The sequence below is a fragment of the Streptosporangium sp. NPDC051023 genome (assembly GCF_040689595.1).
Taxonomy (GTDB): Bacteria; Actinomycetota; Actinomycetes; order Streptosporangiales; family Streptosporangiaceae; genus Streptosporangium.
This window is the reverse complement of sequence record NZ_JBFBCE010000007.1, coordinates 57,048-170,764: the sequence shown is the minus strand read 5'-3', so window position 1 is coordinate 170,764 and position 113,717 is coordinate 57,048. Positions and strand designations below refer to the sequence as shown.

General features: G+C 70.2%; 104 protein-coding genes and 1 riboswitch (2 of these 105 cut by a window edge). Of the genes, 47 read left to right on the top strand and 57 right to left on the bottom strand.

Going from position 1 to position 113,717, the window contains the following annotated elements; all coding sequences use genetic code 11:
• The 10 genes from AB0395_RS07060 to AB0395_RS07015 all read left to right on the top strand — a co-directional run.
• Positions 1-612, top strand: partial view of a MaoC/PaaZ C-terminal domain-containing protein gene (locus tag AB0395_RS07060; protein WP_366277832.1) — the 3' portion only. 321 nt of this gene lie to the left of the window's left edge; 612 of the gene's 933 nt are visible here — the last part of the coding sequence; the start codon falls outside the window, past its left edge; it ends in the stop codon at positions 610-612.
• Positions 605-2,119, top strand: coding sequence for an AMP-binding protein (locus tag AB0395_RS07055; protein ID WP_366277831.1), 1,515 nt, complete (start codon positions 605-607; stop codon positions 2,117-2,119). The genes AB0395_RS07060 and AB0395_RS07055 overlap by 8 nt, the downstream gene beginning before the upstream one ends.
• Positions 2,116-2,379 (top strand): phosphopantetheine-binding protein, encoded by a 264-nt coding sequence (locus AB0395_RS07050; protein WP_366277829.1) that lies wholly within the window; start codon positions 2,116-2,118, stop codon positions 2,377-2,379. The genes AB0395_RS07055 and AB0395_RS07050 overlap by 4 nt, the downstream gene beginning before the upstream one ends.
• Positions 2,380-2,383: 4 nt before the next feature.
• Positions 2,384-3,433 carry a hypothetical protein gene (locus AB0395_RS07045; protein ID WP_366277827.1) on the top strand — a complete coding sequence of 350 codons (1,050 nt, stop codon included), beginning with the start codon at positions 2,384-2,386 and terminating at the stop codon, positions 3,431-3,433.
• Positions 3,426-4,235 (top strand): tryptophan synthase subunit alpha, encoded by an 810-nt coding sequence (gene trpA / locus AB0395_RS07040; RefSeq protein WP_366277825.1) that lies wholly within the window; start codon positions 3,426-3,428, stop codon positions 4,233-4,235. The genes AB0395_RS07045 and trpA overlap by 8 nt, the downstream gene beginning before the upstream one ends.
• 19 nt (positions 4,236-4,254) lie before the next feature.
• Positions 4,255-4,629 carry an ectoine synthase gene (locus AB0395_RS07035; RefSeq protein WP_366277823.1) on the top strand — a complete coding sequence of 125 codons (375 nt, stop codon included), beginning with the start codon at positions 4,255-4,257 and terminating at the stop codon, positions 4,627-4,629.
• A gap of 10 nt (positions 4,630-4,639) precedes the next feature.
• Positions 4,640-5,779 carry an acyl-CoA dehydrogenase family protein gene (locus AB0395_RS07030; protein ID WP_366277821.1) on the top strand — a complete coding sequence of 380 codons (1,140 nt, stop codon included), beginning with the start codon at positions 4,640-4,642 and terminating at the stop codon, positions 5,777-5,779.
• Between the two features lie 77 nt (positions 5,780-5,856).
• Complete coding sequence (locus AB0395_RS07025; RefSeq protein ID WP_366277820.1) at positions 5,857-6,525, top strand: N-(5'-phosphoribosyl)anthranilate isomerase; 669 nt, start codon at positions 5,857-5,859, stop codon at positions 6,523-6,525.
• Entirely contained in the window at positions 6,522-7,235 is a 714-nt protein-coding gene (locus AB0395_RS07020; protein WP_366277818.1) for an indole-3-glycerol-phosphate synthase, read from the top strand. The genes AB0395_RS07025 and AB0395_RS07020 overlap by 4 nt, the downstream gene beginning before the upstream one ends.
• 22 nt (positions 7,236-7,257) lie before the next feature.
• The gene (locus tag AB0395_RS07015) at positions 7,258-7,977 is read left to right on the top strand and encodes an alpha/beta fold hydrolase (protein ID WP_366277817.1); all 720 of its coding nucleotides are present in this window, start codon (positions 7,258-7,260) and stop codon (positions 7,975-7,977) included.
• A 24-nt stretch (positions 7,978-8,001) separates the two neighbouring features.
• Here the strand turns inward: AB0395_RS07015 and AB0395_RS07010 are convergent, their stop codons facing one another.
• The 3 genes from AB0395_RS07010 to AB0395_RS07000 form a co-directional block, all read right to left on the bottom strand.
• On the bottom strand, positions 8,002-8,667 hold the full coding sequence (locus AB0395_RS07010; RefSeq protein WP_366277815.1) for a 4'-phosphopantetheinyl transferase superfamily protein: 666 nt from the start codon (positions 8,665-8,667) through the stop codon (positions 8,002-8,004).
• Between the two features lie 191 nt (positions 8,668-8,858).
• A complete protein-coding gene (locus AB0395_RS07005) occupies positions 8,859-10,193 on the bottom strand; it encodes a SidA/IucD/PvdA family monooxygenase (protein ID WP_366277860.1) in 1,335 nt (444 codons plus the stop codon).
• 20 nt (positions 10,194-10,213) lie between these two features.
• Positions 10,214-11,851 carry an AMP-binding protein gene (locus tag AB0395_RS07000; RefSeq protein ID WP_366277813.1) on the bottom strand — a complete coding sequence of 546 codons (1,638 nt, stop codon included), beginning with the start codon at positions 11,849-11,851 and terminating at the stop codon, positions 10,214-10,216.
• Positions 11,852-12,040: 189 nt separating this feature from the next.
• Between AB0395_RS07000 and AB0395_RS06995 the strand changes: the two genes are divergently transcribed.
• The 6 genes from AB0395_RS06995 (at position 12,041) to AB0395_RS06970 (ending at position 22,622) form a co-directional block, all read left to right on the top strand.
• A complete protein-coding gene (locus tag AB0395_RS06995) occupies positions 12,041-13,048 on the top strand; it encodes an iron-siderophore ABC transporter substrate-binding protein (protein ID WP_366277812.1) in 1,008 nt (335 codons plus the stop codon).
• Positions 13,045-16,299, top strand: coding sequence for an amino acid adenylation domain-containing protein (locus AB0395_RS06990; protein WP_366277810.1), 3,255 nt, complete (start codon positions 13,045-13,047; stop codon positions 16,297-16,299). Before AB0395_RS06995 ends, AB0395_RS06990 begins: the two co-directional genes overlap by 4 nt.
• 72 nt (positions 16,300-16,371) lie before the next feature.
• Entirely contained in the window at positions 16,372-19,803 is a 3,432-nt protein-coding gene (locus AB0395_RS06985; RefSeq protein ID WP_366277808.1) for an amino acid adenylation domain-containing protein, read from the top strand.
• The gene (locus tag AB0395_RS06980; protein WP_366277806.1) at positions 19,796-20,575 is read left to right on the top strand and encodes an alpha/beta fold hydrolase; all 780 of its coding nucleotides are present in this window, start codon (positions 19,796-19,798) and stop codon (positions 20,573-20,575) included. Before AB0395_RS06985 ends, AB0395_RS06980 begins: the two co-directional genes overlap by 8 nt.
• Positions 20,560-21,570 (top strand): iron chelate uptake ABC transporter family permease subunit, encoded by a 1,011-nt coding sequence (locus AB0395_RS06975; protein ID WP_366277805.1) that lies wholly within the window; start codon positions 20,560-20,562, stop codon positions 21,568-21,570. Before AB0395_RS06980 ends, AB0395_RS06975 begins: the two co-directional genes overlap by 16 nt.
• A complete protein-coding gene (locus AB0395_RS06970) occupies positions 21,567-22,622 on the top strand; it encodes an iron chelate uptake ABC transporter family permease subunit (protein WP_366277803.1) in 1,056 nt (351 codons plus the stop codon). Before AB0395_RS06975 ends, AB0395_RS06970 begins: the two co-directional genes overlap by 4 nt.
• A 115-nt stretch (positions 22,623-22,737) precedes the next feature.
• Here AB0395_RS06970 and AB0395_RS06965 read toward each other — a convergent pair whose 3' ends face one another.
• Positions 22,738-24,309, bottom strand: coding sequence for an SIP domain-containing protein (locus tag AB0395_RS06965; RefSeq protein ID WP_366277801.1), 1,572 nt, complete (start codon positions 24,307-24,309; stop codon positions 22,738-22,740).
• A 90-nt stretch (positions 24,310-24,399) separates the two neighbouring features.
• Between AB0395_RS06965 and AB0395_RS06960 the strand changes: the two genes are divergently transcribed.
• A complete protein-coding gene (locus AB0395_RS06960; RefSeq protein ID WP_366277799.1) occupies positions 24,400-25,764 on the top strand; it encodes a salicylate synthase in 1,365 nt (454 codons plus the stop codon).
• A 197-nt stretch (positions 25,765-25,961) separates the two neighbouring features.
• Here the strand turns inward: AB0395_RS06960 and AB0395_RS06955 are convergent, their stop codons facing one another.
• Entirely contained in the window at positions 25,962-26,591 is a 630-nt protein-coding gene (locus AB0395_RS06955) for a TetR/AcrR family transcriptional regulator (protein ID WP_366277797.1), read from the bottom strand.
• Between the two features lie 403 nt (positions 26,592-26,994).
• A complete protein-coding gene (locus tag AB0395_RS06950; protein WP_366277795.1) occupies positions 26,995-27,417 on the bottom strand; it encodes a hypothetical protein in 423 nt (140 codons plus the stop codon).
• A 638-nt stretch (positions 27,418-28,055) separates the two neighbouring features.
• On the opposite strand from AB0395_RS06950, the gene AB0395_RS06945 reads away from it, so the two are divergent.
• Positions 28,056-29,483 carry an FAD-binding oxidoreductase gene (locus tag AB0395_RS06945; protein WP_366277794.1) on the top strand — a complete coding sequence of 476 codons (1,428 nt, stop codon included), beginning with the start codon at positions 28,056-28,058 and terminating at the stop codon, positions 29,481-29,483.
• Between the two features lie 99 nt (positions 29,484-29,582).
• Here AB0395_RS06945 and AB0395_RS06940 read toward each other — a convergent pair whose 3' ends face one another.
• From AB0395_RS06940 to AB0395_RS06910, 7 genes are all read right to left on the bottom strand, one after another.
• Positions 29,583-30,002 (bottom strand): ester cyclase, encoded by a 420-nt coding sequence (locus AB0395_RS06940; protein ID WP_366277793.1) that lies wholly within the window; start codon positions 30,000-30,002, stop codon positions 29,583-29,585.
• A gap of 360 nt (positions 30,003-30,362) precedes the next feature.
• On the bottom strand, positions 30,363-31,715 hold the full coding sequence (locus AB0395_RS06935; protein WP_366277792.1) for a serine hydrolase domain-containing protein: 1,353 nt from the start codon (positions 31,713-31,715) through the stop codon (positions 30,363-30,365).
• A 44-nt stretch (positions 31,716-31,759) separates the two neighbouring features.
• Positions 31,760-32,641: an ABC transporter permease gene (locus tag AB0395_RS06930; protein WP_366277791.1), complete on the bottom strand. Its 882-nt coding sequence runs from the start codon at positions 32,639-32,641 to the stop codon at positions 31,760-31,762.
• 14 nt (positions 32,642-32,655) lie between these two features.
• Positions 32,656-33,603 (bottom strand): ABC transporter permease, encoded by a 948-nt coding sequence (locus AB0395_RS06925; protein ID WP_366277789.1) that lies wholly within the window; start codon positions 33,601-33,603, stop codon positions 32,656-32,658.
• Between the two features lie 8 nt (positions 33,604-33,611).
• Positions 33,612-34,658: an ABC transporter ATP-binding protein gene (locus tag AB0395_RS06920; RefSeq protein ID WP_366277787.1), complete on the bottom strand. Its 1,047-nt coding sequence runs from the start codon at positions 34,656-34,658 to the stop codon at positions 33,612-33,614.
• Complete coding sequence (locus AB0395_RS06915; RefSeq protein ID WP_366277785.1) at positions 34,655-35,542, bottom strand: ABC transporter ATP-binding protein; 888 nt, start codon at positions 35,540-35,542, stop codon at positions 34,655-34,657. Before AB0395_RS06915 ends, AB0395_RS06920 begins: the two co-directional genes overlap by 4 nt.
• Positions 35,535-37,061: an ABC transporter substrate-binding protein gene (locus AB0395_RS06910; RefSeq protein WP_366277784.1), complete on the bottom strand. Its 1,527-nt coding sequence runs from the start codon at positions 37,059-37,061 to the stop codon at positions 35,535-35,537. Before AB0395_RS06910 ends, AB0395_RS06915 begins: the two co-directional genes overlap by 8 nt.
• A gap of 307 nt (positions 37,062-37,368) precedes the next feature.
• Between AB0395_RS06910 and AB0395_RS06905 the strand changes: the two genes are divergently transcribed.
• The 6 genes from AB0395_RS06905 to AB0395_RS06880 all read left to right on the top strand — a co-directional run bounded on the left by AB0395_RS06905 (position 37,369) and on the right by AB0395_RS06880 (position 41,525).
• Positions 37,369-37,602 (top strand): hypothetical protein, encoded by a 234-nt coding sequence (locus AB0395_RS06905; protein ID WP_366277782.1) that lies wholly within the window; start codon positions 37,369-37,371, stop codon positions 37,600-37,602.
• On the top strand, positions 37,599-38,402 hold the full coding sequence (locus tag AB0395_RS06900; RefSeq protein WP_366277781.1) for an IclR family transcriptional regulator: 804 nt from the start codon (positions 37,599-37,601) through the stop codon (positions 38,400-38,402). The genes AB0395_RS06905 and AB0395_RS06900 overlap by 4 nt, the downstream gene beginning before the upstream one ends.
• 143 nt (positions 38,403-38,545) lie before the next feature.
• Positions 38,546-38,689 carry a hypothetical protein gene (locus AB0395_RS06895; protein ID WP_366277779.1) on the top strand — a complete coding sequence of 48 codons (144 nt, stop codon included), beginning with the start codon at positions 38,546-38,548 and terminating at the stop codon, positions 38,687-38,689.
• Complete coding sequence (locus AB0395_RS06890) at positions 38,686-39,627, top strand: sugar kinase (RefSeq protein WP_366277778.1); 942 nt, start codon at positions 38,686-38,688, stop codon at positions 39,625-39,627. The genes AB0395_RS06895 and AB0395_RS06890 overlap by 4 nt, the downstream gene beginning before the upstream one ends.
• Positions 39,628-40,131: 504 nt before the next feature.
• Positions 40,132-40,692, top strand: a complete 561-nt coding sequence (locus AB0395_RS06885) for a DUF2243 domain-containing protein (RefSeq protein WP_366277776.1) — start codon at positions 40,132-40,134, stop codon at positions 40,690-40,692.
• Positions 40,692-41,525, top strand: a complete 834-nt coding sequence (locus tag AB0395_RS06880) for a cytochrome c oxidase assembly protein (protein ID WP_366277774.1) — start codon at positions 40,692-40,694, stop codon at positions 41,523-41,525. The genes AB0395_RS06885 and AB0395_RS06880 overlap by 1 nt, the downstream gene beginning before the upstream one ends.
• Positions 41,526-41,776: 251 nt before the next feature.
• Here AB0395_RS06880 and AB0395_RS06875 read toward each other — a convergent pair whose 3' ends face one another.
• The 5 genes from AB0395_RS06875 to AB0395_RS06855 form a co-directional block, all read right to left on the bottom strand.
• Positions 41,777-42,157 carry a RidA family protein gene (locus AB0395_RS06875; RefSeq protein ID WP_366277772.1) on the bottom strand — a complete coding sequence of 127 codons (381 nt, stop codon included), beginning with the start codon at positions 42,155-42,157 and terminating at the stop codon, positions 41,777-41,779.
• Positions 42,158-42,163: 6 nt separating this feature from the next.
• Positions 42,164-43,456: an amidohydrolase/deacetylase family metallohydrolase gene (locus tag AB0395_RS06870; protein WP_366277770.1), complete on the bottom strand. Its 1,293-nt coding sequence runs from the start codon at positions 43,454-43,456 to the stop codon at positions 42,164-42,166.
• Positions 43,457-43,493: 37 nt separating this feature from the next.
• Positions 43,494-44,816, bottom strand: a complete 1,323-nt coding sequence (locus AB0395_RS06865; protein WP_366277768.1) for a hypothetical protein — start codon at positions 44,814-44,816, stop codon at positions 43,494-43,496.
• A 229-nt stretch (positions 44,817-45,045) separates the two neighbouring features.
• Positions 45,046-46,104: an enoyl-CoA hydratase/isomerase family protein gene (locus AB0395_RS06860; protein ID WP_366277767.1), complete on the bottom strand. Its 1,059-nt coding sequence runs from the start codon at positions 46,102-46,104 to the stop codon at positions 45,046-45,048.
• Positions 46,104-46,433: an acyl-CoA dehydrogenase family protein gene (locus AB0395_RS06855; RefSeq protein WP_366277766.1), complete on the bottom strand. Its 330-nt coding sequence runs from the start codon at positions 46,431-46,433 to the stop codon at positions 46,104-46,106. Before AB0395_RS06855 ends, AB0395_RS06860 begins: the two co-directional genes overlap by 1 nt.
• A riboswitch (cobalamin riboswitch) is annotated at positions 46,421-46,607 on the bottom strand. (Overlaps the previous gene by 13 nt.)
• A gap of 259 nt (positions 46,608-46,866) precedes the next feature.
• Here AB0395_RS06855 and tsaD point away from each other — a divergent pair.
• Positions 46,867-47,895 (top strand): tRNA (adenosine(37)-N6)-threonylcarbamoyltransferase complex transferase subunit TsaD, encoded by a 1,029-nt coding sequence (gene tsaD / locus AB0395_RS06850; protein ID WP_366277764.1) that lies wholly within the window; start codon positions 46,867-46,869, stop codon positions 47,893-47,895.
• A 44-nt stretch (positions 47,896-47,939) separates the two neighbouring features.
• Here tsaD and AB0395_RS06845 read toward each other — a convergent pair whose 3' ends face one another.
• Genes AB0395_RS06845 through AB0395_RS06790 form a run of 12 tightly spaced genes read right to left on the bottom strand, consistent with a single transcriptional unit; the run spans position 47,940 to position 61,119 of the window.
• Complete coding sequence (locus AB0395_RS06845; protein WP_366277762.1) at positions 47,940-48,677, bottom strand: SDR family NAD(P)-dependent oxidoreductase; 738 nt, start codon at positions 48,675-48,677, stop codon at positions 47,940-47,942.
• The gene (locus tag AB0395_RS06840; protein ID WP_366277761.1) at positions 48,674-49,891 is read right to left on the bottom strand and encodes an acetyl-CoA C-acetyltransferase; all 1,218 of its coding nucleotides are present in this window, start codon (positions 49,889-49,891) and stop codon (positions 48,674-48,676) included. Before AB0395_RS06840 ends, AB0395_RS06845 begins: the two co-directional genes overlap by 4 nt.
• A gap of 37 nt (positions 49,892-49,928) precedes the next feature.
• Positions 49,929-50,681 (bottom strand): SDR family oxidoreductase, encoded by a 753-nt coding sequence (locus AB0395_RS06835; RefSeq protein WP_366277759.1) that lies wholly within the window; start codon positions 50,679-50,681, stop codon positions 49,929-49,931.
• Positions 50,678-52,141, bottom strand: coding sequence for an aldehyde dehydrogenase family protein (locus tag AB0395_RS06830; protein ID WP_366277758.1), 1,464 nt, complete (start codon positions 52,139-52,141; stop codon positions 50,678-50,680). Before AB0395_RS06830 ends, AB0395_RS06835 begins: the two co-directional genes overlap by 4 nt.
• 50 nt (positions 52,142-52,191) lie before the next feature.
• On the bottom strand, positions 52,192-53,154 hold the full coding sequence (locus AB0395_RS06825; protein WP_366277757.1) for an amidohydrolase family protein: 963 nt from the start codon (positions 53,152-53,154) through the stop codon (positions 52,192-52,194).
• A gap of 10 nt (positions 53,155-53,164) precedes the next feature.
• Positions 53,165-54,211 carry an ABC transporter permease gene (locus AB0395_RS06820; protein WP_366277755.1) on the bottom strand — a complete coding sequence of 349 codons (1,047 nt, stop codon included), beginning with the start codon at positions 54,209-54,211 and terminating at the stop codon, positions 53,165-53,167.
• Complete coding sequence (locus tag AB0395_RS06815; RefSeq protein WP_366277753.1) at positions 54,208-55,767, bottom strand: sugar ABC transporter ATP-binding protein; 1,560 nt, start codon at positions 55,765-55,767, stop codon at positions 54,208-54,210. Before AB0395_RS06815 ends, AB0395_RS06820 begins: the two co-directional genes overlap by 4 nt.
• Entirely contained in the window at positions 55,764-56,963 is a 1,200-nt protein-coding gene (locus AB0395_RS06810; RefSeq protein ID WP_366277751.1) for a substrate-binding domain-containing protein, read from the bottom strand. Before AB0395_RS06810 ends, AB0395_RS06815 begins: the two co-directional genes overlap by 4 nt.
• Before the next feature lie 16 nt (positions 56,964-56,979).
• Positions 56,980-57,813 carry an SMP-30/gluconolactonase/LRE family protein gene (locus tag AB0395_RS06805; protein ID WP_366277750.1) on the bottom strand — a complete coding sequence of 278 codons (834 nt, stop codon included), beginning with the start codon at positions 57,811-57,813 and terminating at the stop codon, positions 56,980-56,982.
• Complete coding sequence (locus tag AB0395_RS06800; protein WP_366277749.1) at positions 57,810-59,309, bottom strand: bifunctional 3-(3-hydroxy-phenyl)propionate/3-hydroxycinnamic acid hydroxylase; 1,500 nt, start codon at positions 59,307-59,309, stop codon at positions 57,810-57,812. The genes AB0395_RS06805 and AB0395_RS06800 overlap by 4 nt, the downstream gene beginning before the upstream one ends.
• A gap of 32 nt (positions 59,310-59,341) precedes the next feature.
• On the bottom strand, positions 59,342-60,265 hold the full coding sequence (locus AB0395_RS06795; protein WP_366277747.1) for a VOC family protein: 924 nt from the start codon (positions 60,263-60,265) through the stop codon (positions 59,342-59,344).
• Positions 60,266-60,273: 8 nt separating this feature from the next.
• Positions 60,274-61,119 (bottom strand): fumarylacetoacetate hydrolase family protein, encoded by an 846-nt coding sequence (locus AB0395_RS06790; protein WP_366277746.1) that lies wholly within the window; start codon positions 61,117-61,119, stop codon positions 60,274-60,276.
• 115 nt (positions 61,120-61,234) lie between these two features.
• Here AB0395_RS06790 and AB0395_RS06785 point away from each other — a divergent pair, with 115 nt between their 5' ends.
• From AB0395_RS06785 to AB0395_RS06775, 3 genes are all read left to right on the top strand, one after another.
• Positions 61,235-61,933, top strand: coding sequence for an FCD domain-containing protein (locus tag AB0395_RS06785; protein ID WP_366277744.1), 699 nt, complete (start codon positions 61,235-61,237; stop codon positions 61,931-61,933).
• Between the two features lie 41 nt (positions 61,934-61,974).
• Positions 61,975-63,936 carry an acetoacetate--CoA ligase gene (locus AB0395_RS06780; RefSeq protein WP_366277741.1) on the top strand — a complete coding sequence of 654 codons (1,962 nt, stop codon included), beginning with the start codon at positions 61,975-61,977 and terminating at the stop codon, positions 63,934-63,936.
• Between the two features lie 64 nt (positions 63,937-64,000).
• Entirely contained in the window at positions 64,001-64,759 is a 759-nt protein-coding gene (locus AB0395_RS06775) for an SDR family oxidoreductase (RefSeq protein WP_366277740.1), read from the top strand.
• A 9-nt stretch (positions 64,760-64,768) separates the two neighbouring features.
• Here the strand turns inward: AB0395_RS06775 and AB0395_RS06770 are convergent, their stop codons facing one another.
• Positions 64,769-65,452, bottom strand: a complete 684-nt coding sequence (locus tag AB0395_RS06770; protein WP_366277738.1) for a TetR family transcriptional regulator — start codon at positions 65,450-65,452, stop codon at positions 64,769-64,771.
• Between the two features lie 80 nt (positions 65,453-65,532).
• Here AB0395_RS06770 and AB0395_RS06765 point away from each other — a divergent pair, with 80 nt between their 5' ends.
• Positions 65,533-66,486 (top strand): zinc-binding dehydrogenase, encoded by a 954-nt coding sequence (locus tag AB0395_RS06765; protein ID WP_366277736.1) that lies wholly within the window; start codon positions 65,533-65,535, stop codon positions 66,484-66,486.
• Between the two features lie 138 nt (positions 66,487-66,624).
• Here AB0395_RS06765 and AB0395_RS06760 read toward each other — a convergent pair whose 3' ends face one another.
• Together AB0395_RS06760 and AB0395_RS06755 are read right to left on the bottom strand one after the other, a co-directional pair.
• On the bottom strand, positions 66,625-68,250 hold the full coding sequence (locus tag AB0395_RS06760) for an ABC-F family ATP-binding cassette domain-containing protein (protein WP_366277734.1): 1,626 nt from the start codon (positions 68,248-68,250) through the stop codon (positions 66,625-66,627).
• A 315-nt stretch (positions 68,251-68,565) separates the two neighbouring features.
• Positions 68,566-69,675: an aldo/keto reductase gene (locus AB0395_RS06755; protein ID WP_366277733.1), complete on the bottom strand. Its 1,110-nt coding sequence runs from the start codon at positions 69,673-69,675 to the stop codon at positions 68,566-68,568.
• 301 nt (positions 69,676-69,976) lie between these two features.
• Between AB0395_RS06755 and AB0395_RS06750 the strand changes: the two genes are divergently transcribed.
• Complete coding sequence (locus AB0395_RS06750; protein WP_366277731.1) at positions 69,977-70,582, top strand: TetR/AcrR family transcriptional regulator; 606 nt, start codon at positions 69,977-69,979, stop codon at positions 70,580-70,582.
• A gap of 107 nt (positions 70,583-70,689) precedes the next feature.
• On the opposite strand, the gene AB0395_RS06745 is transcribed toward AB0395_RS06750, so the two are convergent.
• The gene (locus AB0395_RS06745; protein ID WP_366277729.1) at positions 70,690-71,730 is read right to left on the bottom strand and encodes a zinc-dependent alcohol dehydrogenase family protein; all 1,041 of its coding nucleotides are present in this window, start codon (positions 71,728-71,730) and stop codon (positions 70,690-70,692) included.
• A gap of 329 nt (positions 71,731-72,059) precedes the next feature.
• Between AB0395_RS06745 and AB0395_RS06740 the strand changes: the two genes are divergently transcribed.
• Entirely contained in the window at positions 72,060-72,551 is a 492-nt protein-coding gene (locus tag AB0395_RS06740; RefSeq protein ID WP_366277727.1) for a flavodoxin domain-containing protein, read from the top strand.
• A gap of 100 nt (positions 72,552-72,651) precedes the next feature.
• Here the strand turns inward: AB0395_RS06740 and AB0395_RS06735 are convergent, their stop codons facing one another.
• The 3 genes from AB0395_RS06735 to AB0395_RS06725 all read right to left on the bottom strand — a co-directional run bounded on the left by AB0395_RS06735 (position 72,652) and on the right by AB0395_RS06725 (position 76,986).
• A complete protein-coding gene (locus AB0395_RS06735; protein WP_366277726.1) occupies positions 72,652-73,518 on the bottom strand; it encodes a universal stress protein in 867 nt (288 codons plus the stop codon).
• Positions 73,519-73,616: 98 nt separating this feature from the next.
• On the bottom strand, positions 73,617-74,291 hold the full coding sequence (locus AB0395_RS06730; RefSeq protein ID WP_366277725.1) for a CBS domain-containing protein: 675 nt from the start codon (positions 74,289-74,291) through the stop codon (positions 73,617-73,619).
• Positions 74,292-74,331: 40 nt separating this feature from the next.
• Positions 74,332-76,986, bottom strand: coding sequence for a GNAT family N-acetyltransferase (locus AB0395_RS06725; RefSeq protein ID WP_366277723.1), 2,655 nt, complete (start codon positions 76,984-76,986; stop codon positions 74,332-74,334).
• A gap of 371 nt (positions 76,987-77,357) precedes the next feature.
• Between AB0395_RS06725 and AB0395_RS06720 the strand changes: the two genes are divergently transcribed.
• The 3 genes from AB0395_RS06720 (at position 77,358) to AB0395_RS06710 (ending at position 80,324) form a co-directional block, all read left to right on the top strand.
• Positions 77,358-78,254: a universal stress protein gene (locus AB0395_RS06720; RefSeq protein WP_366277721.1), complete on the top strand. Its 897-nt coding sequence runs from the start codon at positions 77,358-77,360 to the stop codon at positions 78,252-78,254.
• Between the two features lie 167 nt (positions 78,255-78,421).
• Positions 78,422-79,285 (top strand): universal stress protein, encoded by an 864-nt coding sequence (locus AB0395_RS06715; protein WP_366277719.1) that lies wholly within the window; start codon positions 78,422-78,424, stop codon positions 79,283-79,285.
• Positions 79,286-79,451: 166 nt separating this feature from the next.
• Entirely contained in the window at positions 79,452-80,324 is an 873-nt protein-coding gene (locus AB0395_RS06710) for a universal stress protein (protein ID WP_366277717.1), read from the top strand.
• A 31-nt stretch (positions 80,325-80,355) separates the two neighbouring features.
• Here AB0395_RS06710 and AB0395_RS06705 read toward each other — a convergent pair whose 3' ends face one another.
• The 5 genes from AB0395_RS06705 to AB0395_RS06685 all read right to left on the bottom strand — a co-directional run bounded on the left by AB0395_RS06705 (position 80,356) and on the right by AB0395_RS06685 (position 85,410).
• Positions 80,356-81,132: an amino acid ABC transporter ATP-binding protein gene (locus AB0395_RS06705; RefSeq protein WP_366277715.1), complete on the bottom strand. Its 777-nt coding sequence runs from the start codon at positions 81,130-81,132 to the stop codon at positions 80,356-80,358.
• Positions 81,133-81,137: 5 nt separating this feature from the next.
• The gene (locus AB0395_RS06700; protein WP_366277713.1) at positions 81,138-82,103 is read right to left on the bottom strand and encodes an amino acid ABC transporter permease; all 966 of its coding nucleotides are present in this window, start codon (positions 82,101-82,103) and stop codon (positions 81,138-81,140) included.
• Positions 82,104-82,132: 29 nt separating this feature from the next.
• Entirely contained in the window at positions 82,133-83,044 is a 912-nt protein-coding gene (locus tag AB0395_RS06695) for an ABC transporter substrate-binding protein (RefSeq protein WP_366277712.1), read from the bottom strand.
• 229 nt (positions 83,045-83,273) lie between these two features.
• Positions 83,274-84,215 carry an arginase family protein gene (locus AB0395_RS06690; protein WP_366277710.1) on the bottom strand — a complete coding sequence of 314 codons (942 nt, stop codon included), beginning with the start codon at positions 84,213-84,215 and terminating at the stop codon, positions 83,274-83,276.
• A 205-nt stretch (positions 84,216-84,420) separates the two neighbouring features.
• On the bottom strand, positions 84,421-85,410 hold the full coding sequence (locus AB0395_RS06685; RefSeq protein ID WP_366277708.1) for an NADPH:quinone reductase: 990 nt from the start codon (positions 85,408-85,410) through the stop codon (positions 84,421-84,423).
• 566 nt (positions 85,411-85,976) lie between these two features.
• Between AB0395_RS06685 and AB0395_RS06680 the strand changes: the two genes are divergently transcribed.
• A complete protein-coding gene (locus AB0395_RS06680; RefSeq protein WP_366277706.1) occupies positions 85,977-87,572 on the top strand; it encodes a hypothetical protein in 1,596 nt (531 codons plus the stop codon).
• Positions 87,573-87,696: 124 nt separating this feature from the next.
• On the opposite strand, the gene AB0395_RS06675 is transcribed toward AB0395_RS06680, so the two are convergent.
• Positions 87,697-88,548, bottom strand: coding sequence for a LysR substrate-binding domain-containing protein (locus tag AB0395_RS06675; protein ID WP_366277705.1), 852 nt, complete (start codon positions 88,546-88,548; stop codon positions 87,697-87,699).
• A gap of 82 nt (positions 88,549-88,630) precedes the next feature.
• Between AB0395_RS06675 and AB0395_RS06670 the strand changes: the two genes are divergently transcribed.
• The 3 genes from AB0395_RS06670 to AB0395_RS06660 all read left to right on the top strand — a co-directional run bounded on the left by AB0395_RS06670 (position 88,631) and on the right by AB0395_RS06660 (position 90,768).
• On the top strand, positions 88,631-89,560 hold the full coding sequence (locus AB0395_RS06670; RefSeq protein ID WP_366277703.1) for an MBL fold metallo-hydrolase: 930 nt from the start codon (positions 88,631-88,633) through the stop codon (positions 89,558-89,560).
• 269 nt (positions 89,561-89,829) lie between these two features.
• A complete protein-coding gene (locus AB0395_RS06665; RefSeq protein ID WP_366277701.1) occupies positions 89,830-90,069 on the top strand; it encodes a universal stress protein in 240 nt (79 codons plus the stop codon).
• Positions 90,070-90,099: 30 nt separating this feature from the next.
• The gene (locus tag AB0395_RS06660) at positions 90,100-90,768 is read left to right on the top strand and encodes a CBS domain-containing protein (RefSeq protein WP_366277699.1); all 669 of its coding nucleotides are present in this window, start codon (positions 90,100-90,102) and stop codon (positions 90,766-90,768) included.
• Positions 90,769-90,797: 29 nt separating this feature from the next.
• Here the strand turns inward: AB0395_RS06660 and AB0395_RS06655 are convergent, their stop codons facing one another.
• Positions 90,798-91,031, bottom strand: coding sequence for a hypothetical protein (locus AB0395_RS06655; protein WP_366277697.1), 234 nt, complete (start codon positions 91,029-91,031; stop codon positions 90,798-90,800).
• 310 nt (positions 91,032-91,341) lie between these two features.
• Between AB0395_RS06655 and AB0395_RS06650 the strand changes: the two genes are divergently transcribed.
• Entirely contained in the window at positions 91,342-91,815 is a 474-nt protein-coding gene (locus AB0395_RS06650) for a carboxymuconolactone decarboxylase family protein (protein WP_366277696.1), read from the top strand.
• A gap of 93 nt (positions 91,816-91,908) precedes the next feature.
• Here AB0395_RS06650 and AB0395_RS06645 read toward each other — a convergent pair whose 3' ends face one another.
• Complete coding sequence (locus AB0395_RS06645; protein ID WP_366277695.1) at positions 91,909-93,063, bottom strand: MFS transporter; 1,155 nt, start codon at positions 93,061-93,063, stop codon at positions 91,909-91,911.
• A gap of 125 nt (positions 93,064-93,188) precedes the next feature.
• On the opposite strand from AB0395_RS06645, the gene AB0395_RS06640 reads away from it, so the two are divergent.
• Together AB0395_RS06640 and AB0395_RS06635 are read left to right on the top strand one after the other, a co-directional pair.
• Positions 93,189-93,539, top strand: a complete 351-nt coding sequence (locus tag AB0395_RS06640; RefSeq protein ID WP_366277693.1) for a helix-turn-helix domain-containing protein — start codon at positions 93,189-93,191, stop codon at positions 93,537-93,539.
• 393 nt (positions 93,540-93,932) lie between these two features.
• Complete coding sequence (locus tag AB0395_RS06635; protein WP_366277691.1) at positions 93,933-95,426, top strand: AAA family ATPase; 1,494 nt, start codon at positions 93,933-93,935, stop codon at positions 95,424-95,426.
• Positions 95,427-95,556: 130 nt separating this feature from the next.
• Here the strand turns inward: AB0395_RS06635 and AB0395_RS06630 are convergent, their stop codons facing one another.
• From AB0395_RS06630 to AB0395_RS06610, 5 genes are all read right to left on the bottom strand, one after another.
• Positions 95,557-96,153 carry a CBS domain-containing protein gene (locus AB0395_RS06630; protein WP_366277689.1) on the bottom strand — a complete coding sequence of 199 codons (597 nt, stop codon included), beginning with the start codon at positions 96,151-96,153 and terminating at the stop codon, positions 95,557-95,559.
• Positions 96,154-96,428: 275 nt separating this feature from the next.
• Complete coding sequence (locus AB0395_RS06625) at positions 96,429-96,821, bottom strand: nitroreductase/quinone reductase family protein (protein WP_366277687.1); 393 nt, start codon at positions 96,819-96,821, stop codon at positions 96,429-96,431.
• 144 nt (positions 96,822-96,965) lie between these two features.
• Positions 96,966-97,943: an aldo/keto reductase gene (locus AB0395_RS06620; RefSeq protein WP_366277685.1), complete on the bottom strand. Its 978-nt coding sequence runs from the start codon at positions 97,941-97,943 to the stop codon at positions 96,966-96,968.
• A gap of 185 nt (positions 97,944-98,128) precedes the next feature.
• The gene (locus AB0395_RS06615; RefSeq protein ID WP_366277859.1) at positions 98,129-99,007 is read right to left on the bottom strand and encodes a helix-turn-helix transcriptional regulator; all 879 of its coding nucleotides are present in this window, start codon (positions 99,005-99,007) and stop codon (positions 98,129-98,131) included.
• Between the two features lie 621 nt (positions 99,008-99,628).
• Entirely contained in the window at positions 99,629-100,738 is a 1,110-nt protein-coding gene (locus AB0395_RS06610) for a hypothetical protein (protein WP_366277683.1), read from the bottom strand.
• 667 nt (positions 100,739-101,405) lie between these two features.
• Here AB0395_RS06610 and AB0395_RS06605 point away from each other — a divergent pair.
• Positions 101,406-102,083 (top strand): hypothetical protein, encoded by a 678-nt coding sequence (locus tag AB0395_RS06605; protein ID WP_366277681.1) that lies wholly within the window; start codon positions 101,406-101,408, stop codon positions 102,081-102,083.
• A 66-nt stretch (positions 102,084-102,149) separates the two neighbouring features.
• Here AB0395_RS06605 and AB0395_RS06600 read toward each other — a convergent pair whose 3' ends face one another.
• The 3 genes from AB0395_RS06600 to AB0395_RS06590 all read right to left on the bottom strand — a co-directional run bounded on the left by AB0395_RS06600 (position 102,150) and on the right by AB0395_RS06590 (position 105,265).
• Entirely contained in the window at positions 102,150-102,413 is a 264-nt protein-coding gene (locus AB0395_RS06600) for a PfkB family carbohydrate kinase (protein WP_366277679.1), read from the bottom strand.
• A 300-nt stretch (positions 102,414-102,713) separates the two neighbouring features.
• Entirely contained in the window at positions 102,714-104,339 is a 1,626-nt protein-coding gene (gene pruA / locus AB0395_RS06595; protein ID WP_366277677.1) for an L-glutamate gamma-semialdehyde dehydrogenase, read from the bottom strand.
• Positions 104,339-105,265 carry a proline dehydrogenase family protein gene (locus AB0395_RS06590; RefSeq protein ID WP_366277675.1) on the bottom strand — a complete coding sequence of 309 codons (927 nt, stop codon included), beginning with the start codon at positions 105,263-105,265 and terminating at the stop codon, positions 104,339-104,341. Before AB0395_RS06590 ends, pruA begins: the two co-directional genes overlap by 1 nt.
• A 93-nt stretch (positions 105,266-105,358) precedes the next feature.
• Here AB0395_RS06590 and AB0395_RS06585 point away from each other — a divergent pair, with 93 nt between their 5' ends.
• On the top strand, positions 105,359-106,426 hold the full coding sequence (locus AB0395_RS06585) for a helix-turn-helix domain-containing protein (RefSeq protein ID WP_366277674.1): 1,068 nt from the start codon (positions 105,359-105,361) through the stop codon (positions 106,424-106,426).
• Positions 106,427-106,573: 147 nt separating this feature from the next.
• On the opposite strand, the gene AB0395_RS06580 is transcribed toward AB0395_RS06585, so the two are convergent.
• Positions 106,574-107,074 carry a MarR family transcriptional regulator gene (locus AB0395_RS06580; protein ID WP_366277673.1) on the bottom strand — a complete coding sequence of 167 codons (501 nt, stop codon included), beginning with the start codon at positions 107,072-107,074 and terminating at the stop codon, positions 106,574-106,576.
• A gap of 56 nt (positions 107,075-107,130) precedes the next feature.
• Here AB0395_RS06580 and AB0395_RS06575 point away from each other — a divergent pair, with 56 nt between their 5' ends.
• Entirely contained in the window at positions 107,131-107,535 is a 405-nt protein-coding gene (locus tag AB0395_RS06575) for a VOC family protein (RefSeq protein WP_366277671.1), read from the top strand.
• 165 nt (positions 107,536-107,700) lie between these two features.
• Here AB0395_RS06575 and AB0395_RS06570 read toward each other — a convergent pair whose 3' ends face one another.
• Positions 107,701-108,852: a glycosyltransferase gene (locus AB0395_RS06570; protein WP_366277670.1), complete on the bottom strand. Its 1,152-nt coding sequence runs from the start codon at positions 108,850-108,852 to the stop codon at positions 107,701-107,703.
• 169 nt (positions 108,853-109,021) lie between these two features.
• Positions 109,022-110,881 carry a SpoIIE family protein phosphatase gene (locus AB0395_RS06565; protein ID WP_366277668.1) on the bottom strand — a complete coding sequence of 620 codons (1,860 nt, stop codon included), beginning with the start codon at positions 110,879-110,881 and terminating at the stop codon, positions 109,022-109,024.
• A 126-nt stretch (positions 110,882-111,007) separates the two neighbouring features.
• Between AB0395_RS06565 and AB0395_RS06560 the strand changes: the two genes are divergently transcribed.
• The gene (locus AB0395_RS06560; RefSeq protein WP_366277666.1) at positions 111,008-111,724 is read left to right on the top strand and encodes an ANTAR domain-containing protein; all 717 of its coding nucleotides are present in this window, start codon (positions 111,008-111,010) and stop codon (positions 111,722-111,724) included.
• A 131-nt stretch (positions 111,725-111,855) separates the two neighbouring features.
• Here AB0395_RS06560 and AB0395_RS06555 read toward each other — a convergent pair whose 3' ends face one another.
• The gene (locus tag AB0395_RS06555; protein WP_366277664.1) at positions 111,856-112,227 is read right to left on the bottom strand and encodes an STAS domain-containing protein; all 372 of its coding nucleotides are present in this window, start codon (positions 112,225-112,227) and stop codon (positions 111,856-111,858) included.
• Positions 112,228-112,420: 193 nt separating this feature from the next.
• On the opposite strand from AB0395_RS06555, the gene AB0395_RS06550 reads away from it, so the two are divergent.
• Entirely contained in the window at positions 112,421-113,197 is a 777-nt protein-coding gene (locus AB0395_RS06550; RefSeq protein ID WP_366277663.1) for a SigB/SigF/SigG family RNA polymerase sigma factor, read from the top strand.
• Positions 113,198-113,318: 121 nt separating this feature from the next.
• Positions 113,319-113,717, top strand: partial view of an ATP-binding protein gene (locus tag AB0395_RS06545; RefSeq protein ID WP_366277661.1) — the 5' portion only. Its footprint extends 57 nt past the window's final position; 399 of the gene's 456 nt are visible here — the first part of the coding sequence; the start codon lies at positions 113,319-113,321; its stop codon lies beyond the right edge, outside the window.

The window sequence follows — 113,717 nt, the reverse complement described above, 5'->3', positions numbered from 1 at the left end:
CGGCGGCTCCCCCTGCCGGACGAGGAGGTCGCGATCGGCCTGGACCTGGTCGCCGCCCGCCGCGAGGCCCGCGGTGTGCGGCTCGCCCTGCGGTGCGGGCTCACCGGCGGCGACGGGGCGCCGATCGCCGAGCTGGTGACCGGGGTGCTCCTGGTCGGTGCCGCCTCGCCCGAGCCGTTCGGCGAGATGCCGGCGTATCCGGCGCCCCCCGAGGGCGGCGATCCCGCCGAGCGGATCGTCGTCACCCACCGGCTCACCACCGGCATGGTCCGTCGCTACGCCGACGTCTCGGGTGACCACAACCCGATCCATCTCGATGCCGGCGCGGCGCGGCAGGCAGGCTTCCCGGGCGTCATCGCACACGGGATGAGCGTGATGGCGCTCATCTGCGAGGAGGTCATCGATCGCTACGCCTCCGGCGACGCGGCCCGTGTCCTCGGTGTCGCGGGCCGCTTCTCCTCCCCGGTGTCGCCGGAGGAACCCCTCGACATCATCCTTCAGCCGGACCGGGAGGGGCGCACGATCGGCTTCTCCTGCAAGACCCCGCAGGGTGTCGCGGTGAAGAGCGGCCGGATCGACATCGCGGCGCAGGAGGGGGAGATCCATGACTGACGGCTGGTCGGTCGCCGACCGCTTCGTCATGCACGCCCGGCTCCGGCCGGACGCGCCCGCGCTGGTCTGGCACCGGGGGGAGATCTCCTACGGCGAGCTGCACGACATGGCCGAGCGGGCGTCGGTCCAGCTCGAATGGCTCGCCCCCGGCCAGCACACCGAGCCCGTCGGAGTGCTGGCCCACAAGTCGCCGGCCGCGGTCGCGCTGGTCCTGGCCTGCCTGCTCGCGCGGCGCCCGTTCCTGCTGCCGTCGCCCGCCCTGGACCGTCAGTCACTGGCGAAGCTGTTCGCGCAGGCCGGTTGCCGGCACGTGCTCGTCCCCGACGAGGAGACAGGGGCGGCGCCGGTGGACGAGGTGCCCCTGTCGCGGGGACCGGCCGAGGCGGTGGGGGCCGACGTCTCGTTCATGCTGACCACGTCCGGTTCCACCGGCCTGCCCAAGATCGTGCCGCTCGCCCGGGACGCGGTGGACCGATTCGTCGACTGGGCGGGCGCCGCGTTCGACATCCGGCCGGGCAGGACGGTGCTGAACTTCGCCCCGCTGAACTTCGACCTGTGCCTGCTGGACGTGTGGACGACACTGGCGCGCGGCGGGCGCGTCGTCCTGGTCGACCCCGAGTACGCGGCCGACGGCCGTCACCTGCTCGGCCTGCTCAGGTCACACGAGGTCCACGTGGTCCAGGCGGTGCCGATGTTCTTCGGCCTGCTGCTTGAGGCCTTGTCCTCCTCCCCTGAGGGGCCCGGCGCCGAGTTCGGTGCGGTCGAGCACGTGATGTTCACCGGCGACGTCATCCCCGACCGCGTCCTCGCCAAGCTGCCCGGGCTGTTCCCCGGGGCGCGGCTGTACAACATCTACGGCTGTACGGAGACCAACGACAGTTTCATCCACGAGGTCGACACCACCGCCCCCCTCGGCCCCCTCCCGATCGGTGAGCCGCTGCCGGGGGTGAGCTCCTTCGTCGTGGACGAGGACGGCCGCCTCGTCGAAGGAGCGGGGACGGGCGAGCTGCACGTGTCCACGCCGTTCCAGACGGCCGGTTACCTCGACCGATCCCGCCACACCGACAAGTTCGCACCCCATCCGCTGGGCCTGGACGACCGGCCGTACTTCCGCACCGGCGATCTCGTCCGGCGGGAGGACGACGGGCGGATGCTGCTGGTGGGGCGCAGCGACTTCCAGGTCAAGGTGCGCGGCGTCGCGATCAACACGGCCGAGGTCGAGCACATCCTGCTGGAGCACCCCGACGTGCTTGAGGCGGCGGTGGTCACCGTGCCCGACCCCGTGACCGGGCGGCGGCTGCTCTGCGCGGTGCAGCGGGCCCCGTCGAGCGGGTTGAACAGCCTCGCGCTGCGCGAGCACTGCGTGCGGCGTCTCCCCAAGGCCGCCATCCCCTCGGTGATGCGGATCGCCGAGGACCCGCTGCCGAAGACCAGCACCGGCAAGGTCGACCGCAACGCGGCCAACCACCTCCATGAGTCGCCCCAACCCGAAAGAAGGGTGTCATGAGTCACGTCGACACGATCAAGCAGTTCGTGATCAAGGAGTTTCTGCCCGACGTCGGCCTCGACGAGCTCGACGCCGACTACGACCTGCTGGCCGGTGGCGTCGTCGACAGCCTCGGCCTGCTGAAGCTGATCGCGTGGATCGAGGGGACCTTCGACCTGGCGGTCGGCGACACCGACCTGGACCCGGAGAACTTCCGCACGGTCGCGGCGATCGACTCGTTCGTCGAGGGCGCGAGCGCGCCGAAGACCGTGGGTATCTAGCGCCATGCACGAGGCGATTGCCACACTGCTGGACCAGCGGGCCGACGTTGATCGGGAGGCCTGGCGGTCGCTGTGGGACCGGCTCGACGGCGGCGGCCTCGACCGGGCCGAGGCGACCGCCCTGCTGGCCTCGCTGGCCACAAGACTTCCACGCCACGAAACGCTGCGGGATCTCGTGGCCTCGTTGCGCGAGCGGCGGCCCGAGGCGACCGAGCGCTGGCCGGGCTCGGTCAACATCGTGGGCACCGGCGGCGGCCCCAGAACCTTCAACATCTCCACAGCCTCGGCGTTCGTCGCGGCCGCCATGGGCGTTCGGGTCGTGAAGACGGGATCGCGCGCCTACACCAGCAGTGTCGGGTCGATCGATCTCCTCGAACGCCTCGGGGTCGGCCTGACGACGTCCCACACGCACACCGGCGAAACCCTGGACCTCTTCGGTATCGCCTTCGCAGGGCACTTCGTCTACCCGGTCCCGTTGATCCGGCTGGCACGGGCGATCGCGCCGATCGGCATGCGTCCCTTCGGCCGCTTCCTGAACGCGCTCGGGCCCTTCCTCGCGGTGCTTCCCGTGACCGCGCAGGTGACCGGCGTCTCGCAGAACGCGCCGCTGCCCGAGCTGAGGCGGCTGGCCGAGACGATCACCGATCGCCGGGTCTGGCTGTGTGCCAACGACGCCGGCGCGGATGAGCTGCTCAGCTTCGCGGACAACGTGATCTACGCCAACGACGGGTCCGGCGAGACGCGGTTGCCGTCCGGGACGCTGACCGGCGCCGACGGCACGCTCGACGACCTGCTCCCGGCGGGGGATCCCGGCTCGGTGGTCGGGCACTTCCTGGACGTGGTCTCCGGCACGGTCAACGACGTGGCCACGCGGACGGTCTGCCTGAACGCCGCATCCCTGGCCGTCGCCGCCGGTCACATGTCCGACTGGCACTCGGCGATCACCGCGGCGGAAGAGGCGATGCGCGGTGGCGCGGCTCGTGCGCTCGTCGAGAGCATGCGCGTACGGCGGCACCGGCCCGGCACGCTCACCGGAGCCGTGACGCATGGGTGAGTTCTTCTCCTGCGGGCCTGGAGGAGGACCGGGGCTGGCGGTCTTCCTCAACGCGGGCGATCCGCCGCTGGACGTCCTGGCCGACCTGGTCGCGATGCTGGACGAGAGCGGCGTCGACTGCCTGGAGCTGGCCGTACCCTTCCCCGGATCGGTCACCGACGGGCCGGTCGTGCGGCGTTCCGCGGATCGGGCGCTGGCCCGGGGCGTCGGGCTGAACGAGACGCTGAAGTTCGTCGCCGCCGTGCGTCCTGGGCTGGCACGGCTGCGAATCGCCCTGCTCGTCGACTGGAGCCATTCGCTCGCCCGGCGGCCGCTGCCCTCGGTCGTCACGGACATCGCAGGCTCGGGTGTGGACGGCCTGCTCGTGCACGCCCTGCCGCCCCGCTTGCGGGCCGGCTACTACGACGTCACCGCCGAGGCCGGGCTGCCGATCGTCACGACGTGCTACCACGGCGTCTCGGCGCCGGCCGTCATGGCCGAGGCGGCGGCCCACGCCTCGGCCTACCTCTACCTCGTCGCCCACTACGGCCGTAGCGGCACCGCGCCCGCCGCGGGTTACGGCGGGCTCGCCCGCACCGTCGCCCGGCTGCGGAAGGACACGGTCTCTCCGATCGCGGTGGGGTTCGGGGTCCGCACACGCGCGGACGTGGCGGCGATCCACGCGTGCGGAGCCGACGCCGCCATCGTCGGATCCGCGGGAGTCGCCCGCATCGAGCGGGCACTCGGGGAGGACCGCGACGTGGTCGTGGAGTTCCGCGACTTCATCCGATCGGTCCAGCCGTCCCACAACGCCGTCACTTGACAGAGACAGGGAGTCAAACATGATCATTCGCCATCTCGACAACGTGCGCACCGTGGACTGGGGCAACGGCCTGAGCCGGCGATTCCTCCTCGAATCTGACGGCCTCGGCTACACCGTCACCGACACCACGGTCCGCGCCGGGACCAAGTCGCGGCTGGAGTACCGCAACCACCTCGAAGCGTGTTACTGCATCGAGGGTTCTGGCGAGGTCGTCGACATGGACGGGACCTCCCACCCCATGGTGCCGGGCACGCTGTACGCCCTCGACCAGCACGACCCCCACTTCCTTGTGGCGAGCCCGGACGAGGACCTCCGGCTGATCTGCGTGTTCATTCCCGCGCTGCGGGGCGACGAGGTGCACAACCTCGACGAGTCCGGCTTCTCCCACTACTGAGGGATCTTTCATGATCGAGTGGACTGCGGACCAGGTAGAACTGCGCAAAGGCCTGGCCCGGTGGAGCGAGGCCCTCAATGTCGGCCATGTCGACCTGGACGAGGAGGCCAGCTTCTCCTGGGACAAGTGGAAGCTGGTCCAGCAGACCGGGATCCTCGGCCTCCCGTTCGACGAACGGTGGGGCGGGCTCGGGCAGGACCTGATCACCACGATGTACGTGCTGGAAGGCCTCGGGGAGAGCTGCCGGGACGGCGGGCTGAGTTTCTCGGTGACGACCAGCATGGCCAGCACCGGCGTCTCACTGGAGCGCTTCGGTTCGGCCGAGCTTAAGGACAGGTACCTGCCCAAGGTCTGCTCGGGCGACGCGATCGGCGCGCACGCGATCACGGAGAGCGAGGGTGGCTCCGACGCGCTGCACATGCTCACCACGGCCGAGCGCGACGGCGACCACTGGGTCCTCCGTGGGAGCAAGACGTTCGTGAGCAACGGCCCGATCGCCGACCTGTTCGTCATCTACGCGCGTACCCGCCCGGGGCGCAGCCCGCTCGGCGTCACCGCGTTCCTCGTCGAACGCGACACCCCGGGACTGGAGCTCGGCAAGCCGATCAAGAAGATGGGACTGCGCACATCGCCGATGTGCGAGCTGTTCCTCGACGACTGCCGGGTGCCCGCCTCCCAGGTCGTCGGCCGGGTCGGTGGCGGCTTCCTGGTGCTGGACCACGTGATGAAGCGCGAGATCCTCTTCTCGTTCATCGTCAACGTCGGTGAGATGCAGCATCGCGTCAACCGGTGTGTCCAGTACGCGAAGACGCGGACGCAGTTCGGCAAGCCCATCGGCTCCTACCAGGCGGTCGCGAACAAGATCGTTGATATGAAGATCCAGATGGAGACGGCCCGCAAGTGGCTCTACGACACCGGTGAGCGGCTCGTCAGGGGCCAGAACGTCACAACCGACATGGCCATCGCCAAGCTGGTGACCAGTGAGAGCAACCTGGCCTCCAGCCTGGCCGCCCTGCAGATCTTCGGCGGCAACGGCTACACGGCCGAGTACGGGCTCGAGAAGGACGTGCGCAACGCGGCCGCGGGCACGATCTACTCGGGCACCAACGAGATCCAGTACAACCGCATAGCGTCGATGATGGGCCTTTGAACCCGCTGGAGGAGGTCCGGTGCCGCACGGTACCGGACCTCGCGGCCACATCTCTTCCGCTGCTCAAGGTGTGCGGGATGACGACCCCGGACGACGTAGAGCTGCTCGCCGGAGCGGGAGCCGATCTGGCCGGCCTGTGGTACGGGATTCCCGGTGGCCACGCCGACCTGCGCGCCGGAGAGGTCACGGCGCTGGCGCAGGAGGCGAGAGGCACCCGGCGGTTGCGGCCGGTCCTGGTGACGTTCCTCAGCGACGTCAACGCCCTGCGCGAGGTGCTGGACGCCTCAGGGATCGGTTGGCTGCAACTGCACGCCTACCAGCCGCCTTCGGTGGTGCGCGCGATCCGGGAGGTCGTCGCGCCCGAGGTCGTCATCGTCAAGGTGCTGCACGTGCGCGGAGGCGAATGCCTTGAACGTCCTCTCATCCCGTCCTACGAGCGGGCGGGCACCGATGTGTTCCTCCTCGACGCGGTGACAGAGGACGGCCGGGTCGGCAGCACCGGACGGCGGATCCCCGAGCCGCAGGCCCTGGGCCTGGTGGATCGGCTGACCATACCGTTCCTGCTCGCGGGTGGCATCACGGCGGACAACCGAGGGGAGTACGCGTCGCTGGTTGAGCATCCCCGGTTCATCGGCGTCGACGTGGACACCGCCGCCCGCGACCACCGGGGCGTGTTCAGGCCGTCGCTGATCCGCCAGATCACACGTGGGTGGCGGACGGCCCGCTACGACGAGGAGAACACGTGAGTTCCCGTTTCATCGAGTCCCTGCTGGCCGCCGACCGGCGTCTGATCATGGAGGTCAAGCGCCGTGACCCCCATGGCGCCGACCTGTTCGGCGGCCGGTTGATCGCCGAGGTGGTGGCCGAGTACGAGGCCGCGGGCGCCCCATGCATCTCCGTGGTCACCGGGCGATGGTTCGGCGGTGACCACGCCTTGCTGCGCGAGGTCGCGGAGTTGACCGACCGTCCCCTGCTGCAGAAGGACTTCATCACCCGGGTCGACCAGGTGCACACCGCCAAACTACTGGGTGCCTCGGCCGTACTGCTCACGGCCGCGCTCCTGCCCCGGTCGAGCATGCGGAACCTCGTCGGTGCCTGCCTTTCCGTCGGCCTCACGCCTTTCGTCGAGGTGACGGAGGAGAAGGAGATCGACGGTGTGCCGGACGCGGACCAGTGCGTGATAGCCGTGAACAACAAGGACATCACCATCGGGGAGCGTGACACCGGAGACATCGAGCGCGGCGTCCGGCTCCTTCCGGCCCTGAAACGCAGCGGCACCCGCTGCCCGGTCAGCGCGAGCGGGATCGACCAACCCCGGGTGGCGGCCCGGTTGCTCGACGCGGGCTTCGCCGGACTGCTCATCGGGACCTCCCTGCTGCGCGCCGGTAACGTGCGGGCCTGGGCGGAGAAAGTGGACGGCCTGCGCGGCCGGCAGACGGCGAGGAGGCGGGGATGAACCGGCGAAGAAGGCGGCACCGATGACCGGCGCGACGACGTCCCAGCTCGAACTGGTCTGTTTCCCGCCGGCGGGCGGCTCGGCCGCGCTGTTCCGGCGCTGGCGGACCGCGCTCGGGCCCGGCCTGGCCATCCGGGCGATGGACCTGCCGGGGCGCGATCGCGAGGGCGCGCGGACGGCGGGGACGTCCCTGGGCGAGGCCGCCGCCGCGCTCGCGCCGGTGGTGGCGACCCGGGAGCCGTACGCGCTGGTCGGCCACAGTCTGGGCGGCCTGCTGGCCTACGAGATCGCCGCCCGGATATGCCGTACGGCGGACCTGCCCCGTCCGAGGTTCCTGCTGGTCGCCGGGACCCGTCCGCCGCACCGTACGTCGGCCGAGGCGTTCGCCGCGCTGCTCGAGCTGGACGACGACGGCATGCTCGACGCGCTCGCCCTGATGGGGGCGGTCAACCCGGCGCTGCGCACGGCCCCGTTCAGGGGATTGTTCGTACCGGCGCTGCGGGCGGACCTGGCGCTGATCGCCCGCTACCGTTTCGCCCCGGCGGCCGCGCCGCTGCCGGTGGACCTGCTGGCCTGGCACGGCAGCGGCGACGCTCTCGCGCCCGCCGACCTCGGCCGAGAGTGGGGGCGTTACACCTCCGCCCGGTTCGAGCACGCGGAGTTCGCGGGCGACCACTTCTTTCTGCACGACCCGCTCGGCGAGGTGACCTCGGCGTTGCGTGCCCACCTGTCCATCTCATAGGCCTCATAGGCGAAGCGCCGGAGGTCACTTCGCGCCGGAACGCACGGGATCCACGGTCACCGCGGTGAGCAGAAAGCCGTCGCAGGCCAACCAGCTGCCGCGGAAACCGTCGCGCCCGAGTGCGGGCGAATCGGGGAGCAGCACCCGCGCGGTGAAGGCACCGCCCGGGTCGATCTCCACCACGGCGTCGGTGAAACCGAGCCAGCGCTCGGTCAGGGGAAACCAGGCCTTGTAAACGGCCTCCTTCGCCGAGAAGATCAGCCGGTCCCAGTGGATGCCGGGCATGTCCTCCTCCAGCCGTGACAGCGTGGCCCGCTCGTCCTGCCGCGTGACCATCCCGAGCACGCCGTGGGGGAGCGGCCGCGCCGGCTCGGCGTCAATGCCGATCGAGGCCAGGGCCCCGGTCCTCGCGACCACGGCGGCACGGTATCCCCGGCAGTGCGTCATGCTGCCCACCACGCCGCTGGGCCACCGCGGCGCGCCGTTCCTGCCGCGTGTCAACGCCACCGGCGGCAGTCCGAGCTCGCCGAGCGCTCGCCGGGCACAGGCCCGTACGGTCGCGAACTCCCTGCGCCGTTTGTCCGTCGAATGGGTGACCAGCGCTTCCTCCTCGGGGAACAGCGGAGCGGGCTGGTCGTCGTCGAAGACCTCCGCAACCCTCACGTCCGGGGGAAGGATCTTCTCGATCACATCGGCTCCGAGTTCGGCGGCACCCGCGGTGGGACTCTCAACGGATGTGAACCGACCCGCGCGGCCAGCACGACGCCGCCTCCTCGAATCGCACGTAGCGGAACGTGTCCCATGATCCCGAACCGGCCCGCGGAATCGGTGAAACGTTCGTTAACGGCGCCTTATGGCGGCCGGAACAGTGAACCCGCCGCCTACCGGGCGGCCAGGCGGGAGGGGGCCGGTTCCGCGGTGCCGCTCTGACGGTGGCGCATGACCGAGTCCAGGATCTCTCCGGCCCGTACCGCGCTGTTCGACAGCAGCGAGGAGGACAGGCCGTGCGTGTGCTCGGTTCCGCCCTGCAGGTAGACACCGCAGCGCAGCTCGGCGGAGGTGAGGACCCGGTAGTCGCGTGCGACCTTGAGCCTGCCCTGTTCGTCGGTCGCGCACAGCGGGCCGAGTTCTCCCAGCAGGGCCGTCGGATCGGCGGGCCGGTAGCCTGTCGCGTAGACGAGGGCGTCGCACGACAGCGAGGTCCCGGCGGGGGATCCCGCCGTGCCGACCTCCACGCGCACGCCGTCGGGCAGTTCCTCGTGGGCCGTGACGTGCGTGGTGTTGAGGATGTGCAGCCGGGCGGAGCCGGAGACCTTCTCCTGGTAGACCCGCCGGTACAACTCCTCGATGAGGTCGAGGTCGACGACGGAGTAGTTGGTGTTGCCGTGGTAGGCGAGCAGTCGCTGCTTGACGTGCTCGGGGGCGTCGTAGAAGTCGTCCACGGCGGCGGGGTCGAAGATGCGGTTGGCGAACGCGCTGTCGTCGGCGTGACTGTATCCGTATCGGCTGAAGACGGCGTAAACCTCGGCCTCGGGATAGGAGCGGTGCAGGTGCTCGACCGCCTCGGCCGCGCTCTGTCCCGCGCCGACGACGACGAAACGCCGATGGCGCAGCGGCGGCAGGGCCCGCAGCCGGCCCAGCAGTTCGCTGGTGTGCCAGACCCGCTCGCCGGTACGGACGTCCTCCGGCAGGTGTGGGCGCAGCCCGACGCCAAGCACCACGTTGCGGGTACGGCCGACGACCGTGCCGTCGGAGGTCAGTGCGTCGACGGCCACGATCGTTCCGTCGCCGGCCCGGATCGGCCGTAGCGTCTCAACGCGTGTGCCGTAGCGCACCTGGGAGTGAAAGCGGGCCGCCGCCCACTCCAGGTAGTCGTGGAACTCGACCCGGGTGGGGAACATCGTTTTGTGGTTGATGAAGTCGGCGAGCCTGCCCCGCTCGTGCAGGTAGGAGAGGAACCCGTACTCGCTGGTGGGACGGCGCATTGTGGCCAGGTCCTTCAGGAAGGACACCTGCATCGTGGCACCCTCGATCAGCATGCCGCGATGCCAGCCGAAGCGCTGCTGGCTCTCGGCGAACAGGGCCGTCACCGGATGCGCCGCCGGATGGTCGTTGTGCTCGCGCAATGCGATCGCCAGTGCCAGGTTCGCGGGTCCGAACCCGATACCGAGTAGGTCCAGGGGGGCGTCATGGGGGGCTGAGGCGAAGTTGGGCACGCCGTTCCTCTCGTGTGCGGTCACGCGGGGGATCGCTGACCGATCAGCTGGACAAGGGCACGTTTGTCGACCTTCCCGACCGGAGTGAGGGGGAAGTGCTCGACGACCTCCAGCCGGTCCGGCAGTTTGAAGGCGGCCAGTCCGCGTTCCATCAGGAAAAGACGCAGTTCCCGGAGCTCGGGGGGAGTCGAGGCGGGCACCACGACGGCGCACAGCTGCTCCCCGTGGCCCGTGTCGGGCAGCCCGACGGCGGCGGCCCGGCGGATCGAGGGGTGCGTGAGCAGGTGGTTCTCGATCTCCTCCGCCGAGACGCTCTCCCCGCCCCGGTCGATGGTGTCCTTCACCCGTCCTTCGACGACCAGATGTCCCGAGGGCAGCTGCCGGACCAGGTCACCGGAGATGTAGTAGCCGTCGGCGGTGAAGGCGGTGGCGTTGTGCTCGGGCGCGCGGTAGTAGCCGCGCAGTGTGTAGGGACCTCGGGTCAGCAGCTCGCCCACCTGTCCGGCGGCGACCGGGAGGCCGTCGCCGTCGACGACGCGTATCTCGTCCTCAGGGCAGAGCGGGCGTCCCTGGGAGACCGCGACGATCTCGGGGTCGTCGTCGAGGCGGGTGTAGTTGAGCAGCCCCTCGGCCATGCCGAACACCTGCTGGACCGCGCAGCCCAGGCCGTCGGGGATCCGCCGGGCGACCTCCTCGGGCAGCTTGGATCCACCTGCCTGCAGTACACACAGGCTGGACAGGTCGGCGGGATCCCATTCGGCCGACTCCAGCCACAGCGGGATCAGCGGCGGCACGAGCGCGGTGATGGTGATCTTCTCGGCCTCGATGAGCGGGAACGCGTCGTGCGGCGCGGGTGAGGGCGCCAGTACGGCCTTGCCGCCGACGCTGAGGGTGCCCAGCACGCCGGGGCAGGCCAGGGCGAAGTTGTGCGCCACGGGCAGGCAGGCCAGGTAGGCGCTGCCGGCGTCCAGCCCGCAGACCTCGGCGCTGGCTCTGGCGTTGTAGCCGTAGTCCTGGTGGGTTCTGGGGATGAGCTTGGGCACCCCGGTCGTCCCACCCGAGACCAGGAGGATCGCGACGTCGGTCGCGTCGGGTTCGGGCAGCTCCCGGGGCTCGGCGTCCAGGCCGGCCAGCGCGAGGTAGGGCCCCGGATCGCCGTCGACCAGCACGTGCCGCACCGTCGGCGCCTGCTCCAGCACCGCACGGGCCAGCTCGCGGTAGTCGAATCCATCGCTTTTCAGCACGTCGGGGATGACGTAGGCGACGGCGCCCGACAGCCGGGCCAGATGGCCGATCTCGGTGATCCGGTGGGCGGGCAGGGTGAGGACCGGCACCGCTCCCAGGCGCACCAGGGCGAAGAACAGGATCACGAACGCGCCGGTGTTGGGCAGCTGGACCAGGACCCGGTCGCCGGGACGGATGCCCAGGCCGGCCAGCGCGGCGGCCATCCGGTCGGCGCGCCGGTCGAGGTCCCGGTAGGTGAGACGGTCCTCGCCGGCCACCAGGGCGGTGTTCTCGCCGTAGGCGTCGGCCCACTCGGTGAGCAGGGCTCCGAGCGTGCGGCCATCCCAGATGCCCTGTTCGCGGTAGCGGGCGGCCGGGCCGGGCGGCCAGGGAGTGAGTCCGGAGGGCAGGGGAGAGGGGACGGCTGAGGGCATCAAAGCTCCAGCGGAGTCGGGGTTTTCGGCGTTGGGATTCGGGCCTGGAGGTATTGCGTGAGGCGAATGTACGAGATTAATTTAGGTTAGCCTACCCAAACATGATTTAGGCTAGCCTATCCAAATATTGATCTACCCCATGTTCGACCGGAGGTCCAGATGTCCCAGCGTCCTTTCACCCTCACTCCGATGAACCGGCGGAGTTTCCTGGGGGCGGGGGCGGCCGTCGGAGCGGGCCTTCTCCTCACCGCCTGCGGAGCGGCCACCGAGGCCGCGCCTCCCGCCGCGGCGCCCACCGGTTCGGCCGCACCCGTCGCCGACGCGGGAGGATTCCCCCGCACGATCGCCACCAAACTCGGCCAGATCACCATTCCCAAGCGGCCCGAGCGGATCGTCACCGTCGGATTCCCCACCGGGACGGCCGACGCCGCCCTGGCGTGCGGCGTCGTCCCGGTCGGCATGCCCAAGGCGGCCGGTCACCCCGGTGAGATCGAGCCCTGGGTCTCCAGCAGGCTGCAGGGCAAGACGCCCACCCTGATCGAGGCCAACACCGTCGACGTCGAGCAGATCCTCGCGCTCAAGCCCGATCTGATCCTGGCCGGGATGCACCGGACCATCCCCGACGACTTCGCCAAGCTGTCCCCCATCGCCCCGGTGATCAGCTACGAGGGCGAGGCTCCCTTCCAGGACACCTGGCAGCAGCAGACCACCCTGATCGGCAGGGCGCTGGGCGCCGAGGACAAGGCGGCCGCCGCGATCAAGGAGGTCGAGGACAAGTTCGCCAAGATCCGTGCCGACCACCCGGGTTGGCAGGGCAAGACGTTCACCTTCACCCAGGGAGCCACGTTGGCGCAGATCCCCACCGTGACCGATCCGAACGAGGCCTCGGCCCGGATGTTCTCCTCCTTCGGCTTCGAGCTCTCGCCCAAGGTGCGGGAGCTGGGCGCCAAGCGTGAGGTGAGCGCGGAGCGCCTGGACCTCATCGACGCCGACCTGGTCGTCGTCTTCTTTCCCTCCCCCGACGCGCAGAAGACCTTCGAGGGCAACACGGTCTTCTCGAAGATCCCGGCGGTCAAGGAAGGCCGGTACGTCACGGTCGACGCCTCGCTGGCCTTCCCGCTGATCGCCCCCGGTGTGCTGAACGTGTCCTGGGCCATCGACCAGATCCTGCCGAAGATCGAAAAGGCGATGGCGTGACGGCCGGGGACACCCTGACCCGGGAGGAACGGCTCCGCGCGCTGCTGCGCCGCAGGCTCGACCAGCGCGGTCTGGCCGCTCCCGACGCGGAGCGGGCCCGCATTCCGCGCCGCCCGGCGGGTGAGCCGGTCCCGCTGTCCTACGCCCAGCAGCGGATGTGGTTCATCCATCAGGTCGACCCGAGCGGCGCGGCCTTCAACGTGTGCATCATGCTGCGGCTGGCCGGGCAGCTCGACCCGGCCCTGCTGCGGGACGCCTTCTGGCGGGTCACCGACCGGCAGGAGGTGCTGCGCACCGTCTACCGGACCGACCCGGACGGCGCGCCGTACCAGCTCGTGCTGGACCGGCTGGCTCCCGAGTGGCACGAGCGGGACCTGAGCGGCCTGCCCGACGCCGAGCGCGAGCCGGCGCTGGCCGCGCTGGCCCGCCAGGCGGGGCGCGACCCGTTCGACCTGGCCAACGGCAGCCCGCTGCGCCTGGTGCTGGTACGGCTGGCCGACGAGCGGCACGCGCTGGTCATGGTGGTGCAGCACATCGCCTGGGACGGGATGACGTTCGGGGTGCTGTCGGCGGAGCTGAGCGCCGCCTACCGCGACCTCGCGGCGGGTCTGCCGGAGACGCGCCCCGAGCTGCCGGTGCAGTACGCCGACTTCGCGGCCTGGCACCGCGACCGATGGCAGCGCGACCCCGACCGAAGCCAGATCGAGGCCTGGCGCTCCAGGCTCACCCCGCCTCCGGCCAGGATCGACCTGCCAACCGACTTCGAACGCACCGCCACGGTCAGCGGCGAGGGCGGCCGCCACACCCACCACCTGCCCGCCGACCTCACCGGCGGGCTCACCGCGCTGGCCGCGAGTGCGGGCGCGACCCCGTTCATGGCGCTTGTGGCGGGGCTGGCCGCGCTGCTGGGCCGCTACGCCCAGTCAGAAGAGGTCGCGATCGGCACGCCCACCCTCAACCGTGACCACGCCGAGCTGACCCGGTTGATCGGCAACCTGGGTAACACGCTCGCGCTACGCGTCGACCTGAGCGGCCGTCCCTCCTTCCGCGAGCTGCTTGAACGAGTTCGGGAGGTGTGCGCCGAGGCGTACGCCAACCAGGACGTCCCCTTCGACCTGCTGCTGGACGAGCTCGGCGTGGAGCGGAGACTTGATCGCGGGCCGCTGTTCGACGTCACGATCGTCTTCCTCACCCAGGGCATGACCGGGCCCGAGCTGCCCGGCCTCGAGGTGACCTGGGAGACCTTCCACAACGGCACCGCCCAGCTCGACCTGTCCTTCGAGGCGTTCCTGCTCGGCACCCGCCTGTCCATCGAGGCGACCTATCGCGGCGCGCTGTTCGACGAGGCCACCGTGGTCAAGCTGATGCGCAGGCTGGAGCAGATCCTGGCGCAGGCCGTGGCCGACCCAGAAGTGCCGGTCGCCGACCTGGACCTGCTGCTCGCCGAGGAACGCCCGCTCGTCATGGGCGAGTGGGCGCGCAGGCCGCCCCCCGGCCCGGTGCCCGAGGTCACCGTGACCGACCTGTTCGAACAGCAGGCGGCGGCCTCCGCCGATCACCCGGCGCTGGCCGTCGAGGGCGGCAGCCTGTCCTTCGAGCATCTCAACGAACGGGCCAACCGGCTGGCCAGGCTGCTGGCCGCGGAGGGGGCGGTCCCGGGCGGACTGGTCGCGCTGGCGCTTCCACGCTCGCCGGACACGATGGTGGCGATCCTGGCGGTGCTCAAGTCCGGCGCCGCCTACGTCCCGCTGGACACCGGCTACCCGGCCGACCACCTGGCCTACGTCCTGGCCGACGCGCGTCCGGCGATCCTGCTGACCGCGGGGGGAGCCGACGTGCCGGCACCGCCGGACGGGACGCGCCTGATCGACCTGGACGCCCCGGAGACGGCGGCCCACCTGTCCGGCCTGCCGGGACACAACCTCGCCGTCCCGATCGACCCCGCTCACCCGGCGTACGTGATCTACACCTCGGGTTCGACCGGACGGCCCAAGGGCGTCGTCGTCCCGCACCGGGGCCTGGTCAACCTGTTCCACAGCCACCGCGAGGACCTGTTCACGACCGCGCGTGAGCGCACGGGGCGGGACCGGCTGCGGGTCGGGCACGCCTGGTCCTTCTCCTTCGACGCCTCCTGGCAGCCGCAGCTGTGGCTGCTCGACGGGCACGAGCTGCACGTCCTGTCCTATGACACCTACGCCGACCCGCGCACCCTCGCCGCCGCCATCGACGAGCGAGGGCTGGACTTCATCGAGCTCACCCCCTCCCTGCTGGAGGAGACGCTGCGCTGGCTGGAGGCCGAGCACGACGGACGGCTGCCCGCGGTCCTCGGCTTCGGCGGGGAGGCGGTCTCGCCCGCACTGTGGCAGCGGCTGGCCGAGCTGCCTGGCACGGCGGCCTTCAACCTGTACGGCCCGACCGAGGCGACCGTTGACTCGCTGATCGCCCGGGTGCTGCCGGGGCGCGGACCGGCGGTCGGCCGCCCGGTGTACGGCGCGACGGTGGCGCTCCTGGACGGCGCGGGCCGGCCGGTGCCGCCCGGTGTTCCCGGGGAACTGCACGTCGGCGGTGACGGGCTGGCCGAGGGCTACCTGGGCCGCCCCGACCTGACGGCGGAACGTTTCGTCACCGGGCCGGGAGGCGAGCGCCTCTACCGGACGGGCGACCTGATGCGCTGGCGGGACGACGGCGAGCTGGAGTTTCTCGGCCGCGCCGACGACCAGGTCAAAATCCGCGGCTTCCGGGTCGAACCAGCCGAGGTCGAGGCGGCGCTGCGGCGGGCGACCGGTGAGCGCCCGGTGGTGGTGACCGTCCGGGAGGAACGCCCCGGCCTGCGGCGGCTCGTCGGCTACGTGGTCGACGCCGGAGGCACCCTGGACCCCGCGGCGGTCCGGCGCGCGGTCGCCGCCGAACTGCCCGACCACATGGTCCCCTCCGCCGTCATGTCGCTGTCGGCGCTGCCGCTGCTGCCCAACGGAAAGCTGGACAGGGCGGCGCTGCCCGCCCCCGCGCCCGAGGCCAGGTCAGGGCGAGCACCGCGGACTCCGGCGGAGGAGGCGCTGTGTGACGCCTTCGCCGAGGTTCTCGGCCTGGAGTCGGTCGGCGCCGAGGACGACTTCTTCGAGTTGGGCGGTGACAGCCTGGCCGCCGTCCGGCTCGTGCGGGCCGCCCGTGAGCGGGGCGCGGAACTCGGCGTCCGTGATCTGTTCACATGCAAGACCCCGGCGGCGCTCGCCGCTCTGGCCTCCTCCTAGAACGCAGCCGTCCCCTACCCGCCCGCACCGTCAAGTCCGCACCGTCAAGGAAGCAAAGGACAGCCTCACTTCATGCTGACGATCGACGACCTCCGGCAGATGGCCACCGAGCAGCTCGGTCCGGGGACCACCCCGCCGGGCGACCACGACGATCTGATCGCCCTGGGCCTGGACTCGATCCGGTTCATGCGGATCGCCGACCGTTGCCGCCGGGCCGGCGCCGCCGTCGGTTTCGGCGACCTGGCTCGCACCCCCACCCTGGCCGAATGGGCGCGCCTGATCGCCCCCTCGCCCGAGCCCGTACTCGAAGCCGAACCGGCTCCGGCACTCGTGGACGTGAGCGGCCCGTTCCCGCTGGCCTCGATGCAGCACGCCTACTGGGTCGGCCGGGGCGGATCGGCCGAGCTCGGCTCGGTCGCCGCCCACCTCTACACCGAGTTCGACGGCCACGGCGTCGACCCGGCCAGGCTCGGCGCCGCGGTCGCCGCGCTGGCCGCCCGGCATCCGATGCTGCGCGCCCGCGTCACCGACGACGGACGGCAGGTGGTCGAGGCGTGGACCGGAGGCGAGGAGCTCGAGGTTCTGGACCTGCGCGCGGCCACGCCACAGGAGGCCGAGCATCGCCTGGCCGAGCTGCGCGACCGGCTCTCCCACCAGCTCCTCGACGTGGCCGCGGGCCGCATGTTCGACATCAGGGTCACCCTGCTGCCCGGCGGTGGCACCCGGGTGCACGTGGATGTCGACATGCTGGCCGCCGACGCCCGCAGCTACCGGGTGCTGCTGTCCGACCTGGTCGCCCTGTACCGGGACCCGGCCGCACGGCTTCCCGAGATCGGCTGCACCTTCGCCGGCTACCAGGCGGTCCGCGCCGGTCAGCGTCCGGCCGAGCGCGACGTCGCCTGGTGGCGCGAGCGGGTGCCGAGCCTGCCCGGCGCTCCCGCACTGCCCCTGCGCACCGACCCCGAGGAGCCCGACCGGGTCACCCGCCTGTACCACTGGCTCTCCCCGGCCGAACGCGACCGGCTCACCACCTCTGCGCGCGCCCGCGGTCTCACCCCCGCCGTCGCCGTGGCGACCGTGTTCGCCGAGGTCGTCGGGGCCTGGAGCGGCGAGCCCCGGTTCCTGCTCAACGTGCCGCTGTTCGACCGTCGCCCGCTGCACCCGGATGTGGACAATCTGGTCGGCGACTTCACCAGCTCGATCATGCTGGAGGTGGACCTGACCGAGCGGCGTACCTTCGCGCAGCGCGCCGCCCAGATCCAGGAACGCATGCACGAGGCCGCGGCGCACTCCTCCTACGCGGGCCTGGACGTCCTGCGCGACCTGGCCCGTGAGCAGGGCGCGCCGGTGCTGGCCCCCGTGGTGTTCACCAGCGCCCTGGATCTGGGCGAGCTGTTCGGCCCCGAGGTCGAGTCCTGCCTGGGCGAGCCGGTGTGGATCGTCTCCCAGGGGCCGCAGGTGCTGCTCGACGCGCAGATCACCGAATTCCACGGCGGGCTGCTCGCCAACTGGGACGTACGCGCGGGGGCGTTCCCCGACGGCCTGCCCGAGGACATGTTCGCCGCCTTCCGCGCACTGCTGGCCAGGGCCGGCGACCCCGAGGCCTGGGACGAGCCCGTCGGGCCGCTGCTGCCCGCCGCCACGCTGAAGGTCCGGGCCGAGGCCAACGAAACCGACGGCCCCCTGCCCACCCTCCCGTTGCACCGGCTCTTTTTCGAGCAGGCCGCCCGTACCCCGCAGGCGCCCGCCCTGCTCGGCCCCGGAGGCCTGGTCACCTACGGCGAACTGGCGGGACAGGCTCTGCGGGTCGCGGGGGCGCTGCGCGCGCACGGCGTGCGCGACGGAGACCCGGTCGCGATTCGCCTGCCCAAGGGCCCAGAACAGGTGGTGGCCGTCCTCGGCGTGCTCGCCGCGGGAGGCCACTACGTGCCGATCGGCGTCGAACAGCCGCGGGCCAGGGCCGAACGGATCACCACCCTGGCAGGGGCCGGTGTGGTGCTCGGTCAGGGCCTGCCCTACCGGGACGCGGTGAGCTGGCCGGAGCCGCTGGCCGAACCGGCCGCGACCGCGCCGGAGGCGGTCGCCTACGTGCTGTTCACCTCGGGGTCGACCGGCGAGCCGAAGGGCGTTGAGGTCTCCCACCTCGCCGCCGCCAACACCGTCGCCGACCTCGCCGACAGGTTCGCCCTCGGCCCGGCCGACCGGACGCTGGCGCTGTCGGCGCTCGACTTCGACCTGTCGGTCTTCGACATCTTCGCGCCGCTGTCGACCGGAGGCGCCGTGGTCACCATCGAGGAGGAGGCACGCCGTGACGCCGAGTCCTGGGTGCGGGAGGTACGCACGCACCAGGTGAGCGTGCTCAACTGCGTGCCGAGCCTGCTCGACATGCTGCTGACGGCCGCAGAACGCGACCCGCTCGGCCCGAGCCTGCGCGCGGTCCTGCTCGGCGGTGACTGGGTCGGCGTCGACCTGCCGGCCAGGCTGGCCGCCCAGGTCCCCGGCTGCCGCTTCGCCGGTCTTGGCGGCACCACCGAGACGGCGATCCACTCCACCTTCCAGGAGGTCGTCGCGGGCCGTACCCCCGCCGACTGGACCAGTGTTCCGTACGGCACGCCGCTGCGGAACGCGCGCTGCCGGGTGGTCGACGCCCAGGGCCGCGACTGCCCCGACTGGGTGCCCGGCGAGCTGTGGATCGGCGGCGCGGGCGTCGCGGACGGTTACCGCGGCGACCCCGAGCGCACCGCCGACCGGTTCGTCCTGCTGGACGGCGTGCGCTGGTACCGCACCGGTGACCGGGCCAGGTACTGGCGGGACGGCACGATCGAGTTCCTCGGCCGTGCCGACCACCAGGTGAAGATCCGCGGTTTCCGGATCGAGCTCGGCGAGGTCGAGGCCGCCCTGACCTCCCACCCCGCCGTGCGTCAGGCAACCGCCCTGGTCGTCAGGACCGGCGCGCCGCGGCTGCACGCCGTCGTGGTCGCGGCCGAGGGCCTCACCGAGGAGGAGATCACGGCGCACGCGGCCGAGCGGCTGCCCGCGCACATGATCCCGGACCGGGTGGCGGTCGTCGACGCCCTGCCGCTGACCGGCAACGGCAAGGTCGACCGCCGCGCGCTGACCGCGCTGGTCACCGCCCGGGCGCAGACGCCGGGACGGGCCGAGCCGGTCACCGCGCTTGAGCAGGTGATCGCTCTCGTCTGGGCCAGGGCGTTCGAACGGGAGAAGGTGGACGCGGACGACGACTACTTCCTGCTCGGCGGCGACTCGGTGCTGGCCACCGTGATCGTCGGCAGGCTACGGGACGCGCTGGACACCGACGCGGTCTCGGTCCACGACATCCTGCGGCATCCGACGGTGGCGAGGCTGGCCGCTCGAATCGGCGACGACCGCACCGCCCAGGTCGCCGAGCTCTACCTGGAGATCGAGGCCATGACCGACGACGAGCTCGACAGCGAGCTCGATGGCGCCCTGGGCGCGGGGGAAGCGGAGGCGAGCCGTGGCTGACCTGGACGCGACGTGGATCCGCAGCTGGCAGGCCCATCCGAATCCGACGGGGCGGATCGTCTGCTTCGGCCCCGCCGGGGCCTCGGCCAACTTCTTCCGGGGCTGGAGCACGCGTGTGCCCGCCGACCTGGAGGTCCTCGGCCTGGCCTACCCCGGCAGGGAGCGCCGGTTCGAGGAGGCGCCGATCGAGGACATGGCCGCCCTGGCCGACGCCGTGGCTCAGGTCCTGGCCCCGCACATGGACGTACCGACCGTCCTGTTCGGCCACAGCATGGGCGCCTCCGTCGCCTTCGAGGTGACCCGGCGGCTGGAGAAGCGGGGCAGGGGTCCCCTGGGACTGGCCCTGTCGGGCCGCCAGAGCCCGCGCCGTCAGCGCGACCTGCCGTCCGGCGTGGCCGGATTCAACGACGAGCAGATCATCGAGCATCTGCACGAACTGGGCGGCACCCCACCGGAGATGCTGGCCGACCCCGACTTCCGCGACCTGGTCCTTCCCGCCTTCCGGACCGACTTCACGCTGGTCGGGACCTACCTGCCCAACCTCAAGCCGGTGCTGGACACCCCGGTGACCGTGCTCTTCGGCGACGGCGACCGGGAGGTCTTCGAAGGCGACGCGGACCGCTGGCGCGAGATCACCCGCCGCTTCACCGGCCTGTCGGTCTTCCCCGGCGGCCACTTCTATCTGATCGAGAAGGAGGCCGAGGTGGTCGCGCACGTGGTGCGCTTCCTCAGCGCCCAGCGCATCCGTGCCCTGCCGTGGCCACCGGCGTGAACGGCCGTGCCCGCCCGCTGATTCTGCTGTGCGCCGCAGGGGCGCTGCTGCTGGCCGCCTCGCTGAGCATCAGCGTAGGCGCCCGCTTCATCCCCTTCGGCGAGGTGTGGGCGCTGCTGCTGCATCCCGACGGCTCGGACGCCGCGGCCGTCGTGCACGATCTGCGGCTGCCGCGCACGCTGCTCGGCGTCCTGGCCGGGGCGGCCCTCGGGACGGCCGGGGCGCTGATGCAGGCCCTCACCCGCAACCCGCTCGCCGACCCCGGCCTGCTCGGCGTCAACGCCGGGGCCGCGCTGGCGATGGTGATCGCCTTCCTCACCCTCGGGGTGGATACCGCGGGCGGCCAGCTCTGGTTCGCCTTCGCCGGAGCCGCCCTGGCCGCCGTCGCGGTGTACGTGATCGGGGGCGCCGCCCGCGGCGGCCCCACCCCGATCCGGATGGTGCTGGCCGGGGCGGCGGTCTCGGCCGCCCTGCTGGCCCTGGTGCAGGGGGCGATCCTGCTGGATCCGATCACGCTGGACCGATTCCGCTTCTGGGCCGTCGGCGCGCTGGCGGGGCGGGAGTCCGGCGTGGTTTCGGCCGTCGCATGGCCGATCCTGGCCGGGCTCGCGCTGGCGCTCCCGCTCGGCCGCGCCCTCAACGTGATCGCGCTCGGCGAGGGGACGGGGACCGCGCTCGGCGTCAGCCCGGCCAGGGCCAGGCTCGCCACCGTCGTCGCGGTGACCGTCCTGTGCGGTGCCGCGACCGCGGCCGCGGGGCCGATCGCCTTCGTCGGGCTGGCCGTACCGCATCTGGCGCGCGCCCTGTTCGGCCCCGACCAGCGGTGGGTGCTGCCCGCGTCGGCGCTGCTGGCCCCGACGTTGCTGCTGGCAGCCGACGTCGTGGGCCGGCTGGTGGATCGGCCCGCCGAGATCCAGGTCGCGGTCGTGTGCGCCTTCCTCGGCGCGCCCGTCCTGATCGCGGTGGCCCGCAGACCCCGGGCGGTGGCCGCATGACCTCGTCGGCTCCCGAACTGCGTCTGCCCGGCCGGGCGGTGAGACTACCGGGCGGCGTGTCTGCGCGGGCCCGGCCGCGGGCGCTGGCGACGAGCGTGCTCCTGACGGCCACGGTGGCGGTGCTGGCCGTGATCGGCGTCCTGGTCGGCGGCATGGCGTTGAGCCCTGCCGAGGTCTGGGCCGCCCTCATCGGCGCCGGTGACCAGGCGACCGGCCACCTGGTCTGGTCGGTACGGCTGCCGCGGGTGCTGGTGGCCGTGCTGGCGGGGCTGGCCCTCGGCGCGGCCGGGATGGTGTTCCAGAGCATCGGCCGCAACCCGCTGGCCAGCCCTGATGTGATCGGCTTCACCGCGGGAGCCTCAACGGGAGCCGTCCTGCAGATCCTGGTGTTCGACGCGGGGGCCGCGGCGGTTGCGGGCGGCGCCGTGGGAGGCGGCCTGGTCACCGGTGCCGCGGTGTTCCTGCTGGCCTACCGGTCCGGGCTGCACGGGCAGCGCATGGTGATCGTCGGCATCGGCCTGGCCGCGATGCTGACCGCGGTCACCTCCTACCTGCTGTCCAGGGCCGAGCAGACCGACCTGCGCGCCGCCGCCGAGTGGCTGACCGGCTCGCTGAACGGCAGGACCTGGGAGCAGGTCCTGCCGGTCGCCGCGCTGACCGTTGTCCTGCTTCCCGCGCTGGTCCCGCTGCTGTCCCGGCTGCGGGCACTGGAACTGGGGGAGGACAGCGCCCGCGCGCTGGGGGTCCGGCCCGACCTGACGCGCCTGCTGGCGATGCTCGCCGGTGTCGGGCTGACCGCGGGAGCGGTCGCCGCAGCCGGGCCCATTCCTTTCGTCGCGCTGGCCGCGCCACAACTCGCGGCCAGGATGAGCGGGGGAGGACCCACCGCGCTGTGGTCACCGGCGTTGTGCGGGGCGACGCTGCTCCTGGCCGCCGACACCCTCGCCCAGTGGCTGTTTCCCGGCGGCCGTCTCCCCGTCGGGGTGGTCACCGCCGCGATCGGCGGCCTCTATCTGGCGACCCTGCTCCGCTGGGGGCGTCGTGTCCCCTGAGATGCCCGCCGCGATGTCCGCCGGGATGTCCGCCGCGATGTCCGCTGCGATGCCCGCCGGGATGTCCGGCGCGCCCGCCCGCCTGCAGGGAGGCGGGCGGGCGGGCGCACCCCGGTCAGTCCCGTCCGGCGGCCGAACGTGGATGGTTCCAGTAGCCCAGAGCGCTGACCTGGTCACGCCCAAGACCGCGTTCCTCCAGCAGGTGACGGCGCAACGACTGGATGCTCAGGGACTCTCCCGCCGCCCAGATCTGCCCACGGCCCGCGGGCAGGTCCAGCGAGCGGACCGCGGCCTCGATCGCGCCGGAGGAACCGGGAGGGCGATCGCCTCGGTACAGCCAGGTGATCAGGGCTCCGGGAGCGGCCAGGGCGGGCCGCTCGGCCGCGTCCCGGACCTCGACCACGGCGAACACCGGATGCCCGGCGGGCCTGGTCTCGGTGATCGCGTCGAGGGCGGGCAGCGCGGTCTCGTCACCGGCCAGCAACGTCCATTCGGCGGAGGGGTCGCTCACCCAGTGCACCCGCGTGCCGCCGTACCCGACCTGGTCACCGGGAACGGCGCCGGAGGCCCAGCGGGAGGCCGGACCGTGGTCGCTGTGCAGGAAGAAGTCGATCGTGACCAGGCGCCGGTCCGGGTCATAGGCGCGTACGGTGTAGTTGCGGGTCACCTGCCGACCGGCGTGCGCGGGGAAGCGCCACCGGCCGATCTCGGGGAGGATCACCTCCGAGGCGTCCGGTGCGGGCCAGATCAGGGTGATGATCTCGCCCGGCTCCTCGACCGGCAGTCCGTCCTGGTTCTCCACGGTGAAGACGAAGCGCCGCATCAGCGGCGTCAGATCCTCCACCCGATCGACCCGCAGCAGCCCGACCGACAGAGGGAAGGCGCGCGTGCGCGCGGCGGGCACGGGCGTGCCGCCCGGGCGGCGGGCGATCACCCGGGTGTTGTGCACGTTCAGCTGCCCGGCCTCGAACAGCGCCAGCAGCGCCTCGTCGATGAACGCGTCCGCGTCCTCACCCAGCACGTCGGCCTGCGCCGAGAACGCGGTCGTCCGGGTCACCCTGCGCAGCGACTGAGGGTCCTTGGGGCCCGGCACGTCCACGTCCGGCTGGACCAGCTCGACATCCAGCCCCTCGGCGCGCAGCAGCGCGCACACGACCTCGGCGGGGTGGTGGAACATGGCCAGCGGCGTCGCCGCCAGCCGCTCACGCCAGGCCGGGCGCGCGATCACGCCTTCCAGGATCTCCCGCATCGGGAAGCCGTCGTCGGCGGGCTGACCGAAGCTCCACTGCAGGATGAGCTGGCCGCCCGGCCGCAGCGCGCGGGCCATGGTCCGGACGGCGTGCTCGGGATCGGTCAGCCAGTGCAGCATCCACGAGGAGTGCACCACGTCGAAGTGTTCCCGTGGCAGGTCGAGCCGGTGCGCGTCCTGGACCTCGGCGCTCACCTTCAACCCGGCGCAGCGCGCCTTGGTGGCCGTGACCATGGACGGCGACGCGTCGTTCGCAGTGACCTCGAACTCGCGCTCGGCCATCGCGGCGGCGATCTCACCGGCGCCGCATCCCACGTCGGCGAACCGTCCACCGGCGTGCAGATGGGCGGCCGCCAGCGCGAGCGCCTCCATCGCCGATTGGTACTGACCGGAATTCTCCGTGACGTACGTTTCGGCCTTCCAGGTCGTGCCCTGCATTGCGACCCCTTCTTATAGTTTAGGTAAACCTAATTTATATTAGGATTGCCTAACCTAATCTGCAAGGTTGATGACTACGAGAGGAAGAAGATGCCCGAGCTCGTCTACCAGGAGCGAGAGCTCGCCTTCGCCGCCGACCCCATCGCCACCGCCACCCGTCTGGCCCGAAACTCCCCTGGCGCTCATCTGGTGTACGAGGGCCGCGGAGAGGTGGCCTGGGCCGACGGCGATCACTTCACGCTCAGCGTCGGAGTGGCGGGCACCACCACCAGTGGTCAACGAACGGTCCCCGCCTCGACGACCGCCGGACCCCCACTGGAGTCGCTGGCCGAGGCTCTGAGGCGGATTCCGGTACGTGGCTGGCGCGCGTACGGTTGGGCGGCCTTCGAGCTCGCCTACCACCTGCACGACCTGGCCACCGGCCCCGCCGGGGATCAGCCCCTGGCCCAGTTGTTCATTCCGGCCCGCGAGATCAGGCTGCGCCCCGGCAAGGCTCTCCTGCGCGCCCTGGACCCGGCCGACCTGGACCTGATGGAACGCCTGCTCGCCCAGGGGGCCGAGCAGGTCCGCCACGACCGGGTGGCGCTGGACGTGAGCGTCCACGGTGCCCTGGCCTACCAGCGGGCCGTCGCCACCGCTGTGGCCGAGATCGGATGGCGCAGGCTCGACAAGGTCATCCTGTCGCGGGTCGTGCCGGTGCCCGACGAGATCGACCTGCCCGCCACCTACCTCGCCGGTCGCCGCGGCAACCAGCCTGCCCGCTCCTTCCTGCTACGCCTGGGCGGCTGGGAGGCCGCCGGATTCAGCCCCGAGATCGTCGCCAGAGTCGACGCCGACGGGCTCGTGCTGACCCAGCCGCTGGCCGGCACCCGTGCCCTGGACGGCCGCTACGACCTGGACCACGCCCGCCGCCAGGAGCTCTACCGCGACGCCAAGGAGGTCTACGAGCACGCCATCTCCGTACGGCTGGCCGCCGAGGAACTGGCGCACGTCTGCGCGCCCGACAGCGTCCAGGTCGACGACTTCATGTCAATCAAGGAACGCGGCAGCGTCCAGCACCTGGCCTCCCAGGTTTCCGGACGTCTGGAGCCCGGCCGTACGGGCTGGCACGGGTTGGCCGCCCTGTTCCCCGCGGTGACCGCCTCCGGCATCCCCAAGGCTCCCGCCTGCGACCTGATCCGCCGCACGGAGAACGAGGCGCGGGGCCTGTACAGCGGCGCCGTCCTGACCGCCGACGCCGACGGCACCATCGACGCGGCCCTCGTCCTGCGCACCGTCTTCCGCCGAGACGGCCGCACCTGGCTGCGCGCGGGCGCGGGCGTGGTCGAGCAGTCGACCCCAGAGCGCGAACTCGAGGAGACCTGCGAGAAACTCCGCAGTGTTTCCCTCTTCCTGGTCCCCGCGACCGCCGTGACGACACCGGACAGTCCCCGGCATTCGCTCAACCTCGCCTGAGACCACCCGCTCCGGGCCCTCGGAGAAGGTGGACGGTCCCACCCGGTCCGTGCGCCTTCTCAGAGAGGCCCACCTTCGCAGGAGGCCCGCCCCAGGCGGGGACGTGAGCGTCCGGCCCTGGACGCCTGGACGCCCGGACACTCACGACTCCGCTCGCGACGGCGTGGAACGATCGATGGACAACGGGGGAGGGGATGTCACTCCGGCTGTGCGGGGGAGGCCGCGACGCCGCGGATGTACAGCCGGGTAAACTCCTCGGCGATCTGCGGCAGGCTCAGTCGTCCCTCCGGCTGGTACCAGACGGCCACGCCTGCGCACATCGTCATCAGCGCGTTCGTGGCGACGTGGGCGTCACTGAAGGTGAAGTCCCCCGCTCGCCGCCCCGCCTCGAGCACCTCCAAGAAGAGGCCGCTGTAGGCGTCGCGCAGTGCGATGATCTCGTCGCGGTTCTCGCCTTCGAGCGCGCGGATCTCCGAGTCCGTGACGAGGGTCTCGAGACGGCGGTCGGCGTGGAACAGGACGTGCGCCCGGATGCCCGCCGTGAGCCGCGCGCGAAAGGAGCCCTCGGCGCTGATCGGCGGCTCGACGAAGGCTCGAAGGTCGCGCATCGTCCGGCGCATGATCGCCAGGAGCAGTTCCTGTTTGCTCGGGAAGTAGTAGTAGATCGAGGACATCTGAAGGCCGACCGCCCGTGCCACGTCGCGCAGCGTGGTGCCGTGGTATCCACGTGCCGCCATCAGCTCGACGGCCGCCCGGTAGATGAATTCCTCGGTGTTCTTCGCATCGTGGCGGTTGGCCACCTGGACCCCCCAATCGTAACTTTTCAATCGATCGTTCTATAGGCGGAGAGTACTCGCTTCCCAGGTGAGAGGAGGCCGAACCCTTGATATGCCCGGCTAATCCGATCGCCTATCGAACGTTCGATAAAACTTACTCCGCAGCGCCAAGAGTGCGAAGGAACGATGATCTATGTCGAGGGTTCAGGAGGACCGGCTCGCCCGTGTGCTGGACGCTGTCGCGGTCTTCGCCGAGGGAGAGGTTGCGGCGCGTGCCGCCGAGATCCCGACGTGACGATCGTGATGCCGAAGCTGCAGGCCGTTCATGTGATCGCCGGGGAGAGCGTGTGAGACGGCCCGGATTGCCGGCGCCGGGGACGGTCCCGGCCGCCGGGTCGAGCTCAGGCCCGCCCTGTGGAAGCGGGTTGTCCGAGACGGCGGACTCTCAGGCCCCTCAGCGCGGGGCGATGGGAACCGGTGGGGCGTCCACCGGGTGAGTCGCTTTCCTCCGCGGAGGCAGGGTGGCGGCGACCATCAGTGTCCCGGCGATCAGCACGAGATTCTTGACGACGAACTCGCCCTCCATGGTGAGCAGGAGGGGGTTTCCGTCCTTGAAGGCGACGCTGGGATGGAGCGCCAGGACCAGGAACGTTCCGATCAGGTGGAGCAGGAGCGCGGGCAGGAACGGGCGCACCCACCGGCCGGTGATCAGTGCCAGGGCGGCGGCGATCTCGAACACGCCGAGGGCGGGCACCACGAACGAGGCGGGCAGTGGCACGAAGGCGAGGGTTTCCGCGACCAGGTCGCTGACCGGGCTGACGTTCGCCACCTTCAGCGCTCCGAACCACAGGAACACCAGGCCCAGCGTCCCCCGCATAATGGCTGGGAATCGCCTGTGGAGAATGGTGGCGACATGAGACTTGACAACGGTCAGAGAATCGGGTAGGCGGGCTTGGTGGAAGTGTAACCGTTTCATCCGATACACGACTATCTCCTTGGGCTGGGGGGTTTGCCGGATCTAATATAGCTTGCACCTTTCTTGCGGGAATTCCGGAAATCGAGTCGTGGCTCCCACGTGCAGGTCACCGGGGAGGATCGTGCTTCCCCGCAATGGAGATTTTGCTGTCACTTGTAAATTCCGGCGTACGGTTTCAGCTCGTCCGTGGCTGAGCGGGAATGGTTCCGGGGAGTTCTGGGAGCCGCCGGAGGTGCGGTGAGCCAGGCCGAGAGGGGGTCTGTTTCCGGAATGTCGACGCTCACGCCGGGCGGGGTGAAGCAGCGGTCCTCTCGCAGGCCTCTCACCTGGCAGGCGTAGCCTGACGGGAGGAGGCACATTTCGAAACGCCGCCACGGGCCCTTCCACGAATACGGGTTCGCGGGCGGCGGTGCGGCGGCACGCCGTGCCTGCGGCTTCCAAGCGCGCTGTGCGCCCACCTCTCGGCGAGGGGTTGTTCCTCGCCCCAGGGGCGGGCGTCTCCGTGTCGGGGTCGCTTGCCGACCAGGAGGGAGGAGCCGATGCCGATCGAGGTCGAGACGCTCTCGGGCGAGACCACCACGCTGGACGACAAGAAGCTCGAAGAACTCCGGATGACCTTCCACGGTCCTCTGGTCACACAGGAGGACGACGGTTACGACGAGGCGCGGATGGTCCAGAACGGGCTGATTGACCGCCGGCCCGCCCTCATCATGAGATGTGCGGGCGCCGCGGACGTCATAGACGCCGTCGGCCTGGCCCGCGAGTACGGCCTGCTGACGGCGGTGCGCGGTGGCGGACACAGTGTCGCGGGCCACAGCGTTCGTGACCGCGGCCTGCTGATCGACCTGTCCAGGATGCGGGGTGTCTGGATCGATCCCGACTCCCGGGTGGTCCGTGTCCAGGGCGGCGCGACCTGGGGGGATGTCGACCGTGAGACCCAGCTCTTCGGCCTTGCGGTTCCGGGCGGCATAGTGTCCACGACCGGTGTCGCGGGGCTCACGCTGGGCGGCGGGATTGGATGGCTGCACCGCAAGTACGGGCTGTCCTGCGACAACCTTCGGGCGGTCGAGATCGTCACCGCCGACGGGCGACTTCTCCGGGCGAGCGAGTCGGAGAACGAGGATCTGTTCTGGGGACTGCGCGGTGGCGGCGGCAACTTCGGCGTGGTGACCTCCTTCGAGTTCACCGCCCACCCCGTCGGGCCGATCGTCATGTGCGCGGCGCCGATGTACGCCGACGATCCCGGTGAGGTCTTCCGCGCCTGGTGTGACTGGGCGGACACGGTGCCCGACGAGGTCACCACCAGGGCCATGTTCTGGACGGCCCCGCGGGATCCCCATCTGCCGCCGCAGGTCCACGGTCGGCAGGTGCTCATCACCGGCGCCGTCTACGCGGGACCGCCCGAGGAGGGCGAGAGGGTTCTCCAGCCGATCAGGAGCTTCGGCACCCCGCTCGCCGATCTGAGCGGCCCGATGCCGTTCCGGATGTTCCAGTCGGCCTTCGACTTCTTCTTCGCCAAGGGCACGCTGGCCAGCTACTGGAAGTCCCTTTTCATGAAGGAGCTGACCGGTCGGGCGGCGGAGCTGATCGTGAGCTGCGGGCTCTCGCGGACCACGCCGCAGAGCATGATCCATGTGCCGCTGCTCGGCGGTGCGGTGAGTCGTGTGGGTCCGTACGAAACGGCGTTCGGCGATCGCGGCGCGCACAGCATGCTCAGCGTGGACGGCAACTGGGTCGACCACCACGACGCGGCGGCCCACATCGCCTGGGTGCGCCACGTCATCGGCCGGGCCGAGGAGTTCTCGACCGGGGGGGCCTACTTGAACTTCGACGGAGACGAGCCGGCGAAGGCGCCGGAGCTCGTTCCCACGGCCTTCGGGGAGAATCTTCAGCGGCTCACCGAGATCAAAAGGCGCTACGACCCGGGGAACCTGTTCCGGCTCAACGCCAACATCCCGCCCGGATAGCGTCGCAGGTGATCTCGGGCACCGCCCCTGCCGTCACGGCGGCGGTGGCCGTGATCGGCGTGCTCACCGGCCGGCAGCGCGCGAGGGCCGGACGGGAGGTCATTGACACGGGAAACCGAGCTGGGCTCGTAACTCCGACTGATCGAAGTAGAGGCGCAGGCTCACGATGAGCCCGTTCTCGATCGTGCAGACATAGCAGCAACGCAGCGCAACGGGGCGGCCCGTCGCCTCGATCACCTGCCCGTCGGGCAGCATGTACGGTCCCTTGTGGGTGCCGACCATCACCAGTTCGTCAATTGCCACGTCACCGACGTCGAACGACTCCACGACCACCGTGTGGATGTCCGGAAAGGCTTCCCAGAACTCCTCCAGATATGAGGCGAGTTCTTCGTGCCCCTGGGACAGGCCTTCCGGGCTGACGGTCACCCCGGCCGGGCTGACGGTGCGCAACAGCGCGTCCAAGTCGTGAAGGTTGAACGCGGCGTTGTACCTGTCGCGCACTTTCCGGGCATCTGTCATGGTGCTGCCCTTCTTCCCGCGAGTGGACGTATGCGACGTGGTCGTCTTCCCTTTGGCCGGCCGTCTCTTGAAGGGACGCCTGTTGCGCCGATCGCCACGACCGAGGGGAAAACTTCATGGAACCTACTAATCCCGAGCATATGACCAGGAAGGTTCCGTCGGCCGTCTGTACGGCCCCCGGCCGTACTCGGGGACGACACGCCCGTCCGGGCGACTCCGCGCCCGGCGAGCCCGATCCTCCGAACGTGAGGACCGGGCGTCGCGGCTGCCGGAACAGCCGGGTCGCCAGGGATCGGCTGGACCGCCAGGGATCGGTTGTGCCGGCCGGGCAGGCGAGGGTGCCAGGCGGCGCGTCAGGGGTCAGGCGACCCGATGGGCGATCCGCTCTCCGACCCGCAGGGCCGAAACCGTTCCGTCGGACTCCCTGACGAACGGCACGCGGGAGCCCTCCTCACCGTTCGGCTCAACGACGATCAGCGAGTCCTCCCCGCAGCCCACGAGCCGGTCGGCGGAGGGCAGCTCGATCGTGAACTGGTCGGAGCCGGCCGGAGCCGGGTTGGCGATCATTCTCAGCTCGCCGGTCCGTTCACCGGGGGCGAGGGTCACGGTGCCGTAGAAGCCGCAGTCGTAGGTGCCGAGCAGCGCGGCGCCCAGCGCGTCGTCGACCGGGCCGGTGGTGCGGCGGGGCACGTCGCCGAACACGCTTCGAGCGATCACGCGCTCTATCTCCTTGACGGCGGCGCCTCCCTCGAGGGAGTTCGTGAGGATGACGAACGCCAGATCCTCGGAGGGGATGAGGACGAGCCGGCTGGCATAGCCGATCGTCAGCCCGTCGTGCAGCGCCGCGGGCCTGCCCGCGACGTCTTCGAGCCACCAGGCCAGGCCGATGTCACGGCCCTTCGGGCCGCGGGAGGCCTGAACGGAGAACAGGCCCGCAGGAGCCGCGGCCGACCGGACGTAGGAGGCGTACCTCATCAGGTCGTGGACCGTGCTGAGCACGCCGCCGCCGGGCACGTCCCAGCCAGGGAGCTGCCAGTGCCGCTGCCAGCCCTGATCGGTCAGCAGCACCGGGCGTCCGTGCCGGTCGTGGCCGTGCGGGGCGGCGACCCGCCGTGTCATGACCTGGTCGGCCGTCGTGAAGGTGGTCGTCATGCCCGCGGGGTCGAGCACCTCCTCCTGGAGCACATCCGCGTAGCGCCTGCCGGTCACCTTTTCGACCACGGCCGCGGCGACCATGATGCCCGGGCCGCTGTAGGAGTAGTCGGTGCCGGGGGCGAACAGCAGGGGCCGGCGCACGAAGTGCTGCAGGGACGCCTGGATGGAGTCGTCGGCATGGTCGCGGAGGATGCGCGGAGCGTCCGCGATCATGTTCTGCGCGTCGATGCCGGAGGTGTGCGTGATGACGTGGCGCAGCGTGATCCGCTCGTCGATGCCGGTGCCGGTGGGGAAGTACGGTGCCACGGGCGTGTCCAGCGTCACCTGGTCTCGCTCGACGAGGCGCCCGATGATCAGTCCGAGCAGCGTCTTCGAGATCGAGCCGACCTGGAAGATCGTGTCGCGGTCGACCGGCAGGGCGTGCTCGAGGTTGGTGACGCCGACCCCCATGAACGTCGTGTCCGTCCCGTGCATGATGCCGACGGCGACTCCCGGCACGCGGCGTCGTTCGAGGATCGGCGCGATCTGCTTGTGCAGGGTCATGGCGTGGTCGGACATGTCTGTGGTCTCCTGTAGCTCGGTCGGGGATGTGGAGGGGCGGCTCACGCGCCGGCGGAGGTGCGGCTGCGGGGATCCAGCTGGTCGCGCATCACGTCGCCGATCAGGTTGAACGCGAGCACCAGCACGACGAATGCGATCGCGGGGAAGGCCACCACCCACGGGTCGGTCAGCAGGTACTGCTGGGAGGAGGAGATCATGCTCCCGTAGTCGGCCTCGGGCGGCCGGATGCCGAACCCGAGGAAGCTCAGGGCCGCGTACGCGGCCTCGGCGGTCGACAGGTTGATCGCGGTCATGATGACGAGCGGCGAGGCGATGTTCGGGAGAATGTGGCGTCGCATGATCCAGACACGCCCCCGTCCGCACAGCCGGGCGGCGTCGACGAAGCTGCGCTCCATGATCGAAAGAGTGGATCCCCTCGCGATGCGCGCGAACCGGGGGATGCAGACGATCCCGATCGCGAGCGAGGCGTTGACCAGGCCACTGCCCATCACGGCGATGACGAGGATGGCCAGGAGATACTCGGGAATGGCGAAGAGCAGATCCACGAAGCGTGACAGGCCGCTGTCCCACAGACCGCCGAAGAATCCGGCGACGATGCCGATCACGGTGCCGACCACCAGGGCGACCCCCACCGCGTACACGGCCGACAGCAGCGCGGGCCGCGCCGCCGTGATGACCCGCGACAGCTGGTCGCGTCCGAGGGCGTCCGTGCCGAACCAGTGCTCGCTCGACGGCGGTGACAGGTTCGGGCCCGCGCCGACCTGGTTGGGGGCGAAGGGCGTGATGTACGGCCCCAGGGCCGCGAGCACGACGTAGAGGAGGATGAGGGAGAGCGCGATGTTGGCGACGATCCCGCGCACGGGCCAGCGGCGGATCAGGCGGGCACCGCGGGAAGGAGGCCGTCGTTCGGCAATGGTGGACACGCTGGCTCCTGGTTCTATTTGCGGAGGATGCGTCGGTCGACGAACGGCACGGCCAGATCGACGAGCAGGTTACCGAGGATGAACGCCCCCGCGAGCACGAGCGCCTGAGCGGTGACCTGGGAGAAGTCCCGGCTCGAGATCGAACTGAGCACGCCGCGGCCCAGGCCCGGCAGGCTGAAGATCTCCTCCACGATGAACAGGCCGCCGACGAGCATGCCGAAGATGAAGCCGATCAGCGTGAGCACCGGGGGCAGTGCCGCCCGCAGCGCGTACACGTAGGTGATCCGCCATTCGGCGATGCCGTTGGTGCGTGCCGTGGCGATGAACGGCTGCGACAGCACCTCGATCATCGAGGACCGCGTCATCTGGGTGACCAGGGGAGCGGTCGGGATGCCCACCGCGAGGGCGGGCAGCAGCATCGTCTGCAGGTTGGCCATGGCGTCGTCGGAGAAGGGGATGTAGCTCGCCGAGTACAGGTTCGTCAGGTACTGCGTCGCCAGATACAGCGCCGCCGACCCCGAGACGAAGCCCGGGAAGGCGAACACGATCAGCAACGGGACGCGGATTCCCCAGTCCGTGCCGCTGCCCGCGCGAGTGGCCGCCATCACCCCGATGGGGATGCCGATCACCACGGCGATGAGCAGTCCCATCAGGCTGAGCTCGAGGGAGATCGGCGCCTGCTGGGCGATCACGTCGGTGTTGGCCTGACTGGAGATCGGCGAGGTGCCCAGGTCGCCGCGGAAGGCCGCGGTCAGCCAGTCGAGGTACTGCTGGTAGATCGGTTTGTCCAGGCCGAGATCGTGCGCGATCGCTGCGATCGTCTCGGGAGACGCCTTGGGGCCTGCGATGACGGCCGCCGGGTTACCGGGCACGAGCCCGCGCCCGGCGAAGAAGATCAGCGCGGAGAGGACGAGCAGGACGCCGAAGGCTCCCGCCAGCTTCTTTGAAAGATAAAGGAGCACAGCCTCTCCTAGGCTTCTGCGGGCATGCCCGCACCGGTGCGCGCAACGCCGGACAGCGAGAGTTCGCCCGGTTTGTGACAGCGCACAAGGTGGTCGGACGCCGCCTCGACGAGATCGGGAGCGATACGTCGGCAGTGGTCGTCGACGATCGGACAGCGGGGGGCGAAACGACATCCGGCCGGAGGGTTGACGGCGCTCGGCGGTTCGCCCCTGAGCACGATGCGCTCGATGGGGTCGGCCTCGTCGTCGAGGATCTGGGGTTCGGTGGAACGCAGGGCGACGGCGTAGGGGTGGAGCAGGCCCCGGTCGAACGCCTCGGCCGGTGCCTGTTCCACGACCTGGCCCAGATACATGACGGCCACCGAGTGGCTGACCTGCCGTACGGCGCGCAGGTCGTGCGAGATGAAGACGTAGGCGGTGCCGGTCTCCCGCTGCAGCCGTTCGAGCAGGTCGAGGATCTGCGCCTGCAGTGACGCGTCGAGTGAGCTCACCGCCTCGTCCAGCAGGATGAGGTCGGGCTCGTCGACGATGGCGCGGGCGATGCACACGCGCTGCTGCTGGCCCCCCGAGAGTTCGTGGGGGTAGCGGGAGCCGAATTCGGAAGTGAGCCCGACCGCGGCGAGCGCCTCGCCGACACGCCTCTCGCGTTCGTCCTTGCCGACCCTGCCCAGCGCCTCACCGATGCTTTCGCGCACCCTCATCCGAGGATCGAGCGCGCTCGCCGGGTCTTGGAACACCGCCTGGACCGTTCCGCTGCCGGAGGCGACGGCGGCGGGAGTCCCGTCGGCGCCGACCTTGACGCTGCCGGTCGTCGGTGTCTCCAGTCCGGTGATCAGCCGTCCGAGCGTCGACTTGCCGCAGCCCGACTCGCCCACGATCCCCAGGGTGCGTCCCGACCGGAGCTGGATGCTGACACCGTCGACCGCGTGCACGGAACGGCGGGGCTCCCTCAGGCTTCTGCGGCGAAGGGCGTAGTGCCGCACGGCGTCCCGGACGTCGAGGACGACGCCGGGTTCTTCGGCCGGTGTGGTCACCCGGGCCCTGTCGTCTGTCATGCCACCACCTCGGCGGGGTCGGGAACGTAGGTGGTCACCTTTCCCCGCGCGGCGTCGAGGAGTGACCGGGTGTAGGGGTGCGAGGGCCGGATGAGGACGTCGGCCGCCGCCCCCTGTTCCACGATGCGCCCGCCGTACATGACCATGACCTTGGTGCACAGCTCGGAGATCACGCCGATGTCGTGGGAGATGAGGAGCAGCGTCATCGCGGAGTTGGCGACACGCTCGCGCAGGAGTTCGACCACCTGGGCCTGCACGGTCACGTCGAGTGCCGTCGTCGGCTCGTCGGCGATGAGCAGGTCGGGATGGTTCAGCAGCGCCATCGCGATCATGACACGCTGGCGCATGCCGCCGGAGAGCTCGTGCGGGTAGCTGCGCCGCTTGACGGAGGCGTCGCCGATGCCCACCTGGCGCAGTGCCTCCTCGACGAGGAGGGTCCGCTCACGCCGGCCGAGTTTGCGGTGCGCGGTGACGACGTCGGAGAGCTGGCGGCCGATCGTGAAGACGGGGTTGAGGCTGCCCAGGGGGTCCTGGGGGACCCGGGCGACGCGCGTGCTGCGGATGGACCGCAGCGCCGCGGGCTTGAGGGACAGCAGATCCTCGCCGTCGAGTTCGATCCGCCCGGACCGGACGATCGCGGCGGCGGGAAGGATGCGCAGGATCGCGGACGCGAGGGTCGACTTCCCCGATCCCGACTCACCGACGAGTCCTACCCGGTCACCGCGCGAGATCGTGAACGAGGCGTCCTCGACGGCCGCCTTGGCTGTTGCCGATGTCCCGTAGTACACGGACAGGCCGTCGACGACCAGCAGGGGAGCGCCAGGCGCGGCCGCGGCGTGGACCGCCCCCCTCGGGGAGCGGTCCACAAGCGGTGCATCAGCCATGGCCGACCTGGCTCAGGAATGTACGGCTCTGGCTCGGTGGCACCGTCACTCCGCTCAGCCCCTTCTTGTAGGCGACGAACATGTCCGTCGCGAGCAGGGTGAGGGTCGGGTAGACCTCCTCGGCCTCTTCCTTCTCGATGGCGATCAGGGCCTGCTGGTACGCCTCCTGGTTCTCCGCCTTCAGCGCCGCGTCGAGCAGCTTCTGCAGGGAGTCGGGCACGGGACCCTGGCGGCCGTCGGCCGGCTGCACGTACTGGAACGGGTTGGAGTAGTACGACTGCGCGTTCCAGCTCAGGGCGTACTTGGCGTTCACCAGCTTGTCGCCCCAGGCGGCACCCTCGAGCGGCTCCAGTTCGACCTTGATGCCGACCTTGGCGAGCTGGTCCTGCATGGCGGCGACCAGGTTGTTGGTCCCCGGGTCGTAGCCGCTGATGTACATCAGCGACGTGGAGAAACCGTCGGGGTGTCCGGCCTCGCGGAGAAGCTGCTTGGCCTTCTCGATGTCCTGCGTCGAGTTGGGCAGGTCCGCGGGCTTGGGGGCCCACGAGGTGCCCGGCGGGATGTAGACGCTGGACCGGGCCGCGCCGCTGTAGGCCTGCTGAGCGAGGCTGTTGCGGTCGAGCGCCAGGGCGAGGGCCTGGCGGACCCGCTTGTCGTCGAACGGCTTGGTGAGGTTGTTGACCTGGAGGAAGATCGTGGAGTCCGTCGCGGCCTTGTCGACCGTGACCTTGCCGGACTCCGTCAGCGCCTTCGCGCCGGCCACGTCGGGGAAGACCAGGTCGACCTTGTCGGCCTGCAGGTTGCTCACCTGAGTCGACACATTGGGAACGTAGAGGATGTTGAGCCGTTCGGACTTGGTCTTGGCGCCCCAGTAGCCGTCGAACCGCGTGAGCTTGAGCTCGCTGTTGGCGCGGTAGGACTCCTGCTTCCACGGACCCGTGCCGACCATGTTGACGGCCGCCTTGCTGGACGTGGCGGCCTTCTTGTTCATCACGGCGCAGCCCCACACGAGCGGGTTGGCCATGTTGTTGACGAAGCCGGCGTCCGGGCTCTTGAGGTGGAACTCCACGGTCGTGGGGTTCACGGCCACCGTTTCCTGAAGCGTCGGGAACAGCGCCTTGTCAATGCCCTCGGGGCTCTCCTTCAAGCGGGTGAAGGTGTAGACGATGTCGTCGGCGGTCAGAGTCTCGCCGTTGTGGAACTTCACATCGGGCTTGAGCTTGAACGTGTAGGTGAGGCCGTCCTGTGACTGCTCATAGCCTGAGGCGATCGCGGGCTCCACCTTGCCGTCGGCGGTGGTGGTGAGCAGGCACTCGTACGCCAGCTGCCAGGCGAACCGGTCGGCGAAGAAGGCCGAGCCCTGGGGGTCGAGCGTCGTGGGTGCCGTCGTTTCCGCCACGGTGACTCCGGCGTCGGCGGTGCTGCTTCGGGGCTGGGAACAACCCGCCGCGAGCACGGCCGTCGTGCAGGCCACCACGGCTGCGCGCAGCGCGAATGCGCGGCCATGATGCTTCGTCATCTAAACCTTCTTTCAGGTCAGTTCAGCGTTCCTCTAGCCGCGCTCCGGCGACGTCCGAAGACCGAGCGGGGGGTGTAGAGCACGCCGACCTGTGTTTTGCAATGCAAATCTCTAACTTGCATTGCATCATGCTTATGCGTAGGGCATAGTCATGTCAAGGATGCGGATGGCATCGAAATGAACTGTTAACTCCTCTGGAAACCACCGTGTCCGAGGCTTCAGGGTGCTGAAATCGTTGCAGAAAGGGTGTTGGATCGTGGTTGCGCGTATGCCGTTGGCTCGTTCCAACGGACACCGGCACGGTGCCGTGCTCGACATCGTGCTCCGGAGTGGACGTGTCACCGACGGCACGGGCGCCGGCACCTTCCCCGCCGGTCTCTCGGCCGGGCTGGAGTACGTTCCCGGAGGCTACCGCCGCGGCAGTACCATCCTCGCCATGATCGACGACGTGATCGTCAACGGTGATTTCGTGTTTCGTCACGGGCGCCGCACCGGCGTGCTGAGCGGCCGTGCGCTGAGGCGAGGGGAATGCCCGCGATGACCAAGGAGATGAGCAAGGACCCGGGCCAGGCCCAGGGCCTCCGTAACAACTCGGCGTCGTTACGCCGGGCCCTGTCCATCCTGCTGCAGCTCGGCCACGACACCGCGGGGAGCGGCTTCTCCCTCGTTGAGCTCTCCACGGCGCTGGAGATGAACAAGAGCACGCTGCTGCGGCTGCTCCAGCCGCTTGTCGAGGCACGCTTCGTGGAGCAGCTCTCCTCGGGGTACTACCGGCTGGGATGGCGCAACGCGCAGCTCGGCCAGGTCTATCTCGCGGGCGTGGACCTGCATCGCAACATGAAAGACGTGCTGCAGAGGCTCGCCACGCAGACCGGCGAGACCGCCCACCTGGTGATCGCCGACTTTCCGAGCATCGTGTACGTGGACAAGGTCGACAGCCCGCATCCCGTCCGGATGGTCTCCCGCATCGGGAACCAGCAGCCCGCCTACAGCACCAGCCTGGGCAAGGCGATGCTCGCCCATGCGCCGGACGAGACCGTGGAGATGGTCATCTCGAACGGGATGCCGGCCAGGACGCCGTACACGATCACCACGGCCCGCGGGCTGCGCGAGGAGCTCGCCGCGATCAGGGAGCGGGGCTACGCCATCGACGACGTCGAGAACGAGGAGGGCATCCGCTGCGTGGCCGCGCCGGTCTTCGACCAGTCGGGGGCGAGCTTGAGCGGGATCAGCGTCTCCGGGCCGGTGGAGCGGGTCACCCCGGAGAAGGCCGTGGAGTTCGGCCCCCTCGTGATCGCGGCGGCGAACGAGATCTCGCGGCGCCTCGGAGCGAAACGGTGATCGTGACGCCCGGCGCCCTCGACCACCCCGGGGGGCACGACGCGCCTCGGTGTCCCCCCGCGCGCCTTCCCCGGAAGGCACCGCACCGTCCCCGCCGTCGACGCGGCCGACTCGTCCGCACGTTCCCCTGAAGGAAGTTCACCATGATCGGGACCATGGAGCGCACAGCGGCTCCAGCACAGATCGTCACCACCGGTGTCGTCGCCATCCTCCGCGCCCCCTCGTCCGAGCACGCGGCTCGTACGGTGGACGCGCCTGTCGAGGGCACGGGACGGGCACGTCGATGACGGCCGACCTTGTGACACTCGGTGAGGCGATGGGGCTGCTCACGCCGATTGAGCCCGGTCCGTTGCTGCGCAAGCCGTTGCTGCGTCTCGGCTTCGGCGGCGCCGAGACCAATCTCGCCATCGGCGCCTCCAGGCTGGGTCTGCGCACGCACTGGATCGGCCGCGTCGGTGACGACGAGATCGGTGACGTCATCGTGCGCGAACTGCAGGCCGAGGGCGTCTCGAGTTCGTGCGTGCGCGACTTCGCGCCCACCGGGATGATGCTCAAGACCGTCGGGGCCGCGGGCAAGGTGCGGGTCACCTATGTCAGGGCCGCCAGCGCGGGTTCACACCTGTGCGTCGACGACATCGACGAGGCGGTGATCCGCGAGGCGAAGGTGCTGCACGTCACCGGCATCACACCGGCACTCGGTGACGATCCCGCCGCGGCGGTGACGGCGGCGGTCGAGATCGCCAAGGCCCACGGTGTCATCGTCTCACTCGACCTGAACTACCGCAGCGCGCTGTGGGATCCGCGTACGGCCGCGGCGGCCCTCGACCCGCTCGTCAAGCGGGCCGACGTGTTGTTCTCCACGCACGAGGAGGCGCAGCTCATCGTGGACGAGGCCACGCCGGCTGACTGCGCGCGTGCGCTGTCGTCCCTCGGGCCGCGCCAGGTCATGATCAAACTTGGAGCCGCGGGCAGCGTGTCCGTCATCGACGACGAGCTGTATCTCCAGGACGCCGAGGTCGTGACGGCGGTCGACCCCGTCGGAGCGGGAGACGCCTTCGCCGCGGGGTACCTGAGCGAACTCGTGAGCGGCGTCGATCCACGGGGCAGGCTCTCGACCGCCACCAAGACCGGCGCCTTCGCGGTAACCGTCTCGGGCGACTGGGAGGGGCTTCCCACCCGTTCCGACCTGTGCGACTTCGACCGCCGAGGCGACGTCCTCCGCTGAGGACGCGCCGCCCGGGACCTGGACGCGTGGGTCCCGGGCAGGCTCCCCGAGACCGGGGCGGCGCACGGGGGATGGGCTGGATGGACGGGTTCTCCGCCCGGTGCCGCCCCACCTCGCTCCTGTGAAAAGCCGCCAAGCTACAGTGTGAGTAGTTCGGACACAGAACGACCCTGAGGGATTTGGGGGTCTTGCTGATGACTGCGACAGAGCCACCGAATTCATTTCGCGCCGGGCGGGCGGGTGCCGCCGGCGCCGGTGAAGGCCGTCACACGGGACGGTAGGAACACGGGACGGTAGGACCACGGGGCGCTAGGACCACGGATCGGCGTCTCGGCTGCCGGGGGAACGGGCCCGCCCGTCACGGATACGGATCATCGGCGTGCGGCCTGGTTCGCGGTGAACTCGACATGCACCGACTCCTGCACGGGGCGGTTGGACGCGAGCATCGTCACGATGACGTTCCCGGCGTTTCAGCGGTATTTCCGGTAGGAGTCAGGAGAGGCCATGTCCATCGCTGCCGAACGGGCCACAGCGAGTGCCGGTCCGACGGACCTGCAGCTGCCCGGGATCGTGCTGGGAGTGGGGCTGGGCGGGTTCGTCGACGGGATCCTGCTGCACCAGCTTCTTCAATGGCATCACATGCTCAGCAGCACCGACACGGGGGCGACGTACTACTCGCCCTTCACCGTTCCGGGGCTGGAGATGAACACCGCGTGGGACGGGATCCTCCACACCGTGCGCTGGCTGGCCGTGCTGGCCGGTCTGGCCATCGTGTACGCGCGAGTTCCCCGTCACAGGCGCCAGGTGTGGACGTCTCGGACGCTGTGGGGCTGGGTACTGACCGGATGGGGACTGTTCAACCTCGTCGAAGGCGTCCTCGGCCACCACATCCTGGGCGTCCACCATGTTCACCATGGCCCCTACCGGCTCTGGTGGGACATCGGCTTCCTGGTTCTGGGGGCCGTGCTGACGGTCGCCGGATACCTGCTGCGGCGCGGCGGCACGCCTTTCGACCCCGAATCGGCCGCCCCCGGCAGCGGTTCCGACCGGCTGAGGAACGTCTGATGTACGGGCCCACGCACGACCACGGGAGCGGTCCGTGGGAGATGCTGCTACCGGTGGCAGGGGTGACGCTGCTCGCGGTCGGCTACCTGCTGCTCGGTCGCCGGGCGCGGCGGCGTACCGGATCCCGGCCCGCGGACCGTTGGCGGGCCGCGGCCTTCCTGACCGGATGCCTCCTGTTGGGCATCGCGCTGCTGCCGCCGATGGCCTCGTTCGCCCACCGTGACTTCCGCGGCCACATGTTCCAGGACCTGCTGATCGGGATGTACGCGCCCCTGGCCCTGGTGCTGAGCGCCCCCGTCAGCACGCTGCTGCGAGCCCTGCCCGCCACCCTGGCCCGGCAGCTGACCCGCCTCCTGCGCAGCCGGCCACTGGGCGTGCTGTCCCATCCGATCACCGCCCTGCTCCTGAGCAGCGGCGGCCTGGCCGTGCTGTACTTCACGCCGCTGTACAACGCCGCCGCCGGTCAGCCGGTTCTCCACCGGTTGCTGCAGATCCACGCCCTGCTGGCGGGGTTCGTGTTCGCCTGGGCCATCGCGGGAGCCGACCCTGCCCCCCACCGTCCAGGCGCCTCTGCCCGGCTGGTGGTGCTCGGCATCGCCGTCGCCGCCCACGCCGTTGTCTCCCGGCTCCTGTACGACGGCTACTTCGTCGAGGTGGACGCCTCCGTCGCCCAGATCCGTGGGGGTGCGGAGATCATGTACTACGGCGGCGATATCGCCGAGCTGCTGCTCGCCGCAGCCCTGGTCGCCACCTGGCGCCCTGCCCGCAACCTCGCCCGCAGGAGCATCCGGCCTCGGCAGCTGTCACCTTCCTCCGCCGACCCGGCTCTCTGAGAGGTCACGGCCCGCCCGTGGAACGATCGTCCGCGGCGATCACAGTCCGCACGGCAGGTGGCCCGGCTGGAGGCCGACGGCGATCCGCTCCAGTTCCGCGGTGAGCCGACACTGGTGGCCCTGCGAGCCAAAGCTCGGCTACGGCAGCGGCACATCGGACGGGCCGGCCGCGCCGCCCGTGGCCGAGCAGGACCGGCGGACCGGAGCCGCCGCGGGGCCTTGGCGGCCCTCGCGGCGGCCGGTGAGATGGATCAGTCTCCCGTGTAGAGGATCGCGTCGACCTCGATGTCGAAGCCGTTGAGCGCCACCGGAATGGTGGTGCGGACCGGGAGGTTCTCCGTGCCGAAGAACTCCACGTAGATCTCATTCATCTCGGGAAAGTGGGCGAAGTCCCGCAGATAAACCCCTACCCGGACCGCCTGCGACAGGTCCGCCCCGGCCGCCTTGGCGACCTGAGCCAGGTTGGTGAAGGCGAGGCGGGCCTGTTCGGCGAACGACTCACGCACCCACGTGCCGTCGGGGAGCACCGGGCAGGCCCCGGCGAGATAGACGTGGTCGCCGGCGACGACGGCCTGCGAGTACGGCCCGCCGGGCGGAGCCGCGTCGGGGGTGCTGATTGTCTGCTTGGGCATATCGGGTCATCCTCCTGAGGACGGGGTGGGATCGGTGGGGAATCGGGGGAACTGCTCGGCAAGCCCTTCCGGCCCGACGAGCGGAGTGGAGAGCAGGTCGCGGACCCGCTGGTCGCGAAGGCGCAACGCCTCGTGCTGCGCGTCGGTGAGCGGGATCCACGGCTTCGGCCGTGATGGGAGCCGGGGCGGCAGCGGACGTCCGGCGACGTAGGTGACCTCGTTGACCAGCCGCCGGTCGGAGACGCGGCGCTGCCGGTGCACGTCCACCACCTCGAAGTCGCCTTCCTCCACCGTGAAGACGGCGAGGTCGGCGCGGGCGCCGACGGTCAGCGTGCCGGCCCCGTCGGGCAGGTTCAGCGCCCGGGCCGGATGGGCGGTGGCCGCCGCGACCACCCGCTCGATGGGCAGGCCGACGGCGAGGAGCTTCGTCATCGTCGTGGGCAGGTCGAACACGGGCCCGTACAGGGAGCGGGCGTGCAGGTCCGAGGAGATCGTGTACGGCACCACGCCGGCCTTCAGTTGCGCTTCGAGCACGTCGAACGCGAAGCCGCCGGACCCGTGTCCGATGTCGAACAGAACGCCCGCCGCATGCGCCTCGACCACCGCGGGTGAGATGCCGTCCTGGTCGAGCATGCCGCTGGCCAGCCCGCTCGCGCAGTGCGTGACGATGTCGCCGGGGCGCAGCAGTCCCAGGACCTCGTCCACGGTGGGCGGGGCGACGCCGATGTGGACCATCACCGGGACGCCGCCCGTCTCGGCCACCGCGATCGCCCGGCGCAGCGGCTCCAGCCCGTTCCGGCCAACCGACTTGCCGTCCATGCGGACCTTCACCCCGACGAGCAGGTCGCGGTTGGCCGCCAGGGTCGACGCGGCGAGGTCGACGTCGCAGTTGGCCAGTTCCCGGTTCTCCCCGTCCGGAGCGGTCAGGCCTACCGCGGAGATGTTGAGCAGCGCCACGACGCGTACCTGGAGGTCGCGGACCGCCGAGCGCAGGGATTCGACGTTGTAGGCCCCTGCCGAGCCTGCGTCGACCCACGTGGTGACCCCGGTGTACCAGGCGACGGGGTCCGGATCGATTCCCCAGTAGGTGGCCTCGGGATGTATGTGCGTGTGCATGTCGATCAGACCGGGTGTGATCAGCCTGCCGCCGGCGTCGATCACCTCGCGAGCCTCGTGCCGGGGCAGATCGGGGGCCACCGCGGCTATCCGGCCGCCGCGCACCGCGACGTCGTACCGGCCGACGTGGCCGCCACCGACGTCGATGACCTCGCCGCCGGCCAGCAGCAGATCGTAGGACACTGATCCTCCTAGGGCTTTCAACACGCGCGGGGTCTTTTCAGGAAGGCGTGGCCTCGTCCGTGCGAGCGCTGCCGATGCTCAGGCGATAGAGCCGTGTCGGGCGGCCCTTACGGTGCATCTGCTCGCTGCCTTCCTCGGTGACCAGGCCGGACTCGTTGAGTTTGCGGATCAGCCTGCGCCCGCTCGGGTCGGTGATCCCGAGGGAACCGGCGAGATCGCTGGGTGAGATGAGCCGTCCCTCAAGGCTGCGTTCGAGGGCGGCGAGCCGGGACAGGGTCGCCGGGCTCAGACCGGCGCGGCGGGCGAGCTCCTCAAGGTCTCCGCCGTGGTCGCGGTAGGTGAAGGCGAGGGGGTTCGCCGAGCCGCCGCTCATCGGGCCGATGATGATCCCGTTGTCCTGAACCAGATACGCCGAGGGGACGTTCTCCTGCTCCGCCCGTGCCACCGCCCGTTCGGCCAGTTGCACACAGGTGCGGGCCGAGACACCGATGCCGAATCCGGCGGCCAGGCGTATGCCGAGCGTCTCCCGGGCCTGGCCGAGGATGGGAAGGGAGATCCAGTTCTGGGTGGCGTGTTCGAACAGCGCCTTGTGCGCGAAGACCACGACGCCGCGCCGGTCCCGGTTCTCGATCCACGCGTCGCCGAACTCGGGCGTGTTGACCAGCAGGTTCATCAACCCGATGCGGACACGGTCCAGGTCGGCCTGGGCGTCCTGGGTGACCACGCGGAAGACGCCCGCGGCGAATCTCGACGCGTTGGCCTGCCGGGACTGGATGCGCAGCGCGAGTTCGTGAAGGTTCGTCCGGATCGTGATCGGACCGTAGAGCGCGTTCATCACCGGAACCGAGTCGGCCAGCCGGGCGGTGACCGCGGTGCGCAGGCTGATGGCGTAGGCGGCGCCGGTTCGTTCCATGAAGCGGCGGTGGAAGTCCACGACCTCCTCGACGCTCTGCCGCGGGTTGTACGGCAGGCAGGCGACCTGGCTCCGGTCGAGGTTGAGCGCCTGGACGACCTCGTCGACCGTCTCCTGGTCGAAGGTGTCGATGCTGACCGGGACCGCCTGCCGGCCGCGGGCCGCCGCTTTGAAGAACGCGACGGACAGGTCGAGACCGGCGGACGTGACGACCGTGACCGGCAGGTCGGCCGGGAGCAGCTCGCGGGACCTGACGAAGGGGACCTTGCCGAGCAGCAGTCCGTCCACCTGCCGTTCGCGGCCGAGGAACTCCCGGACCAGGGGCTGTATCTCGTCCTCGTGCCGGTAGGTGACCCACTCCAGGTGCACGCCGGAGAGGGTGCGGGCCGCCTCTTCGAAGACGGTGCGATGACTCGCGTGGATGACGAGTCCGATCGCGATCGTCATGACACCTCTTATGCGACCTATGTTCGGAAGTAGTTCGTAATGCGACCAGTATACGAGCAGGAGGGCGTCGGGGGAACCTGGCTCGCAGCTGTATTACGAACCGGGCGGAAGCGCTGCCTGGCGCGAGCGTGCGGCGGCCTGTGGCGGCCACCGCACGCGTGTTCTCCACCTCGCGTCGCCCGGAGTCCCGGTCGCCCGCCCATGTTGCCCAAGCCGACGAAGGCGATCGTCACCGAAGCCCTCCCGACAGTCCGAGTTCCTGCTCGCCCAGGGGTGCGAAGAACCGGTCCACGTCGCGCTCGGTCACCTCTTCGAGGGAGGCCGGTGACCATCTGGGGGAGCGGTCCTTGTCGATCACCTGGGCCCGGATGCCCTCAACCAGATCGGGTTCCGCGAATGCCGCGCGGGAGGTCCGGTACTCCTGGTCCAGCGCCTCCTCCAGCGAGCCGAGTCCGCTGGCCAGGCGCAGGGCCCGCAGGGTGGCCTTCAGCGCCGTCGGCGACTTGCCGCCGATCCGCTCGGCCGCCTCCTTGGCGGCGCTCTCACCGCTGTCGAGCAGCCGTTCCACGATCTCCTCCACCGTGTCGGCGGCGTAGCAGGCGTCGATCCACCCGCGCTGCTCGGCCAGTTCACCGGGCGGTACGGGGCGGGCGAAGGAGGCGACCGTCTCGGCCACGTCCCGCCGGGTCAGCTCGGTGGTGAGCGCCTCCAGGTCCTCGGACGGGACGAAATGATCGGCCAGCCCGCAGGCCACGGCGTCGCCCGCGCCGATGGAGGCGGAGGTCAGCGCCAGGTGGGTGCCCAGCTCGCCGGGCACCCGCGACAGCAGGTAGGTACCTCCCACATCGGGGACGAGGCCGATGGTGGTCTCGGGCATGGCCAGGATGGTGCGTTCGGTGACGATCCGCACGGAGCCGTGCGCGGAGACGCCGACGCCGCCGCCCATGACGATGCCGTCCATCAGGGCGATGTACGGCTTGCCGTACCGGGCGATATGCGCATTGAGGCGATACTCGTCCCGCCAGAACGCCGCTGAGGCATCGCCCTTCTCTCTGGCGTCGTGGTAGATGGCGCGGATGTCGCCCCCGGCGCACAGGCCCCGCTCGCCCGCGCCGCTGACGAGCACCGCGGCGACGGCGTCGTCGTCGGCCCACACACGCAGGACGGTGTCGATGCGGCGGACCATGTCATGGGTCAGGGCGTTGAGAGCCTTCGGCCGGTTCAGGATGATGTGCCCGAGGCGGCCGACGACCAGAGTCTCGATTCCGGTGTCCGGCTGAGTGCTCATCAGGCGGCTCCGACCGGCCCGCGGGCGACGGTGACATGCATGATCTCGTTCGTTCCTTCCAGGATTCGGTGTACCCGCAGGTCGCGGACGATCTTCTCGATGTCGTACTCGGTGAGGTAGCCGTAGCCGCCGTGCAGCTGCAGGGCCTGGTCGGCGACGGCGAAGCCGGTGTCGGCCACGTCGGTGGGCGGCGCGGAACCGGTGAATGGGTCAAGGCGCAGCAGGGCCGTCAGCGCGGGGGATCTTCCACCGCCGGGACGTTTCCGGGCTCGCGAGCGCGTACCGATGCCATGCGTGTTCGCTCCATCCTCGTGGACAACACGGATCAACCCGCGGCCGGTATCCTGACTCCCGGATCAGCGCACGTCATCCGGCCTTCCCAGCTTTCGCCAGTGGCCTCATTCCAAGCGATGACGCACTTCCCGGTCACAGTGGCGGGACCGCGCCGGATTCACACCGGCTTCCCTGCACCGCGGGCCTTCACCACGAAAATATAGTTGGACGTCCTAGTAAGTCCAGAGTGGCCGGGCCGGTATGTGAAATGTCACCCTCGGCTGCCGCGGAGCCCTGTCTGGGTGCGTGGCCGGTTTGTCCTGGCCTGTCCCTGTCGAGCGAATCGACCAGGCCGAGGTGTCGGGGGGATATTTATCCCCTCATGTCCGCATTGTTCGCCTCTTGAAATCCCTCCGGCGACCTGACGTCACCGGCGAATCTTTTTGCCTATTATTTGTAGTTGCAAGCTAGTCGCAACAAGAGGGTGGCATGGCGGTCGTTCTGGGGATCGAGACCTCGTGTGATGAGACCGGCGTCGGGATCGTCGCCGACGGGCGGCTCATCGGCGCCGCGCTGGCCTCCTCGATGGAGGAGCACGTACGGTTCGGCGGGGTGGTGCCGGAGATCGCCGCCCGCGCCCATCTGGAGTCGCTGGTCCCCTGCGTGAAGGCCGCCTTCCGGCAGGCCGGGATCGGCCCGTCCGAAATCGACGCCGTCGCGGTCACCTCGGGTCCCGGCTTGGCGACCGCGCTGCAGACCGGGCTGGCCGCCGCGAAGGCCTACGCGCTGGCCTGGGGGCGGCCACTGTATGGCGTGCACCACCTGGCCGGGCACGTGGCCGCCGACACCCTGGAGCACGGCCCGCTGCCGCCCCGCTCGGTCGCGCTGATCGTCTCCGGCGGCCACACCTCGCTGCTCCTGCTCGGCGACCTGGCCCGCGACCCGATCGTCCACCTCGGTGACACCCGCGACGACGCCGCGGGCGAGGCGTTCGACAAGATCGCGAGGATCCTCGGGCTCACCTACCCCGGCGGCCCCGCCATCGACCACGCCGCCCGGGACGGCGACCCCGGGGCGATCGGCTTTCCCCGCGCGATGCTCGGCGTCGGCTGTGACTTCTCCTTCTCCGGGCTCAAGAGCGCCGTCGCCCGGCATGTGGAGCGAGACGGTCCCGGACTGTCGGTGCCGGACGTCGCGGCCTCGTTCCAGGAGGCCGTCGTCGACGTGCTGACCCGCAAGGCCGTCGATGCCTGCCTGGCCCACGACGTGGACACCCTCGTGGTCGTGGGCGGGGTCGCCGCCAACCGTAGGCTGCGGCAGGTCGCCGCGGAGCGGTGCGGCGCCGCGGGCATCACGCTGCGGATCCCGCCCCCGCACCTGTGCACCGACAACGGCGCGATGATCGCCGCCGTCGGAGGCCTCCTGGTCGCCGCGGACATCCCGCCTTCCTCCCTCGGCCTGGCCGCCGACCCTTCGGCTCCGCTGACCCGGGCATCCCTTGACTCCGCCGGGTTCTGACGTCCCGGCCGCGGCACCGGAAAGCCGTCTTCACGGCGGCGTCGTCACATCGACAACCCTCCGTCCACGGGGAGGACCGCGCCGGTGACGTACCCCGCCTCGGGGGATGCCAGGAACCCGATGGCCGCGCACATCTCGGAGGGGTCCGCGAACCGGCCCATGGGGATGCCGGTCGTGAGTTCGTCCCGCTTCCGCTGCGGCATGGAGGAGATCATGCGGGTCTCGGCGTTCGGTGAGATGGCGTTGACCGTGATCCCGAAGCGGGCCAGTTCCTTGGCCGCGGTCTTGGTGAAGCCGACGATGCCCGCCTTGGCCGTGGCGTAGTTCGCCTGCCCGATGTTTCCGCGCAGCCCGGAGTAGGAGGTGACGTTCACGATTCTGCCGTAGCCACGTGCCCGTAGATGGGGCACGCAAGCCCGCGTCATGCGGAAGGTGCCACCGGCGTGGACGGCCATCACCCGCTCCCAGTCGTCGTCGGTGAGCTTCCACAGCACCGAGTCCCTGAGGATCCCCGCGTTGTTGACGAGGACGTCCAGCCGTCCGGTCTGCTCGACCACCGAGTCGACGACGGCGTTCACCGAGGCGGTTTCGCCGACGTCGCAGCGGGCCCACCGCGCGCCGAGCTCGGCCGCCGTCGCGGCCACCTGGTCGCCGTCGAAGTCGAGCAGGTAGACGACCGCGCCCGCGTCGACGAAGAACCGGCCGATCGCGCGGCCGATTCCCCGCGCTCCACCGGTCACCAGGACCACCTGTCCGGTGTAGTCGAAGGACAGCGTGCTCATGAGAGACGCTCCAGGACCATCGCCATCCCCTGCCCGCCACCCACGCACATGGTCTCCAGGCCGACCTCCTTGTCATGGAAGCGCAGGGAGTTGATGAGCGTGGTCGTGATCCGGGCCCCTGTCATTCCGAAAGGATGTCCGAGGGCGATGGCTCCGCCGTTCACGTTTAGTTTGTCCTCGTCGATCCCGAGTGCCCGCGCGGAGGGAATCACCTGGGCGGCGAAGGCCTCGTTGATCTCGACGAGGTCGATGTCGTCGGCTCCCATTCCGGCCTGTGCGAGCGCCCGCCGGCTGGCCTCGACGGGGCCAAGGCCCATGATCTCGGGCGACAGGCCGGAAACCGCGGTGGAGACCACCCTGGCCAGCGGGGTCAGGCCCAGTTCGGCAGCCCTGACGTCGCTCATGATGACCACGGCCGCCGCGCCGTCGTTGAGCGGGCAGCAGTTGGCCGCGGTGACGGTGCCGCCGGGACGGAAGACCGGATTCAGCGCGCTCACCGCCTCCAGGGTGACGCCGGACCGCGGCCCGTCGTCGGCGTCGACCACGGTGCCGTCGGGAAGGGCGACCGGGCTGATCTCTCGCTGGAAGAACCCGTTGGTGATCGCCTTCTCGGCGAGGTTCTGGCTGCGGACGGCGAACTCGTCCTGTTCGCGCCTCGACACCCCGGCGTGCTGAGCGACGTTCTCGGCGGTCTGTCCCATGGCGATGTAGAGGTCGGGCAGCGCACCGGATTCGCGGGGGTCGCTCCAGGGCGCCGCGGTGCCGATCCGCTCCTGGGTATGGTCTCCGGCGTCGGCCATGCGCGGGTTGTGCGTGCCGGGAAGGTCGTCGGCCATGCCGAGCCCGTAGCGGCTGACCGTCTCCACCCCCGCGGAGATGAAGACGTCGCCCTCACCGGCCTTGATCGCGTGCATCGCCATCCGGGTGGTCTGCAGGCTCGAGGAGCAGTAGCGGTTGACCGTGACCCCGGGAAGGTGGTCCATGCCCGCCAGGACCGCCACCGCGCGTGCCAGGTTGTGGCCCGACTCGCCGGCCGGTTGGGCGCACCCCAGGATCAGGTCGTCGATCCGGTGCCGGTCGAGTTCGGGGATCTTCGCCAGCGCCGCGTCGACCATCTGGACGGCGAGGTCGTCGGGACGCATCGCGGTCAGCGAACCCTTGCGGGCGCGTCCGATCGGCGACCGGGCGGTCGCGACGATCACTGCTTCTGGCATGGATGTTCCTCCTTGGAGCTTGAGGTGGGGGGCGCTTTCAGGCCCTGACCCAGCCACCGTCGACCATGAGGGTCTGGCCGGTGATGAACGCGGCGTCGTCGCCGCTGAGGAAGCAGACCGCGCCGACGATGTCGCCGGCCTCGCCGACCCGTTTGATCGCCTGCATCTGCGCCGACAGCTGCAGGTGCTCCTCGGCGATGGCGGCCTCGCCGCCGGGCGTGCGCGACGCGGTCGGGGCCACGGCGTTGACCGTGATGCCGTATTCGGCGAGATCGGAGGCCAGGCCGCGGGTGAACCCGACGACCCCGCCCTTGCTCGCGATGTACGCGGTGAGGTGCGAGGCGGCCAGGCCGAGGGTGTTGGAGGCGATGTTGACGATGCGCCCCCACCCGTTCTGCCGCATGGAACCGGCCAGGGCTCTGGCCATGAGGAACTGCGAGTCCAGGTTCACCGCGTGCACCCGCCGCCAGGTGTCGTAGTCGGTGTCGAAGAAGTCCCCGACGGCGATGATCCCGGCGTTGTTGACCAGGATGTCGGCCCGGCCGAACCGCCGGAGGATCCGCGTGGTGGCCGCCGTCACCGAGTCCGGGTCCGCGACGTCGGCCTGTACGGCGAGCGCCGTGCCGCCCGCCGCCTCGATCCTGGCCACGGTTCCGGCGGCGTCGTCACGGTCGACGACCGCGACGGTCGCGCCTCTGTGCGCCAGCTCCACGGCGATGGCCTCGCCGAACCCGCGTGCCCCGCCGGTCACGACGGCCACCCGGCCGACGTGCGTCACCGGCCTGCTCATGACACCAGCCCCTCGATGGTCTGCCAGCGCGGGACGGGCGTCTTGCCGTTCGGGACGCGCAGCAGCTTGGCGTAGCCGTACTCGCGCAGAGTCTCCAATGTGTGCTCCCGGCCGTAGCCGCTCGCCTTGATGCCCCCGAAGGGGCTGCCGGTCAGCGCGCGGTTGTAGTTGTTGACCAAGGTCATGCCGACCTCGAGACCGCCGCAGATCGCGATCGCCCGGGAGACGTCACCCGAGAAGACGCCCGCGATGAGGCCGTAGTCGGTGTCGTTGGCGATCTCGACGGCCTCGGCGTCGTCGCCGAACGTGAGGACCGCGGTCACCGGCCCGAAGATCTCCTCACGGGCGATGCGCATGTCACGGGTCACCCCGTCGAAGACGGTCGGGGCGACGTAGTAGCCGTCCGCGAGCTCGGGATCGGCCGGCAGGGGCGCCTGCGCGCTGATCGTCGCGCCCTCGGACGTGCCGATCTCGATGTACTCCAGGATCCGGTCACGCTGGGCGGCGGTGACCACCGGGCCGACGTGCGTGCCCGGCCGGGCGCCGGAGCCGACGACCAGACGGCCGACGGCCTCGTTGAGCAGCGTCATGAACTCGTCGTGTACGGACTCCTGCACCAGGATCCGCGACGCGGCGGTGCAGGCCTCGCCCTGGTTGAAGAAGGCGCCCTCGACGGCCCAGGCCACCGCGGAGGGGAGGTCGGCGTCCTCACACACGATCAGGCAGTTCTTGCCGCCCAGTTCCATCAGGGTCGGGGTGTGGTTGACCGCCGCCACCTTGATGATCTCTCGGCCCACGCCCGGGGACCCGGTGAAGGCGATCTTCCCGATGCCCGGGTGGGCTGCCAGGAACCGGCCTTGCTCGGCCCCGCCGTGCACCACCGACACCACGTCGTCGGGGAGCGCTTCTGCGGCGAGTTCGCAGATCCGGGTCGGCGTCATCGGGGTCTGCTCGCCGGGTTTGAGGACGACCGCGTTGCCGGCCGCGAGGGCGGGCGCCAGCTTGCCCGCGGTGTGGATCGGCGGCCAGTTGAACGGGATGATCGCGCCGACCACGCCGTACGGCACCAGCTCGGTGGTGTCGAGCGAGAACGGCGTGTGCCGGGCCTGGCCGTGTTCGGCCACGATGGCCCCGGCGAAGAAGTCGAACAGGCCGATGCAGGCGAACACGTCGCCGCGCGCCTGGTCCAGAGGCTTGCCGTTCTCCCTGGTCTCGATCCGTGCGATCTCCTCGGCGTGGGCCCGGAGTGTGTCGGCGACGGCGTGCAGTGCCCTGGCCCGTTCTGCCGGGGGCCGAGAGGCCCAGATCGCCTGCCCCTTGGCGACGCGGGCGATGGCCGCGCCGATCTCCTCGGTGCTGTGCGGGCGAACCCGGGTGATCTCCGACCCGTCGGCGGGGTCGTTGACCACGAACGGGTCGAGATCGCTCTCGCCTGCCCATCGGTGCTGGTAGAGCTCCATCAGTCAATGGTCCGTTCGTTGCTTCTTGTCATGTCTGGTGGTGGGCGCGTTCAGATGCCGAGCACGCGGCGGGCGTTGCGGTGGGCGATCTTCTCCTTGACCTCCTCGGTGAGGTTCGCCTTCTCGATCGACGCCACCGCCGCGGCGGTGTCCTCGTACGGATAGTCGACGGAGAACATCACCGCGTCGGCACCGGCGGTGAGCACCGCCGCCTCGATCGCCTCAGGAGCGAGCACGCCACTGGTGGTCAGCACGATGTTGGTGCCGATGTACTCCGACGGCATGCGCAGCAGCGGGGTTTCCACCCGCAGTGTCCGGTACCGGGAGTCCAGGCGTGAGCGCTGGAAGGGAAGGAACTCGCCCAGGTGACCCAGGATGAGCGTCGCTCGCGGATGCCGGTCGAACACGCCCGCGTAGACCAGGCGCATCGCGTGCCCCCCGGTCTCCGCCTGCCAGCTCCAGCTCGCGCCGTACATCTCGGGCCGGTCCCGCATGACGTGCCAGTCGTCGGCGGGGATCGAGCCCGGGTGCAGGTAGAGCGGCACCTGGAGCTCCTCGAACGCGCTCCACACCTCCTCGTACGCCGGATCGTCCAGGTACCGGCCCTGCGTGTGGTCGTTGACCAGGGCGCCGACGAAGCCGAGCTGCCGCACACAGCGTTCGAGCTCGGCCACCGCGGCGCCGGGGTCCTGCATCGGGAGCGCGGCGAACCCGCGGAACCTGGCCGGGTGCCTGCCGGTGACCTCCGCGAGGAAGTCGTTGGCGAACACGGCGTTGTCCACGGCCTTGCGCCGGTCGACGTCGGCCTGGATGCCCGGAACCGTCAGCGAGAGCACCTGGACGTCGATGCCGTTGGCGTCCATCTCGGGGAGGCGGTACTCCTCGAAGTCGACGAGTTTGCGGCCGCACATCTCGGCGTATTCGTCGGTGACGCGGATGCGCATGGGGACGGCGGGCTGGCGGGCCGCCAGCTCGGGGATGGCGAACGCCTCTTCGAGAGCGATGTAGCGCACGGTGATGTCCTCAGGTCGAGGCCGTACGGCGGCGCACGATGGTGGCGACGGAGACGGCGATGATGAGCGCGGTGCCGTAGAAGGCGTTCTCGATCCACCCGGTGTAGCCGAGCATCTGCAGCCCGAGGATCCCGGTGGCGAGGAAGTAGATCGCCACCAGCGTGCCGATCGGGTTGAAGCGGCCGGGCCGTACGACGGCGGTGCCGAGGAAGGTCGCCGCGAAGGCCGGCAGGAGGTAGGTGGGGGAGACGGTCGAGTCGTAGCCGCCGACCGAGGCGACCAGCAACACCCCGCCGGTTCCGGCGAGCGTGCTGCCCGCGACGAAGGCGCCGAGCCGGATGCGGTCAACGGCGACGCCGGCGAGCCGGGCGACCTCACGGTTGGCGCCGACGAAGGTCATGTGCCGACCGAGGGGGGTGAAGGTGAGCACGTAGCCGATCGCGAGCGCGAGGGCCAGCCCGTAGAAGAAGCTGATCGGAAGCCCGGCCACCTCGTACAACGTGATGTCGGCGAACCCGGGGGACAGGCCCGAGACGGTCGTCTGATGCGAGACCAGCGAGGCGATCCCGAGCATGAGGGTTGAGCTGCCCAGGGTCACGATGAGCGCGGGGACGCCGACCTTCACGACCAGGAAGCCGTTGAGCAGTCCGCCAAGGGCCGCCGCGAGCACGGCGACCACGCAAGAGAGCACCAGGTTCCAGCCGTGCAGGACGGCCAGGACCGGCACGAGGGTGGCCGACAGGCCCAGCGCCGAGGCGATCGACAGGTCGAACTCGCCGACGACGAACGTCATCATCGCGGCCAGCGCCAGGAACACCAGGGCCTGCTGGGAGGCGAAGATGCTACGGAAGGTCGAGGCTTGGAAGAACGTGCCGGGCATCAGCACGGTGTAGAAGCCGCACATGAGGATCCAGATCCCGACGATCGCGTAGCGGCTGGCGAAACGCTGCAGGTCAAGGCGGCTGTCGGGGGAGCGCTGAGGTTCCGGCCCGCCGGCGGCGCGCTGTTCGGGCGCCGGCCGACGGGGCGGCGCCGCGACGTCGCTGGGTGGCTTCATCTGGGACACGGGGCGGCCTTTCTGCGCGGAGAGGACGAGGGGTCGGCGTACACGGCCTCGATGACGGCGTCCTCGGTGGGGGCGGTGATCTCGCCGTCGATCCGGCCCTCCCGGAAAATCAGCACCCGGTCGCAGACCGCGGCCAGGTCGGCGGGCTGGATGGAGGCGACGACGACGGCGACGCCCCGTTGGGCCGTCCCGGAGATGGCCCGCAGGATGTCCTCGCGGGCGCCGACGTCGACCGCCTGCGTTGGCTCGTGCAGGACCAGCAACTCCGGTCGGCCCGCGAGCCATTTCCCGAGCATCACCTTCTGCTGGTTCCCGCCGCTGAGCTGCCCGACAGGCATCTCGGGGCGGCGCGGCCGGACATCGAGGTCGTCGAGGACCGAGGCGATCTCGGAGCGTTGCCACTCGCGACCGATGGCCCAGGGACGGCTCCGGCGCCGGATGCGGGGGAGGGTGATGTTCTCGCCCACCGGCAATGTGAGCGCGAGGCCGTCGTCGACGCGGTGCTCGGGCAGCAGCGCGATGCCGGCTGCGATGCAGTCGGCGCTGCGGGCTCGGGCGAGATCGACGGTTGCGGTGCCGGTCCTGACGGAGCCGCGGGCCGGGCGGCGTGCGCCGGAGAGCAGGTACGGCACCTCGTCCCAGCCCGCCCCCGCGACGCCGATGAGCCCGACGACCTCACCGGGCCAGACCTCCATCGACACGTCGTCGACCACGCGCCCGGTGAGGCCGCTCACCGTGATCGGGGGTGCGAGTCTGGACGTCTCCTTCCTGGTGTGGACGCGCTGCTCCACGACCCGGCCGAGCATCCGGCGGGCGATCTCCTGTTCCGAGGTGCCGGCCGTGTCCACGGTTCCATCGATGACGGCGCCGTCCCTCAGCACGGTGATCCGGTCGGTGACCTGCCTGATCTCCTCGAGGTTGTGGGAGATCATGAGGGCGGCGCCACCCTGCTGGACCACGCTGCGCAGGACCCGGTAGAAGTCCTCAAGACCGTCCTTCGGAAGCGCCCTGGTCGACTCGTCCAGCACGATCAGCCCCTCGCCGGGACGCTGGATGCGCAGGGCGCGGGCGATGGCGACGATCGAGCGGTCGGCCGGGCCGAGCGCGCCCACAGGCCGCGTGGGGTCGATCCAGGTGGCGTCGAGACGCTCCAGGAGCTCGGCCGCCCGGCCTTCCTCCGCCCGCCAGTCGACCCTGCGCGACCACCGGCCCGCGGTGAAGGATCCGACGGCGATGTTCTCGGCGACCGACTTCTCGTGCACCAGCCCGAAGTCCTGGTGCACGATGGCGATGCCGGCCGCGCGGAGGTCCCGCAGCCTGATCGGCGTGGCGAGCGCCTGGCCGTCGACCAGGATCCGGCCCCCGCGGTCCGGCGGGTGATACCCGGCGAGGATCTTGACCAGCGTGGACTTCCCCGAGCCGTTCTGGCCGACCAGGCCGTGCACCTCACCTTGTCCGACCGTCAGGCTGACGTCGTTGAGGGCACGGACGGCGCCGAAGGACTTCGACAGGCCCGCGAGCTCCAGGCGAGGTGGCGCCGGGGTCACCGTGCGCCCCACAGGGCGGTGAAGGCCTTCTGGAAGACGCCCGGGTCTCCGAACCACTTACCGCTGACCTCGGCCTCCGGGGTCAGGTCGAGCTCGCCGATGTTGTCCTTGGTGAAGGCCCGCGCCAGCGAGGGGTACTCCGCCGGTGGCTGCTGACCGGCCAGCATCCGCAGCACCGAGTCGCCCATGGTCCACGCCAGGTACGGCGGGTTGACACCGGCCACCGCGATCAGCTGGTTGTTGGTCTTCACCTGCTGCACCGCCGCCAGGGTCGCGCCACTGGTGGAGATCTTGACGTCGCGGACCTTCCCGCTCGACTGGAGACCGGTGGTGGCCGCCGCCAGGTAGGTGTCGTACTGCGGGATCACGTAGTCGATGGACGGGTCGGTGAGGAGCGCGCTGCTCACCAGCGAGGGAACGTCCTTCATCCGGCTGAGGCTCACCTCCTTCAGGGTGACCTTGCAGCCGGCGCAGGTCTCCTTGAGGTGCGCGACGGCGTGCGCGCCCGCCCGCCGGGTGCTGGCGCTGTCGGTCACGGAGAGGAACAGGATGTGCGCGTCTCCGTCGGAATCCGCGACGACCGCGTCGCCGATCCCCTCCATCAGGACGAACCCCTGCGGGTCGGGGTCGCCGAAGGCGAAGGCCGCCGACTGCTCGGTGCCCTCGGGGGCCGCCGCGCCCGCGACGAACACGGGGATGCCGCTCTTACGGACCCGGTCGAGGGCGGTGGGCACCATCTCGTAGGGGATGTAGTCGGTGATGACGGCCGCGGGCTTGGCCGCGATCGCCTGGTCGAGGCAGGAACTGATGCCGGACGGGTTTCCCTGACCGTCGCAGGCGTAAAGCTTGACCCCGACGCGGCCGAGGGCGTCGGTGAGGTTCTTCTCGATGAGCGGGAAGTGGCCCACCTTGAGCGCGATCGGTACGTAGTAGACCGTCTTGCCGGCCAGCGCGGCGGTGTCGAACGGCGTGCCCAGCTTCGGCACCTCTCCGGCGGGCCGCGCCAGCTCGGTGATCGCCGCCTTCGCGGCCTTGCCGCCCTCCGACGCGGGCCCTGCCGCCTTCGAGGTCGTTTCGCTGTCGTTGCCGCACGCCGCCAGCGCGGTCAGGAGCGCCGCGGCGAGGCCGGCGCACGCCAGGCGGCGCCGGGTCGGGGTGGTGGTGACGGTCGTCCGGTTGGTGGCAGTGATGTTCATACAGGACTTCCAGGATTCAGCGTTGGGGGGTGGTGTGAACGAGGACCGCTGTGGTTTTGACCGCTTTGCGGGCGAGCGCGTCGAACAGGGGCGCCCCCTCGGTGTGCGCGACGGTCACCAGGAGACGGCCGTGGTCGTCGACGCAGCACGCGATCGGATAGCCGGGTGAGGTGTCCACCGACTCGACGAGTTCGCCCTCGCGGAGCCGTACGACCAGTTGCCCGGTCGTGGTGGCCACCCAGAGGCCGTCCTCGGCGGGCCAGATGCCGTCGGGCCTGGCCTCGGGGCCGGCCAGGCCGGCGATGTCGGCGTAGGTACGCCGGTCGTGCAGGGTGCCGTCGGCCGCGACCCGGAAGGCTGTGAGCCGCTGCCGGGAGGTTTCGGCGACGACGAGGGTCGCGCCCTCGTCGAGGAACGCGAGGCCGTTGGGGAACTCGACGTCCTCGGCCGCGACCGCGGTGGTCCCGTCCGCGCGGACGAGGATGACGCGTCCGGGGCGGGGGGACTCCCCGCGGGCGGCGGCGAAGGCGACGTCGTCGACGTAGAGGTTGCCTTCGAGGTCGCCGACGAGGTCGCCGAGCGGGCCGACCCCGAGCGGGGCGAGATCGGCGTAGGTCTCCCAGCGCTCGCCGTTCCACACGCCGATCCGCTTCTCGTCCATCATGGCGCCGACCAGGCGGCCGTCCGGCAGGAACCACAGACCGTTGGACACCGACTCCAGCGGCGTCGCGGTCCACGCGCCGTCGGCGTCGGTCCACAGCCTGCGCCCCTGGGTGTCGGAAAGCCACAGCGCGCCGTCGTGCCAGCGTGGCCCTTCTCCCCAGGTCATCCCGGTGGCGTACGTTCTCATGCCGTCGCCCGGGCGGGCAGGAGCCACTCGCTCAGCTTGAGCGTCGCGCTGTCCAGGGCCGCGGAGCCGGAGACGGCGGTGTGGGTGTAGCGGTCGGGCCGGATGATGACGGCGTCGGCGCCGTGGGAGGACAGCCAGGCGGCCATCTCCGCGGGCGGATTGTCGAGCACGAAGAATCCCAGCCGTGACCACGTCGCACGGGTCGCGTCCGAAACCCCGTCGATCGTCGGACGGTCACCGGCGACGAGGAACCGGTAGCCGACCAGGTCGTCGAGGAGTGTGCCCTCGGCGGTGCGCGGCTGGGGGCTGAGCTGCCCGACGGGGTCGGCAGGCTCGGCCGCGAGACCGGGGCCGAGCAGCGGGCGGTGGCGCACCAGGACCTGGGCGGGCCCGGGGGCAGGACGCGCCGCGGGGTCGGCGAAGGCCTCGATCAGGTTCGCCTGCCGCGCCGACTCCACGATGTAGGGGCGCACATGGGGTGAGCGTTCGCTCTCGTAGGTGTCGAGGATCGCCCGGTCGGCCCCGGAGAGAACGGCGCTGAGCTTCCACGCCAGGTTCATCGCGTCCCGCAGGCCGGAGCACATCCCCTGGCCGAGCATCGGCGGCATCTCGTGGGCGGCGTCGCCGGCCAGCAGCACGCGCCCCTGGCGCCAGCCGTGCACCAGCCGGGCGTGCCACTCGTAGACGTCGGTGCGCAGGATCCGGTAGGAACCCGGCGCCAGCCATCGTGAGAGCAGCTCGTAGGTCCGGGCGGGGTGCTCGAACGCCTGGGCGTCGTCGCCGTCCTTCAGCATGAACTCGAACCGCAGTTTCGGCGGGAAGGTCGGCACGTAGGTGACGGGCCGCTCATCCTCGCAGAGGATGAAGCCGCTCTTCTCTGGCAGGCTCCGCGGGTGCTCGTAGGGGTGGATGTCGAGGATGAGCGAGCGCTGGGTGCCCTTGAGGTCCTCAACCTCGACATCGGTCGCCCGGCGGACGAAGGAGTTCGCCCCGTCGCTGCCGACCATGTAGGCCGCCTCGACGAGACGCTCCTCGCCGCTGAGGCGATCGCGCAGCCGTACCGAGACGGCGTCGTCGGTCTGGGTGAAGCCGGTTACCTCGACGCCGAGCAGCAGGTCGACGTGCTCGTCGACCAGCAGGCCCCGCAGCCGGGACTCGAAGTCGGGCTGGTGGAACTGGTAGTCCGCGCGCCAGCCCTGGTCGGAGTTGTCGCCGGGCATCTCGAACTCGAGGAACACCGAGCCGTCCGCCGATCGCAGTTGCCAGCTCTCCTGACGGAGGAATCCCGGTTCGAAGTCCGCGGCGCCGAGCGTCTGCAGGGTGCGCATCGTCTCGTCGTCGAGGTGCGTCGCCCTCGGGTGCTGGCACACGATGCGGTTGGGGTCGACGAGCGCGACACGGTGACGGTTCATCGCCAGCAACCGGGTCAGGGCCAGTCCGACCGGCCCGGCTCCGACGACGACGACGTCGTAGCTCGCGGTGGTGAGGTGAGTCATGGCAGTACTTCCTGGAGACTTCCTGGAGCTGATCAGGGTGCTTGGTGGGCGCCGGCCATCAACGCGGCGAGGTCGTCGGGTTCGATGAAGGACGGCGGAGGCGGCGGGCCCCAGCTGTAGAGGCTGTGCGCGGCGTCCCACACCTCGGGCTTCCAGAGCGCGTCGTCGACGATGCAGTCGAGGTCGGAGTAGTACTCGGCGAAGTTCCCCGCGGGGTCCTTGAGGTACCAGAAGAAGTTCGACCCGATGTGGTGCCTGCCGAGGCCCCAGACGTGGCGTTCGGGATGTTCCCGGAGCATCGCCGTGGCACCGCGGCCGATCTCGTCGATGTCGTCGACCTGCCAGGAGGTGTGGTGCAGGAAGTTGACCGGTGCCTGGCTGACCAGCACGTTGTGGTGGTCGTTCGAGCAGCGCATGAAGGCTGCCGTCCCGGGCACCACGTCGCTGACCTTGAGACCGACGCCGTCGGTGAAGAAGCGTTCGGTGGCGGGCTGGTCGACCGAGCCGATGACGACGTGGCCGAGCTTGCGGGGACGGACCGGTGTGTCCCGCAGGATTCCGGGGGCTCGCGTCGAACCGCGCGCCGGGTCGCCGGGCGCGTTGTACGGCGGGGCGGGCAGGTGCGGCTGGACGAGACGGCCGGTCACCCAGGCCACGACACGCACGCCGCTGATCGGCTCCAGGACGGACAGCCGGTCCCCGTCCGCGTTGACGTCGAGGTCGAGAGCCCGCAGCCGCCGCGTCATCCTGCCGATGTCGTCGGGGTCGTCCACCCCGATCTCGAGCTCGACGAGCCTGCGTGTCGGCGTCGCGACCAGGCGGAGCTGGCGGCCGCCGTCGAGGGTTGACAGCCACCCGTCGGTCTCGGGGCGCAGGCCGAAGTCCCGGTAGTACTCCATCGTCGAGGCGAGATCCGGTACGCCGACGGTGAGGGAGTTGAGTCGGTGAAGTGCCATGCCTTCTCCTAGGCGGAGACGAAGGTCTGGGTGAGCTGGCCGACGTTCTCCACGTAGGACACGAGCGTGTCCCCGGGCGCGAGGAACCTCGGCGGTTTGCGGGCGCCTCCGACACCGGAGGGCGTACCGCTGAAGACGACGTCGCCGGGCAGCAGGGGCGCGACGGCCGACAGCTTGGCCAGGAGCACCGGAACCGAGAAGATCATGTGGCGGGTGCGTGATTTCTGGACCGTCTCACCGTTGACCGAGCAGCCGATGGCGAGGTTGTCGGGATCCTCGAGCTCGTCGACGGTCACCAGGAACGGTCCAATCGGGCCGAAGCCGGGATAGGACTTGGCGAGGCTGAACTGCGGCAGCGGGCCGACGCGCTGGAGCTTCCGTTCGGAGAGGTCCTGGCCGACGGTCACGCCCGCGACGTGGTCCCAGGCGTCCTCCTCCGAGACGTTTCGTGCCTCGCGGCCGATGACCACCACGAGTTCGACCTCCCAGTCCACGTTGCCCTCGGGCAAGGTGACCTCGGTGACCGGCCCCGTCAGCGCGGTGGGGAACTTCGTGAAGACCGCGGGCTCCTCGGGCACGACGACGCCCGACTCACCGGCGTGGTCGGCGTAGTTGAGCCCGATCGCGAAGACCTGCCGCGGCGAGGGCGCGGGGGCGTCGATCTCCTCCGCGGTGAAGTGACGCACTTGCGCGTCCAGCGGTGCCCGCGCCGCCCAGGCGCGGAAGTCGGCCCACCGGTCGTAGAGCGTCTGCATGGACGGGCCGAAGGCGCCTCCGCTGACAGTGGCGATGTCGATCCCGGCGTTGTCGCCGGTGATCAGGAGCGCCCGTCCCCCGACGTTTCCGATGCGCATCGGTGCTTCCTCTCGTCCGCAATGTCCTGGTCACACACCATGCTTACCAAGTTTCGCAATGTCAAGAGACATTCGAATGTTGTGAGCTGTTTCGTATCCAGCTAGGCTGCGCTCCATGCCACAGCAGAACGGCACGAAGAAGACACGAACCGACCAGGTGTACGAGCGGATCCGGGCCGACATCTTCGCGGCGCGCCTCAAGCCCGGTGCTCGCCTGAAGTTCCCGGCCCTCTGCGCGGACTATGACACCAGCGTCGGGGTCGCCCGCGAGGCGTTGGCCCGGCTCGCCTCCGAGCGCCTCGTACGGCCCCAGGCCCACCAGGGCTACACCGTCGCCGAGCTCTCGCAGGAGGAGCTGACCGACCTCACCATGGCGCGGGTCGAGATCGAGGCGACGACGTTCCGTCAGGCCGTCGTGCACGGAGACATGGCCTGGGAGGGCGACATCGTGGCGGCCCACCACGTCCTGTCCCGGATCGACACCCAGAGGTTCGACGCTTCCGAGGAGGTGCTCGAGGAGTGGTACACCGCCCACGAGGTGTTCCACCGCGCGCTCCTGCAGAGCTGCCCCAGCCGGCGCATGGTCGACATCGCGCTTGGCCTGCGCGACGAGGCCGAGCTCTACCGCCGATGGGCCGGACCGCTGGGCAACGAGAAGGACCGGGACGTCGCGGGCGAGCACCGCGCCATCCTCGAGGCGGCGCTCGCCCGCGACGCCGACCTGGCCGCACGACTGCTGCGCGACCACATCGCGCACACCACTCAGGTACTGATCTCCGGCGCCGAGTCCGCCGACGCGCTCGCTTGTGAGTGAGCTGAGCGAACCTCTCGCCTGCCCGCGAAGGAGCCACCGCCATGCCCCACGTCCTTCCGGACTGGACCCCCTCAGAGGAGGCCGTCGCCGGTGCCCGCATCACCGAGTTCGCCGCGCACGCGTCCGCGCTCGCCGGTCGTGACCTGACCACCGGCTACCGCGACCTGTGGCGGTGGTCGGTTGAAGACCTCGACGGCTTCTGGTCCGCGGTGTGGGACCACTTCGACATGCCGCCCCGCCCCGCCGGGGCACCGGCGCTGTCCCGGGACCGCATGCCCGGGGCCGAGTGGTTCCCCGGCGCCATGCTGAACTACACCCGCGAGGTGTTCCGTGACCGGCCCGGCGACGACGTCGCCGTCATCGCCGTCGAGGAGTCGGGACACACCCGGGAGGTCACCTGGGCCCGGTTGCGCGCCCAGGTGGCGTCTCTCGCGGCCACCCTCACCGAGCTCGGTGTCCGCCCGGGGGACCGGGTCGTCGGTTACCTGCCCAACGGCGTCGAGGCGGTGGTCGGATTCCTCGCCACGGCGAGCCTCGGCGCCGTCTGGGCGATGTGCGGGCTCGACTACGGCTCGGCGGCGGCGATCGCGCGCCTGTCCCAGCTGGAACCGGTCGTGCTCGTCGCGGCCGCCACCTGCAGCTCCGCGGGCCGGCGCGTCGACCGGCGTCGTGAGCTCGACGAGCTGCGCGCCGGCCTGCCCGGGCTGGTGGCGACGGTGTTCGCGGGTGACCTGGAGGTTCAGGACACGCTGCCGTGGGCCGAGGCCGTCGGGCGCACGGACGTCACGCTGGCGCCGGTCGACGTGCCGTTCGACCACCCGTTGTGGGTGCTCTTCTCCTCCGGAACCACCGGGCGCCCGAAGGGCATCGTGCACGGCCACGGCGGTGTCGTGCTCGAGCACCGCAAGCATGCCGCGTTCCACCTCGACCTGCGCGCCGGTGACCGCATGTTCTGGTACACCAGCCCCAGCTGGATGATGTGGAACTTCCTGGTCGGCGGACTCCTGCTCGGCGTCACCATCGTCTGCTACGACGGCAGCCCGGCCCACCCCGAGCCCGACCGGCTCTGGAGCATCGCCGCGAGCACCGGCGTCCAGGTGCTCGGCACCAGCCCCGGTTACCTGGCGGCGTGCCACAAGGCCGGGATCGGCCCCGGCACCCACGACCTGAGCGGGCTGCGCTGCCTGGCGGTCACCGGCTCGACCTTCCCGGCCGACCTTCACCGCTGGGCCATCCGGAGTGTTCCTCCGCAGGTCACGGTGATCTCCACCAGCGGCGGCACCGACGTGGTGACCGCGTTCGCCGGTGGGGTGCCGACGGTGCCGGTGTGGGCGGGCGAGCTTTCCGCGCCGTGCCTGGGCGTGGCGCTCGGCGCGTTCGACGCCTCCGGGACGCCGGTTGAGGAGGCCGTCGGGGAACTCGTCGTACGGCGGCCGATGCCCTCGATGCCCGTCCGCTTCTGGAACGATCCCGGCGACGCGCGGCTGCGCGACGCCTACTTCGAGACCTTCCCGGACGTCTGGCGGCACGGCGACTGGATCACGATCACCGAACGCGGATCGGTCGTCATCCACGGGCGTTCCGACGCCACTCTCAACCGCCGTGGGGTCCGGATGGGCAGCGGCGACATCTACGCCCCCGTCGAGGAGCTTCCGCAGGTTGCCGAGGCGCTCGTCGTCGGGCTCGAGGAAGCCGACGGAGGGTACTGGATGCCGCTGTTCGTCACCACGGTCCCCGGCGTCGAGCTGGACGAGGAGCTCCGCGACGCCATCCGGGCCGCCATCAGAACCCATGCCTCACCCCGGCACGTTCCCGACGACATCATCGCCGCGCCCGGCATTCCGCACACCCGCACGGGCAAGAAGCTGGAGGTGCCGGTCAAGCGGCTCTTGCGCGGTGAGGAGCTCGCGAGCGTGGTCGACCCCGCGAGCGTCGACCGGCCGGACCTCCTCGCGTGGTACCGGGAGGCCGGTGCCCGGCGCAGGCGGCACGTCACCGCCTGAGCCGTACCTTCCTGATCCGCGCCCGTCGAATCCCGGCGGCGTCCTGCTTACGCCTGGAGTCATCATGAGCATCCTCGACAGATTCCGTCTCGACGATCGCGTCGTCCTGGTGACCGGGGCCTCGTCAGGACTGGGTGTCGGGTTCGCCCGCGCCTTCGCCGAGGCCGGCGCCGACGTCGCGGTCGCCGGACGACGTGCCGACCGGCTGGAGGGCACAGTGGAGCTGGTGCGCCGGGCCGGGCGCCGGGCGCTGCCGATCACCGCCGACGTGTCCGATCCGGACCAGGCCTACGCCCTCGTCGAGGAGGTCGTCGCCGAGTTCGGACGGGTCGACGTGCTGGTGAACAACGCCGGCGTCGCCAGCGCGCACCCCGCGACCCGGGAGACCCCCGAGCAGTTCCGCCGTGTCATCGACACCAACCTCAACGGCTGTTACTGGGTCGCCCAGGGGTGCGGGCGCGTCATGCGGCCCGGCTCGTCTGTCATCAATGTCTCGAGCATCCTCGGCCTGGCCACGGCAGGCCTGCCGCAGGCGGCGTACTCGGCCAGCAAGGCCGCGCTGATCGGCCTGACCCGCGACCTCGCGCAGCAGTGGAGTGGCCGCAAGGGCATCCGGGTCAATGCCGTCGCGCCCGGTTTCTTCGCCTCCGAGATGACCGGGCAGTACGCCTCCGGCTACCTCGAGGACGTGATGCCGCGCGTGCTGCTCGGCCGCATGGGCCATGTCGACGAGCTGGCCGCAACCCTCGTATGGATGGCGTCAGAGGCCGGTGGATACATGACGGGCCAGACCGTGGTGGTGGACGGTGGCTTCACGGTGTGACGTAGCGGGTCACACCGGCTCCTCCGGTTCTCCGCGCGGAGCCGGAGCGGCCGTGCCGCGGGAGGCCGTACGGCGACCCTCATCGTTTTGCTGGGATTCCTCAGGGGACAGTGACCCGATGCCGAGCAGGTCGAAGGCCGCGGCCACGTGGGGGCCGAGCGCGGAGGGGTCACCGGCGGCGATTTCGTGTCCGGCGTTGTAGCAGGCCAGCGCGACGTGCGGGGCCAGCGTCGCGGTCTGGGCCGAGGCGTTCTGTTCCCGCAGGATCTCGCCCAGCGTCTCGGCCAGGCGCCGTCGCTTGCGGGCCGCGCGATCGCCGAGTTCGGGGTTGTCGGCGATCAGCCTCTCGCGCTGGACGTAGCGCTCGGCGTCCTGTGTCACCTGTGCGCAGATGGCCAGGGTGGTCTCCCGCAGCAGGCGAAGCGCCTCGGGCAGTGAGGGGGGCCCGTCGGGGTGGAGCCGCCGCTGCCGCCTGCCGATGTCGTCCAGCCACTCCTGCTCGTCGGCGAAGACGACTTCCTGCTTGTCGCCGAAGTAGCGGAAGAACGTCGTGCGGCCGACCTCCGCCCGCTCTGCGATGTCCGCGACCGTCACGTCGGCGTAACCACGCTCGGCGAACAGCTCGTAGGCGGCTGTGACGATCTCGTCGCGGGCTCGCTGCTGCTTTCTGGCGCGGAGGGTGGGCCGGGGCACCGGGCCAGTCTAGCGGCTTCGAACGCGATCCATTATGGTACTCAGTACCAGTTGGTATGGAGTTCTAGAAAGGTGTGCGGATGAGAGCGGTGCAGATCACCGAGTTCGGCGGCCCGGAAGTGGTGGCCGTACGTGAGGTGCCCGAGCCCCGGCCCGGCCCCGGGCAGGTCCTCCTCGACGTGGAGCGTTGCGGGGTGAACTTCGCCGACACGCTGCTGCGCGAGAACGGCTACATCGTGGCGGCGGCGCTGCCGCTGGTGCCCGGAGGCGAGGTGGTCGGCCGGACCACCGACGGCCGGAGACTGGCCGCGATGATCGAAAGTGGTGGCTACGCCGAGAAGGCGGTGGTCTCTGAGGAGTTCGCCTTCCCGGTGCCCGACGAGGTCGACGCCGTCACCGCGGTCGCCCTGCTCGCCCAGGGGCTGACCGCCTGGTGGCTGATCAACCACACCGGCCGGGTGCGTCCCGGAGAGAGCGTGGTCGTGCACGCCGCGGCGGGCGGGGTCGGCAGCCTGGCCGTACAGCTGGCCAAGATGAGCGGCGCCGGCCGGGTCATCGCCACGGCCAGTACACCGGAAAAGCGCGAGCTCGCACTGTCTCTCGGCGCGGACGCCGCCGTCGACCCCGCGGTCGAGGACCTCACCACGGCGTTGCGGGAGGCGAACGGCGGCGGGCCGGTCGACGTGGTCCTGGAGATGACCGGCGGCCGCGTCACCGGCCAGAGCATCGCGGCCCTGGCCCCTTTCGGCAGGCTCGCCTTCTACGGAATGGCCAGCATGGTGGAACCGGAGAAGGTGTCGCCGCGAGAACTCCAGCGCCGCTCGGCCACCGTCAGCGGCTTCTGGCTGATGGACGCCTTCACCCGGCCTGAGGTCCTCGCCAAGGCCTACGCGGAGCTGACCGCGCGGGTCATCGCGGGAGAGCTCAGCGTGGTCCGCGGGGGCGACTATCCGATGTCGGAGGTAAGGCGGGTGCACGAAGCGCTCCGCGGTCGTCGGACGAGCGGCAAGCTCGTCATCGACCCCCGCCGGTAGCGGGACGACCGACAAGCTCGTCATCCGCCCGGCCGCATCCACACCGGTGGGCGCCGTCCGCGGGGCCACCTGCCTCGTCGGTGAGCACGAGGCAGGTGGCCGGACCGTGCCGGATGTGGCCTTCGGGTGAGCGGCGCCTCACTCGCCCGTGGGGCCCCCGGTCTCCAGGAGGCGGCCGCCGGACAGCTCCAGCCACCGATCAACCCCGATCTCCGCGAGGAACCGCTCGTCGTGGCTGACCACCACGAACGCCCCCTCGTACGCGCCGAGCGCGCTCTCCAGCTGTCCCACGCTGGCCAGGTCGAGGTTGTTGGTCGGCTCGTCGAGCAGCAGGAGCCGGGGGGCGGGCTCGGCGCACAGCACGCAGGCCAGCGTGGCCCGCAGCCGTTCACCGCCTGACAGCACGCCCACCGGCAGGTGCGCACGCGCGCCACGGAACAGGAAGCGGGCGAGCAGGTTCATCCGCTCCGCCTCCGGCATTCCGGAGGCGAACACGGCCAGGTTCTCCGCCACGGTGCGCTCGACGTCGAGCAGGTCGAGCCGCTGTGACAGGTAGGCGACCCGGCCGTCGGCTCGCCGGGTCGTGCCGCCCTCCGGCTCGAGCTCACCGCTGATCAGGCGCAGCAGGGTGGATTTGCCCGCACCGTTGGGGCCGGTCAGCGCGATGCGCTCGGGCCCGCGGACCGTCAGGTCGATGCCAGGCTCGGCGAACAGGCCGCGGGCCCGTAGGCGTTCGCCGAGGAAGACCGTGCGCCCGGCGGGCACGTTGGTCCCGGGCAGTTCCAGCGCGATCCTCTGGTCGTCCTGCAGAGCCCGCCCGGCCTCGTCGAGCCTGGCCCTGGCGTCGCTGACGCGGGCGGCGTGGATCTGGCCGGCCCGCCCCGCCGATTCCTGGGCGCCCCGTTTCATGTTCCCGGCGAAGATCCGTGGCAGTCCGGCGCTCTTGAGGTTGCGGGCGGCGTTGCCCGCTCGGCGCTCGGCCCGCTCGCGTGCCTGCTGCATCTCCCGCTTCTCGCGCTTGAGCTCCTGCTCGGCGCTGCGCACGTTCCGTTCCGCGGCCTCCTGCTCGGCGTGCAGGGCCGTCTCGTACGCGGTGAAGTCGCCGCCGTAAAAGCGGACCTCACCCCGGTCGAGCTCGGCGATGCGGTCCATGCGGTCGAGCAGGGCCCGGTCGTGGCTGACCACGAGCAGGCAGCCGCGCCAGTCGCCGAGCAGGTCGTAGAGTCTGCGGCGCGCGCCGAGGTCGAGGTTGTTCGTCGGCTCGTCGAGCAGCAGGACGTCGGGCTGCCTGAGGAGCTGCGCGGCCAGGCCGAGTGAGACGACCTGTCCGCCGCTCAGCGTGCGCAGCGCGCGGTCGAACGCGATGTCGCCGAGCCCGAGGCGGTCGAGCTGGGCACGAGTGCGCTCCTCGATGTCCCAGTCGTTCCCGATCGCGGTGAAGTGCTCCTCGCCGGTGTCGCCCGACTCGATGGCGTTCAGCGCGGCGATGACCGGGGCGATGCCGAGAACCTCCGCCACGGTCAGGTCACCGGTGAGGGGCAGGCTCTGCGGGAGGTAGCCGAGCACGCCGCTGACGGACATGTTCCCGCCGCCGGGCCGGTACTCGCCGGCGATCAGCTTGAGCAGTGTGCTCTTGCCCGCGCCGTTCGGGGCGACGAGACCCGTACGGCCGCCGCCGACGGTGAAGGACAGGTCGCTGAAGACGGACGTGTCGTCAGGCCAGGAGAAGGACAGGTTGGAGCAGACGATGAACGCATCGGACATGTGAGAGACCTCGTACGTGATCCGGGCGCGCAAAAGGGGCCCGGCAGGGGACAGGGGGTCGGGGAACGACGACAAGGGCCACGTCGGCGGCGGTCATGTGCGCCTGCCGGGGCCGGTCAACCTCCGGTATCACCCGGAGATGTCGTCTTCGCCTGCCATTTCTAGTCTCCTGGTCTCAGACTACGAGAGCTCCACACCATAGCAGCCCGCGGGAGGTGGCCGCCCCGGTGCCCGGTCGGCCGCCATACCGAGGAGCACCGGGCAGAGCGCCGCGTAGTGCCGATACCACCTCGGTCCGGCGTGCGGCGAAGTTCGTCAATCCCTGCTTTCTGCCACCCAGTTCCGTACGGCCGGGGCATATCCGGCCGGCTTGTCCCCGACCTTGGCGCCGGAACTGACCAGCCAGTTCTGATAGCCCGGCGTGAACATCTGGTAGACCGACGGGGGCGGCACGGAACTCGCCTCGTCGAGCTTGGCGCGCAGCTCGGCGGGCAGCTCGACGTCGAGGGCGGACAGGTTGGCGTCGAGCTGCTCCGTGCTGCTCGCTCCGATGATCGCCGAGGCGACTCCGGGCTGGGTGGCGACCCAGTTGAGGGCGACCTGGGCCATCGTCATACCGAGCTTGTCGGCGACGGTCTCCAGTGTCGCCAGAAGCTGCCATTCCCGGTCCGTCCACGAGCGTCCGGGAGAGCCCGAGCCGGCGAGCCTGCCTTCCCCTGCCAGTCCCTGGCCGGTGTGCCGGTACTTGCCGGTGAGGAAGCCGCCGCCGAGCGGGCTCCACGCGGTGATGCCGAGCCCCAGGCTCTGCCCCATCGCGATGTGTTCCAGCTCGATCGTCCGGGAGACGAGGGAGTAGGGCAGTTGCAGGCTGACCACCGGTACGAGCGAGTTGGCCTCGGCGAGGGTCTGGGCTCGCGCCGCGTACCAGCTGGGCACATCGGACAGGCCCGCGTACCGGATCTTTCCCGCCCTGGTGAGGTCGTCGAAGGTCCGCATGACCTCCTCGACGGGAGTGATCCGGTCCCAGGTGTGCAGCAGGAACAGGTCGATGTAGTCGGTGCGCAGGCGGCGCAGGGACGCCTCGACCGCTCTGATCATGTGCTTGCGGCCGTTGCCTCCCGCATTCGGATCTCCGGGGGCGACACTGTTGGTGAACTTGGTGGTGAGCACCACCCTGTCGCGTACCCCGGCCTCCGCGATGAGATCGCCGAGGATGGTCTCGCTTTCGCCGGCGGTGTAGAAGTCGGCCGTGTCGATGAAGTTCCCGCCCGCTTCGAGGTAGTGACGGAAAATGGGGCGGGCTTCCTCCGCGGTTCTGCCGTACGCGGCGTGGAAACCGCCGGTGCCGAAGTTCATCGTGCCCAGCGCGATCCGGCTGACGCGCAGCCCGGAACGCCCGAGCAGGTAGTAGTGGTCCAGGGACATGAGGGTGTTACTCCGTTCTGGTGGACGGCCTCGAACTCGGCCTGCTCGAAGGTGCCGAAGACGTGCGTTCGCACCGTGTGACCCGCTCAGCCTGCGTAACAAAAAATGGACTGTCAAGTCCAAAAAATTCGGTCGTGCGCGGTGGGCAAAGGGGAGCCCGCTCGCGGTGCGGGCGTGCCGCCGAGGCGGGGGCGGGGCTGCTTTCTCGCCGGTGCGGCCCTCGGGCCTCGTCTCCGCGTCGACGGAGTGCTCGGCGCCACGTGCTAATCTGGACCATAGAGTCCAATTTTGGAGGGTGACCATGCGTTCGCTGACCCGCAAGGGGGCCGCGACACGACAGCGCATTCTCGAGGGCGCGGCCGCGCACATCCGCGAGCACGGCGTGGCCGCCACGACCCTGGACGACGTGCTGGACAGGACCGCGACGAGCAAGAGCCAGCTGTTCCACTACTTCCCCGGCGGGCGGGAGGAACTGCTGCTGGCCGTGGCCCGCTTCGAGGCCGACCGCGTGCTGGAGGACCAGCGACCCCAGCTCGGCGACCTCACCTCCTGGCCCGCCTGGCAGTCGTGGCGTGACAAGGTCGTCGACCGCTACCGGCGGCAGGGCCGCCTGTGTCCGCTCAACTCCGTCACCTCGCACCTGGGCAACGGCACACCCGGCGCCCAGGCCGTGGTCACCGAGCTGCTGCACCGCTGGCAGGCCGAGATCGCCACCGGCGTACGGCACATGCAGGACATCGGCGAGATCGACCCGGGGCTGGACCCCGACCACGCGGCGGGCGCCCTGCTCGCCTGCATCCAGGGCGGCGTCCTGATCCAGATGTCCAGCGGCCAGACCACCCACCTGGAGGCCGCCCTGGACATGGGCATCGCCCACCTTCGCGCCGGCAGGCCCCCGCAGGCCTGACGAACGGTTTCACGCTCCGGGAGCGGCTCGTGACCCATGGTTGTCACGACGCACTCCCTGCCCTGTCTTCTCCGGTTCGCCGGAGGGATGGTCTCCGGGCGGTACGGTCAGGCGCGGCTCAGCGTGACCTTGAGGGCGCCGCTGCGCGCCGGGTCGGCGAACACCTCGTATGCCCGCTCGATGTCGTCGAGGGCGAAGCGGTGGGTGACCATGGGGCCGGTGTCGAGCTGCCCGTTGCCCAGCATGGCGAGCAGGTCCGGGGTGGAGAAGGTGTCGACCAGTCCGGTGGTGATGGTGATGTCGCGGATCCACAGGTCCTCCAGATGGAGGGTGGCGGGCCGGCCGTGGACGCCGATGTTGGCCACGTGGCCGCAGGGGCGGATCAGGGTGGTGCACAGCTCGAAGGTCTCCGGCACGCCGACGGCCTCGATCGCCACGTCGGCGCCGAGCCCGCCGGTCAGCGAGCGCACGACCTCCCGCGGGTCGTCGCCGGGTTCGACGGTGACGTCGGCGCCGAACCGCTTCGCGGCCTGTAGACGGGCTTCGGCGGTGTCGATCGCGATGACGTGTGAGGGGGAGTACAGGCGGGCGGTGAGGATCGCGGCCAGTCCGATCGGACCGGCTCCGACGACGACCACCGTGTCTCCGGGCTTGACCCGGCCGGCCAGCACGCCGACCTCGTAGGAGGTGGGCAGGATGTCGGCGAGCATGACGGCCGTCTCGTCGCCGACCTCAGGGGGGAGTTTGTGGGTGGACAGGTCGGCGAACGGCAGTCGGGCGTACTGGGCCTGCACGCCGTCGACGCGGTGGCCGAGGATCCAGCCGCCGCCTCCCAGGCACTGGCCGTAACGCGCCTGTCTGCAGTAACGGCATCGGCCGCAGGCGGAGACGCATGAGGCCAGGACACGGTCGCCGGGCCGTAGCCCGGTGACGGCCTCACCGGCTTCGACCACCGTGCCTACCGCCTCGTGACCCAGGATTCGTCCCGGCTCCACCTCCGGGACGTCTCCGCCGAGGATGTGCAGGTCTGTGCCGCAGATCGTCACGGTGTCGATCTGGATGATCGCGTCCTGCGGATCAACGATCACCGGATCGGGCACCTTGCTCCAGGTTTTGCCGCCGGGGCCTTCGTACACCAGGGCCTTCATGGGTCCTCCCACGTGTTTTCCGGTCGCCGCGGGACGGCCTGCTCCGGTCACCGTCCGGCAGGGCGCCGTCCGCTCCTCTCAGCCTGCGCGGAGGCGAACGGCCTGGTCAGTGGCCAACGGTCATGCGGGCAGGGCCGAAGGTCCCGGCTTCGTGCCCGGCCGGTTCACGCTGGGGCGCCGTGACGGCTCCCGGCCGCACTCCTCGTCCTTCGGGATGGGGTCGAGAAGCGGGGTCGAGAAGGGGACCAAGGTCGGTGGGATCCGGGTCCAAGGGCACCTGCGGTGACGGGGCCGCCGCTGGTGAGCTGGCAGCGGGAAGGAGTCCGGTGATGACGAAGGTGCTGGTGGCCTACGGTTCCACGCGCGGCTCCACCCGGGAGATCGCCGGGTGGATCGGCCGTGCTCTCGCAGGCCAGGGGATAGAGGCCGAGGTCAGGCCCGCCGCCGAGGTCAGGGACATGGACGCCTATGACGCGGTGGTTCTGGGCGGGGCGATCTACTTCGGCCGCTGGCATCGCCACACACGCGCGCTGGTCCGGCGGTGCGCCCGGCGGCTGGCCGAGCTGCCCGTGTGGCTGTTCAGCAGCGGGCCGCTGCAGACGATCGGCGATCGGGAGGTGACGCCGCCCGCCGACGTTGAGCGGGTCAGGCGCAGGATCGGCGCCCGGGAGAGCGTGGTCTTCGGCGGGTGCCTGCGTGCCGACGCCCGGGGTTTCCTCGCCGCGACCATGGCCAGGACGGTCGCCGGTGACTTCCGCGACCCCGGGCGGATAGAGGCCTGGGCCCGTGACATCGCCTATGACCTGAAGGCCGCGGGCTGACCCGGGAGCGAGAACGAGCCCCCACGACGGGGACCCACCTGGCATCCGCGCGAACCGCGGATCTCCGGTCCCGGCAGGCACTCGTACGGCAGGCACAGGCTTAACCGGCCTGAGCCGCCCGAGGAACGACGACCACGGGCGCGTGAGCGTGGTGGAGCAGAGAGTACGTGGTGGATCCGAAGACCGCCCCTCGGCCCGGGGCGCCGACGACGACCAGTTCGGCGCTCGCCGAGGCGTCGGCGAGGGCCTTGGCGGGGTGCTCGTGCGCGACCTGCTCGGTGAGGGGGACGTCGGGGAACTTCTCCCGCCAGCCGGCCAGAGACTCGGCCAGCAGACGCGCCTCCTCCTGGCCGACGCCTTCGACGTCGTAGACCAGCGGCTGCATGTCACCGGGAGCTCTGACCGCAGGGTGGGTCCAGGCGTGCACGGCCCGGAGCGGGAGTCGCCGCAGGAGCGCCTCCTCAAGGGCGAAGCGCAGGACGGGGTCCTGTTCGGGGCGTCCGGTGACACCGACGACGATCTCTCCGCCACGGCCGGCCTCCTGCGGGCGCACGACCACCAGCGGGCAGGGGGACCGAGCGGCGAGATCACGGCTGACCGAGCCCACCAGCAGCCCGGCGAACCCGCCACGCCCTCGGCTGCCGACCACGATCAGCTGCGCGCTCCCGGCCGTGGCGGCGATCGCCTCGGCGGCGGCGCCGTCGAGGATCTCGGTGGTGACGTCGACCGAGGGGGCTTCGGTGTGCGCCTGGCCGGCGGCCTGGGCGAGCAGCCGACGGCAGGCGGCCTCCATCGAGGGGCCCCAGTGGGCGGGCTGGGGGACGAGGGGGACGTCGTAGGCCCAGCGCAGGGCGACGTGCACCAGGCGCAGCGGTGCCCGCCTCAGCATGGCCTCCCTCGCCGCCCAGATCACCGCCTCCAGCGAGGACGCCGAACCGTCGACACCGACGATGACGGGCTCTGTCATGGTCACCACCTTGATCCGTTCCGAATAACTTGCCTGTTCGCAAGGCTCTGAGCTCGACAGATGTCGTGTGAGTACGCACGTTATTGAGCGGTAGGTCCTTAATGTCTGTCTTCCGGGCGGGTGTTGTCGCGGTCCCAGGAGAGCTCGTCGACCACGTCGACGACCCCGTTGACCTGCTGGGTCATCCAGATGGCGACCTGGCTGTCCTTGCGCAGGGTCATCCGGCCACTCAGCGTGACCACGCCGTCGGCGACGGTGACCCGTACCCGCGCGGTGTCCGTCCACAGCGACCGAACCAGGACGTCTCGGCGCACCTCGCGTGCGATGTCGTCGTCGGAGCGGGCGAACACCTTCAGCAGGTCACGGCGGCTGACGATGCCGGTCAGCCGCCGGTGGCCGTCCAGCACCGGCAGCCGCTTGACGCCGCGCTGCTCCATCAGGCGGCTGGCGGTCACCACGGAGGCGTCCATCGAGACGGTGACGGCCGGAGCGGTCATCAGCTCCCCGGCCGTCTCCGCCCCGGTCTTGCCCGTCTCCTGCCCTGATCGAGCCTGTGGCCGGTAATCCTCACCACGGAACTGTTCCCGGCATTCCTCCTTGTGCAGCAGGTCGGCCTCGGAGACGACACCGATCACATGACCGTCGACGTCCAGAACCGGCACGGCGCTGACCGCGTGGGCCAGGAGTATCCCGGCGATGTCCTTGAAGCAGGTGTCCTCGGTGACCGAGACCACCCGCCGGGTCATGACGTCCTTGACGGTGATGCGCATCATCGCCTCCCAACGGATCCGCGGGCGGGGCGGGACGGGGCGTTCATCGCAGTCTCCTGCGGAACGGCGACGGCGGCGCGACCGCGGGGGCCAGCCGTATCCGCACGTCCACGGCGATCGCGCCGGACGTGGTGACGATCACCGGGTTCAGGTCGAGCTCGGTCACCTGGGGAAGGTCATCGAGCAGTCGTCCCACACCGGCGATCTGCTCCCGGAGCGCGGCGACGTCGACGGCGGGACGTCCCCGGTGGCCGGACAGCAGCGGCGCGCATCGCAACTCGGCGAGCATCGCCGCGGAGTCCTGCTCGTCGAGCGGCGGGACCCGGAAGGAGCGGTCGGCCAGGAGCTCGGCGGCGACGCCGCCCATGCCGACCATGAGCAGAGGGCCGAAGGTCTCGTGCGCGACACCGCCGACGATCATCTCCACGCCCGGCTCGGCCATCGGCTGGACGATCGCGCCGGTCATGGCCGGTCCGATCGCACCGGCCATCTCCCGGTAGGCGCGCCGTACCTCCCGCGCTGTTCCGAGACCGAGGCGGACCCCGCCTACGTCGCTCTTGTGCACCAGACCGGGCCCGCTCGCCTTGAGCGCGACCGGCAGCCCGATCGCCTCGGCCGCCGCCACCGCGCCGTCCGGCCCGTTGACCTCGGCCGAGTCGATGACGCGGACGCCGTAGCAGCCGAGCAGGCGGGTGGCGGTGGTGTGGTCGAGCCAGCGGCCGCCGGGATGGCGGGCCAGGTCCGCCTCCACGAGGCCGCGTGCCGTGGCGGTTTCGGCTGTCCGCGGCTCGGCGGGCCTGGCCCGCGGCGCGGTGCGCCATGACGCGTGGTTCACCGCGTGACGCAGTGCCCCCACGGCCTGTTCGGGAAAGGCGTAGCAGGGGACCCGTCCGTCCAGCAGGTCGTCGTGCCCCGCGATGCACGCGATCACCGGTTTGACCGCTGTGGCGGCCGTGGCGGCGATGGCGTGGCGGGTTCTGGTCAGCCCCGAGCCGAACGGCGGGGTGTAGACGACCAGGACGCTGTCGACGTCGGGGTCGGCCAGCACGGTCTCGACGGCGAAGGCCAGGTCCCGCGCGGTGCCGTCGGCGGTGAGGTCGACGGGATTGGTCACGGCCGCCGAGGCCGGGAGCCGGGAGCGCAGCCGTCCACGGGTGATCGGGGACAGCTCGGGAACCAGCAGGCCGCGCTGTTCGCAGGCGTCGGCGGCGAGCGCCTGCGGTCCGCCGGAGTTGCCGACGATGGCCACCCGGGCGCCGTGTGGCAGCGGCTGGGCCGTCAGCAAACGCGCGGTGTCGAGCATGTCCTGGACGCTGTCGACGCGGATGACCCCCGAGCCTCTCAGCAGGGCGTCGACGGCGACGTCCGGGGTGGCGGCGGCCGCGGTGTGGGAACGGACCGCCCGTTCCCCGGAACCGCCGCGGCCGCTCTTGATCGCGATGATCGGTTTGCGCCTGCTGATCCGGCGCGCGATGCGCCCGAACCTGCGGGGGTTGCCGAACGACTCCAGATACAGGGCGATCACGTCGGTCGCCGGGTCGTCCTCCCAGTACTCCAGCAGGTCGTTACCGCTGACGTCGGCCTTGTTACCGACCGAGGCGAAACCCGACAGGCCGACCCTCAGCTTGCCGGCCCGGTCGATCAGGGTGACCGCGACCGCGCCCGACTGCGACATCAGGGCCAGACGCCCGGGGGCGGGCGGGTGGGGCAGGAAGCTGGCGTTGAGGCGGGCTCCGGTGTCGGCGACGCCGAGACAGTTGGGGCCGACCAGGCGCATGCCGGATTCCCGGCAGATTCTCAGTAGTTCGCGCTCGTCGTCGGTCTGCCCGGCCTCGGCGAACCCGGCCGTGACGACGACGAGGTGGCGCACGCCATGCTGCGCGCAGTCGCGGGCGATCTCCAGTACGGCGGAGGCGGGGGTGGCGACGACCGCCAGGTCGACCGGACCAGGCACGTTCCGTATGTTCGCGTACGCGGGCAGGTCGAGGATCTTGTCGGCATGCGGGTTGACCGGGTGAACAGGGCCGGGGAATCCGGCGTCGAGGATGTTGCGCAGGATCCGGTGGCCCACCCCGTCGGGGGCGCGGCCCGCGCCGATCACCGCGACCGACTCGGGGTGGAACAACCGGGTCAGGCAGGCGGAGGTCGCCTGGTGGGCACGTGCCTCGATCCGCTCCAGCATGCCCGGAGTCGGCCGCGGATCCATCCGGATCTCCACCATGCCATCGTCGAACGCCCGCCTGGTGGCGAGCCCGAGGTCGTCCAGCACGCGCAGCATGGGGCGGTTCTCGGCCAGCACCTCGGCGACCAGCTCGCGCACCCCCTCGTCGGCGGCGTCCAGCGCCAGATGCTCGATCAGCAGGGTGCCCAGGCCGCAGTGGTGCATCGCGTCGTCGATCAGGATCGCGATCTCGGCGTCACCGGCGTCACCGGGGATGTACTCCGCGATCGCCACCAACTGGCCGCGCACCACGGCCACCAGGGCACGGCCCAGGTGGTCCGGTTCGGTGACCTGGTCCATGTAGGCGTGGGCCCCGGCCCTGCCGCCGGTGAAGAACCGCAGGTAGGCCGAGCGTTCGGAGGACCTGCCGACCAGCTCGTGCAGCAGGGGCCGGTCGCCGGGGCGCAGGGGCCTGATGCGGGCGATGCCGCTCTCGCGCAGCAGGACATCGCACTCATCGGGAACGGTTCGCCTCATATCAGCAGCGTTGGTCACCGCCGCGCCGTGCCATAGGGGCGAAGTGCCCTGCCGGGCAGGGACGGTCGTCTCTAACTCCCCGAACGCCGGGGGAGGACTGCCCGGCCCGCGAAGCGGGCGCTGTCTTTCCGCTGTCTTTCCGCGTCCGGACGGCGAGTCCGTTGACCGCCCGCGGATCCGCGGCCCGTCACCTAGCCCGCGCTCCGACACGGGCGTGGGCCGAAGGCCCCGTGCACGGTGCCCGGGGAAAGGCATGGTGTCCGGGCAAGAGGGTCCAAAGTCCCTGGAGGGCGGGTCCGCCGCCTCTGGGCTCTCCCGGTCCCGGGCCCGAGGCTTGGAGCGAGGAAAGATCCGCATGCGAGGAGGGCGAAATGGCGTCGAACACCACAGGCTCGCCGGTTACGGACGCGCGAGACGGCCAAGTACTGATCGTTGTCGCGGTGGACGGCTCACAGGAGGCGGGCGGTGCGGTGCGGTGGGCCGCTGACGACGCCCTTCGCCGGCACGCGTCGCTGCGGATCGTGCATGTCGTGGAGCACGGACCCTACGACATTTCCCGCTTCTCCACGCCCGAGTGGCCGGGAACCCTGGTCACGAACGGCAGGAAGGTACTGGCCGAGGCCGAGCAGGTGGCGCGCGAGCGCCAGCCATCGGTCGAGGTGAGCACCGAACTGATCGAGGGCGACCTGGTCCGCTCCCTGTGCGACCAAGCCGCAGGCGCCGCCGAGATCGTGCTTGGCAGCAGGGGACTGGGCGGTTTCACGGGGGCCCTGCTCGGTTCGGTGAGTGTCCGCGTGGCGGGGCACGCCCACGGCCCGGTGGTCGTCGTGCGCCCCGGCGACGAGCAGGCACGCCGCGAGGTCGCCGTCGGCGTCGACGACGACCCGCACTGCGAGCCCGCGCTGGCCTATGCCTTCGAGCAGTCCGCGCTGCGGGGTTGCGCGTTGCGTGCCGTCCACGCCTGGCAGCTGCCGGTGCACGCCTTCGCCCCCGAGATCGTCTACGACATGGACGAGATCCGTCGCGCGCAACTCCAGGTGGTCAGGGACAAACTCGGCGCGTGGCAGGAGAAGTTCCCCGAGGTGACCGTGCTGGAGGACGTCCAGAGCGCGCATCCCGTCGACGCCCTCGTCGACGCCTCCGCCACGGCGAACCTGGTCGTCGTGGGCTCGCACGGCAGGGGAGGCGTCGCCTCCGCGTTGCTGGGGTCGGTCAGCCGCGGGGTGCTGCACCACGCCCGCTGCCCGGTGGCGGTGGTCCGGTCCTGAGTGGCCTGCGGCGGGGAGAGCGGATGGGGAGTTACCCGGTTTCCCGATCATGAGGGGTCCCCGGCGGCCCTGTCTCCGATGGCCAGAGGTCCCGGACAGAGAGGACCTTTGCCGGTGTTCCCGCCGTGCCGTACGGCGATGTCATGAAACCGAGGAGAGGAGCAGTCATGATCTTGGTGGGAGTCGACGGCTCGCGGGCCTCGCTTGAGGCGGTGAGCTGGGCCGTACAGGAGGCTCGGCTGCGCCGTGAGGGCCTGCGCGTCGTGCACGTCACTCTGGCCTGGCCGCTGGAGATGGCCGAGGACAGCCCGCACGCCGATGTGGGCCGATGGATGCGCGACGGTGCCGAGGCCATACTGAACGGCGCGCTTGAGCGGATCCGCGAAGAGGGCGGTGATGTCGAGGTGGCCTCGGCGCTGCTGCCCGGCGATCCCCGGCAGGCCCTGACAGAGGCCGCCGCGGACGCGGAACTGCTGGTGGTCGGCAGTCACGGGCTGGGCGGTTTCCGGGGCATGCTGCTCGGTTCGGTCGCGCTGGGGGTGTCCGGGCACGCCGCCTGCCCCGTGGCCGTCATCCGCCGCACGCCCACCCAGCCGCGCGGCGAGGTGGTCGTCGGCGTGGACGGATCCCCGGCCGGTGCGCAGGCGGTCGCCTTCGCCTTCGCCGAGGCCTCGGCCAGGGGCGCGGCCCTGCACGCGGTGCACGCCTGGAGCCGGCCCATCGTCGGCGGCGGGCCGTTCGCGCTGGCCGACGCGGAGGAGTCGGCCCAGCGGGAGCGGCGGATGCTGGCCGAGGCCCTGGCGGGCTGGAGTGAACGCTACCCGGACGTCAAGGTCGTCGAGCGGCTGGAGTACGGGCACCCGGTGGACGTGCTGCGGGAGATCTCGGCGGAGGCCGACCTGCTGGTGGTGGGATCACGCGGGCGTGGCGATCTGGCCGGGGTGGTGCTGGGCTCGGTGAGCCACTCGCTGCTGCACCACGCCGCCTGCCCGGCGGTCGTGACCCCCTCCCCGGCGACCGGGCGGTCCTGACCGGAGACTTCACGCCCTGGGAACGCGTCAACGAGAGACGTCCCTCGACCTCATCCCGAACAGGACAGAAGCCCCGCAGGAGACCTGACAGTGGGCCGCCGCGATAGATCAAGCCCAGGGCCGCGGGACGGGGAGCGGGGGCGCGGGCCTACCAAAGGAGAGGGTCATGAACCGACAGATCATCGCCGCTACCGACGGTTCCCCGTCCGCCACCGCGGCGGTCGAATGGGCCGCCGGCGACGCGGCCCGCAAGGGCGCCCACCTGAAGATCGTGTGTGTACGCGAGCCGTGGGCGAGCGACCTGCCCTTCCGCGCGGTCCCCGGCATGGAGAACGCCCTGCGCGAGCACTGTGACGAGGTGCTCGCCGCCGCGGCGAACCTGGCCCGCGAACGCGTGCCACGGATCGAGGTCAGCACGGTCCACGCGGTCGGCGCCGTGACCGAAAGGCTGAAGAGCGAGGCCGAGGGGGCCGACACACTCGTGCTCGGCAGCCGTGGGATGGGGGGTTTCGCCGGGTTGGTCCTCGGCTCGGTCGGCCTGGGGATCGCCGGCCAGGTGGCCTGTCCCGTGGTCGTCGTGCGTGAGGCCGCCGACACCGCGCACGGTGAGATCGTCGTCGGGTTCGACGGGTCCGCCCACGGTGACGTCGTCCTGGGGTACGCCTTCGAACAGGCCCGGCTGCGTGGCGCCCTGCTCCGTGTCGTCCACGCGTGGCAGGCTCCGATGTTCGCCTCCTACGCCGCGGGCTACACCGACCTGCTGAACGAGACGTTCGAGAGCGAAGCCCATAAGGCCCGTCAGCGTCTGGCGCCGTGGTGCGACAAGCACCCCGACGTTCAGGTGAGGGAGAGCACCCTCTGCGATCACCCGGTGCCCGCCCTCACCGAGGCCTCCCGCGCCGCCGATCTCGTCGTGGTCGGCTCACACGGCCTTGGCGGTCTTCGCGCGACCGTGCTGGGGTCGGTCAGCCACGGTGTTCTGCACCGTGCCCACTGCCCCGTCGCCGTCGTCCCGTCTCAGCACGTTCCTCCAGCATGAATGCCCGGCCTTTTAGGAGGCCGGGAGGATGTCAAAGCACCTTGGACAGGAATGCCTTGGTGCGTTCGTGCTGCGGATTGGCCAGCACCTCGCGCGGATGACCGGCCTCGACGACGACACCGTCGTCCATGAAGACCAGGGCGTCACCGACCTCGCGGGCGAAGCCCATCTCGTGCGTCACGACGATCATCGTCATGCCGTCCTCGGCCAGGCCGCGCATGACGTCCAGGACCTCACCGACGAGCTCCGGGTCGAGCGCCGAGGTGGGCTCGTCGAACAGCATCAACTTGGGCTGCATCGCCAGCGCACGGGCGATGGCCACCCGCTGCTGCTGCCCGCCGGAGAGTTGGGTGGGGTAGTTGTCGGCCTTGTCGGCCAGGCCCACCCGGTCCAGCAGGCTCAGCGCACGCAGGCGTGCCACCGCCTTGGACTCCCCCTTGACCTGTATCGGGGCCTCCATGATGTTGCCGAGCGCCGTCATGTGCGGGAAGAGGTTGAAACGCTGGAAGACCATCCCGATGTCCCGGCGCCTGGCCGCGACCTCGCGATCCTTGAGCTCGTAAAGCCTGCCGCCCTGCTCCCGGTAGCCGACCAGCTCACCGTCGACTGACAGCCGCCCAGCGTTGATCTTCTCCAGGTGGTTGATGCATCGAAGGAAGGTTGATTTGCCGGAGCCGGACGGGCCGACCAGGCAGAACACCTCCCGGGGCTGCACCTCGAGATCGATGCCCTTGAGGATCGGGACCAGGCCGAAGGACTTGTGCACACCCTCGGCCTTGACCATGGGATGGCCGCTCGTCTTGGTCATGCTGCTCACGCGACACCCTCCCGGTGGCTGAGACGGGTCACGTTCGCCCAGACCCTCTGCAGGAGGGGTGGGGGCAGGCTGCGCGTCGTACCGCGGGCGAACCGCCGCTCCAGGTAGTACTGGCCGATGCTGAAGATGCTGGTCAGGAACAGGTACCAGATCGAGGCCACGAACAGCATCTCCATGACCGCGAGGGTACGACTGGAGATGTCCGTGGCGGCCTTCAGCAGTTCCTGGTACTGAATCCCGTAGGCCAGCGACGAGGTCTTGAGCATGTTGATGAACTCGTTGCCCGTCGGTGGGACGATCACCCGCATCGCCTGCGGCAGCACGATCCGGCGCATCGTCTGCGTGCCGGTCAGGCCCAGGGCGTGCGACGCCTCGATCTGGCCCCCGTCAACCGCCTGGATGCCCGCGCGGCAGATCTCGGCCATGTACGCGGCCTCGTTCAGGCCGAGCCCCAGCAGGGCGGCCAGGAACGGGGTCATGACGTCGGTCATCTCGTTCTTGTAGAATCCGAGGTCCAGGATCGGGAAGATCAACGCGATATTGTACCAGAGGAACAGCTGCACCAGCACCGGCGTGCCGCGGAAGAGGTAGATGTACCCCCAGGCGACCGTGCTGATCACCGGGTTCTTCGACAGCCGCATCACCGCCAGGACGACGCCGAGCACCACACCGACGATCATGGAAAGGACGGTGATCAACAGGGTGTTGGCCGCGCCCTCGACGAGGGTGTCGAAGAACAGATAGTCCGGGATCACACTCCAGTTGACGTCCGCGTTGGAGAAGGCGATCCCGATGAGGGCGAGCACGCCCAGCACCAGCACCGCGCTGATCCAGCGACCGTAGTGGCGGACCGGGATGGCCTTGATGGCCTGCGGCGGGAGGCCGCTGGCACTCGTGGAGCTGTGGACGGCGGGCCCGCCCGGCGGCATGTCGGCCGGCCCCCTGTCGATCGGCTCGGTCATGTGCTGACACCTTCTTGCATGGTGGAACCTCAGCTGCCGCTGTTGACGTCTGCTCGGAGGACGGCGCCGTCGGCGACGTTCCATTTCTCCAGGATCTTCTTGTACTCGCCGTTTTCGATGATCGCGTCGAGTGCGGCCTTGATGGCGTCGCGCATCTGTGTGTCGTCCTTTCGTACGGCGATGCCGTAGGGACGGGGCTCGGCGGGGACGCCTGCGATCTCGTACTCACCGCCCGACTGCCTGGCGTTGTACGCGGCGACCGGGAACTCGTTCAGGTTGGCGGCGGCGGCGCCCTGGCGTAGGCGGATCAAGGCGTCGGTGGCCTTGTCGAAGGCCTGGATCGTCAGTTTGCCCGCGCCGTTCTCCTGACACCGCTTCGCCTGGGCCTCGGCGAGAGTCTGCGAGGTGGTGCCGCGCTGGAGGGCGACGATCTGGCCGCACAGGTCGTTCAGGGACTTGATGTTCCTCGGGTTGCCCTTCTGGACCAGGATCGAGGTACCGGCGGCGAAGTAGTCGACGAAGTCGACGCCAGGGCCGATCTTCTTGCCGGTGTCGTCCTCGCCGGTCTGGCGCGCTCTGGTGTCGCCCATGCCGGATATGAGGACATCGAAGCGGCCGGTCTGAAGCGACGGGATGAGGTTGTCGAAGATGCTGTCCTGGAACTGGAAGGTCACGCCGAGCTGCCTGCCCAAGGCCTCGGCCAGGTCCGGGTCGAGGCCGATCGCCGTCCTGCCGTCCTTGTCCTTGAACTCGATGGGCGCGTAGTTGACGTCGGAGCCGACCTTGATGACCTTGGAGTCCTGGTACTTCATCGGCAGTTTGCCGAACAGGAGGGGGGATCCGGCCTCTTTGGACTCCCCGCCGGCGCCGCCCGCCTTCTCCGTCTGATCTCCGCATCCCGCGAGCATCAGTACGCTCGAGGCCACGAGGAGTCCGGTCATCAAACGGGTTGCCACAGTGAAGCGTTGAATCATGACGATCTCTCTGTACATGGTGATGTGTAACCGCCCCCACGACGCTCTGGCGAGGCAACGGCCGCAGACTCCTGTCGTGTGGGGGAGCCTGCGGCCGCCCTGCTTCGAGACATGCTCATCCAGCGCTGTCGGCTACGAGCGCCTCGTAGCGGCAACGGCTGCGAAAGCGGCGTGAAAGGAGGGTGCGATGCTGCGGTCAGCGTCCGGCCTGGGGGTCAATGGATCGTTGAAGACCCATCACATTCATGAGCAGGCGCGTGATCGTCAGCGCCGTCGTGTGCTGGATGTCCCGCGCGGGCTGATATTCCGTGAAGACCACGGCGGCGATGCGTGATTCCTCCGCCAGCGCGTGAATCAGGCTTCTTACGTGCGGGAATGTAAGCCCGCCCGGCTCAGGCCATCCCACGCCGGGAGCGATGGACGGATCCAATCCGTCGCAGTCGACGGTGATCACCCATCGACCGGGAGCACGCAGCTTGTCCAGGACCACACCGATACCTTGTTCGTGCACCTGCCACGCCGTGATCAGCTCATTTCCAGCGGCCTTGGCATCGACGACGTCCTGGGGCCGGCCGGAGCCGACAGCGCGTAGGCCCACCTGCACGATGTGTCTGACCCAGTCGAACTCCCGGATACGCCGGATAGGACTCGAATATCCGCGGGTGACCCCGCCCACCTCCTCCCGGAAGTCCAGGTGGGCGTCGATGTGCAGTACGTTGACCTGCTCGTAGTCACGAAAGGCTGCCACGACCATCGGCGGCACGGCATCCAGTCCGCCCAGGACCAGCGGAGTCCTGCCCTGCCGTACCAGCGGTGTCAAGATCTCGGTCGTACGGTCCCAGATGGCATCCGGGTCACGTGGGTCGCCTATCACGTCGCCGCAGTCGGTTACCGTCCACACTCCGTCAGGGAACAGCGGGCCGTCCCAGTCGAAGTCGTAGTGAGTCGCGGTGTGCTGGTACTCCATGCGGTGCGTGAGCGCACGGACGGCGTCGGCTGCATCGGCGCACGACGCCAGGTCCTGCGGAATGTAGGGGGGACCGAAAGGGACGCCTACGAACGCGTAAGGCGTTTGAACCCTGGCCGGGTCGGTGACGATTTCGGCGTTGAGGAAAGAAGCCACTGGGGCCTTGAGCATGGAACGCTCCTGACGGAACGGTCCTATCGAGGGGACAGGAGACCCGTTCAGACATCCGTCACCGAGAGTATTGTTAGTTGTGGCTCTGATGTCAACGGGGTCACGTTCGGCGAAGTGGTGTGTGAACCGGCTTTCGCGTGATCCTGTTTTCGCAGGTTAAGCAATGAGTGTCCGCGAGGCGGGGGTGTGCTGCTTCTGTGCCCGATCACGGGTGCACCACGAGCCTGCCGTTGACGCGGCCGTCCTCCAACCTGCGGTGCGCCTGGGCGGCCTGCGACAGCGGGAGGCGGTCGGCGATGCGTGGGCGCCACCGGGTGGTGCGCAGCAAGTGGACGACACCGTCGGCGGCGTCGGCGAGGTCGGCGGTTGAGGCATTGCTGATCGCGAACCCGACGACGCCGGCGTCGCGGGTGTAGAGCCGGCCGAGCGGCAGCACCGGTGTGGCGTGCAGGCCGGCCATCGCCACCAGGCGCCCGCCGCGGGCGAGGAGGTCGACTCCGATGGCCAGTTCGCCGTGTCCGGAAGTGTCCACGTGGACGTGATAGCCGCCGGGCGCGGCCGCGCGCAGGCCGTCGGCCAGGTCCGGGTCGTGGTAGTCGAGGACCTCGGCGGCACCCAGCGCACGGACGGAGGCGAAGTCGCCGGGTCGCGCGGTGGCGACCACATGCGCCCCGGCCGCCGCGGCCAGGGCCACGATGGCGGAGCCGACGTTTCCGGCCCCGCCGCCGACGTACACACTCTCCCCGGCCCGCAGCCGCCCGTGCCGGAACAGGGCAAGCCAGGCGGTGGCGGCCGGGTGGGCGGCCGCCACCAGGTCAACCGGGTCGATCTCCGGCGGGACCGGATACAACCGGTCCGTGGCGACCACGGCGTACTCGGCGAAGGAACCCTGCCGGCCGGCGTGCCCGAGGCTGTTGCACCACACCGGCCGCCCCGGTGTGAACCCGGTCGCGCCGGGGCCCGAGGCGGCGACCTCGCCGACCAGATCCCGGCCGATCACGAACGGCGACGGCATGGGCGTGGGGTAGGCACCCGACCGCACGAAGAGGTCCACGGGGTTGACGGCCACCGTCCGCACCCGCACCAGGACGTCGGTCGGACCGATGACCGGCACCGGTATCCGTCCATACTGGACGGTCTCCGCAGGGCCGGGCTCCGTGACGTAGGCGGCACGCATGTGCGCGGGCAGGGACATCGGTGCGCTCCCTTGCGGTCGTGGTTCTCGGGTGCTCGTCTACGTTCCCCGAGCGGTGCGGTGAAGGGGAAGAACCGGCACGCTCATCCGGTGCCGCGAGGAGAGCCGGTGCCGTGGCGTTGCCGGGGCTTGGGGAACATCCGCCCCCGGATCGGCGCTCGCGCACTCCGCGGCGACCGGCCGCGGACAACAGCCCGATATCGCCGCTCCTCGTGCGACGGCAGGCCTCTGGCCCGGCGAAAAGAGTGACGCCTTATGGTTGCCGCAGGCAACTCCGTGAATACTCTGAGAAATCAGCGATCTGTTTTCGATTGAAAAGTCTTCCGGTGGCCGTGTTTCAGGAGAGCCGATACGGCTATTCGGCGCCCGGCTATTCAGCCGATCGAGCGCCCGGAAAAGTTGACTACGCTGGCAGTTGCCGCGTGATAACCGGTCTCCGTGTTCAGGAGGAAACCCCGTGGTGAATGCGATGTATCAATTTGGAGGGTGTCGTGCCCGCGCTCGTATACGTCGATCACGTTTCCGCCGCCACGCGGTCATCATGGCGGGCACGGACATGGAACCGTGTGATCACGGTGGTGGCGGCGGCCGTGATGGCCTTCGCCGGATGGCAGAACCGCTGGATCAGCGACGATGGCCTGATCGCTGTGCGGACCGTTCGGCAGCTCCTTTCTGGCAACGGGCCGGTCTTCAACGTCGGTGAGCGCGTCGAGGCCAACACCAGCACCGCCTGGACCTATCTGGTCGCGCTGGTTTCCTGGGTGAGCCGGGGGGACGTGGCCTACGTCTCGGTGCTGCTCGGCCTGGTGTGCACGGTCGGCGCCGTGACGTTCGCCGTGCTCGGCGCCGTGCTCCTGCATGGCGGCTCGCGCTGGACCCTGCCGGCCGGAGTACTGGTTGTTCTCGCGTTGCCGCCGTTCTGGGAATTCGCAACCTCCGGTTTGGAGACCGGGTTGGTATTTCTGTGGATAGGGCTGTCGTGGTGGCTGCTGGCTCGGGCGGCTTGGGGCGGTCCAGTGCTTCCACTGGTGTTCGTCCTCGGGTTGGCGCCTCTCGTCCGGCCGGAGCTGGCCCTGGTTTACTCGATTTTTTTCGGCGCGTTGCTCGTATTGCGGTGGCCGGGACGGTGGTCCGCCGTTCGCTGGTTCGCGATGTCCATGGCCCTGCCGGTCGCCTACCAAATCTTCCGGATGGGCTACTACGGGCTTGTCGTGCCCAACACGGCCCTCGCCAAGGAGGCCGGCGAGAGCCGGTGGGCGCGTGGTCTCCTCTACGTCGGGGACACCGTACTGACCTATCAGCTTGTCGGCCCCCTGCTGGTGGTCATCCCGCTGTCGCTGTGGGCCTGCCGCACGCGCCGCGATCTCGTCGTGTCGGCGGCCTCGCTCGCGGCCGGGGTTTTGATGCTGCTGTACGTCCTGCGGGTCGGCGGCGACTTCATGCACGGCCGGATGATGCTGCCGGTTCTCCTGCTCCTCCTGCTTCCCGCCATGGTCTTGCCACCGCGCGTCGTAACCGCACTCGTTTGCGCAGGCGTGACGCTGTGGGCCGTGATCTGCGCCATGACACTCGGCGTGCCGTACAAACAGGCCGTCGGGCCGGGCGGGATCGCGGACGAGCGCGGCTTTTACGTGCTCTGGACTCACGATCCGCATCCGGTCACCGCGGAGTCCTACGTTCGCGCCAGGTCGGATCCACTGAGCACGGAGAGCGCCACCGGCCTGCATGTGCCGGGCGCGGGACCGGGGCCGGTGCCACTTCGCCCCGGCCAGCCCGCACGCCTGGCCGTGGCGGGAAACGTTCTGGGCACGCTGGGAGCGTCGTTCCCGCTGAACGTTCTCGTCGTCGACCGGCTTGGCCTGGCCAACGCCCTCGGCAGTCACATGGCACTGGCGTGTGAGCAGCGGGTCGGACATGAGAAGCCGCTTCCTGCCGAGTACATCTTCGCCGACTACATGGCTCCGGATACTCCACTGGCGGACGGGCGGTTCCAGGCCGAGGTGAAGCGGATCAGAAGTGAGCTGGCCACTGGCCGGTTCCGGGACCTACTGGACGCCACGAGGGCCCCGCTGACCCTGCGCCGGTTCTGGGACAATCTGGTGGGCGCCCCCGCGCGCACGGCCTTCCGATTTCCCGCCGCGAACACCTCCTGCCCCTCATGAGCATTTATCCGAGTGCGGAAGCTGTCAACGACATCCTGACCGTCGTCCGGCATGCTCACGGCGGTCGTCCCAAGGCGTTCAAGGCGTGTGCGCCCGCGTGGCGCGTTCACCGGCCGCGAGGTGCTCAGCCGCGGTAGGCGGCCGTCGCGAGCTGGACGAACGACCGGATCAGCGGGTTGGCGTCGCCCTCGTTCCACGCCGCCACCACGCGGCTCGGCGCCATGTCGATCAGCGGCACCACGGCCAGCTCCTCGGGTGGGGCGTGCCCGAGCGGGGTCATTCCGACCGTGCCGTTCCAGAGAACGGCCTGCAGGCACTCCTGGACGGCGCGCACCACCGGACCCTCGCGGGGCTCGCCGCCGTTCCAGTACGACTGCCAGATCGGGTCGGTGCCGTCCGGGAACTGGAACCAGCGCCTGTCGGCCAGGTCGGCCAGCTCCAGGCGGTCGCGGCGGGCCAGCGGATCGTCGGCGCGCAGCACCGCGCCCACCGGGTCGGCGCGCAGCTCGTGCACCGTCAGGCCGGTCTCGTCGAACGGCCCGCGGGTCAGGGCGACGTCGACCAGTCCGGCGCGCAGCCCGCAGGTCGGATCGGTCAGGTCGGTCTCGCGGATGCGGACCTCGACGTCCGGGTGCCGCCGGCGGTACGCGGCGGCCAGCCGTGGCGCGCCCCGGTCGGAGCTGTCGCTCAGGATGCCGACGGTGATGGCCGCGGCGCCGGCCGCCGCGGCCACGCGCATGCGTACCCGGTCGGCCTGGTCGAGCAGGGTACGCGCCCCGTCCAGCAGCGCCGCCCCAGCCGGGGTGAGCGTGACGCCCGCGGCGGAGCGGTGCAACAGAACGGCACCGACGTCGGCCTCCAGCTGCTTGATCGCCCGGCTCAGCGGCGGCTGGCTCATGTGCAGCCGGGCGGCGGCCCGGCCGAAGTGGAGCTCCTCTGCGACAGCCACGAAATAGCGCAGCGTGCGTAGCTCCATGACCGGCGACGATACCCGTACGGTATCGACACCACCTAATCGGACGTGGACGGCCGCGATACCCGGACGGTGCAATCGGAGCATGACGGACGAACCGATGATCAACGGACCGATGACCGACCCCGCCGTGCGGGTCGCCGGCGCCCAGGAGATTGCCCCCGACCTGCTGGTGATCCCGAACCACCGGGTCGGGCTGGTACCCAACATCGGCGTCATCGGCGGTACACGGGCCGTACTGGTCGTCGAGACGGGCATCGGCACCGCCAACGCCGAGCAGGTCCTCGCCTTCGCCTCCGAGGTGGCGAAGGGCCGTCGGCTGTACCTGACCACGACGCACTTCCACCCCGAGCACGCTTTCGGCGCGCAGGTGTTCGCCGGCCAGGCCACATACCTGGTCAACCGCGCCCAGGCGGACGACCTGAGGACGAAGGGGCCCGGCTACCTGGAGATGTTCCGGGGCTTCGGCGGCCCGATCGCCCGCCGCCTCGACGGCGTCCGGGTGCCCACCCCCGACGTGGTCTATGACGACGGGTACGACCTGGACCTCGGTGGCCGGATCGTACGGCTGCGGCCCACCGGCCGGGGGCACACGAAGGGCGACCAGGTGGTCGAGGTGCCGGACGCCGGTGTGCTGTTCACCGGAGATCTCGCCGAGACCGGGCAGTTCGCCATCTTTCCCTGGTTTCCGCCGTACGACACGGATGTCTCCGGCGTGCGCTGGCTGGCGGTGATGGACCGGCTGGCCGCCACCGGACACCGGGTGGTGGTTCCCGGTCACGGTGACCTCGGCGGCCCGCAGGTGCTCGCCGACGTTCGCGACTACCTGCGTGAGCTGCGCGACGAGACCTGGCGGCGGCGTGACTCCGCGATGGGTGAGGCCGAGATCGTTGCCGAGGTCCGGGCGTTGCTCATTGAGCGGCATCCCGGGTGGGGCGGCCAGGAATGGATCGAGCGGGGCGTCGGCTGCCTGTGCACCGAGCTCTCCGGGGGACCTGGCGAGCAGGGGAGGTGAGGCGGGTCAGGTCGCCTCAGGGCCCATGGGGGGAGGGTTCTCGCCGCTCCGCGCGGCGGCGGTGAACTCCAGCAGGGTGCGGGCGAGGGTGGCCGTGTGCACCTGCCTGATCTCCACCTGCCGGACAGGGACGAAGGTTCACGGCCGCACATTCCCGATGCGGGTCGGAGTCGGGACGAAACGGGGGCGGAAGGTCCCACACAGGTGGGACCTTCCGCTCTGCCGCCTCACTCTGCCCGATACCGAAGATGGAGACGGAGGTGAGATCGATGACCGAAACCCGTGACGTCGTCGTCGGTTATGACGGCTCCGACTTTTCCATGCAGGCCCTGGAATGGGCGATGGACGAGGCAGAACTCAGAAAGTTGCCGATCGTGGTCGGCTCGTGTGGCATGGGGGCGCTGGCCAGGACCGTGACGCTCCTGCGGCACGGATCGGGCCCCATGGCGGTCATCCCGGTGACGGAGGACGCGTCGCGGGCCGAGTACGCGCGTCCGGGCGAGAACTGAGCGCAGGAACCGGCGGGGAAGGAGAAGGTCATGACGCTGCGGGTGAAGGATGTCATGGGGTTGGTGGCCATCGCGGTCCGGCCCGAGGCGACGTTCGCCGAGCTGGTGGCGACCATGCGCCGCTTCAAGGTCGGCGCTGTGGCGGTGATCGACGCCGAGGGGCGCCCGATCGGGGTGGTTTCCGACGACGATCTGCTGCTGAAGGAGATCGACACCCCGGGGAGCGGAGGGCTGTTCGAGAGCCGCGCACGCCACCGGGAGCACGGCAGGGCCGCGGGGACGACCGCCGGGCAGATCATGTCCGCTCCGGCGTTGACCGTCACCCGCCAGACTCCGGTCAGGGAGGCGGCCCGGCTGATGCACACCCACCGGATCAAGCAACTGCCGGTGGTCGACGCCGCCAGCGGCAAGATCGCCGGCACCGTGCACCAGACCGACCTGCTGAAGATCTTCACCCGGCCGGCCGCCGACGTCCTGGCGGACGTGACACGGGCCGTTGTCGACCTGGGGGTGGATCCGAGGGCACTGGCGATCACCGTTGAGGTCGGCGTGGTCCGGATCGAGGGACGGCTGGCCCGGCGTTCGCAGATCGCCGTGCTCGTCGAGGCTGGACGCCGGATCGAAGGAGTCGTCGAGCTGGAAGCCGATCTCGCCTACGATCGCGACGACCTGGCGACGACCTCGCCGCTTCACCTCTGAGGACACGTACAGCGGTCAGGGCACCGGGTTCAGCGGTGCAGGGCGTTCTCCCGCTCCATGTGCGACAGCTTCTCGGGATTGCGCACGGCGTAGAGCCCGGTGACAAGACCATCGTCGATGCGCACCGCGATGACGGTGTCGATCTCGCCGTTGAGCCGGAGGACCAGCGCCGGATAGCCGTTGACCTGTGTCGGCTGCAGCGGCGCTGCAGCGCCGAATCTGCTCAGCCCGGCGGCCAGGAGGGCCACCCGGTCGGCCCCCACGATGGGCTCCAGCGCGGCCTGGACGACTCCGCCACCGTCACCCAGGAAGACGACGTCGGGCGCGAGGATGTCGAGCAGGCATTGGAGATCTCCGGTTTCGTCGGCTCCTGCCTGTTTGTTCTCGACCTTGCCACACGCATCAGATGCCGGCCCTCATTGTTTTGTGACATCCACGGTCGATGGCGTACGTCACAGGATCGTGCTGTCACAGGAGGGCGGGGCGGCGGCATCTCTTGTTCGTCAGGACGCCGTGCGAACGATTCGCGCGCCCCGCAACTCCAGCAGTGAGGACGAAGTCATGGAACCCCGTATGAGCCTACTGACCAACGAGCTCGGCGCCAAGATCGGCAAGCGGTTCGCCAACGTCAGCCTGGCGATCCAGCAGTCGTCACTGCCCCGGGACCTCCAGGAGCTGGTGATGCTGCGCGCCAGCCAGATCAACGGCTGCGGTTGGTGCGTCGACTACCACACCAAGGAGGCCGCGGCCGCGGGGGAGACCGCGGTCCGGCTCAACCTGGTCGCCGTCTGGCGCGAGTCCACCGTGTTCACCGAGGCGGAGCGTGCCGCGCTGGCGCTCGCCGAGGAGGGCACCCGGCTCGCTGACGCCCACCAGGGCGTGTCCGACGAGACCTGGGCCCAGGTGCGCGAGCACTACGACGACGACCAGACCGCCGCGCTGGTCTACCTGGTCGCCATGATCAACGCGGCCAACCGGCTTGGCGTGATCGTCCGCAACCAGGGAGGCTCCTACGAGCCCGGCATGTTCGCCAATCTGACGAACTGACCGGCAGGCCGATTGCGGTCCGGCCCCGATCCTTCGATCCGGGCCGGGCCCGCACACCTCGCGCTGCGCCACGACCGGTGCGGAACCGAACGATCAACCACCCGTTCCTCCCTTTCCCCGGCGTGCGGTGGTCAGGTGGTAGAGCAGGGTCAGGGTGGTGATACCGGCGGCCGGCAGTCCCAGCACGGCGGGCGCGAGGGCGAACCATTCCTGCGCCAGTCCGCCGAGGCCGCCGCCGAGGGCGATCCCGATGGAGATGGCCGAGGAGTTGAGGCCGAGCAGTACGGGGGTGGCGGCCGGGCTGAGGGCGATGAGCCGGTGCTGCTGGGGCACGACGATGACGCCCACGGTCACGCCCCAGATCGCGGCCCACATCAGGGCGGGCGCGAGGGCGGAGGTCGCCGCCGGGGTGAGGGCCAGGGCGACGGCGGCGATGATGAGGGTCCCGGTCAGCACGTGCGCGGGGTTGTGCCGGTCGACCAGCCGTCCGGCGACGACGTTTCCGGCCAGGGTGCCGGTTCCCCAGGCCAGCAGGATGACGGTGAGCAGCGACTCGGAGCCTCCGGTCGCGTTCAGCAAGGCCGGCCCTATGTAGGTGTAGAGGGTGTAGACGCCGAGGAAGGCCAGCGTGGTGACGGCCAGAAGCCCGAGGACCCGGCCCTGCCTGAGGGGGCGCAGCCGGTCGCTCAGCGAGGCGGGGGGGAGCGTCACCTTGGGCAGGCCTGCGGCGATTCCGAGGGCGGCCACGAGGCCGACGCCGGCGACGGCCCACAAGGTGATGTGCCAGTCGGTACGGCCGATCAGCGTGCCGAGGGGAAGGCCCAGCGCTATCGCCAGCGTGAGGCCGCCCAGGACGAAGGCCAGTGCTCTGCCCCGGCGTTCAGGGGGTGCGATGGCCGCAGCGGTGCTGGAGGCGGCGGGGTTGATGACTCCGGCCCCGATCGCGGTGACGATGCGGGCGATCATCACCACCGCGTAGCTGGTACCCAGGGCGGTGACGGCGTTGCCGACCACGAAGACGCCCAACGCGATGAGCAGTGCGGACCGCCTGTCCAGTCCGCTGGTGAGCGCGCCCATGACCGGTGCCGACAGGGCGAGCACCAGGGCGAACACCGTCACCAACTGCCCGGCGGCGGGCGTGGAGACCCGCAGGTCGGCGGCGATGGCGGGGAGCAGTCCCGCGATGACGTAGGCGTCCGTGCCGACGGCGAAGGTCGCCAGGGCCAGGGGAAGGAGTCGTTTCAACACCGGGGGTGCCGCCTTTCCTGAGGAGCTCCGGAGGGGGTCGGGGGGAGCCTAAAGCAATATATGGACGCTTGTCCATGTATCCATATATTGCTAGGGTGGGGGCATGCGGAACACAGGGGGTGGCGATGCGTGAGGTGTCACAGCCGGCGGCCGAGGCCATCCGGCTGGTGGACGTGTTGCGCGCGCTGGCCGACCCGGTGCGACTGGAGCTCATCCAGCGGCTCGACCGGACGGGCGAGGACAGCTGCAACGCGATCGGCGGCGAGATCGACGTGCATCAGACGACGCTGTCGCACCACTACCGGGTGCTGCGCGAGGCGGGCGTGACGTGGACGACCGTGCAGGGCCGATCCCGGCTGGTCCGGCTGCGCCGGGACGACCTCGACACACTGTTCCCCGGCCTGCTCGACTGCGTGCTGACCGCCCAGCGCCGAACACGCGACACCGCGACCACCGGCACCGTCGAGACGCCGTAGGCGGGATTCTTGCCCCGAGCGGGCTCCGACCGCCCTCGCCGGGTGAGCCGGTGCCGCTGACGGGAGAGTCTCGTACCGCACCGGTCATCGGAGGGAGCGGTCCCGATGGTCGTCAGCCCTCTCCTGCGACGGCCGGAGGTTCCTTCACCTTCCACCAGGTCGAAGGAGGCGGAGAGGCTTACGCGTCATGGGCGGATCTGCCGGCCGTACGCGGGGCACGGCCGTCCACCGTCGCGCTTCGTCGTCGGCAGGCCGGTTCACCGGCCGTGACCTGGGGGAGGAGTCAGGCATGGGGGGAGTCCGCCCCACTCACCCGAGACCGTGTCGGGGACGGGCCCGCTTTTTCCGGTGTCCCGGTTGTGAGGGGTGGATCCGAGCACGGAGGCATCGCCGATGAGACCGTGGGCGCAGCTCAAGGAAACGCATATCGCCGTCGTGGCCCTCCTGGGGGATCACGCCTACAAGCTCAAGAAGCCGGTGGACCTGGGCTTTCTGGATTTCACCACCCGGCAGGCCAGGCAGGCCGCCTGCCGTCAGGAGGTGGAGCTGAACCGGCGCCTGGCCCCGGACGTCTACGAGGGGGTCGCCGATGTGCTGGGGCCTGACGGAGAGGTCTGCGACCATCTCGTCGTGATGCGGCGCATGCCCGAGGAACGCCGCCTCGCCGCCCTGATCCGCTCCGGTAAGCCGGTCGAGGAGCATCTGCGACAGATCGCCCGGGCGGTCGCGAGCATGCACGCCCGGTCGCGCCACGGCCGGGAGATCGACCGCGAAGGGGAACGAGAGGCGTTGCGCTCCCGCTGGACCGGGAATGTCGAGCAGGTCCGGGCACTGCCCGGCACGGTGCTGGACGCCGAGATCGTCCAGGAGATCGAACGGCTCACGCTGCGCTTCCTCGACGGCCGCGAACCCCTGTTCGCCGCCCGCGTCGAGGAGGGCCGCATCGTGGACGGCCATGGCGACCTGCTCGCCGAGGACGTCTTCTGCCTGGACGACGGACCCCGCATCCTGGACTGCCTGGAGTTCGACGAACGGCTGCGTTTCGTCGACGGCCTCGACGACGTCGCCTTCCTGGCGATGGACCTGGAACGGCTCGGCGCGCCCCGGCTGGCCGAGGTGCTCCTGCATCGCTACGTCGAGTTCACCGACGACCCCGCCCCGCCCGCGCTGTGGCATCACTACATCGCCTACCGGGCCTTCGTCCGCGCCAAGGTCGCCTGCTTCCGGCACGAACAGGACAACTCGGATGCGGCGTGGGAAGCCCGCCGGCTCGCCGAACTCGCGCTACGTCACCTCCAGGCGGGTACGGTCACCCTGGTCCTCGTCGGCGGGTCGCCCGGGACCGGCAAGTCGACCCTGGCCACCGCCCTCGCCGACCGCCTGGGCTACACCCTCCTCAACAGCGACCGCGTTCGCAAGGAACTGGCCGGTATCCCGCCGGAACAGCCCGCACCCGCCTCGTTCGGGGAGGGCATCTACAGCCCCGAGCACACCGAGCGCACCTACGACGAGTTGTTGTCCCGCGCGGGGAAGCTGCTCCAGTACGGAGAGCCGGTCATCCTCGACGCCTCCTGGACCGACGCGGGTCATCGGGCCGCGGCCGAAGATCTCACCCGATGTACCTCCAGCGACTTCGCCGCCCTGCTCTGTACCGCTCTGCCGCAGGTCATCGTCGAACGCCTGGCGACCCGTACCGGAGGGGTCTCCGACGCCGACCAGGCGATCGCCGAGGCCGTGACGCGGCGGATGGATCCCTGGCCGGACGCGATCGAGATCGATACCAGCGCGATCCCGGAACAGGCGTTGGAGCGGGCGTTGGCGGTGGTCCACGCTCGCTGGGCCGACGTGCCCCGCCGGTTCCGGCGTCCCCGGATGGAGCCCGGCTGACCGGCCGCCCCCGGCACTCAGGGGTTTCGCCCTCGTCCCACTCCAGTTCGTCGATCACGTCGAGCACGCCGTTCACCCTGGCCGCCATGCCCGTGCCGGTACCCGGTGCGTCACCGCCGAGGCGGTCTCCTCACCGCAGATGCCTGACTCTGACCACTCCGGGGACGGTGCGGGCGAGCAGGTCCGCGATGCCGTCGACGCGCTCGGTGTGGTGGCCGCGCAACTCCACTATCCCGTCACGGACGCCTACCTCCCAGGACGGGCCGGAGGGGTAGTGCTCGCGCAGGGCTTCCAGCACGTCGGCGTGGATGTCCTCGTCCGGGCGGGCGAGCAGGGCCAGCAGGTCGCGACGGCTGAGCACACCGACCACCCGGCCGTCCCTGGTCACCGGCAGGCTCTTGATCCGCTTGCAGATCATGAGGTCGATCGCGACGGTGATGTCGGTCGTCTCCGTCACGGTCGTGACCTCGGTCGTCATGATGTCGGCCACCCTGTACGGCGGGGGCGCGGCGTGCCCGAGGACGATCCGGGCACTGGAACGGGGGTCGCGCTCGAACTCGCCGCGCAGCAGGTCCATCTCGCTGACGACGCCGACCAGGTGGCCGTGCTCGTCCAGGACGGGCGCGGCGGTGACACCGTGCTCGTACAGGGTGCGTACCGCCCGCCGTACCGGATCGGCGGGGTCGACCGTGACCACGTCCGTGGTCATCACCTCTCGGACCAGCATGACTACCGCCCGTTCCAGCCGGGGGAGCCGGCCTGTCTCCACTCCAGCCAGTCGAAGGTCTCCGGGAACAGTCCTCTGAACTCCTTACGCATGAGCGTGCTCATCTGCCCGTCTCCGTTCCTCGTCGGGTGCCTACGCCTCCATTCCATCTCCGCGGCTTTCGGGGAAGTAGAGACGGAGGTCCTCGCATGGGGGGCTTTGGTCGGTGTTTGATCGCCTCGGCCTTCCGGCCAGGCGCCTCACCCGGTCGTCGAAGACGGCGCGGACCATGACCGTCAGGCGGGACCACCGGCCTTCTGGCGGCGGGCGTCGGATGCTCCGGGATGGTCGGCGGTGATACGGAAGACCGGGAACCGCGCGGCGATCGAGGCGAAGGCGCGCAACGGCGCGTGCCGGTTCACCGGTATGTGCGGGCGGGCCCCGGGCGCGTAGTCCAGGTAGCGGCGCAGGATGGGGGCGCGCTCGCCGACGTCGACTTCCTCCAGGCGTACCGCTTCGCGTGTGCCGTGGCGCAGCACCGCCCGGCCGCCGACGGCCCTTACGTTGCGCACCCAGTTGGCCTGCTGCCCCAGCATCGCCACCAGGTGGCGTTCACCCTGGTAGTTCACGACCACCAGGGGACAGGAGACCGGTCTGCCGGTACGCCGGCCCGGCACCTGGAGTGTCACCCAGTGAGGTCGATCACCGGCGGGCCAGGCCTCACCACGATGCGCGCTGTTTCACCCGGAAGGTAGGGCCGATGGGCCCCAAGAGAGCCAGGCTCCTGTTCGCCTGACCTGCCGCATGTCGCCGGGGTGGCCGACGACGGCCGGTCAGCGTTCGATCATCTGCATCTGCTCCTCGTTGTGGTGCTCTCCGGCGGCCGGGGGCAGGCTGTCGAGCTTGTCGATCTGTTCGGAGGTCAGCTCGATGCCGTCGGCGGCGGTGTTCTCCTCCACGCGGGCGACCCGCTTGGTGCCGGGGATCGGGGCGATGTGTTCGTCCTTGGCCAGCAGCCAGGCCAGCGCGACCTGTGCCGGGGTGGCGCCCGCCTCGGCGGCGATGGCCCGCACTTCGTCGGCGAGGGCCAGGTTGCGCTGGAAGTTCTCGCCCATGAAGCGCGGGCTGGTCTTGCGCCAGTCGGTGTCGTCGAACTCCTCGGGAGAGCGAATCTGGCCGGTGAGGAAGCCGTGCCCGAGCGGCGAGTACGGCACGAAGCCGATGCCCAGCTCGCGCAGCACCGGCAGCACCCGCTCCTCCACGTCCCGGGTCCACAGTGAGTACTCCGACTGCACGGCGGTGACCGGGTGCACGGCGTGGGCGCGGCGGATCGTCTCCGGCCCGGCCTCGGACAGGCCGATGTGGCGGATCCTGCCTTGCTCCACCAGTTCGGCCAGGGCGCCGACGGTGTCCTCGATCGGGGTGTCCGGGTCGACGCGGTGCTGGTAGTACAGGTCGATGTAATCCGTGCCAAGGCGCTTGAGCGAGCCTTCGACCGCGGTGCGGATGTTGGCCGGACTGCTGTCGAGACGTCCCGGGCCACCGTTCATGTGCGAGATCATCCCGAACTTGGTGGCCACGACGACCTGGTCGCGGTGGCCTTTCAGGGCCCGTCCGACGAGTTCCTCGTTGGTGTACGGGCCGTAGATCTCGGCGGTGTCGAGGAAGGTGACGCCCAGTTCCAGCGCGCGGTGGATGGTACGGATGGACTCGGCGTCGTCGGTGCCCGCACCGGTGTAGCCGAAGGACATGCCCATCGTGCCGAGGCCGATGCGGGAGACGTCCAGATCTCTCAGAGTGGTGTGCTTCATGATCACCTTTCCGGAACGAGTTCGATCGTCGCGGTGCGACGGTGAAGGCCGATGTTTTCCCTGGTCAACCTCCATCAAACAAGCGTTTTCTGACATGCGGCAGGACCTGCTGGTACAGGTGACGACAGAACCCCCGGCCGGGTTTACGGCCCCGCCGTACGGAGCCAGGAGGGCTGTGACGCGGGTCAGCTCTGCTCTGGGGCCGCCTGCCGCGCCTCGATGAGGTCCTGGGTCGCTGCCCAGCTGGCGAGCATTTTGAGCCCGTCGGCGGTGGGGCTGTTGGGGGCGGCGGTGTAGACGTTGAGGGTCAGGCCCGGTTCGGAGGGCAGCTCCATCGATTCGAAGTTCAGATCGAGCTGACCGACAACCGGGTGGCACAGCCGTTTCTGACCGCTGCGGTGGAACTGCACGTCGTGGGAGGCCCAGCGCTGTCGGAAGACCTCGCTTCGCGTCGAGAGCTCACCGACCAGCTCGATCAGCGCCCGATCGTACGGGGTGCGGCCCGCTTCGAGCCGGAGCATGGCGGCGGCATCGTTGGCGATCCGGTTCCAGTCGACGAAGAACTCGCGCGCGGCCGGGTCGAGGTAGAGGAAACGGGCGGTGTTCGCCGGGCGGCGCGGGTCGGCCAGAACGGGGGCGTAGAGGACGCGGGCCAGGCGGTTCATGGCGACGATGTCGTGGCGGCCGTTGCGTACCCAGGCCGGTGCGTCGGTGATGGCGTCGAGCACCTGCTGGATCACGGGCCGCACGGTGGTCGGCAGCGTGCGGCGGCGGGAGCCCGAGCCGGCGGTCCGGGCCAGGGAGAACAGGTGGTCACGCTCGGCCTCGTCCAACTGCAGGGCTCGGGCCAGGGCGTCCAGCACGCTGTCAGAGGCGCCGGAGAGGTTCCCCCGCTCCAGGCGGACGTAGTAGTCGATGGAGACGCCGGCGAGCATCGCGACCTCCTCCCGCCGCAGTCCCTTGACGCGGCGGTTGCCGCCGTAGGCGGGAAGGCCCGCCTGTTCCGGGGTGATGCGCGCCCGTCGCGAGCTGAGAAACTCGCGGACCTCGGTGCGCTGGTCGATCTGGCCCATAACCTCAGGGTAGACAAGACGACGGCGGTGAAGGAGGTAAGGCCGTTACCCCGGACGGGTGGCACTCCCTCGCTCGCCGGAACCATCGTTGATGGGGAGCAGTCGCCCCGCGAAGAGGGTGTGCTGGGCTTCGGCCGCCTCCGGCGGCTGGGTGTGGTCGAGGCGACCGGAACGCCCGCGCCGAGGATCGATCCCCGGGCGTGGTCAGGACCAGCAGGGGAGATGACGGCGACGCCCGGGACTCGGATTCGTGAGTCCCGGGCGCTGCCGTCTTTAGTCGTCGTCACCGGCCGTCCGGGCGGCCGGGCCTCCTCGGGCCAGGCTTCCGTCGGCCGGGGCGCCGGAGGTCAGCCCTGATGGGGGTAGCGGTGGTCGGTAGGGGGAGGGGCCCCTATCGGAAAGCCTCTAAACAGTTCATGCCGGTGAACGCGCAAGAATACAAACAGCTTCGCCTTCTTGATTAGTTTGATAACGGCTGGCTCAGCCGTTGACGGCTCCACCGGTGGACACCATGTTCTGGGACGCATCAACCACGAGCCTCTTCCTGACCCCGACCAATACGAGATCAGGAAGAGGTGCCACAAACTCGTCCCGGATTACATGACCGGCTCTCTAGCAGGTCAAGGACCAGCACCGGGAGCGGTAGACGCCCGGGGTGTACTTCATGGAGTAGATGACCGCGTTGCCGGCGGTGAGCGTCGGGACCACTTCTTTTTGGGGGAGGGAGCGGGAGAGCACCGAGATCGGGCTCCAGATCGTGAGTCCGCGATACTTGTCGCCTTCCTTGTAGGCGGGTGGGCCGTATGCCACGTTGACACCGTTCTCGTCGAGCAGGAGGGGATCACTGGAACACCACAGGGCCTCCTGCGGGCAGATGGTGGCCCGTACGTTCTCGGCGCCGACGGTGGAAGCGGGCAAGCGGACCGTAGCGAGCCCGATGATCCCCATCGACCTCGGAATGCCCCTGAGCTCCATGGCGACCGTCGACCCGTCCCCGGAGATGTTCACATTCCACGTGCTCACGCCTCCGCTGGGGGTGAACAGCCGGGTATGGGTGTCTGCGCGGAAGTCATACAGGTAGACACCGTCGCAGAAGACCTTTCCCGGCCAGCACGTTCCGGTGAGGGTCCGCATGTACACGAGCCGGTTGCCGTCGGAGGTCGTGTTCCCGAGGTAGCACTGGCCGTCGTTCTCGCTGCATTTCAGATCCTCGATCATGGAGTACGCCCTGTCCACGCCCATGACACTGCGGTGATACCGGCCGTCCGGGTCGTGGATCGCTACCCGGCCGTCGGCGCTCAGCTCCAGGACCGGCCCTGAGGTCCGCCAGGTGCTTCTCGCGATCATGTCGTGGACGTAGTTGTCGCCCTCGTCGACGCTGAAGGAGACGACGCGGCCGTCGCGGCTCACGTGCAGCCCGCGTTCCGTCGGAGCGGGGAAGGAGACCGGCGTCCTTCCGTCCGACCCGCGGGAGGCGATCTCGATCTGCCGGTGCGCGCGCGTCGCCTGCGCCGAGGCCGCCGCCGACGCGGTCGCCGCGCGCGCCGTCTCACGGAGTGCCGGATCCTGCAGGATCACACCCCGCTCGTCCCGCGCGGTGGACGGCGACGGGGTGAGGGGGGACGCCGGTCGGGTGGGATCGGGTGTCGGGGGTGCGGGCAGGGACGACCGGGCGGTCGTGGGGGCGCGGGAAGCCGCGGCGGTCGCGTCCGCCGTTGTCACGGCCATTCCCATTGGGGCGACTCCCAGGACCAGAACCATGGCGGAAATACGTGTGCGTAGCCGAGCGTGGCGGAATGATTTCGAAATCGATGTGAATGGAGATCTATGCGATCGACGCATGGCGACATCGACATGTTGTCGAAGTCGTGCGTTTTGTCGCATCGATGTTAATGATGCCGACAACCTTGAGAACAGATCTTGACAGGATTTGTTGTAGATGTCTGTAAGTGCGGCAGGGAAGCAGTTTCTCGTAATTGGGCGACCGTAAACGAAGGTTTGTGCCACTGTCGGACTGAATTCGGACGCTACTCGATTTGACAGTTACGACAGTCCCCGTATCGGCCGCCGCAGGTTTTCCGTGGGGTCGAATTCATCCGGCTCTTTCTTCGTTCCGGGGAGCCCTCCGGATCGGCTCTTTTTCCGGAATTCGCGTGCCTCGGCCTGTGGAAGTCGATATGCTGGATACGGAACGGAGGAGAGAATGAGACCGGGCAGGTCGTGCGCACGCCGGCGGGGATCGGGCGCCGTCCTGATCGCGTTCTGCCTGGCCGCTGTCACCACCGCGGCCTGTTCTCCGGTCACCCGTGTCGGCGCCACCTCTCCCGCGCCGTCCCTCTCGCGGGAAAGCCCATCCCCCGGCGCGTGGCCGCCCGAAGCGGAGCTGGATGTGAGGATCTCCGCGTCCCCTTCGCCCGCCGTGATCTGGCCGCGGGGGAGCCGGGGCGACCTCGTGGAGCAGGCGCTTCTCCAGCGGTTCCGGAACGCGAGAACCCTGGACCGCAAGCCACCGGAGGCGGCGCCGTTCACCAGCGGGCGAATCACGGTCATGGGGGAGACGCAGATCGGCGCCGCGGCCGTGGGCCACCCGGAATGCCGGCGGTGGAGTCAGGGCGTCTGGAGCGTCGCGGGATCCCTTCGCGACGAGCCCGGCGGCGTACTGGGCGCCGTCTTCCTGATCGACACCACGAAGGGCCCTTTCGCGGGACCGACCCTGAGTGAGTCGATCACATACGCCTCCGACGCGGCCCTGCGCCGCCTGTCCGCGGCCGACCCGCCCGCGGAATGCCGCACCATCCGGATGAGCGACGGGCGGACCTCCTGGACGAAGCGATATCACCGCGTCGCGCCGCCCGATCTCCCCGGCGGGCAGGCTCAGGCGTATCTCCTGCGAGATGAGTCCGGCACGGTTCCTCCCACCTGGGTCGCCCTGACCCGTTACGGCGACTACCTCATCGAGGTCCGCCTCGTCGTGCGCCCCGTCACCGACGACGTGGCCAGCCAGCGGGCCATGCTCGCCGAGCTCCTCCGCCAGGCTCACGCCAGGGCCGCGTCGACTCTCCGGTGAACCGGCGTCTCCCCTCGCGGTCCGGGTCCGCGGCCTTCGGAGGGAGGCCCCCGTCGGGCGTCTGGGTCAGCGGCTGACCATGTCGGCGTGGTGGCCTGCGGGGTGGAGGGGGGCAAGGTCGGCGCGGCGAGGGAAGCTCTCCCAGTCGCCTTCGGAGGTCACCGCGAAGGCCCCGGCCGCGCAGGCGGTGGCTAGGCGCCGTTTGGGGGTGGCGTCCTCCAGGGTCTCGGCGAGCCATCCCGAGGCGAAGGCGTCCCCGGCTCCGACGGGGGCGAGCTCGGTGACCCGGGTATGGCTCCGCGTGACTTGAGCGGCTTCCCACAACACCATGTGGACGAACCAGGCGACTTCCGCACCAACATGGAGGCTGTGATCACCCGCTCGTCGTCGAGATCGGCATCAAGGACGGGGAAGCGCAGCCGCCTGCGGCCCTGGCCAGTCGCACGGTGATCCACTCACCTGGACGGAGGGGCGGGAGCGGTGGTCGAAGGGGTGCTCGGTCCCGGCGGGGTCTTCCGGTCGGACCTGCTGCAGGAGAAAACAACGAGCCCGGGACCTGTGAATACGAGTCCCGGGCATCGCCGTTATCCGTTGTCCGGGTGGCCGGACCTCCCTGGGCGGTCTGGGATGTCAGCCCTGGTGGGGGTAGCGGTGGTCGGTCGGGGGGACGAAGGTCTCCTTGATCGTGCGGGCGTTCACCCAGCGGATCAGGTTGAAGATCGAACCGGCCTTGTCGTTGGTGCCGGACGCGCGGGCGCCGCCGAAGGGCTGCTGGCCGACGACGGCTCCGGTGGGCTTGTCGTTGACGTAGAAGTTGCCCGCCGCGAAGCGCAGGCGCTCCGATGCCGAGGCGATCGCGTAGCGGTCCTGGGCGATGACCGAGCCGGTCAGCGCGTACGGCGAGACGCTCTCCATCTGGTCGAGGACCGTGTCGAAGTCGGCGTCGTCGTAGACGTGCACGCCGAGGATCGGCCCGAAGTACTCCTTGACGAAGATCTCGTCGGTCGGGTCCGTGGACTCCAGGATCGTCGGCTTCACGAAGTAGCCGGTCGAGTCGTCGTAGGAACCGGTCAGCACGTTGATCGAGTCGAGCCCGCGGGCCCGGTCGATCGCGGCCTTGTGCTTGGCGAAGGCCCGACCGTCGATGACCGCGCCCATGAAGGTGGACAGGTCGGCGGCCACGTCGCCGATGGTCAGCGACTCGGCGGTGCCGACGAGGTCGTCGCGGATCGCCGACCAGACCGAGCGCGGGACGTAGGCGCGGGAGGCCGCGGAGCACTTCTGCCCCTGGTACTCGAAGGCGCCCCTGACCAGCGCGGTGGTCAGCACAGCCGGGTCGGCGGAGGGGTGGGCCAGCACGAAGTCCTTGCCGCCGGTCTCGCCCACCAGGCGGGGGTAGGACCGGTAGGAGGCGATGTTGGCGCCGACCGTCGACCACAGGTGCTGGAAGGTCGGGGTCGAGCCGGTGAAGTGGATGCCGGCCAGCTGCGGGTGGGTGGTCGCGACCTCGGAGACGGCGGCGCCGTTGCCGGTCACCATGTTGATGACGCCCGGCGGCAGGCCCGCCTCCTCCAGCAGGCGCATGGTGAAGTGCGCGGCGAACTGCTGGGTGGGGGAGGGCTTCCAGACGACGACGTTGCCCATCAGGGCCGCCGACGTGGGCAGGTTCCCGGCGATGGCGGTGAAGTTGAACGGCGTGATCGCCAGGACGAAGCCCTCGAGCGGGCGGTACTCCATCCGGTTCCACACACCCGGCGAGGAGACCGGCTGGTCGCTGTAGAGCTGCCGCGCGTAGGCGACGTTGAAGCGCAGGAAGTCGATCAGCTCGCACGCCGAGTCGATCTCGGCCTGCTGCGCCGACTTCGACTGACCCAGGATCGTCGCGCCGTTCAGCGTCTGCCGGTACGGCCCGGCCAGCAGGTCGGCGGCCTTGAGGAAGATCGCGGCCCGCTCGTCGAACGACAGGGCGCGCCAGGCGGGCGCGGCCTCCAGCGCGGCGTCGATCGCGGCCCGCACGTCGTCGGCGGTGGCGTCAGCCGTACGGCCGAGCACGGAGGCGTGGTTGTGCGGCTGGACCACGTCGATGGAGGCGCCGCCGCCTATCCGCTGCTCGCCGCCGATCGTCATGGTCAGGTCGAGCTGGGCTCCGGCCAGTTCCTTGACGCGGTTCTCCAGGGCCACCCGCTCGGCGCTGCCGGGCGCGTAGCCGAGGACGGGCTCGTTGGCCGGGGTCGGGACGTTGGAGATGGCATCCATCACTTGCCTCCAAGGGCGCGAAGAAAGAAGGCGATGTTGGCCGGGCGCTCGGCGAGGCGGCGCATGAAGTAGCCGTACCAGTCGTCGCCGTAGGGGATGTAGACGCGCATCGTGTGGCCGGCTCCTGCCAGGGCCTGCTGCTTGTCCGTGCGGATCCCGTAGAGCATCTGGTACTCGTAGTCGCCCCGCGAGCGGCCGAAACGGTCGGCGAGGGTCTCGGTGATCGAGATCAGCCGGTCGTCGTGCGTGGCCACCATGGGGTATCCCTGCCCCGCCATGAGAATCCGAAGACAGCGGACATAGGCCTTGTCGACCTCGCCCTTGCTCTGGTGGGCGACCGACGCGGGTTCCGCGTACGCGCCCTTGACCAGGCGGATCCGCGACCCCTCGTGGGACAGGTCGCGGCAGTCGTTCTCGGTGCGGAACAGGTAGGCCTGCAGGGCGACGCCGGAGGACGGGAAGTCCCCGCGCACCGCCCGCAGGATGCCGAGCGTGGAGTCGACCGTTGTGTGGTCCTCCATGTCGAAGGTCACGCTAGCCCCCGCGTCGCGCGCCGCCTCGCAGATACGGCGGGCGTTCTCCAGGGCGATCTTGTCGCCGTCCGCGCCGAGCGCCTGGCCGACGGCAGAGAGCTTCACCGAGACCTCGGCGCGGGTGCCGAGCTCGAGCTCGCGCAGCGCGCTCAACAGCACGATGTAGGCGTCGGCCGTCTGGGCGGCGGCGTCGGAGTCCCGGGTCTCCTCGCCCAGATGGTCGATGGTGACGGCGAGGCCGGCGTCGGTGAGCCTGTGGACGGCCTTGACCGCCTCCTGGACGCTCTCGCCCGCGACGAAGCGGTCGACGACCTTTCGCGTCAGCGGGACGCCGGAGACCGCGCGCCGTACCAGCGGCACTCGCGATCCGGCGAGAAGAAGGGAACCGAGCATGCTTCTAGACTAAAACCTCAATTCAGTCAACCCCATGTGCATCTGCCACGATCGATGTGATCTGTTTTCAGACAGATGTACAACAATGGAGGGGTGCTACAGGAGACAGTCGACGAGATCGCCACCCGGCTCGGTGCCTCGGCCACCCTTGAGGACCGCTCGTTTCAACTCCTCGCCTACGCCGCGCAGAGCGGCGACATCGACCTGGTCCGCCAGGAGTCCATTCTCCGCCGCCGCGCGACGCGGGAGGTGCGGGCCTACTTCGAGGGGTACGGCATCGCGGGCGCGAAGGGCCCGGTCCGTATCCCCGCGGACGCGGAGCTGGGGGTGCTCGCCCGGGTCTGCGTGCCGTTGCGCTACCACGACGTGACCTACGGCTACCTGTGGCTGCTCGACAACGGCACGCTCGACGGCGATGCCCTCGTCTCGGTCTCCGGCCTCGTGGCCCAGGTTGCGGCGGTGCTCGCGCAGGACGCCCGCCGCCGTCAGGACCTGGGCAGGAACCTGCGGGACCTGTTCTCCTCCGACGCCGAGGAACGTTCCTGGGCGCTGGCGCGGCTCGACGTGGCGGGCCCGGTGGCGGCGATCGCGGTACGGAGCTCACCGGACCGGGTGGCCGCACTCTGGACGCTCCCGCGCGGCGTGCTCGCCGACCCGGGCCCGCTGACCCACGGGGAGTCGCTGGCCGCGCTGCTCGTCCCCTCAGGACAGGCCCTCGAACTCGCGAGAAGAGTCCAGGACATGTACGGCACGGCCGCCGGGGTCGGCGACGCCAGGGCCGAGCCCGCCCAGGCCTGGCGAAGCTGGCAGGAGGCCGTGCGGGCGCTCAGGGTCGCGGGGCGGGTGCCCGGGTTCGCCCCGGTCGCGGCCTGGTCCCGTCTCGGGGTCTACCGGATGCTCACTCGGCTCTCCCCGGCGGATCTGCGGGAGCTGGCGGGGGAGGCCGCGGGGCTGGCGGAGGACCCGGAACTGGCCAGGACGGTCGAGGGCTACCTCGACCGGGCCGGTCACGTTCAGGAGTCCGCGGCCGCGCTCGGCGTGCACCGCCAGACGCTCTACTACCGTCTTGGCAAGGCGGAGCGCCTCACGGGACGCGACCTCGCGGACGGTGAGGACCGGCTGCTGATCCACCTCAGCCTCAAGGCCGCCCACCTGCTCTGAAGCCCGAAGGCCGTCCGCCTGCTCTGGAGCCCCAAGGCCGCTCGCCTGTTCCGAAATCCCAGGGCGCCCGCTTCGAGTCGCGCCGCCCCGGGCCCGTGGCCGTGCGTCAGCCCGGGCCCGCGGTCGTGCGCCTGCACGGCCTTCGGGTCACGGTCGTGGCTCGGGCTCCGCCGTACCCCCGACGGGGGGAAGGGCGTCAAGACCGCCCGCCCGCATGTGGCCGTGAAGCAGATGCAGCAGCGCGCGCCACTCCTCGCGCCCCCGCTCGTCCAGCGGCGCCAGCAGGGCCTCGCGCGTCCGCCGTTCCTCCTGCCGGGCCAGCTCGAACATCCTTCGCCCCTGAGGCGTCGGCGTGAGGACGTAGCGGCGGCGGTCCGCGGGGTCGCGCTCCCGCTCGACCCATCCGGCGTCCACGAGCCGCTCGACCATGTCGACCATGTCGCTCGGGTCGACCCCCAGGAGGGTGCCGACGGTGCGCTGCACGGTCGGGCCGTTGTCGGTCAGGGCCGCGAGCACGGCCACGTCCCAGCGGTTCATCCCCAGCTCGGCGAACCGTTCGGTCAGGCGTCGCCGTACGGTCAGGGCGAGGTTGGACAGCACGAAGATGTCCTGATCCAGGAGGCTCTGTGAAAAGGGCGGAATCACCATGCTCTAACCGTAGGATACTTCCAACGATTGGTAGCTACCAACGAATGGAGTTGCAGATGGATGTCTTCTACCCTCGGCTGCTCGTGGATGACTTCGCCGGAATGTTCCGCTTCTACGCCGGTGTCCTCGGCGAGATCGTCGGGGCGAGCCTGATCAGGGGAGACGAGGGCGGCCCCTACGCCAATTGGGACCTGCGCGACGAGGCCGTCCTGTCCCTGTACGACCGCGCGGCGATGGCGGGAGACGTCGGCACCCCCGCGCCCCTGCCGCGCCCCCGCAACCAGGATGGCGTGGCCCTGGTGCTGCGCGTGACCGACGTTGACGATGCCGTCGGCGTCTGCGAGCGGCACGGAGGCACCCTGGTGGCCGCCGCGCGGAACCGCCCCGCCTGGGGGCCGACGCTGCGGGCGGCCCACCTGCGCGACCCGGACGGCAACCTGGTCGAGCTCCAGTCGTACTGAGGGTTCCGATCGTACTGAGAGCTCCAGCCGTACCGAGAGCTCCAGCCGTACTGAGAGCTCCGGTCGTACCGACCGGCCGGGGCCGCATGCGAGGGCCGGGGCCTCCGGGCGGAGGCCCCGGCCCGATGACGGTACGGCCGGCGCGAGCCGATCGGTGCGGGCTGATCAGTGCTGAGCGGCCATCGCGTTCTCGTAGACCTGGACGAGTTCCTGGCTGATCCGCTCCCACGAGTAGCGGGACCTGGCTCGGTCCGCGCCCGCGAAGCCGATCGCGGTGCGCCGGGTGGGGTCGGCGAGCAGCTCGCGGGTGAGGCGGGCGGTCCGAGCGGGCCGGTCGGCGGCCACCAGCAGCCCGGTCACCCCGTCCACGACGGCGTCCAGGTGGGCGCCGACCGCCGAGGCGATGACCGGGACACCGCACGCCATGGCCTCCAGCGCCACGACACCGGCGGGGGCCTCTCTCGGCAGCGACATGACCACGTCGGCGCTGCGCATCAGCTTGGCCACCGAGGCGTGCGGCACCTGGCCGAGCAGGGTGACGCGGTCTTCGACGCCGACCTCCTTGGCCAGCAGCATGACGCGGTGCGCGTCGGCGTCGTGCTCGAGCTCCCCGGGGGCCGGGCCGCCTGCGACGAGCAGCTCGGCGTCGGGAATGCCCTCCAGGGCACGGATCGCGGTGTACACGCCCTTGTCCTGGGTCAGTGGCCCGACGTGCAGCAGCCGGGGACGGGTGCCGCGAGCCGCGGCCGGACCCTGGCGCCTGAAGCGCTCGACGTCGATCCCGCAGGGGATCACCGAGATGTTGCGACGCGGCACGCCCAGGCGGATCAGCGTCGACTCCTCGTCCCCGCATCCGGCGATCACCGCACTGGCCCGGCGGCCGATCGCCCGCTGCACCCTGACCTTCCTGGCGTCGTGGGTGTTCTCGCTGCTGAAGGTCTGGGTGAACGGCACGTTGAGGCCGTCGGCGCCTGCGATGGCGGCCAGGCCACCGGTCCAGGAGTGCGCGTGGATGATGTCGGGGCGGTCCTGCCCCCAGCGCTGCATGAGCTGGTCGCCGAGGACGGACAGGTAGGGCAGCACGCCGTCCTCGGGCAGCTCCTCCGCGGGGCCCGCCGCCAGGTGCTCCAGCATGACGCCCTGGGAGATGCGGACCCGGGGCTTGTCGGTGTCCGAGTTCCTGCGGGTGTAGATCGTTACCTTGTGCTCACGGCCGAGCTCGCGGGCGATGGCCATCAGGTGAGCCCGCTGGGCGGCGATGTCGTCCTTGGTCTGGGAGACGGAAGGAGCGTCCGAGGAGACGAATGCGATGTTCACGGCACACCTCTGGGAGGAGATTAGGCATGAAAAGCCTGTGATCCTTCAGGGGTGCCTGCTTCTTAGGCACTCATCTGCGATGAACATCACCATACCCAACTCGACGCCTCGGGCAAACCTCGATTTTCCGCAAGGCCGCGAAACCGCCGGGCGGCACGCCCCTCCCGCGCTACGCGACGCGCAACGCGAGGATCACGATCTCGTCCCACACCCGCCCGTTCGAGAAGGTGTGCCGGTCTTCCTCAACCGCCTTGACCACGGTCGAGGGGGACTGCCCGACGCAGCGCGCCAGCACGTCGGCCAGACGGCTCTCGCCGTACGCCTCGCCCTGCTCGTTCTGCGAGGCGACCAGCCCGTCCGAGTAGAACACCAGGGTCTGGCCCGAGGTCAGCGCGAGCTCCTCGGTGAACATCTCCGCCTCGGGGGCGATGCCGAGCGGCACGCCGCCGCCCGCGGTGAACCGCACCCCGCCGTCAGGCTGCAGCAGCGCGGCGGGGTGGTGCCCCGCGCTGGCCAGCATGATCCTGCGAGCCCTGATGAACCCGGCGACGGCCATCACGAACATCCCGCTGTTCTGCGCGACCAGCGCGTGGTTCAGCTTGCGCATGACCTCTCCGGGGTCGGACTCCCAGATGCTCAGCACGCGCAGCCCGTTGCGGACCATGGCGCTGATGGAGGCCGCCTCGTCACCCTTGCCCGCGGCGCCTCCGAGCGCGAAACCCCACCCGTCCCGCACCGGGAAGACGTCGTAGAACTCGGCGCCGACCGGGCTCGACCCCGCGTGATAGATCGCCGCAGCCTCGACCCCCGGGATGTCCGGCAGGCTCCGGGGCACCACGCTGGTGCGTAGCGCGTCCGCGGCCTGGGAACGGGTCTGGAAGCTGCGCCTCGCGCGCAGGGCGAGTCCCAGATGCGCGCCGATCTCCTCCAGCAGGCCCAGGTCCGCCAGGGAGAACGGCTCGCGGTCGCGTAGCCGTACCAGGGTGAGGGCGCCCAGCGCGCCCGCCTCGCCCTGGATCGGCACGATCAGCAGCGACGCCGCGCCCATGATCCGCAGCAGCGGCGGCCCGCCGGGGATCTCGCCGAGCAGCGACTCCTCCTCCAGCATCTCGTGGATCATGCCGGAGCCCCCGGTCAGCACGTGGGCGACGGCGGGCGCCGTCAGCGGCGTCAGGCCCTCGATGAGGCGGACCAGCTCGGTCACCGGTTTGTCGCTCGGCCCCAGCACCACCGCGCGCCTGGGCACGTCGTCGCGGACCACGTCGGCGATCACCCAGTCGGCGATCTCGGAGGCCAGCAGTCGCGCCGCCCGGGTGACGGTCACCGGCTGGCGCAGGCTCTCCTCGTCGAGCAGCAGGCGGGTCATCCTGGACAGCAGCTCCTGGCGGCGCGCCGCGGCCATGACCAGGGAGGCGTCAGAGCGGTCAGCGGGCCCGGGGCGCGCGCCCGCCACCTGCGCCTCCAGCGGCAGGATCACGACCGCGACCATCTCCTGCGGCTCGCCGGGCATCGTCAGCCTGGTGACGGCGAGCTGCACCGTGTGCGCGCGGCCCTGATGGGCCAGCCGGGTCTGGAAGGTCGCGGTCTGGCCGCCCTGCTGCACCGCCGTCAGGTGCGAGCGGAAGGCCGCGCGCCTCGAGACGTCCACGAGCAGCGGGAACGAGCGGCCGATCAGGTAACCGGCGGGGCTGCCCAGCATCTGTGAGGTCTCCGCGCTGATCCGCCTGACCACCCCGGACGCGTCCAGCACCACCACCGGGACGGGGAAGGAGCGGAACACCTGACGCAGCAGCTTGAGCTCCCGCTGTGACCCGCTCTCCCGCTCGCCGGACCGCTTCGGCGCCTTGCGCAGCTCGCGTAGGGACGCCTCGAGCAACTCGCGGGCCGTGTCGAGCTCCGCGAGGGCCGCGTCCAGTGTGGACCTGGGGTCGGCGGGGTAGGCGGACCTCGCCTCGCGCAAGGAGGAGACCCTGGTGGTGAGCGCGCTGAGCGCTTGTTCCAGGGCCTGAAGGCCAATGGCGTCGGTCAATGCTCGTCCTCGTCAGCGGCCGGGATCGGGTCGGGTCGCGTCGTAGACGCTACGCCACCCGGTGGTCGAATCGATGCGCGGTCAGATAGTGATTAAGTTAGCGAAACAGGGAAGGGTTTTCGTGACATGGACATGGTCACTCCCGTTCTCGCACGTGACCTCGCCGCCCTCGGCAGGGTCAGTGAGGAGACGTCGAGCGAGAGCGTGCTCCGCGGCCTGACCGCCACACTCGCGGGCGGGGTGCCCGGCTGCGCCGGAGGCTCGGCCGAGCTCTGGCGCGAGGAGCGCGTGGTCGTCTCCGCCTCGCACAGCGAGCTCATCGTGCTCGTCGACAGCGAGAGCGAGCTGGGGCAGGGGCCCTCGGCGGAGGCTCGCACGACCGGCCGTCCCGTGATCGTCCAGGACGTCCTGCGCGACTCCCGATGGCCGGACTACATCGGCATGGCGGTCCGCTGCGGCGTCCGTTCCGTCCTGTCCATGCCGATCACCGTCGAGCGGGCCGTGCTGGTCCTCGGCCTGTACGGCGTGCGCCCCGGCGTCTTCGCGGCCAGGAGCGTCCCCCCGCTGGCGGACATGCTCGCCGAGCAGGTGACCGTGGCGCTGGCCAACATGTGGGACTACGACGAGGTCAGGACGGACGCGGCCCAGATGCAGGAGGCGCTGGCGGGCCGGGCGATCATCGACCAGGCCAAGGGCATCATCATGAAGTCCAGCGGATGTTCGGCCGAGGCCGCCTTCGACGAGCTGCGCAGGGTCTCCCAGCACCATCAGGTGAAGGTGGCGGACCTGGCCAGGCTGCTGGTCGACGAGCACCAGCGTAACCAGGGCGGCAAGGCGAACTGAGGGCCACGAAGACCGCTGGTGGGCGGGGTTCGAGTTCCTGGCGCACCACATGAGGTGCACCCAGCACCAAATATCTGGTCAGCGCCTCGGCGATCCCATGGCCGACAGCACGGAATCTCAGAGGCGGGACACTAGCCGAACGCGGCCAGCGCGTCGTCGATCGTGTCGTAGAGCGGTAGCCGCTGCGCCAGGCCGGTGATCCACATGACCTTGGTCTTCGCGTACTCCACCCCGATGAGCGCGAACCTGCCGTTCGCGTTCGTGCTGAGCTGCCAGTGGTGGACGATCAGGCCGAGCGCGCGGGAGTCCATGAAGGTCACTCCGCCCAGGTCCAGCGCCATGTCGGGCCCGTGCTCACTCACCTCGCCCGCCAGGTAGTCGGCGAACTGATCCCTGGTCGTCGCGTCGAGCAGGCCGGTCACCCGGATCACGTTGATCCCACCGACCAGCGCCGACGTCAAAGTCAGTGCCGCCGCTCTCTCGCCGTTTTCCGACACCGTCACTCAGACCCTCCTAGCCGTTCGATTAGCAACCCTACTGTTACCTGCAGGCGAGCAATACTCCCGGAATCGGGGTAATACTAGAACCGAGGTCCAGCAGAGGGCCTCGCCTCGAAAAGTGGTCGAGGCGATGCCGTCTGCCCGGATGCTGCCCTGTGGCTCTGGCGTCGCCCGACAGCCCTATCAGGGAGCAGCAATGACCGTTCAGGCCCTCGAAATCACCGAGATGACCGCCGAGGACCTCCTCGCCGAGATGGTTCTGCCCGAGATCTCCGAGTACCGCGCCGAGCGTCTGCGCGAGCGCCTCGTCGAGATGCATCGGCCGCTCGCCATGGAGATCGCCCGCCGCTACCGCTACCGCGGCGAACCGCTCGAGGATCTCCTCCAGGCCGCCTACGTCGGGCTGATGAAGGCCGTCAACGGGTTCGACCCGACCCTCGGCCACGCCTTCCGCGGCTACGCGGTGGTCACGATGACCGGCGAGGTCAAGCGCCACTTCCGCGACCGCACCTGGGCCATCCGGGTACCCCGCGTCTACCAGGAGCGCAGGGCCGAGCTGAACCGGCTGGTCGCCGACCTCAGCCAGGACCTCGGCCGCTCCCCGACGGTCGCGGAGCTGGCAGCGAAGATGAACATCTCCGAGGAGGACGTCCTGCTCACCCTGGACGCCTCCGCCGCCTACAGTGCCCTGTCCCTCGACGCGCCGCTCGGCGCCGACGACGACGCCGCCGCGCTGGGCGACGTCATCCCCGACCAGGACGACGCCGTCGGCATGCTCGTCGACCGCGAGGCGGTCATGCCGCTGATCGACAAACTGCCGGCCCGTGAGAAGAACATCCTGCTGCTGCGCTTCTTCGGGAACATGACCCAGGCCGAGATCGCGGCCGAGTTCGGAATCTCCCAGATGCACGTTTCCCGTATCCTGCGGAAAGTGCTGGACCACCTCCGTGCCGAACTGGTCGCCGAACGCTGAATACCCCGTCCCTTACCGGGCACCCAAGTCGGCGACGGCGTGATGTGGCATAGAGAGTGTTTGAAATGATCCCCAGGTGCTGAGAACGAGGGCGCGGTGGGACAGGGGAGGCGGATCTCGCGTGAACGAGGACGGTGCTCGTCCGGCTCGCTTCCTGGCGAGCGGCGACCGTTCCCGGTTTCCCGCGGCCGGAGCCGCCGTGGCCGAGCTCGCCTTCTGCCTGCCGGATCTGCCCGACGTGCGAGACTTCGCCGCCGCGCGGGCCGTTCAGGGTGGGATGTCCGAGGAGGGCCTGGCCGACTTCCTCGTCGCGGTGAACGAGGTCGCGACCAACGCCGTCACGCACGGGCATCCCACCGCGAAGGCCGTGCTGCGCATGTGGGCCGTCGGCCGTACCCTCGTCGTCGAGATCCACGACGAGGGCCGGTGGAACCCGCGGACGCCCCCCGGCGAGACGCCCCCCGGGCCCCACGCCACCAGCGGCATGGGCCTGTGGGTCGCCCGGATGGTCAGCTCCGAC

Bases quoted from the DNA above. Each gene is read 5' to 3' on its own strand.
- AB0395_RS06960 (WP_366277799.1), top strand. From the start codon at position 24,400: ATGCCCGAGCTCGTCTACCAGGAGCGAGAGCTCGCCTTCGCCGCCGAC.
- AB0395_RS06820 (WP_366277755.1), bottom strand. From the start codon at position 54,211: ATGAAGCCACCCAGCGACGTCGCGGCGCCGCCCCGTCGGCCGGCGCCC.
- AB0395_RS06725 (WP_366277723.1), bottom strand. From the start codon at position 76,986: ATGAGGCGAACCGTTCCCGATGAGTGCGATGTCCTGCTGCGCGAGAGC.
- AB0395_RS06790 (WP_366277746.1), bottom strand. From the start codon at position 61,119: ATGCGCATCGGAAACGTCGGGGGACGGGCGCTCCTGATCACCGGCGAC.
- AB0395_RS06635 (WP_366277691.1), top strand. From the start codon at position 93,933: ATGAGACCGTGGGCGCAGCTCAAGGAAACGCATATCGCCGTCGTGGCC.
- AB0395_RS06690 (WP_366277710.1), bottom strand. From the start codon at position 84,215: ATGCTCAAGGCCCCAGTGGCTTCTTTCCTCAACGCCGAAATCGTCACC.
- AB0395_RS06970 (WP_366277803.1), top strand. From the start codon at position 21,567: ATGACCTCGTCGGCTCCCGAACTGCGTCTGCCCGGCCGGGCGGTGAGA.
- AB0395_RS06735 (WP_366277726.1), bottom strand. From the start codon at position 73,518: ATGACAGAGCCCGTCATCGTCGGTGTCGACGGTTCGGCGTCCTCGCTG.
- AB0395_RS06710 (WP_366277717.1), top strand. From the start codon at position 79,452: ATGAACCGACAGATCATCGCCGCTACCGACGGTTCCCCGTCCGCCACC.
- AB0395_RS06640 (WP_366277693.1), top strand. From the start codon at position 93,189: ATGCGTGAGGTGTCACAGCCGGCGGCCGAGGCCATCCGGCTGGTGGAC.
- AB0395_RS06875 (WP_366277772.1), bottom strand. From the start codon at position 42,157: ATGCCCAAGCAGACAATCAGCACCCCCGACGCGGCTCCGCCCGGCGGG.
- AB0395_RS06780 (WP_366277741.1), top strand. From the start codon at position 61,975: ATGCCCCACGTCCTTCCGGACTGGACCCCCTCAGAGGAGGCCGTCGCC.
- AB0395_RS06865 (WP_366277768.1), bottom strand. From the start codon at position 44,816: ATGACGATCGCGATCGGACTCGTCATCCACGCGAGTCATCGCACCGTC.
- tsaD (WP_366277764.1), top strand. From the start codon at position 46,867: ATGGCGGTCGTTCTGGGGATCGAGACCTCGTGTGATGAGACCGGCGTC.
- AB0395_RS07045 (WP_366277827.1), top strand. From the start codon at position 2,384: ATGCACGAGGCGATTGCCACACTGCTGGACCAGCGGGCCGACGTTGAT.
- AB0395_RS06900 (WP_366277781.1), top strand. From the start codon at position 37,599: ATGACCAAGGAGATGAGCAAGGACCCGGGCCAGGCCCAGGGCCTCCGT.
- AB0395_RS06600 (WP_366277679.1), bottom strand. From the start codon at position 102,413: ATGGTGTTGTGGGAAGCCGCTCAAGTCACGCGGAGCCATACCCGGGTC.
- AB0395_RS06550 (WP_366277663.1), top strand. From the start codon at position 112,421: ATGACCGTTCAGGCCCTCGAAATCACCGAGATGACCGCCGAGGACCTC.
- AB0395_RS06910 (WP_366277784.1), bottom strand. From the start codon at position 37,061: ATGACGAAGCATCATGGCCGCGCATTCGCGCTGCGCGCAGCCGTGGTG.
- AB0395_RS06730 (WP_366277725.1), bottom strand. From the start codon at position 74,291: ATGATGCGCATCACCGTCAAGGACGTCATGACCCGGCGGGTGGTCTCG.
- AB0395_RS07000 (WP_366277813.1), bottom strand. From the start codon at position 11,851: ATGCCCTCAGCCGTCCCCTCTCCCCTGCCCTCCGGACTCACTCCCTGG.
- AB0395_RS06740 (WP_366277727.1), top strand. From the start codon at position 72,060: ATGACGAAGGTGCTGGTGGCCTACGGTTCCACGCGCGGCTCCACCCGG.
- AB0395_RS06720 (WP_366277721.1), top strand. From the start codon at position 77,358: ATGGCGTCGAACACCACAGGCTCGCCGGTTACGGACGCGCGAGACGGC.
- AB0395_RS07055 (WP_366277831.1), top strand. From the start codon at position 605: ATGACTGACGGCTGGTCGGTCGCCGACCGCTTCGTCATGCACGCCCGG.
- AB0395_RS06830 (WP_366277758.1), bottom strand. From the start codon at position 52,141: ATGGAGCTCTACCAGCACCGATGGGCAGGCGAGAGCGATCTCGACCCG.
- AB0395_RS06750 (WP_366277731.1), top strand. From the start codon at position 69,977: ATGCGTTCGCTGACCCGCAAGGGGGCCGCGACACGACAGCGCATTCTC.
- AB0395_RS06985 (WP_366277808.1), top strand. From the start codon at position 16,372: ATGCTGACGATCGACGACCTCCGGCAGATGGCCACCGAGCAGCTCGGT.
- AB0395_RS06700 (WP_366277713.1), bottom strand. From the start codon at position 82,103: ATGACCGAGCCGATCGACAGGGGGCCGGCCGACATGCCGCCGGGCGGG.
- AB0395_RS06765 (WP_366277736.1), top strand. From the start codon at position 65,533: ATGAGAGCGGTGCAGATCACCGAGTTCGGCGGCCCGGAAGTGGTGGCC.
- pruA (WP_366277677.1), bottom strand. From the start codon at position 104,339: ATGGATGCCATCTCCAACGTCCCGACCCCGGCCAACGAGCCCGTCCTC.
- AB0395_RS06795 (WP_366277747.1), bottom strand. From the start codon at position 60,265: ATGGCACTTCACCGACTCAACTCCCTCACCGTCGGCGTACCGGATCTC.
- AB0395_RS06805 (WP_366277750.1), bottom strand. From the start codon at position 57,813: ATGAGAACGTACGCCACCGGGATGACCTGGGGAGAAGGGCCACGCTGG.
- AB0395_RS06775 (WP_366277740.1), top strand. From the start codon at position 64,001: ATGAGCATCCTCGACAGATTCCGTCTCGACGATCGCGTCGTCCTGGTG.
- AB0395_RS06760 (WP_366277734.1), bottom strand. From the start codon at position 68,250: ATGTCCGATGCGTTCATCGTCTGCTCCAACCTGTCCTTCTCCTGGCCT.
- AB0395_RS06660 (WP_366277699.1), top strand. From the start codon at position 90,100: ATGACGCTGCGGGTGAAGGATGTCATGGGGTTGGTGGCCATCGCGGTC.
- AB0395_RS06580 (WP_366277673.1), bottom strand. From the start codon at position 107,074: ATGGTGATTCCGCCCTTTTCACAGAGCCTCCTGGATCAGGACATCTTC.
- AB0395_RS06810 (WP_366277751.1), bottom strand. From the start codon at position 56,963: ATGAACATCACTGCCACCAACCGGACGACCGTCACCACCACCCCGACC.
- AB0395_RS06880 (WP_366277774.1), top strand. From the start codon at position 40,692: ATGTACGGGCCCACGCACGACCACGGGAGCGGTCCGTGGGAGATGCTG.
- AB0395_RS06800 (WP_366277749.1), bottom strand. From the start codon at position 59,309: ATGACTCACCTCACCACCGCGAGCTACGACGTCGTCGTCGTCGGAGCC.
- AB0395_RS06745 (WP_366277729.1), bottom strand. From the start codon at position 71,730: ATGAAGGCCCTGGTGTACGAAGGCCCCGGCGGCAAAACCTGGAGCAAG.
- AB0395_RS07050 (WP_366277829.1), top strand. From the start codon at position 2,116: ATGAGTCACGTCGACACGATCAAGCAGTTCGTGATCAAGGAGTTTCTG.
- AB0395_RS06885 (WP_366277776.1), top strand. From the start codon at position 40,132: ATGTCCATCGCTGCCGAACGGGCCACAGCGAGTGCCGGTCCGACGGAC.
- AB0395_RS06715 (WP_366277719.1), top strand. From the start codon at position 78,422: ATGATCTTGGTGGGAGTCGACGGCTCGCGGGCCTCGCTTGAGGCGGTG.
- AB0395_RS06890 (WP_366277778.1), top strand. From the start codon at position 38,686: ATGACGGCCGACCTTGTGACACTCGGTGAGGCGATGGGGCTGCTCACG.
- AB0395_RS06620 (WP_366277685.1), bottom strand. From the start codon at position 97,943: ATGAAGCACACCACTCTGAGAGATCTGGACGTCTCCCGCATCGGCCTC.
- AB0395_RS07030 (WP_366277821.1), top strand. From the start codon at position 4,640: ATGATCGAGTGGACTGCGGACCAGGTAGAACTGCGCAAAGGCCTGGCC.
- AB0395_RS06560 (WP_366277666.1), top strand. From the start codon at position 111,008: ATGGACATGGTCACTCCCGTTCTCGCACGTGACCTCGCCGCCCTCGGC.
- AB0395_RS06630 (WP_366277689.1), bottom strand. From the start codon at position 96,153: ATGCTGGTCCGAGAGGTGATGACCACGGACGTGGTCACGGTCGACCCC.
- AB0395_RS06755 (WP_366277733.1), bottom strand. From the start codon at position 69,675: ATGTCCCTGGACCACTACTACCTGCTCGGGCGTTCCGGGCTGCGCGTC.
- AB0395_RS06840 (WP_366277761.1), bottom strand. From the start codon at position 49,891: ATGCCAGAAGCAGTGATCGTCGCGACCGCCCGGTCGCCGATCGGACGC.
- AB0395_RS06920 (WP_366277787.1), bottom strand. From the start codon at position 34,658: ATGACAGACGACAGGGCCCGGGTGACCACACCGGCCGAAGAACCCGGC.
- AB0395_RS06895 (WP_366277779.1), top strand. From the start codon at position 38,546: ATGATCGGGACCATGGAGCGCACAGCGGCTCCAGCACAGATCGTCACC.
- AB0395_RS06835 (WP_366277759.1), bottom strand. From the start codon at position 50,681: ATGAGCAGGCCGGTGACGCACGTCGGCCGGGTGGCCGTCGTGACCGGC.
- AB0395_RS06695 (WP_366277712.1), bottom strand. From the start codon at position 83,044: ATGACCGGACTCCTCGTGGCCTCGAGCGTACTGATGCTCGCGGGATGC.
- AB0395_RS06965 (WP_366277801.1), bottom strand. From the start codon at position 24,309: ATGCAGGGCACGACCTGGAAGGCCGAAACGTACGTCACGGAGAATTCC.
- AB0395_RS06935 (WP_366277792.1), bottom strand. From the start codon at position 31,715: ATGTCCGACCACGCCATGACCCTGCACAAGCAGATCGCGCCGATCCTC.
- AB0395_RS06590 (WP_366277675.1), bottom strand. From the start codon at position 105,265: ATGCTCGGTTCCCTTCTTCTCGCCGGATCGCGAGTGCCGCTGGTACGG.
- AB0395_RS06575 (WP_366277671.1), top strand. From the start codon at position 107,131: ATGGATGTCTTCTACCCTCGGCTGCTCGTGGATGACTTCGCCGGAATG.
- AB0395_RS07035 (WP_366277823.1), top strand. From the start codon at position 4,255: ATGATCATTCGCCATCTCGACAACGTGCGCACCGTGGACTGGGGCAAC.
- AB0395_RS06995 (WP_366277812.1), top strand. From the start codon at position 12,041: ATGAACCGGCGGAGTTTCCTGGGGGCGGGGGCGGCCGTCGGAGCGGGC.
- AB0395_RS06945 (WP_366277794.1), top strand. From the start codon at position 28,056: ATGCCGATCGAGGTCGAGACGCTCTCGGGCGAGACCACCACGCTGGAC.
- AB0395_RS06940 (WP_366277793.1), bottom strand. From the start codon at position 30,002: ATGACAGATGCCCGGAAAGTGCGCGACAGGTACAACGCCGCGTTCAAC.
- AB0395_RS06915 (WP_366277785.1), bottom strand. From the start codon at position 35,542: ATGGCTGATGCACCGCTTGTGGACCGCTCCCCGAGGGGGGCGGTCCAC.
- AB0395_RS06675 (WP_366277705.1), bottom strand. From the start codon at position 88,548: ATGGAGCTACGCACGCTGCGCTATTTCGTGGCTGTCGCAGAGGAGCTC.
- AB0395_RS07015 (WP_366277817.1), top strand. From the start codon at position 7,258: ATGACCGGCGCGACGACGTCCCAGCTCGAACTGGTCTGTTTCCCGCCG.
- AB0395_RS06685 (WP_366277708.1), bottom strand. From the start codon at position 85,410: ATGTCCCTGCCCGCGCACATGCGTGCCGCCTACGTCACGGAGCCCGGC.
- AB0395_RS06705 (WP_366277715.1), bottom strand. From the start codon at position 81,132: ATGACCAAGACGAGCGGCCATCCCATGGTCAAGGCCGAGGGTGTGCAC.
- AB0395_RS06950 (WP_366277795.1), bottom strand. From the start codon at position 27,417: ATGCGGGGGACGCTGGGCCTGGTGTTCCTGTGGTTCGGAGCGCTGAAG.
- AB0395_RS06650 (WP_366277696.1), top strand. From the start codon at position 91,342: ATGAGCCTACTGACCAACGAGCTCGGCGCCAAGATCGGCAAGCGGTTC.
- AB0395_RS06845 (WP_366277762.1), bottom strand. From the start codon at position 48,677: ATGAGCACGCTGTCCTTCGACTACACCGGACAGGTGGTCCTGGTGACC.
- AB0395_RS06785 (WP_366277744.1), top strand. From the start codon at position 61,235: ATGCCACAGCAGAACGGCACGAAGAAGACACGAACCGACCAGGTGTAC.
- AB0395_RS06860 (WP_366277767.1), bottom strand. From the start codon at position 46,104: ATGAGCACTCAGCCGGACACCGGAATCGAGACTCTGGTCGTCGGCCGC.
- trpA (WP_366277825.1), top strand. From the start codon at position 3,426: ATGGGTGAGTTCTTCTCCTGCGGGCCTGGAGGAGGACCGGGGCTGGCG.
- AB0395_RS06665 (WP_366277701.1), top strand. From the start codon at position 89,830: ATGACCGAAACCCGTGACGTCGTCGTCGGTTATGACGGCTCCGACTTT.
- AB0395_RS07025 (WP_366277820.1), top strand. From the start codon at position 5,857: ATGACGACCCCGGACGACGTAGAGCTGCTCGCCGGAGCGGGAGCCGAT.
- AB0395_RS06670 (WP_366277703.1), top strand. From the start codon at position 88,631: ATGACGGACGAACCGATGATCAACGGACCGATGACCGACCCCGCCGTG.